The 108,180-nt window shown below is 66.7% G+C and carries 101 protein-coding genes and 1 other RNA gene (1 of these 102 cut by a window edge); 64 read left to right on the forward strand and 38 right to left on the reverse strand.

Annotation, left to right across the window (positions count from 1 at the left end):
• Positions 1–522 carry the 5' end (the start) of a LacI family DNA-binding transcriptional regulator gene (locus Q0Q36_RS04580; protein WP_293795906.1) on the reverse strand. The gene continues 531 nt to the left of window position 1, outside the view, so only the first 522 of its 1,053 coding nucleotides appear in the window; it begins with the start codon at positions 520–522; its stop codon lies beyond the left edge, outside the window.
• A gap of 165 nt (positions 523–687) precedes the next feature.
• Here Q0Q36_RS04580 and Q0Q36_RS04585 point away from each other — a divergent pair, with 165 nt between their 5' ends.
• The 3 genes from Q0Q36_RS04585 (at position 688) to Q0Q36_RS04595 (ending at position 3,498) form a co-directional block, all read left to right on the forward strand.
• Positions 688–1,851, forward strand: coding sequence for a dihydrodipicolinate synthase family protein (locus tag Q0Q36_RS04585; RefSeq protein ID WP_293795907.1), 1,164 nt, complete (start codon positions 688–690; stop codon positions 1,849–1,851).
• A 26-nt stretch (positions 1,852–1,877) separates the two neighbouring features.
• Entirely contained in the window at positions 1,878–3,014 is a 1,137-nt protein-coding gene (locus Q0Q36_RS04590) for an acyl-CoA dehydrogenase family protein (protein WP_367187157.1), read from the forward strand.
• Positions 3,015–3,147: 133 nt separating this feature from the next.
• A complete protein-coding gene (locus Q0Q36_RS04595) occupies positions 3,148–3,498 on the forward strand; it encodes a hypothetical protein (RefSeq protein ID WP_293795910.1) in 351 nt (116 codons plus the stop codon).
• A gap of 10 nt (positions 3,499–3,508) precedes the next feature.
• Here Q0Q36_RS04595 and Q0Q36_RS04600 read toward each other — a convergent pair whose 3' ends face one another.
• The gene (locus tag Q0Q36_RS04600; RefSeq protein WP_293795912.1) at positions 3,509–4,210 is read right to left on the reverse strand and encodes a metallophosphoesterase family protein; all 702 of its coding nucleotides are present in this window, start codon (positions 4,208–4,210) and stop codon (positions 3,509–3,511) included.
• A 101-nt stretch (positions 4,211–4,311) separates the two neighbouring features.
• Entirely contained in the window at positions 4,312–4,935 is a 624-nt protein-coding gene (locus tag Q0Q36_RS04605; protein ID WP_293795913.1) for an FMN-binding negative transcriptional regulator, read from the reverse strand.
• A gap of 75 nt (positions 4,936–5,010) precedes the next feature.
• Between Q0Q36_RS04605 and Q0Q36_RS04610 the strand changes: the two genes are divergently transcribed.
• A complete protein-coding gene (locus Q0Q36_RS04610) occupies positions 5,011–6,438 on the forward strand; it encodes a PLP-dependent aminotransferase family protein (protein WP_293795915.1) in 1,428 nt (475 codons plus the stop codon).
• Positions 6,439–6,441: 3 nt separating this feature from the next.
• Here the strand turns inward: Q0Q36_RS04610 and Q0Q36_RS04615 are convergent, their stop codons facing one another.
• Entirely contained in the window at positions 6,442–7,065 is a 624-nt protein-coding gene (locus Q0Q36_RS04615; protein WP_293795917.1) for a TetR/AcrR family transcriptional regulator, read from the reverse strand.
• A 6-nt stretch (positions 7,066–7,071) separates the two neighbouring features.
• Entirely contained in the window at positions 7,072–8,265 is a 1,194-nt protein-coding gene (locus tag Q0Q36_RS04620; RefSeq protein ID WP_293795918.1) for a CaiB/BaiF CoA-transferase family protein, read from the reverse strand.
• 112 nt (positions 8,266–8,377) lie between these two features.
• On the opposite strand from Q0Q36_RS04620, the gene Q0Q36_RS04625 reads away from it, so the two are divergent.
• Complete coding sequence (locus Q0Q36_RS04625) at positions 8,378–9,529, forward strand: acyl-CoA dehydrogenase family protein (protein ID WP_293795919.1); 1,152 nt, start codon at positions 8,378–8,380, stop codon at positions 9,527–9,529.
• Positions 9,530–9,535: 6 nt separating this feature from the next.
• On the opposite strand, the gene Q0Q36_RS04630 is transcribed toward Q0Q36_RS04625, so the two are convergent.
• The 4 genes from Q0Q36_RS04630 to Q0Q36_RS04645 form a co-directional block, all read right to left on the reverse strand.
• Positions 9,536–10,408 carry an ABC transporter permease gene (locus tag Q0Q36_RS04630; protein WP_293795921.1) on the reverse strand — a complete coding sequence of 291 codons (873 nt, stop codon included), beginning with the start codon at positions 10,406–10,408 and terminating at the stop codon, positions 9,536–9,538.
• A complete protein-coding gene (locus Q0Q36_RS04635; protein ID WP_293795923.1) occupies positions 10,408–11,325 on the reverse strand; it encodes an ABC transporter permease in 918 nt (305 codons plus the stop codon). The genes Q0Q36_RS04630 and Q0Q36_RS04635 overlap by 1 nt, the downstream gene beginning before the upstream one ends.
• Before the next feature lie 94 nt (positions 11,326–11,419).
• Positions 11,420–12,943: an ABC transporter substrate-binding protein gene (locus Q0Q36_RS04640; RefSeq protein WP_293795924.1), complete on the reverse strand. Its 1,524-nt coding sequence runs from the start codon at positions 12,941–12,943 to the stop codon at positions 11,420–11,422.
• Between the two features lie 76 nt (positions 12,944–13,019).
• On the reverse strand, positions 13,020–13,685 hold the full coding sequence (locus Q0Q36_RS04645) for an RraA family protein (RefSeq protein WP_293795925.1): 666 nt from the start codon (positions 13,683–13,685) through the stop codon (positions 13,020–13,022).
• 153 nt (positions 13,686–13,838) lie between these two features.
• Here Q0Q36_RS04645 and Q0Q36_RS04650 point away from each other — a divergent pair, with 153 nt between their 5' ends.
• Positions 13,839–14,816, forward strand: coding sequence for a LysR family transcriptional regulator (locus Q0Q36_RS04650; RefSeq protein WP_293795926.1), 978 nt, complete (start codon positions 13,839–13,841; stop codon positions 14,814–14,816).
• Here Q0Q36_RS04650 and Q0Q36_RS04655 read toward each other — a convergent pair.
• From Q0Q36_RS04655 to Q0Q36_RS04695, 9 genes are all read right to left on the reverse strand, one after another.
• Positions 14,794–16,038 carry a Zn-dependent hydrolase gene (locus tag Q0Q36_RS04655; protein WP_293795927.1) on the reverse strand — a complete coding sequence of 415 codons (1,245 nt, stop codon included), beginning with the start codon at positions 16,036–16,038 and terminating at the stop codon, positions 14,794–14,796. The genes Q0Q36_RS04650 and Q0Q36_RS04655 overlap by 23 nt on opposite strands.
• A gap of 224 nt (positions 16,039–16,262) precedes the next feature.
• A complete protein-coding gene (locus Q0Q36_RS04660; protein WP_293795928.1) occupies positions 16,263–17,285 on the reverse strand; it encodes a PleD family two-component system response regulator in 1,023 nt (340 codons plus the stop codon).
• Positions 17,286–17,297: 12 nt separating this feature from the next.
• Positions 17,298–18,317 carry a chemotaxis response regulator protein-glutamate methylesterase gene (locus tag Q0Q36_RS04665; protein ID WP_293795929.1) on the reverse strand — a complete coding sequence of 340 codons (1,020 nt, stop codon included), beginning with the start codon at positions 18,315–18,317 and terminating at the stop codon, positions 17,298–17,300.
• Between the two features lie 28 nt (positions 18,318–18,345).
• Positions 18,346–20,586, reverse strand: coding sequence for a hybrid sensor histidine kinase/response regulator (locus Q0Q36_RS04670; RefSeq protein ID WP_293795931.1), 2,241 nt, complete (start codon positions 20,584–20,586; stop codon positions 18,346–18,348).
• On the reverse strand, positions 20,583–21,275 hold the full coding sequence (locus tag Q0Q36_RS04675; RefSeq protein ID WP_293795933.1) for a chemotaxis protein CheW: 693 nt from the start codon (positions 21,273–21,275) through the stop codon (positions 20,583–20,585). The genes Q0Q36_RS04670 and Q0Q36_RS04675 overlap by 4 nt, the downstream gene beginning before the upstream one ends.
• Positions 21,275–22,546, reverse strand: a complete 1,272-nt coding sequence (locus tag Q0Q36_RS04680; protein ID WP_293795935.1) for a protein-glutamate O-methyltransferase CheR — start codon at positions 22,544–22,546, stop codon at positions 21,275–21,277. Before Q0Q36_RS04680 ends, Q0Q36_RS04675 begins: the two co-directional genes overlap by 1 nt.
• Positions 22,546–23,010, reverse strand: a complete 465-nt coding sequence (locus tag Q0Q36_RS04685; RefSeq protein ID WP_293795936.1) for a chemotaxis protein CheW — start codon at positions 23,008–23,010, stop codon at positions 22,546–22,548. The genes Q0Q36_RS04680 and Q0Q36_RS04685 overlap by 1 nt, the downstream gene beginning before the upstream one ends.
• A gap of 26 nt (positions 23,011–23,036) precedes the next feature.
• Positions 23,037–24,674: a methyl-accepting chemotaxis protein gene (locus Q0Q36_RS04690; protein ID WP_293795937.1), complete on the reverse strand. Its 1,638-nt coding sequence runs from the start codon at positions 24,672–24,674 to the stop codon at positions 23,037–23,039.
• Positions 24,675–24,833: 159 nt separating this feature from the next.
• Positions 24,834–26,111 carry an FAD-binding oxidoreductase gene (locus tag Q0Q36_RS04695; RefSeq protein WP_293795939.1) on the reverse strand — a complete coding sequence of 426 codons (1,278 nt, stop codon included), beginning with the start codon at positions 26,109–26,111 and terminating at the stop codon, positions 24,834–24,836.
• Positions 26,112–26,250: 139 nt separating this feature from the next.
• Here Q0Q36_RS04695 and Q0Q36_RS04700 point away from each other — a divergent pair, with 139 nt between their 5' ends.
• The 6 genes from Q0Q36_RS04700 to Q0Q36_RS04725 all read left to right on the forward strand — a co-directional run bounded on the left by Q0Q36_RS04700 (position 26,251) and on the right by Q0Q36_RS04725 (position 33,480).
• On the forward strand, positions 26,251–27,129 hold the full coding sequence (locus Q0Q36_RS04700; protein WP_293795940.1) for a MurR/RpiR family transcriptional regulator: 879 nt from the start codon (positions 26,251–26,253) through the stop codon (positions 27,127–27,129).
• Positions 27,130–27,189: 60 nt separating this feature from the next.
• The gene (locus tag Q0Q36_RS04705; protein WP_293795941.1) at positions 27,190–28,749 is read left to right on the forward strand and encodes an ABC transporter substrate-binding protein; all 1,560 of its coding nucleotides are present in this window, start codon (positions 27,190–27,192) and stop codon (positions 28,747–28,749) included.
• A 33-nt stretch (positions 28,750–28,782) separates the two neighbouring features.
• Complete coding sequence (locus tag Q0Q36_RS04710; RefSeq protein ID WP_293795943.1) at positions 28,783–29,715, forward strand: ABC transporter permease; 933 nt, start codon at positions 28,783–28,785, stop codon at positions 29,713–29,715.
• Positions 29,712–30,557 carry an ABC transporter permease gene (locus Q0Q36_RS04715; protein WP_293795944.1) on the forward strand — a complete coding sequence of 282 codons (846 nt, stop codon included), beginning with the start codon at positions 29,712–29,714 and terminating at the stop codon, positions 30,555–30,557. Before Q0Q36_RS04710 ends, Q0Q36_RS04715 begins: the two co-directional genes overlap by 4 nt.
• Positions 30,558–30,596: 39 nt before the next feature.
• Positions 30,597–32,084, forward strand: a complete 1,488-nt coding sequence (locus tag Q0Q36_RS04720; protein WP_293795946.1) for a M81 family metallopeptidase — start codon at positions 30,597–30,599, stop codon at positions 32,082–32,084.
• 172 nt (positions 32,085–32,256) lie between these two features.
• A complete protein-coding gene (locus tag Q0Q36_RS04725) occupies positions 32,257–33,480 on the forward strand; it encodes an MFS transporter (protein ID WP_293795948.1) in 1,224 nt (407 codons plus the stop codon).
• A 212-nt stretch (positions 33,481–33,692) separates the two neighbouring features.
• On the opposite strand, the gene Q0Q36_RS04730 is transcribed toward Q0Q36_RS04725, so the two are convergent.
• The gene (locus tag Q0Q36_RS04730; protein ID WP_293795950.1) at positions 33,693–34,439 is read right to left on the reverse strand and encodes a superoxide dismutase; all 747 of its coding nucleotides are present in this window, start codon (positions 34,437–34,439) and stop codon (positions 33,693–33,695) included.
• A gap of 281 nt (positions 34,440–34,720) precedes the next feature.
• On the opposite strand from Q0Q36_RS04730, the gene Q0Q36_RS04735 reads away from it, so the two are divergent.
• The 12 genes from Q0Q36_RS04735 to Q0Q36_RS04790 all read left to right on the forward strand — a co-directional run bounded on the left by Q0Q36_RS04735 (position 34,721) and on the right by Q0Q36_RS04790 (position 45,860).
• On the forward strand, positions 34,721–36,193 hold the full coding sequence (locus tag Q0Q36_RS04735) for a methyl-accepting chemotaxis protein (protein WP_293795952.1): 1,473 nt from the start codon (positions 34,721–34,723) through the stop codon (positions 36,191–36,193).
• A 56-nt stretch (positions 36,194–36,249) separates the two neighbouring features.
• Positions 36,250–36,717, forward strand: coding sequence for a PleD family two-component system response regulator (locus Q0Q36_RS04740; RefSeq protein WP_293795954.1), 468 nt, complete (start codon positions 36,250–36,252; stop codon positions 36,715–36,717).
• Positions 36,718–36,840: 123 nt separating this feature from the next.
• A complete protein-coding gene (locus Q0Q36_RS04745) occupies positions 36,841–37,122 on the forward strand; it encodes an STAS domain-containing protein (protein ID WP_293795955.1) in 282 nt (93 codons plus the stop codon).
• Positions 37,123–37,128: 6 nt separating this feature from the next.
• Positions 37,129–37,488 (forward strand): response regulator, encoded by a 360-nt coding sequence (locus Q0Q36_RS04750; protein WP_257731518.1) that lies wholly within the window; start codon positions 37,129–37,131, stop codon positions 37,486–37,488.
• A gap of 10 nt (positions 37,489–37,498) precedes the next feature.
• On the forward strand, positions 37,499–39,805 hold the full coding sequence (locus Q0Q36_RS04755; protein ID WP_293795958.1) for a chemotaxis protein CheA: 2,307 nt from the start codon (positions 37,499–37,501) through the stop codon (positions 39,803–39,805).
• Positions 39,802–40,314 (forward strand): chemotaxis protein CheW, encoded by a 513-nt coding sequence (locus Q0Q36_RS04760; protein ID WP_265055591.1) that lies wholly within the window; start codon positions 39,802–39,804, stop codon positions 40,312–40,314. Before Q0Q36_RS04755 ends, Q0Q36_RS04760 begins: the two co-directional genes overlap by 4 nt.
• Before the next feature lie 64 nt (positions 40,315–40,378).
• Positions 40,379–42,193 (forward strand): methyl-accepting chemotaxis protein, encoded by a 1,815-nt coding sequence (locus tag Q0Q36_RS04765; protein ID WP_293795960.1) that lies wholly within the window; start codon positions 40,379–40,381, stop codon positions 42,191–42,193.
• A 3-nt stretch (positions 42,194–42,196) separates the two neighbouring features.
• Positions 42,197–43,075: a protein-glutamate O-methyltransferase CheR gene (locus Q0Q36_RS04770; RefSeq protein WP_293795961.1), complete on the forward strand. Its 879-nt coding sequence runs from the start codon at positions 42,197–42,199 to the stop codon at positions 43,073–43,075.
• Complete coding sequence (locus Q0Q36_RS04775; protein ID WP_291657438.1) at positions 43,072–43,665, forward strand: chemoreceptor glutamine deamidase CheD; 594 nt, start codon at positions 43,072–43,074, stop codon at positions 43,663–43,665. Before Q0Q36_RS04770 ends, Q0Q36_RS04775 begins: the two co-directional genes overlap by 4 nt.
• Positions 43,665–44,774 carry a chemotaxis-specific protein-glutamate methyltransferase CheB gene (gene cheB, locus Q0Q36_RS04780; protein ID WP_293795963.1) on the forward strand — a complete coding sequence of 370 codons (1,110 nt, stop codon included), beginning with the start codon at positions 43,665–43,667 and terminating at the stop codon, positions 44,772–44,774. The genes Q0Q36_RS04775 and cheB overlap by 1 nt, the downstream gene beginning before the upstream one ends.
• Positions 44,775–44,785: 11 nt before the next feature.
• On the forward strand, positions 44,786–45,172 hold the full coding sequence (locus Q0Q36_RS04785; protein ID WP_047578914.1) for a response regulator: 387 nt from the start codon (positions 44,786–44,788) through the stop codon (positions 45,170–45,172).
• A 118-nt stretch (positions 45,173–45,290) separates the two neighbouring features.
• Positions 45,291–45,860: a glutathione peroxidase gene (locus tag Q0Q36_RS04790; protein ID WP_293795966.1), complete on the forward strand. Its 570-nt coding sequence runs from the start codon at positions 45,291–45,293 to the stop codon at positions 45,858–45,860.
• 34 nt (positions 45,861–45,894) lie between these two features.
• On the opposite strand, the gene mog is transcribed toward Q0Q36_RS04790, so the two are convergent.
• On the reverse strand, positions 45,895–46,428 hold the full coding sequence (gene mog / locus Q0Q36_RS04795; RefSeq protein WP_293795968.1) for a molybdopterin adenylyltransferase: 534 nt from the start codon (positions 46,426–46,428) through the stop codon (positions 45,895–45,897).
• A 95-nt stretch (positions 46,429–46,523) separates the two neighbouring features.
• Between mog and Q0Q36_RS04800 the strand changes: the two genes are divergently transcribed.
• A complete protein-coding gene (locus Q0Q36_RS04800) occupies positions 46,524–47,528 on the forward strand; it encodes a hypothetical protein (RefSeq protein ID WP_293795969.1) in 1,005 nt (334 codons plus the stop codon).
• Here Q0Q36_RS04800 and Q0Q36_RS04805 read toward each other — a convergent pair.
• From Q0Q36_RS04805 to Q0Q36_RS04815, 3 genes are read right to left on the reverse strand one after another with little or no spacing between them, the layout of a single operon-like run.
• Positions 47,446–48,609, reverse strand: coding sequence for a GNAT family N-acetyltransferase (locus Q0Q36_RS04805; RefSeq protein WP_293795970.1), 1,164 nt, complete (start codon positions 48,607–48,609; stop codon positions 47,446–47,448). The genes Q0Q36_RS04800 and Q0Q36_RS04805 overlap by 83 nt on opposite strands.
• Positions 48,606–48,899, reverse strand: coding sequence for an EscU/YscU/HrcU family type III secretion system export apparatus switch protein (locus tag Q0Q36_RS04810; protein ID WP_293795971.1), 294 nt, complete (start codon positions 48,897–48,899; stop codon positions 48,606–48,608). The genes Q0Q36_RS04805 and Q0Q36_RS04810 overlap by 4 nt, the downstream gene beginning before the upstream one ends.
• Positions 48,896–50,539, reverse strand: a complete 1,644-nt coding sequence (locus Q0Q36_RS04815; protein WP_293795973.1) for a flagellar hook-length control protein FliK — start codon at positions 50,537–50,539, stop codon at positions 48,896–48,898. The genes Q0Q36_RS04810 and Q0Q36_RS04815 overlap by 4 nt, the downstream gene beginning before the upstream one ends.
• A 154-nt stretch (positions 50,540–50,693) precedes the next feature.
• Between Q0Q36_RS04815 and Q0Q36_RS04820 the strand changes: the two genes are divergently transcribed.
• On the forward strand, positions 50,694–51,701 hold the full coding sequence (locus Q0Q36_RS04820; protein ID WP_293795974.1) for an aldo/keto reductase: 1,008 nt from the start codon (positions 50,694–50,696) through the stop codon (positions 51,699–51,701).
• A gap of 10 nt (positions 51,702–51,711) precedes the next feature.
• Here Q0Q36_RS04820 and Q0Q36_RS04825 read toward each other — a convergent pair whose 3' ends face one another.
• Together Q0Q36_RS04825 and Q0Q36_RS04830 are read right to left on the reverse strand one after the other, a co-directional pair.
• Entirely contained in the window at positions 51,712–52,020 is a 309-nt protein-coding gene (locus Q0Q36_RS04825) for a hypothetical protein (protein ID WP_293795977.1), read from the reverse strand.
• Between the two features lie 95 nt (positions 52,021–52,115).
• Entirely contained in the window at positions 52,116–52,730 is a 615-nt protein-coding gene (locus tag Q0Q36_RS04830; RefSeq protein WP_293795978.1) for a TetR/AcrR family transcriptional regulator, read from the reverse strand.
• A 112-nt stretch (positions 52,731–52,842) separates the two neighbouring features.
• On the opposite strand from Q0Q36_RS04830, the gene Q0Q36_RS04835 reads away from it, so the two are divergent.
• A complete protein-coding gene (locus Q0Q36_RS04835) occupies positions 52,843–53,583 on the forward strand; it encodes an SDR family NAD(P)-dependent oxidoreductase (RefSeq protein ID WP_293795980.1) in 741 nt (246 codons plus the stop codon).
• 10 nt (positions 53,584–53,593) lie between these two features.
• Here the strand turns inward: Q0Q36_RS04835 and Q0Q36_RS04840 are convergent, their stop codons facing one another.
• The gene (locus Q0Q36_RS04840; protein WP_293795982.1) at positions 53,594–54,412 is read right to left on the reverse strand and encodes an MBL fold metallo-hydrolase; all 819 of its coding nucleotides are present in this window, start codon (positions 54,410–54,412) and stop codon (positions 53,594–53,596) included.
• A gap of 178 nt (positions 54,413–54,590) precedes the next feature.
• Here Q0Q36_RS04840 and Q0Q36_RS04845 point away from each other — a divergent pair, with 178 nt between their 5' ends.
• From Q0Q36_RS04845 to Q0Q36_RS04865, 5 genes are all read left to right on the forward strand, one after another.
• Positions 54,591–55,571, forward strand: a complete 981-nt coding sequence (locus Q0Q36_RS04845; protein WP_293795985.1) for a serine hydrolase — start codon at positions 54,591–54,593, stop codon at positions 55,569–55,571.
• A 103-nt stretch (positions 55,572–55,674) separates the two neighbouring features.
• Positions 55,675–57,327 (forward strand): energy-dependent translational throttle protein EttA, encoded by a 1,653-nt coding sequence (gene ettA / locus Q0Q36_RS04850; RefSeq protein WP_257734444.1) that lies wholly within the window; start codon positions 55,675–55,677, stop codon positions 57,325–57,327.
• A 225-nt stretch (positions 57,328–57,552) separates the two neighbouring features.
• The gene (locus Q0Q36_RS04855) at positions 57,553–58,410 is read left to right on the forward strand and encodes a DMT family transporter (RefSeq protein WP_293795989.1); all 858 of its coding nucleotides are present in this window, start codon (positions 57,553–57,555) and stop codon (positions 58,408–58,410) included.
• A 44-nt stretch (positions 58,411–58,454) separates the two neighbouring features.
• Positions 58,455–59,093, forward strand: coding sequence for a VOC family protein (locus tag Q0Q36_RS04860; protein WP_293795992.1), 639 nt, complete (start codon positions 58,455–58,457; stop codon positions 59,091–59,093).
• A gap of 321 nt (positions 59,094–59,414) precedes the next feature.
• Positions 59,415–61,202, forward strand: coding sequence for a peptide ABC transporter substrate-binding protein (locus Q0Q36_RS04865; RefSeq protein ID WP_293795993.1), 1,788 nt, complete (start codon positions 59,415–59,417; stop codon positions 61,200–61,202).
• Between the two features lie 121 nt (positions 61,203–61,323).
• Here Q0Q36_RS04865 and Q0Q36_RS04870 read toward each other — a convergent pair whose 3' ends face one another.
• Positions 61,324–62,493, reverse strand: a complete 1,170-nt coding sequence (locus Q0Q36_RS04870) for an alpha-hydroxy acid oxidase (protein WP_293795994.1) — start codon at positions 62,491–62,493, stop codon at positions 61,324–61,326.
• Positions 62,494–62,589: 96 nt separating this feature from the next.
• The gene (locus Q0Q36_RS04875; protein ID WP_293795995.1) at positions 62,590–63,213 is read right to left on the reverse strand and encodes a YitT family protein; all 624 of its coding nucleotides are present in this window, start codon (positions 63,211–63,213) and stop codon (positions 62,590–62,592) included.
• Between the two features lie 456 nt (positions 63,214–63,669).
• Here Q0Q36_RS04875 and Q0Q36_RS04880 point away from each other — a divergent pair, with 456 nt between their 5' ends.
• Complete coding sequence (locus tag Q0Q36_RS04880) at positions 63,670–63,873, forward strand: cold-shock protein (protein WP_047581917.1); 204 nt, start codon at positions 63,670–63,672, stop codon at positions 63,871–63,873.
• A gap of 725 nt (positions 63,874–64,598) precedes the next feature.
• Here the strand turns inward: Q0Q36_RS04880 and Q0Q36_RS04885 are convergent.
• A complete protein-coding gene (locus Q0Q36_RS04885; RefSeq protein WP_293796006.1) occupies positions 64,599–65,516 on the reverse strand; it encodes an alpha/beta hydrolase in 918 nt (305 codons plus the stop codon).
• A gap of 138 nt (positions 65,517–65,654) precedes the next feature.
• On the opposite strand from Q0Q36_RS04885, the gene Q0Q36_RS04890 reads away from it, so the two are divergent.
• Positions 65,655–66,578 (forward strand): LysR family transcriptional regulator, encoded by a 924-nt coding sequence (locus tag Q0Q36_RS04890; protein ID WP_293796007.1) that lies wholly within the window; start codon positions 65,655–65,657, stop codon positions 66,576–66,578.
• Positions 66,579–66,743: 165 nt separating this feature from the next.
• Here Q0Q36_RS04890 and Q0Q36_RS04895 read toward each other — a convergent pair whose 3' ends face one another.
• Both Q0Q36_RS04895 and Q0Q36_RS04900 read right to left on the reverse strand, forming a co-directional pair.
• Positions 66,744–67,247, reverse strand: a complete 504-nt coding sequence (locus tag Q0Q36_RS04895) for a GNAT family N-acetyltransferase (protein ID WP_367187156.1) — start codon at positions 67,245–67,247, stop codon at positions 66,744–66,746.
• 117 nt (positions 67,248–67,364) lie between these two features.
• On the reverse strand, positions 67,365–67,964 hold the full coding sequence (locus Q0Q36_RS04900) for a cytochrome b (protein WP_293796009.1): 600 nt from the start codon (positions 67,962–67,964) through the stop codon (positions 67,365–67,367).
• A gap of 538 nt (positions 67,965–68,502) precedes the next feature.
• On the opposite strand from Q0Q36_RS04900, the gene Q0Q36_RS04905 reads away from it, so the two are divergent.
• The 9 genes from Q0Q36_RS04905 (at position 68,503) to Q0Q36_RS04945 (ending at position 79,967) form a co-directional block, all read left to right on the forward strand.
• Positions 68,503–69,177, forward strand: a complete 675-nt coding sequence (locus Q0Q36_RS04905; protein WP_293796011.1) for a response regulator transcription factor — start codon at positions 68,503–68,505, stop codon at positions 69,175–69,177.
• Entirely contained in the window at positions 69,174–70,499 is a 1,326-nt protein-coding gene (locus Q0Q36_RS04910) for a HAMP domain-containing sensor histidine kinase (protein WP_293796012.1), read from the forward strand. The genes Q0Q36_RS04905 and Q0Q36_RS04910 overlap by 4 nt, the downstream gene beginning before the upstream one ends.
• A gap of 171 nt (positions 70,500–70,670) precedes the next feature.
• A complete protein-coding gene (locus tag Q0Q36_RS04915) occupies positions 70,671–71,015 on the forward strand; it encodes a hypothetical protein (RefSeq protein ID WP_293796013.1) in 345 nt (114 codons plus the stop codon).
• Positions 71,016–71,115: 100 nt separating this feature from the next.
• Complete coding sequence (locus Q0Q36_RS04920) at positions 71,116–71,784, forward strand: hypothetical protein (protein WP_293796014.1); 669 nt, start codon at positions 71,116–71,118, stop codon at positions 71,782–71,784.
• Positions 71,785–72,009: 225 nt separating this feature from the next.
• The gene (locus Q0Q36_RS04925) at positions 72,010–73,146 is read left to right on the forward strand and encodes a helix-turn-helix transcriptional regulator (RefSeq protein ID WP_293796016.1); all 1,137 of its coding nucleotides are present in this window, start codon (positions 72,010–72,012) and stop codon (positions 73,144–73,146) included.
• 648 nt (positions 73,147–73,794) lie between these two features.
• A complete protein-coding gene (locus Q0Q36_RS04930; protein WP_293796019.1) occupies positions 73,795–74,808 on the forward strand; it encodes a metalloregulator ArsR/SmtB family transcription factor in 1,014 nt (337 codons plus the stop codon).
• Positions 74,808–75,719, forward strand: a complete 912-nt coding sequence (metF, locus tag Q0Q36_RS04935; protein ID WP_293796021.1) for a methylenetetrahydrofolate reductase [NAD(P)H] — start codon at positions 74,808–74,810, stop codon at positions 75,717–75,719. The genes Q0Q36_RS04930 and metF overlap by 1 nt, the downstream gene beginning before the upstream one ends.
• A gap of 4 nt (positions 75,720–75,723) precedes the next feature.
• Positions 75,724–79,476 carry a methionine synthase gene (metH, locus tag Q0Q36_RS04940; RefSeq protein WP_293796022.1) on the forward strand — a complete coding sequence of 1,251 codons (3,753 nt, stop codon included), beginning with the start codon at positions 75,724–75,726 and terminating at the stop codon, positions 79,474–79,476.
• Between the two features lie 56 nt (positions 79,477–79,532).
• On the forward strand, positions 79,533–79,967 hold the full coding sequence (locus Q0Q36_RS04945) for a GNAT family N-acetyltransferase (protein WP_293796024.1): 435 nt from the start codon (positions 79,533–79,535) through the stop codon (positions 79,965–79,967).
• A 30-nt stretch (positions 79,968–79,997) separates the two neighbouring features.
• On the opposite strand, the gene Q0Q36_RS04950 is transcribed toward Q0Q36_RS04945, so the two are convergent.
• The 3 genes from Q0Q36_RS04950 to Q0Q36_RS04960 all read right to left on the reverse strand — a co-directional run bounded on the left by Q0Q36_RS04950 (position 79,998) and on the right by Q0Q36_RS04960 (position 82,606).
• Positions 79,998–80,894 carry a diguanylate cyclase gene (locus Q0Q36_RS04950; RefSeq protein ID WP_293796026.1) on the reverse strand — a complete coding sequence of 299 codons (897 nt, stop codon included), beginning with the start codon at positions 80,892–80,894 and terminating at the stop codon, positions 79,998–80,000.
• 149 nt (positions 80,895–81,043) lie between these two features.
• Entirely contained in the window at positions 81,044–81,847 is an 804-nt protein-coding gene (locus Q0Q36_RS04955; RefSeq protein ID WP_293796028.1) for an N-acetylmuramoyl-L-alanine amidase, read from the reverse strand.
• A gap of 9 nt (positions 81,848–81,856) precedes the next feature.
• Entirely contained in the window at positions 81,857–82,606 is a 750-nt protein-coding gene (locus Q0Q36_RS04960) for a DnaJ family molecular chaperone (protein WP_293796029.1), read from the reverse strand.
• Between the two features lie 356 nt (positions 82,607–82,962).
• Between Q0Q36_RS04960 and Q0Q36_RS04965 the strand changes: the two genes are divergently transcribed.
• Positions 82,963–83,586 (forward strand): lytic transglycosylase domain-containing protein, encoded by a 624-nt coding sequence (locus tag Q0Q36_RS04965; RefSeq protein WP_293796030.1) that lies wholly within the window; start codon positions 82,963–82,965, stop codon positions 83,584–83,586.
• Between the two features lie 67 nt (positions 83,587–83,653).
• An RNA gene (rnpB, locus tag Q0Q36_RS04970) (RNase P RNA component class A) lies at positions 83,654–84,060 on the forward strand.
• 179 nt (positions 84,061–84,239) lie between these two features.
• Here rnpB and Q0Q36_RS04975 read toward each other — a convergent pair.
• Positions 84,240–84,662 (reverse strand): organic hydroperoxide resistance protein, encoded by a 423-nt coding sequence (locus Q0Q36_RS04975; protein WP_293796032.1) that lies wholly within the window; start codon positions 84,660–84,662, stop codon positions 84,240–84,242.
• Between the two features lie 132 nt (positions 84,663–84,794).
• Here Q0Q36_RS04975 and Q0Q36_RS04980 point away from each other — a divergent pair, with 132 nt between their 5' ends.
• The 9 genes from Q0Q36_RS04980 (at position 84,795) to murD (ending at position 95,112) form a co-directional block, all read left to right on the forward strand.
• Positions 84,795–85,277 carry a MarR family transcriptional regulator gene (locus Q0Q36_RS04980; RefSeq protein ID WP_293796033.1) on the forward strand — a complete coding sequence of 161 codons (483 nt, stop codon included), beginning with the start codon at positions 84,795–84,797 and terminating at the stop codon, positions 85,275–85,277.
• Positions 85,278–85,850: 573 nt separating this feature from the next.
• Positions 85,851–86,327: a division/cell wall cluster transcriptional repressor MraZ gene (locus Q0Q36_RS04985; protein ID WP_265060260.1), complete on the forward strand. Its 477-nt coding sequence runs from the start codon at positions 85,851–85,853 to the stop codon at positions 86,325–86,327.
• On the forward strand, positions 86,324–87,364 hold the full coding sequence (gene rsmH / locus Q0Q36_RS04990; RefSeq protein ID WP_293796035.1) for a 16S rRNA (cytosine(1402)-N(4))-methyltransferase RsmH: 1,041 nt from the start codon (positions 86,324–86,326) through the stop codon (positions 87,362–87,364). Before Q0Q36_RS04985 ends, rsmH begins: the two co-directional genes overlap by 4 nt.
• Positions 87,365–87,366: 2 nt before the next feature.
• Positions 87,367–87,753 carry a hypothetical protein gene (locus Q0Q36_RS04995; protein ID WP_293796038.1) on the forward strand — a complete coding sequence of 129 codons (387 nt, stop codon included), beginning with the start codon at positions 87,367–87,369 and terminating at the stop codon, positions 87,751–87,753.
• Between the two features lie 26 nt (positions 87,754–87,779).
• Positions 87,780–89,528, forward strand: a complete 1,749-nt coding sequence (locus tag Q0Q36_RS05000; protein ID WP_293796070.1) for a penicillin-binding protein 2 — start codon at positions 87,780–87,782, stop codon at positions 89,526–89,528.
• 160 nt (positions 89,529–89,688) lie between these two features.
• Complete coding sequence (locus Q0Q36_RS05005; RefSeq protein ID WP_293796039.1) at positions 89,689–91,152, forward strand: UDP-N-acetylmuramoyl-L-alanyl-D-glutamate--2,6-diaminopimelate ligase; 1,464 nt, start codon at positions 89,689–89,691, stop codon at positions 91,150–91,152.
• Positions 91,149–92,573: a UDP-N-acetylmuramoylalanyl-D-glutamyl-2,6-diaminopimelate--D-alanyl-D-alanine ligase gene (locus Q0Q36_RS05010; protein ID WP_293796042.1), complete on the forward strand. Its 1,425-nt coding sequence runs from the start codon at positions 91,149–91,151 to the stop codon at positions 92,571–92,573. The genes Q0Q36_RS05005 and Q0Q36_RS05010 overlap by 4 nt, the downstream gene beginning before the upstream one ends.
• A gap of 21 nt (positions 92,574–92,594) precedes the next feature.
• Positions 92,595–93,677 (forward strand): phospho-N-acetylmuramoyl-pentapeptide-transferase, encoded by a 1,083-nt coding sequence (mraY, locus tag Q0Q36_RS05015; protein ID WP_265060255.1) that lies wholly within the window; start codon positions 92,595–92,597, stop codon positions 93,675–93,677.
• Between the two features lies 1 nt (position 93,678).
• Positions 93,679–95,112, forward strand: a complete 1,434-nt coding sequence (murD, locus tag Q0Q36_RS05020; RefSeq protein WP_293796044.1) for a UDP-N-acetylmuramoyl-L-alanine--D-glutamate ligase — start codon at positions 93,679–93,681, stop codon at positions 95,110–95,112.
• A gap of 2 nt (positions 95,113–95,114) precedes the next feature.
• Here murD and Q0Q36_RS05025 read toward each other — a convergent pair whose 3' ends face one another.
• Both Q0Q36_RS05025 and Q0Q36_RS05030 read right to left on the reverse strand, forming a co-directional pair.
• Positions 95,115–95,594 (reverse strand): VOC family protein, encoded by a 480-nt coding sequence (locus Q0Q36_RS05025; protein WP_293796045.1) that lies wholly within the window; start codon positions 95,592–95,594, stop codon positions 95,115–95,117.
• 183 nt (positions 95,595–95,777) lie between these two features.
• Entirely contained in the window at positions 95,778–97,016 is a 1,239-nt protein-coding gene (locus Q0Q36_RS05030) for an MFS transporter (protein WP_293796047.1), read from the reverse strand.
• Between the two features lie 94 nt (positions 97,017–97,110).
• Here Q0Q36_RS05030 and Q0Q36_RS05035 point away from each other — a divergent pair, with 94 nt between their 5' ends.
• From Q0Q36_RS05035 to murB, 6 genes are all read left to right on the forward strand, one after another.
• Positions 97,111–97,974, forward strand: a complete 864-nt coding sequence (locus Q0Q36_RS05035) for a LysR family transcriptional regulator (RefSeq protein WP_293796048.1) — start codon at positions 97,111–97,113, stop codon at positions 97,972–97,974.
• Between the two features lie 129 nt (positions 97,975–98,103).
• Entirely contained in the window at positions 98,104–99,228 is a 1,125-nt protein-coding gene (locus Q0Q36_RS05040; RefSeq protein WP_293796050.1) for an FtsW/RodA/SpoVE family cell cycle protein, read from the forward strand.
• A gap of 4 nt (positions 99,229–99,232) precedes the next feature.
• Positions 99,233–100,336: an undecaprenyldiphospho-muramoylpentapeptide beta-N-acetylglucosaminyltransferase gene (gene murG, locus Q0Q36_RS05045; RefSeq protein ID WP_293796051.1), complete on the forward strand. Its 1,104-nt coding sequence runs from the start codon at positions 99,233–99,235 to the stop codon at positions 100,334–100,336.
• 15 nt (positions 100,337–100,351) lie between these two features.
• Positions 100,352–101,758 (forward strand): UDP-N-acetylmuramate--L-alanine ligase, encoded by a 1,407-nt coding sequence (murC, locus tag Q0Q36_RS05050; RefSeq protein ID WP_293796053.1) that lies wholly within the window; start codon positions 100,352–100,354, stop codon positions 101,756–101,758.
• Between the two features lie 148 nt (positions 101,759–101,906).
• Complete coding sequence (locus tag Q0Q36_RS05055) at positions 101,907–102,341, forward strand: endonuclease domain-containing protein (protein ID WP_293796056.1); 435 nt, start codon at positions 101,907–101,909, stop codon at positions 102,339–102,341.
• A gap of 10 nt (positions 102,342–102,351) precedes the next feature.
• Positions 102,352–103,278, forward strand: coding sequence for a UDP-N-acetylmuramate dehydrogenase (gene murB / locus Q0Q36_RS05060; RefSeq protein WP_293796057.1), 927 nt, complete (start codon positions 102,352–102,354; stop codon positions 103,276–103,278).
• On the opposite strand, the gene Q0Q36_RS05065 is transcribed toward murB, so the two are convergent.
• Complete coding sequence (locus Q0Q36_RS05065) at positions 103,253–104,140, reverse strand: EamA family transporter (RefSeq protein ID WP_293796058.1); 888 nt, start codon at positions 104,138–104,140, stop codon at positions 103,253–103,255. The two genes, murB and Q0Q36_RS05065, sit on opposite strands and share 26 nt — an antisense overlap.
• A 119-nt stretch (positions 104,141–104,259) precedes the next feature.
• Between Q0Q36_RS05065 and Q0Q36_RS05070 the strand changes: the two genes are divergently transcribed.
• The 4 genes from Q0Q36_RS05070 (at position 104,260) to ftsA (ending at position 108,099) form a co-directional block, all read left to right on the forward strand.
• Positions 104,260–104,769, forward strand: a complete 510-nt coding sequence (locus Q0Q36_RS05070; protein ID WP_293796060.1) for a MarR family winged helix-turn-helix transcriptional regulator — start codon at positions 104,260–104,262, stop codon at positions 104,767–104,769.
• A gap of 119 nt (positions 104,770–104,888) precedes the next feature.
• Positions 104,889–105,803: a D-alanine--D-alanine ligase gene (locus Q0Q36_RS05075; RefSeq protein WP_293796062.1), complete on the forward strand. Its 915-nt coding sequence runs from the start codon at positions 104,889–104,891 to the stop codon at positions 105,801–105,803.
• Positions 105,804–105,808: 5 nt separating this feature from the next.
• Positions 105,809–106,771: a cell division protein FtsQ/DivIB gene (locus Q0Q36_RS05080; RefSeq protein ID WP_293796064.1), complete on the forward strand. Its 963-nt coding sequence runs from the start codon at positions 105,809–105,811 to the stop codon at positions 106,769–106,771.
• Between the two features lie 32 nt (positions 106,772–106,803).
• Positions 106,804–108,099, forward strand: coding sequence for a cell division protein FtsA (ftsA, locus tag Q0Q36_RS05085; protein WP_293796072.1), 1,296 nt, complete (start codon positions 106,804–106,806; stop codon positions 108,097–108,099).
• Positions 108,100–108,180: the final 81 nt, after the last annotated feature.

Here is a 108,180-nt window from a genome sequence, read left to right on the forward strand (position 1 = left end):
GGCGCCAACGAGGTTCTCGGGCACGACGACGCTGGTATCGGCGCCGGGCAAGCGGCGGATCGCCACCAGTAGCGCGGTGCCGGCCGCCTTGGCCCAATCGAGATGCTCGGGGCGCGTATCCAGGGCGGGGCAGAGGATGATGCCGCCGGCGCCATGCTCGCGCATCATCCGCATCACCTGGTCCTGCCGCACCACGCTCTCGGCGGTGTTGGCCATGAAGGCGACATAGCCCGCCATCTGCAGCACCTTCTCCACGCCGATGGCGAACTCGGCGAAGAACGGGTTGGAGAGGTCGTTGAGGACGAGGCCGACGATGCGGGACTGCGCGTTGCGAAGGTTGGCGGCACCGCGATTATAGACATAGCCGAGCCGGTCCATGGTCTGCAGGACGTGCTGGCGGGTCTCGGGCTTCACCGCGCCGCGGCCGGTGAGGACGAGCGAGACCGTCGATTTCGAGACGCCGGCGGCGTCTGCGATCTCGATGATCGTCACCTTCCCCTTGCTGCTTTGCAACTGCGGCATGGTTTCGTCCCTGATGCGCGTGGCGCTCTTCTTTTCTTGGAACGTTCCATTATCAGCGAATGGAGCAGTGCGCAATATGCCTCTTTCAAAGCCTTTATGGCCTCTGTATAAAGCTGGAAATACGTTTCATAATTGGAACGTTCCAATAAATCGTCGGAGGAAGCGATGGTCGAGATCAGCCTGCCCCGCCTGGACGGCAGCAGCGAGCGCTACAGGCTGGCGCCGCCTTCGCCTTTTCCACAGACGGCCAAGCCCAACGGCATCCGCACAGTCTATGCCGCCGCCCATGTCGTCGCCGACCCGCTGAAGCTGGTCGATCCCTGGAGGGAACCGGCCGTCGACTGGGACGCGACGCTCGCCTTCCGGCATCATCTCTGGGGCCTCGGCTTCAAGATCGCCGAGGCGATGGACACCTCGCAGCGCGGCATGGGGCTGGACTGGCCGAACGCGGCAGAGCTCATCACCCGCGTCCTCGCCGAGGCCAAGGTGACACCGGGCGCCGATCTCGCCTGCGGCGCCGGCACCGACCAGCTCGCCCCGCAGGAGGCCCGCAGCCTCGACGACGTGATCCGCGCCTATGAGGAGCAGATCGGCCATATCGAGGAGCATGGCGGCAAGATCATCCTGATGGCGAGCCGCGCGCTCTGCCGTGTCGCGAGGGGCCCGGACGATTATCTCGCCGTCTACGACCGCCTGATCCGCCAGTGCCGGGGCAAGGTGATCCTGCACTGGCTCGGCGAGATGTTCGATCCGGCGCTGGCCGGCTACTGGGGCAGCCGCGATTTCGAGCCGGCGATGGAGACCGTGCTCACCCTGATCCGCGAGCACGCCGACAAGATCGACGGCATCAAGATCTCGCTGCTTGACGCGGGCAAGGAGATCACGATGCGCCGCCGCCTGCCGGCGGGTGTCGTCATGTATACCGGCGACGACTTCAACTATGCGGAGCTGATCGGCGGCGACGAGCAGGGCTTCTCGCACGGGTTGCTCGGCATCTTCGACCCGATCGCTCCGGCTGCGGCTGCTGCCTTCGCCAAGCTGGAGGCAGGCGATCGCGCTGGCTTCCACGCCATTCTCGATCCCACCGTCGCGCTCTCGCGTCGGCTCTTCGAGGCGCCGACGCAGCACTACAAATGCGGCGTCGTCTTCCTCGCCTGGCTCAACGGCTTCCAGAACCATTTCCGCATGGTCGGCGGCGCGGAATCGGCGCGCGGCATCCTGCATTATGCCGATCTCTTCCGCCTCGCAGATCAGTCGGGGCTGCTGATCGATCCCGACCTGGCGGCGCGGCGGATGACCCATCTCTGCGCCCTCAACGGCGTCGTCTGAGGGGAGGGCAGGCCATGCACGCTCCCCTGCTCGATGCCGAGATCTACGACCAGATCCGCGAGACCGCCCGGCGCTTCGCCGAGGATATCGTCAGGCCCGTCGCCAACGATCTCGACCGCGACGAGAGCTTTCCCGCCGAGATCTACGCCCAAATGGGCGAACTCGGTCTGTTCGGCATCACGGTGCCGGAGGAACATGGCGGCGCCGGGCTCGATACCTACGCTTACTCCATCGTCATGGAAGAGCTCTCGCGCGGCTATTCCTCGGTTGCCGACCAGTGCGGCCTCGTCGAACTGATCGGCACGTTGCTCACCCGCTACGGCACGCCGGAGCAGTTGGCGCGGCTGCCCGACATCCTCGCGGGCAAGACGCGCGTCGCCTATTGCCTGACCGAGGCCGAGGCGGGCTCCGACCTCTCGAACGTCCGCACGACCGCGCGCGAGACGGCCGAGGGCTATGTCATCGACGGCGGCAAGCTCTGGATCCACAACGCGCCGGTCGCCGATCTCGGCTTCGTGCTGGCTTCGACCGATCCTGCCGCCGGCCATCGCGGCATGAGCATCTTCCTGGTCGATCTCAACGCTCCGGGTGTCTCGCGCGGGCCGAAGGAGCACAAGATGGGCCAGCGCGCGAGCCAGGTGGGCGCGCTGACCTTCGACGGCGTCACGGTACCGCGCGAGGCGCTGCTCGGCCCCAAGGGGCGGGGCTTCCACATCATGATGAGCGTGCTGGAGAAGGGCCGGGTCGGCATCGCCTCGCTGGCGGTCGGCATCGCGCAGGCCGGCCTCGAAGCTGCGCTCGGCTATGCGCGCGACCGGCGGCAGTTCGGCAAGCCGATCCTCGACAATCAGGGCCTGCAATGGCTGCTCGCCGACATGGCCAAGGACATCGCCGCCGCCCGCGCTCTCGTCGAGCGCGCCGCGTTGCTGATCGACCATGAGAAGCCCGCGACCTCGGCCTCATCGATGGCCAAGTGCTTCGCCAGCGACATGGCAGTGGCGCAGACCGCCAATGCCGTGCAGGTCTTCGGCGGCTCCGGTTATATCCGCGGCTTCGAGGTCGAGCGGCTTTATCGCGACGCCAAGATCACGCAAATCTATGAGGGTACCAACCAAATCCAGCGCACCATCATCGCGCGGGAGTTGATCAAGAACGGCGCCTGAAGCCAAGTTGTGGCAGGCCCTGCCACAACATCACCGCGAAATGACCAGACCGGCTTCAGCCTGAGACCGCATTTGAGCTGTCCGATGGGCCACTCATCGCCAACCTACAGGAGGATACTCCATGCGAAAGGCCATGATTGCCATCAGTACCGCACTGCTTGTCTCTGGCAGCGCTCTGGCGCAAGCGCCGACCACGCCGACCCCGCCAGCTCAATCCGAGCCCTCCGACAACGAAAAGGCGGGGACGATCAAGTCTGTCAGCGTCGTCGACATGGATGCCTTGCCGGCGGCCGCCCAGGAGCAGGTGACGCAGCGGTCGAAGGCACAGCCAGCCGGTCAGATTCAACGAATCCAGGCTACGATCGAGAACGAGCCGAAGCTGAAATCGGCTCTCGCCACGAAGGGCTTCACCTCCCGTGACGTGGTGCTCGCCTCGCTCGACAATGACGGCGAACTGACCATCGTCGCCAAGCGGGCGTCGTAAACCCGGCGGCTCAGCCCTCCCGGACGATGCGGATCAGCTCCGCCTCGACCTCCGGGGGATGGCCGAGCTTTTCGAGCTTCGCGACCGTCGTTTCGATCGGGTAGTCGTAGCTGCGGAGTTCGAAGACGCCATCCTGCCAAACCGCGTAGCTTGGCCGCGGCTTACCTCGCCGTGGTTGGCCGATACTGCCGGGATTGACGACGGTCTTGTTTCCGATCTGGCGGATGAAGGGCGTATGCGTATGCCCGACCAGCAACACGTCGGCGTCCACGCTGTCCAGTTCGGCCGCCCAACCCTCCGCATCTGCCAGCAGATAGCCGTAATGCGGGTCCGACGGTGTCGCGTGGACGAGCTGGAAGCGCGTTCCCTCGCGCTCGACCTTCACCGTCAATGGCAATTCGCGCAGGTAGCGCTTCTGCTCGTCGTTCAGCTCGGCTGAAGTATGGCGCCGCGTCGCCTCAGCCATGGCGCGAAATGCCGGCGTCCAGCGGCTGTCGTCGTCGAAGCCGACGGCATGGTCGTGATTGCCCTGGATCGCGATATCGGCCCTGTCGCGGAGGATTTCGAGGACCTCGCGCGGCTGCGGGCCGAAATTGACCTGATCGCCCAGCACCCAGAGTTCGTCGAAACTCCCTGGAATCATCTGGCTCTCGAAAAACACCTGCAGCGCATCGAGATTGCCGTGGATGTCGGAGATGATCGCGATTTTCATAGGCCGGCTCGTCAAGGCTGTCGCGGCGGGTTCATGCTTGCCGCAACCCGCCGTCACCCCTGATTAGGCCTGCCGCTTCGCGAAGGCGAGCCCGACCGGGCTCATACCGGGATCAGGGTTGCGACATGGCGATCCATCGGCCGCTCGCTCCCCGCGAGGCCGGCGGCCACGCCGGAGCGATCCGCCGGGCTGCGGTTCTGGCTGAGCTTGCGCTTGCCTTCGAGTGTCGCGATCGGCATGCGCAGGCCGACGATGCCCCGCAGTTGCGCCTGGATGAACTCCGGCGGAGCGTCGGAGACCGCCCAGGGCGCGGCGCGCTCGCCCTCGTGCAGGTTGGTGAGGCGCGTCACGACATTCAGCAAGCGGGCGGGATCGTCGAAGAACTCGACCGGGCCGGAAGCGTGGACCGTCACGTAGTTCCAAGTCGGCACGACCTTGCCGGTCTCCTGCTTCAGCGCATACCAGCTCGGCGTCACATAGGCGTCGGGGCCTGCGAATATGGCGAGGCCGTTGCCGACCGTGGGCGTGCGCCATTGCGGGTTCGCCCTGGCCAGATGCCCGTAGAGAACCCCATGCTCGCCCTCGCTTTCGTCGATGAAGAGCGGCAGCGGCGTCGCCAGCGGCCCCTCTGCCGTCGCGGTGATGAAGGTCGCGAGCCGCGCGGCGCGGATCGTCGCCAGCAGGCTCGTCCTGTCCTCGTCGCGAAAGGCCGGTGGGGTGTACATGCGGGAACTCCTTGTGCCGCCGCTGTCATGCCTGCAATCTGGACCTTCAGGAATATCCAGTTCCAAGGGTTTTAAGTGGTCCAGTTGGAAGAGCAGGGCGTCGCCCGCCGGATCATCGCCGCGATCAAGCAGCGAATCCATGACGGAGAATACCGGCCGGGCGATCGTCTGCCGTCGAGCCGGGCGCTCGCCATCGAATGGGGCGTGTCGCGGACGACAGTCACGGCCGCCTATGGGCAGTTGATCGCGGAGGGCTACCTGCTCAACCGCCCCGGCGCGCGCGCCGTCGTGGCACGTGGGCTTGCCGCGGTGCCTGTGCCGGAGGTTGCGGCTGCGACTGGGGCGCGAACCTTGTCCGATTTTGCCGAGCGCCTGCTGGCCTTGCCCGCGCCGGCCCAATTCCAGACGCATCGCGTCGCCGATCTCCGTTATGGCGACCTGAGCGGGGCGGATTTCCCGATGCTGGCCTGGCGCCGCGCTCTCAATCGGGCGAGCCTGCGCCGGGCCGAACGGTTGCGTTACAGCGATCCGCAGGGCTCAGCTCCACTGAGGGCAGCGTTGCAGAGCTATCTGTGGCGCGCCCGCGGGATCAGTTGCAGCCCGGAACAGATCATCGTCGTCAATGGCTCGCAGCAGGGGCTCGACCTCTGCGCCCGACTGCTGCTCGATCCCGGCGATAGCTTCGTCATGGAAGATCCCGGCTATGTGCTGGCGCGGCATGCCTTCGCGGCCTCCGGTGGCGTGGTCGTGCCCGTTGCCGTCGATCGTGAGGGCATCCGAACGGAGGGGCTGCCCACGGCACGATTGGCCTATGTCACGCCGTCTCATCAGTATCCGCTGGGCAGCGTCCTCTCGGCGGCGCGGCGGCGCGCCCTGCTGGACTGGGCTGCCGAAGCCGGGGCCGTGATCGTCGAGGACGATTACGATGGCGAGTACCGGCACGGCGTCGCGCCGATCCCGCCCTTGCAGACTTCTGCGCCGGACAAGGTGATCTATCTCGGCACGGTCTCGAAGACGCTGTCGCCGACGCTACGGCTGGGCTATCTCGTCGTGCCGCCCGATCTCTGCCGCATCTTCGCGGAGGCGAAGCGCCTGACCGACCGGCATACGCCGCTGCTGGAGCAGGAGGCGCTGGCGGAGTTCCTGGCCAGCGGCGGCTATGAACGCCATGTCCGCAGTATCCGGCGGCGGAATGCGGAGCGCCGGGCCGCGCTGCTACAGGCTCTCGCCGAGGAATGCGGGACGCGCCTGACGGTAACCGGCGCGGATACCGGCCTGCATGTCGTCGCCTGGCTGAACGGCGTCCCGGCGGAGCGCGAGGCGGCGATCGTCGCAGCGGCCCGCGAGGCCGGGATCGGCCTTTATCCGATCGGGCCGCTCTATGCCTCGGGAACGGAACGCCTGGCCGAGGCCGGTTTCGTCATCGGCTATGCGGCGCATGATGTCGAGGTGATCCGGCGTGGCGTCGCCGGGCTGGCCAAGGTGCTTGCGGCGGTTGCCTGACGATCAGCCGCGCAGGCCGCCGAGCATCAGGTCGCAATAATCCTGTGCGAAGGTGGCGGCGCGGCGGCCCTTGCCCGGCTTGAACCAGCGCACCATCCAGTTGAGCATCGAGAGGACGGCGCGGCTCGTCACATCGACGTCGATCGGCCGGAAGGCGCCTCGGGTGATGCCGTCGGCGATGATTTGTCTCAGAGACTGTTCGTGCTCGTCGCGCAGCTTCTGCGCTTCGGCGATCATCACAACATTCTCCATGCCGCCATAGCCGACGAGCATGGTGAGGAAGCCGTCATAGTGATCCTCGAAGAAATCGGCATGGGCGGTCATGAAGCGGGCCAGCGCCTCTTCCGGGCCGGAGGCGCCGGCCGTCGCTTGCGAAACATGCCGGCGCAAGCCTTCCAGCGTGCGCACGATGATCGCCTCGTAGATCTCCTGCTTGTTGGGAAAGTAATGGTAGATCGCCGCCTTGGTGACACCGACAGAGGTCGCGAGCTCGCTCAGCGATGTCCCGTCATAACCGTCGCGGGCGAAGAGTCGGGCGGCATCGTCGAGGATGCGGTCGCGCGCGTTTTCGATGGTCGGCGGGCGACCCTGGCGTTTCGGTTTCAGGTCGCTGCTGGGGCGCGGCATGGCGTCTTAGCCGATCGCACCGGAAGCGCGCAGGCGCTCGATCTGCTCTGGCAGTAGGCCGAGATGTTCCGCCAGAATCGCGTCGGTATGCTCCCCGACTGCGGGCGGCGGCGTCGGCTCCCGCTGTGGGCTCGCGGATAGGCGCAAGGGGCTGCGGACCGAGCGGAAGGTCCCGATCGTCGGCGCCGGCACGGAGAAGACGCTCTGGCGCAATTCCGCGATGTCGCTGGTCAAGGCCTGCCCGACGCTGCGGACATCGCCGGCTGGAACATCGGCGGCGTGCAGATCGGCCAGTGTTCCGGCAAGCTTCAGGCCGGCGAAATGCCGTTCGAGCAGGGGCAGCAGGGTTTCGCGATGCTCGGTGCGCTTGCGGTTGGTCGCATAGCGCGGGTCTTCCGCCAGCTCGGGCAGGCCGATCACCCGGCAGAAGCGCCGGAACTGCTCGTTAGTGCCGACGGCGATAGCGATGCGGCCATCGCTGCAGGCGAAGATCTGGTAGGGCGCAATGCTGGGATGGGCATTGCCGTAGCGGCCATGCTCCTTGCCGGTGTTGAGATAGCCCGAGGCGACATTCGCAAGGAGGAACAAGGCGCTGTCATTGAGCCCGATATCGAGCCATTGGCCCTCGCCGGTGCGCTCGCGCATGTAGAGTGCGGCAAGGACCGCCTGCACCGCGTTCATGCCGGTGACGAGGTCGATGAAGGCGACACCCAGGCGCATCGGCTCGCCGTCGCGCTCCCCGGTGATCGCCATGAAGCCGGATTCGGCCTGGATGATGAAGTCGTAGCCGGGGCGCTCCTCCTGTGCGTGGCCGCGGCCATAGCCGGAGATCGAGCAGACGATCAGGCGCGGATTGATCGCCTTGAGGTCGTCATAGGTCAGCTTGAACTTACGCAGCGAGGCCGGCCGGAAATTCTCGACGAGGATATCGGCCTGCTTGGCGAGCCCGACGATGATCTCGCGGCCCTCGGGCGTGCCGATATCGACGGCGAGGCTCTTCTTGTTGCGGTTGGCGCCGAGATAATAGGTCGAGATGCCCTCGACCGAGGGCGGCATCCAGCCGCGCGTGTCGTCGCCCGCGCCGGGCTGCTCGATCTTCCAGATCTCGGCGCCGAGATCGCCCAGCGTCATGGTCGCCCAGGGGCCGGCGAGGACGCGGGTGAGATCGAGGACCTTGATGCCTTCCAGTACCGCGCCCATCGCCGCCCGCCTCGTGCTCTCGATATTTACTTACCGGCTGGAAGGTATTTAAATGTACTTCCTTGTCAAGGAAGCCCGAGGCGCCGGGCGCGGGCAAGCAAGGGAGAGGACGATGGCCTTGGACAGCGAGACGATGCAGGGGCTGCTGGAGAGCGTGACGCGCTTCGTGCGCGAACGCCTGCGGCCGCTGGAACATCAGGTCGCGCAGGAGGATCGTATCCCGCCCGAGATCCGCCGGGAGATCGCGGATATGGGGCTGTTCGGCCTGTCGATCCCGGAGGAATATGGCGGGCTCGGCCTGACGATGGAGGAGGAGGTTCGGGTCGCCTTCGAGCTCGGCAAGACCTCGCCGGCTTTCCGCTCGCTGATCGGCACCAATAACGGCATCGGCTCGCAGGGGCTTATCATGGACGGCACGCAGGAGCAGAAGCGGCGCTACCTGCCGCGCCTGGCCTCGGGCGAGCTGATCAGCTCCTTCGCGCTGACGGAGCCGGAAGCGGGCTCGGATGCGGCCTCACTGAAGACCTCGGCGCGGAAGGTCCAGGGCGGCTATGTCCTCAATGGCACCAAGCGCTTCATCACCAATGCCCCGCATGCCGGGCTGTTTACGGTGTTCGCCCGCACCGACCCATCTCAGCCCGGCGCGAAGGGCGTTTCGGCTTTCCTCGTCGAGGCCGGAACGCCGGGCCTTTCGCTCGGGCCAACCGACAGGAAGATGGGCCAGAGTGGCTCGCATACCTCTGACGTGATCTTCGCGGATTGCCGCGTTCCCGCCGACGCGCTGCTCGGCGGGCGCGAGGGGCAGGGTTTCCGCACGGCGATGAAGGTGCTCGATCGTGGGCGCCTGCACATCTCGGCAGTCTGCGTCGCGATGGCCGAGCGCGTGATCGACGACAGCCTGCGCTACGCCGTCGAGCGCAAGCAGTTCGGCCAGCCGATCGCCGAGTTCCAGCTCGTGCAGGCGATGCTGGCCGACAGCCGGACGGAGGCCTATGCGGCGCGCTGCATGGTGCTGGAGACCGCGCGCGCCAAGGATCGGGGCGAGGATGTCGCGACCGACGCCGCCTGCTGCAAGCTCTTCGCCAGCGAGATGGTCGGACGCGTGGTCGATCGGGCCGTGCAGATTCATGGCGGTGCCGGCTACATCGCCGATCACGGCATCGAGCGCTTCTACCGGGATGCGCGCCTGTTCCGGATCTACGAGGGCACCTCGCAGATCCAGCAGATCGTCATCGCCCGCAACATGGTAAAGGCGCTGGGCTGAAACCGCTCAGAGCCGTTCGTCGAGTGCGTCGCGGACGCCGTCGCCGAGCAGGTTCACCGCCAGGATCAGCAGGCAAAGGCTGGCGCCGGGCAGGGCGATCAGCCAGGGATCGAACAGGATGTGTTCGCGTCCTTCCGCGATCATCAGGCCCCAGGAGGGCGTCGGCGGCTGGGCGCCGAGACCGAGGAAGGAGAGCGCGGCTTCGAGCAGGATGACGTTGGCGATCTCCAGCGTCGCGACCACGATCAGCGTGTTGCGCAGGTTCGGCAGGATGCCGTGCAGCATGATGTAGAGATGCGAGGCGCCGAAGGACTGGGTCGCCTGCACGAATTCGCGGCTGCGCAGGCTCTGTGCCGCGGCGCGCACCACCACCGCGAAACGGTCCCAGAGCAGCAGGCTGAGCACGATCGCCAGCGTCTTCAGCGAGGCGCCGCCGAGTGCCACCGCCGCAAGCGCGACCAGCACGATCGGCAGCGAGAGGCGGGTCGTCACGACGAAGCTGATCGCCATGTCGGTGCGACCGCCGAAATAGCCGGCGGCGAGGCCGAGCATCGTGCCGATGAACCCGGCGCAGAGCGTGACGCCGAGGCCGATCAGCAGCGAGACGCGGGCGCCGTAGAGCAGGCGGGCTAGGTAATCTCGGCCGAGATGGTCGGTGCCGAGCCAGTGGGCCGGGTCGGAACCGGGATACCAGAAGGGCGCCACCATGCGTTTGCCGAGATCCTGCGTGATCGGGTCATGGCTCGAGAGCCAGGGCGCGAAGATCGCGACGAAGACGATGATGGCGAGCAGGCCGCCGCCGATGCGGATGGCGCTGCTGGCGCCCAGGCCCTTGAAGAGCTTGCGTCGGCGGATGGCGGGGCTGTCGGCGATCGACATCAGGCGCTCCTCAAGCGGGGATCGAGCCAGGCATTGATCAGGTCGGCCACTGTCGTCAGCGTCACGTAGATCAGCGAGAGGATCAGGATGATCGCCTGCACGACGGGCAGGTCGCTGCGCAGCAGCGATTCCCAGGCGAGGCGGCCGAGCCCGTTGATGGCGAAGACGCTCTCGATGACGATCGAGCCCGAGAGCATCAGGCCGAACTGGACAGCGGCGAGCGAGACCAGCGGCAGCACGGCGTTGCGCAGGGCATGGACCAGCAGGACGCGCGGCTGCGAGGCGCCTTTGGCGCGGGCCGTGCGGATATAATCGGCGGTGAGAACGTCGATCATGCCGGCCCGTGTCAGGCGCATCAGGGCGGGCATGGCGTAGTAGCTGAGCACCACGACAGGCAGGATATAGCCCTGCCAGCTTTCGGTGCCGGAGATCGGCACGAGCCCGTACCAGACGCCGAAGACGACGATCAGGATCAGGCCGAGCCAGAAGCTCGGGATCGCCTGGCCGAGCACGGCCAGCATCAGAGCGATGCGATCGATCGTGCCGCCGGGCTTGAGCGAGGCGAGGATGCCGAGCGGAACAGCGACCACGAGCGCGAGCAGGAAGGCGGCGGAGCCGAGGACCAGCGTGACCGAGAGTCGCTCGGCGATAATCGGCGCCACCGGCAGGTTGAAATAGAGGCTTGTGCCGAAATTGCCGGCGAAAGCATTGCCGATCCAGCTCAGGAACTGCAGCGGGATCGGCCGGTCGAGGCCATAGGCATGGCGGATCAGTTCGACATCCTGCGCCCGGCCGGCCTGGCCGGCGAGAACGACGGCGGGATCGCCGGAAACGAACATCAGTCCGAAGGCGACGGCAGAGACCGCGAGGGCCACGAGGGCGGCGACGATCAGGCGGCGCGCGAGAAAGGGCAGCATGACGGCTCCGGGGATAGCGGGTCGGCCTGCCTGGCAGGGATGGCGCCGCTATCCGGCGAAAGCCGGTAGCGGCGCGGCGATACGGATGAAGCTGTTACTTCCAGCTCGACAGCCACCAGCGGGCGAACTCGTCCGGATGTGGCTTGAAGGTCAGGTCCTTCGACAGGCCGTAATTGATGTTGAAGTCGTACATCGGCAGCCAATAGGCCTGATCGGCGATCTTCTTCAGCGCCTTGGAATAGTTCGCCTCGCGCAGCGCACGGTCCTGCGAGGTGTCGGCCGCGTTGACCAGCTCCATGACGTCCTTGTCCTGGACGAGGTCGTCGGCGCCGCCGCCGAAGAAGTTGGAGATGATGAAGGCGACGTCGCCGGTGCCGTAGCTGCCCCAGTTGGTGAAGAAGGCCGGCAGTTCGCCCGCGCGCCATTTCTGCACGCCGGCCGCGTATTGCTGCTCGTTCAGCGTGGTGCGGATGCCGACCTTGCCGAGATCATTGGCGATTGCCTCGGCGACCGGGCGCGGCATGGCGGCGAAGACCATCTCCAGGTCGAGCCCGTTGGCGAAGCCGGCCTCGGTCAGCAGCGCCTTGGCCTTGGCCGGGTCATAGGCGTATTTCGTCACGTCCTGGGCGCAGCCGAACTGCTTGGGATTGCAGGCAGAGTTCAGCACCTGCGAGGCGCCGCCGGCGAAGGCCTTGACGATGGCCTCGCGGTTGACGGCGTGGTTGATCGCCTGCCGGACCTTCAGGTTCTTGGTCGGGTAGTCCTTGCCCTTTCCGGTCACGGTCATGCCGACATAGGAGATGCGCATGATCGGCCCGTTGACGATCTGGACGCGGCTGGCGAGGCGCGCTGCCTGATCCGGCGGGATGCGCCAGGTCCAGTCGAGCTTGCCGGCCATCAGCTCGGCGAACTGGGTGTTGAGCTCGGGAATGGTGCGCACCACGATCTTGCCGATCGCGGGCTTGCCCTTCGGGCTGCCGGCATAGTGGCCGTCGAAGCGCTCGAAGGCGTAGCGGATGCCGGGCGTCATCTCGGTGAGCTTGTAGGGGCCGGTGCCGATCGGCTTGGCCGCCATGCCGGCCGATCCGACCTCCTTGAAATAGGCAGCCGGGTAGATCGGTAGCGCATCGGCCAGCATCTCGACCGCGCCGGCGAAGGGCTTGGCCATCTTGATGCGGACCTGGAAGTCCGAGACCTTCTCGACCTTGTCGATCCAGTCCACGGCGATGCGGAAGCGCGTGCCATAGGCGGGGTCGAGCACGGTGGTCAGGGTGTAGACCACGTCGTCGGCGGTGAACTTGGCGCCGTTATGGAAGGTCACGCCTTCGCGCAGGTCGAACTCCATGGTCATGGGATCGACAAAGCGCCAGGCTTTGGCGAGCGCCGGCTTGATCTCGCCGGTGTCGAGATCCTTGTAGAGCAGGCCGTCATAGATGTGCCGGGCGAGGATCAGGCCCTCGCGGCCGGCGATCTTGTAGGTGTCGAGCGCTTCCGGCTCCAGCGCGAAGGCGGCATTCAGCGTGTCGTCGGCCTTGCCGGCCATGGCCGGAGCCGGTGCCAGGGCGAAGGAGGCGGCCAGAAGCGCGCCGGCCAGCGCGGTCGTTCCCAAAATCTTCATCGGTCTGTTCCCCTGTGTTTTCTGGATGATCCATCCGGCCGGAGCGCGCCTCTATGGGCGATTCTGCGGCCGGAGCCTACGAAGTCCGCAACTTTTCCCAGAGCTTCCGCGCGCCGTTGATCTCGTCGATGCGTTCGCCTTTGAGGACGCGCGCGATGACATCGGGCTCGGCCGCCTGCATGGTGGCGCAGGTCCGGGCCAGCGTCTCGGCTTCGGCGGGATCGATGACGCAGACGCCGTTCTCGTCGGCGAGGACGAGGTCGCCGGGGCGCACCGTCGCGCCGCCGCACTGGACGGTCTCGCCGATCGTGCCGCCCTTGCCGAGGAGCTTGGTCGTCAGCGGCGAGCGGCCGCGGCACCAGACCGGAAGACCCGAGGCCCGGATCGCCGCGACATCGGTGACGAAGCCGTCGATGACGACGCCGACGATGCCGGCGGCCTGCGCGGCTGCGGTCATCACGGCACCCCAGCAGGCGTGGCGATCGTCGCCCTGGCGGTCGATGACGAGGATGTCGCCGGGCCTTGCCTGTGTCAGCGCGCAGGAGAGCACCGCGCCGTCATCGGGCGGTACGCTGACGGTGAAGGCCGGGCCGCAGACGCGCGGTTCCTCGATGACGCACTGGATCGCCGGGACCATGAACCCCTCGGTCAGGATATGGCCGAGCGTCGCGGTCTCGATCTCGCGGAAGAGCGCGGCGCGCTGTGCGATCGAGGCTTCGGCCGATGATCCGGTCGCTGTCATGGTCGCCCCTGCGCTGGAGGATGTCGCGTTCTGCCGAACCTACGGAAGCACCGAAACCGGGTCCAATAGACAGTTCCTATGCTAAGCATAGGCTTGCCACGGCAGCGGGTTTGCATAAGGGGCAGGGACCACCAAGGGAAGAGAGATACGCGCTTGAGCGGAACGAAGCCGAAGCTGCACCATCTCAACTGGAACCTGCTGCATACCTTCCTCGTCATCGTCGAGGAACGCAGCATCACGCGGGCAGCCGACCGGTTGCTCGTGCGTCAGCCCACGGTCAGCGCTGCCCTGCAGCGGCTGGAGGAGACGCTGGGCGGCCAGCTCATCCAGCGCGACAGCCGCCGCTTCGTCCTGACCAAGCGCGGCGAATTGCTCTACAAGGAATGCGTCGACATCTACCGCAGCGTGGCGCGCATCGGCGACCGGCTGTCGGAGGATCATGACGACCTGACCGGGCTGGTTCGGCTGCTCGTCGTCACCCATGTCGTGCTGCCGCCGCTCGACCGGACGCTGACGCTGCTCAACCGAAAGCATCCCGGCGTCAGCGTGCGGATCGACGTCGCCAACAGCCAGGACATCGTCAGGGCGGTTTCGCAGAAGCTCAGCCCCTTCGGCTTCTGCCTGCTCGCCAAGCCCCTGGCCGGGCTCGATTGCCGGCCGCTGCTGCGCGAGGAGTTCGGCATCCTGTGCGGGCGCGGGCATCCGCTCTTCGGGCTCGCGGACGTGTCGCTCGCCGAACTGCGCGACGAGCCCTTCGTCGCGCTCGCCTGCGGGCAGGACGGGGCGCTGGAGCCGATGGTGTCGGTCAGGGAAGGGGCGGGGCTCGGCAGCCGGGTCGTCGGCTCCAGCCCCAATCTCGAAGAGGTCACCCGGATGATCGCCGCCGGGCTCGGCATTGGCATCCTGCCGCTGGCTTCCGTGGCCGAGGCGCTGGAGAGCCGTTCGCTATGGAACCTGGCCCGGCCGGAGGATCTGCTCGGCGCCGATCTCTATTTCATCTCCAACCCGGCCATGCAGCTCAGCGCCGCGGAAGAGGCCTTCCTGCGGCTGTTCGAGCAGCGGCTCAGCGCGACCGAGGAGGAGCCGGCGGAGGCCGCCGAGGTTCTCCTCAGCGATCCGCCCGTGCCATGACGGTGTGAAGCAGCACGTTGAGCCCGGGTTCCAGGTCTTCCCTGGTGCAGAGCTCGGCATTGTTGTGGGTGATGCCGCCCTTGCAGGGTGCGAAGATCATCGTCGTGGGCGCATGGCGTGCGACAAAATAGGCGTCGTGCCCAGCCTGGCTGAGGATGTCCTGCGTGCGGTAGCCCAGCCCCAGCGAGGTCTGGCGGACGCTGTCGATCAGCTCCTGCGCGAAAATCCTGCCGCCCCATTTCCAGATGTCGAGGATCTCGGCCGTGCAGCCGGCGCGGGCAGCGGATTCGCCGACAGCGCGGCGCACGCGCTCGGCCATGACTTCTGAGGTTTCGGGATCGGGATGACGGACGTCGCAGACGGCCTGCGCCCAGTCGGAGAGGATGCCCGGCTTGTTCGGCCAGGCGGCAAGGCGCGCGGCGGTCGCCTTGCCGCCGCTGCCGGCATAAGTCCAGCCGATCTCGTCGGTCTCGACCAGCAGGCGGGCGCCGGCCAGAAGGGCGTTGCGGCGGCGCTCCATCGGCCAGGGGCCGGTATGGGCGGTCTCGCCCTTGAACTCGACGAGCATGCCGGTGCTCGGGAAGCCGCCGGTGACGACGCCGACCTGCATGCCGTCGCGGTCCAGGTAGTAGCCCTGCTCGATATGGAACTCGACATAGGCGTCGAAGGCGTGGGGCACGGCTTCCATTTCGCCGCGATAGCCGATCCGCTCGAGCTCCTGGCCGATCGTGCGGCCTTCCTCGTCGGTACGGCCTTGTGCCCAGTCGAGCGTATAGGCGCCGACGAAGCAGCCGGAACCGACCATCGGCGGCGAGAAGCGCGCACCTTCCTCGTTGGTCCAGTTGACGATCTCGATCGGCCGGCGCGTGCGATGGCCGAGCGCGTCGAGCGTGCGGCAGACTTCGAGACCGCCGAGCACGCCGGCAATGCCGTCGAAGCGGCCGCCATTGATCTGTGTGTCGAGATGGCTGCCCATCACCACCGGCGGCAGGCTGTCATCGGTGCCGGCGCGGCGGGCGAAGATGTTGCCGATGCCGTCGACGCGCACGGTGAGACCCGCCTCGCGGCACCAGCCGACGAAGGTGTCGCGCACCTCCTTGTCGGCATCGGAGAGGGCGAGACGCGAGAGGCCGCCCGGACGGCCCGGGCCGATCTCGGCCGAGCGCTCGATCGTGGTCCAGAACCGCTCGATGTCGATACGGGCCGTGTCGAGGCTGGGCATGACGGTCTCCTCTCGGCCGGATCGGGCGGGAGCTGCTGCGGGGCGATTGCGGCGATGGTCCGCCGCGCGACCGCAGGCGAACTCTTCAGCTCAGGATTTCAGGCGAGGGGGCGCGCAGGCAAATAGATATTGCCTATGCTTGCCATCGGCCCGCCTGCACCGGCCAGAGAACCATGCGCCGCCGGCTTTCACTGATTGGATGCCGGCTGCCCTGCAGGAGCCGCTCAGCGGTGCGGCGGCAGTTCCGCATAGACCAGGCGGTTGCGGCCCTCGTTCTTGGCGCGGAAGAGGGCGAGGTCGGCGGCATTGACCAGCCGTGCCGGGTCGCCTTCGGCATCCGGCCAGGCGGTCGCCACGCCGGCGCTGATCGTCACCCGGTCGGCACCGTGCGCGATGTTGAGGTCGCGCACGCCCTGCACCAGCCTCTCGGCGACATGGATCGCCCCTTCCTGAGGCACGCCGGTCAGGATCACCACGAATTCCTCGCCGCCGAAGCGCGCGGCGAGATCGGTCGAGCGGGTCGAGCCGTCCTGGATGACGCGGGCGACCTGCTTCAGCACGTCGTCGCCGGCGAGATGGCCATAGGCGTCGTTGTAGCGCTTGAAATGATCGACATCGATCATCAGCACGGAGAGCGGGCTCTTCGTGCGCTGGCAGCGCTTCCACTCGGCGGCGAGGTATTCGTCGAAATAGCGGCGGTTGCCGAGGCCGGTCAGCCCGTCGATCCGGGTCAGGCGCTCCAGCTCCAGATTGGCGCGCATCAGTTCGCGCTGGCTTTCGCGCAGAGCGCGATAGGCCTCGTCGCGCTGGAGGTGATCGAGATAGGCGCGGGTGTGGTAGCGCACGCGGGCGATCAATTCGACCTTGTCCGGCAGCTTGACGAGATAGTCGTTCGCACCGGCCTGGAACGCCTCGCTCTTCGTCGCCGGGTCCTCCTTGGTCGAGAGCACGATGACGGGTATCGCATGCAGGGCCGGATGCTTGCGATATTGCCGCACGAGGTCGAGCCCGTCGACGCCGGGCATGACGAGGTCCTGCAGGATCACGGTCGGCTTGACGCGCTGGGCGACGGCGATCGCCTCCAGCGGATCAGTGCAATAGTGGAAGTCGAGATCGCCGTGATGGGCGAGCGCGCGCCGCACGGCCTCGCAGACCATGACCTGGTCGTCGACCAGCAGGACCATGGACAGGTAACTGTCGGCCGGCGGCGGGACATCAGGCAGGGAGGGCTTCGTTTCGCCTGTCATGGGCAACCTTCATCACGACAATGGGGCGCACGCCTCGGTCAGGCGTGGGGCGATCGCGCCCAGCGGTAGAATCTCGGCGGCTGCACCGATGGCCGCTGCAGCCTTGGGCATCCCGTAAACCGCGCTTGTGGCCTTGTCCTGCGCGATCGTCAAACATTGCCTGTCGCGCAGCAGCTTCAGGCCGCGGGCGCCGTCGCGCCCCATGCCCGTCAGCAGGACGCCGATCGGCGCCCCCTGCCAGCGTTCCGCGACGCTTTCGAAGAACACGTCCACCGACGGGCGATAAGGATAGTCGCGTGGTTCGATCCGGTAGCCGAGCTCTCCGCCCGCCTCGAAAACGAGGTGATTGGCGCTCGCCGCGATCAGCACCACTCCGCGCTCCGGCTTGTCGCCCTCGCGCGCCGGCCGGACGGGCAGGCGGCAATGCTGACCGAGCCAACTCGCGAAGCCCGGAACGAATTGCTCGTCGAGATGCTGGACGAGGATGATCGGCGCCGGGAATTCGGGCGGCAGGTCGCCCAGCAGCGTCGCTACGGCGGCCGGGCCGCCGGCGGAAGCGCCGATGGCGACGAGACGCTGGGAGGGGGAGGCCGGGGCCGGCGGCTGTCGCTGGCTGCGGCTCACCGGCGGCAGGCTGCGCGAGAGGCGGCCGATCGTGACGATGCGCGCCAGCAATGCGGCGGTCTGCGCCGAGCTGTGGCCGCTGGTGCCGACGCTGGGAATGTCGACCGCGTCGAGCGCGCCGTAGCCCATCGCCTCGTAGACGCCGGAGACATTGGCATCGACGCTGGCCGTGACCAGCAGGATCGGGCAGGGCGTCTCGGCCATGATCAGGCGCGTCGCCTCGACGCCGTCCATTTCCGGCATGTTGAGGTCCATCAGGACCAGGTCGGGCCGGTCGCGCCGGCAGGCCTCGACCGCCTCGAGGCCATTCATGGCGATCCAGGCCACTTCGTGTTCAGCCGTAGAAGCGATGACGCGTCGCAACAGCTCGACCGCCATCGGCAGGTCGTTGACCAGCCCGATCCTCATGAAACGCCCCCACAGCGCATGCTCTGATTCATGGTTCGCCGATCAGATCGACGACCGCATGGATCAAAGTTTCGTCGTGGAAGCTGCCTTTGGTCAAATAGTAATCCGCGCCGGCATCGAGCCCGCGGCGGCGATCCTCTTCGCGATCCTTATAGGAGACGATCATCACCGGCAGGTTGCGCAGGCCGGGGTCGCGCTTGATCAGGGTGACGAGCTCGATGCCGTCCATGCGCGGCATGTCGACATCAGTCACGACGAGGTCGAACGTATCGGAGCGGACCGCGTTCCAGCCGTCCATGCCGTCGACGGCGACCTCGACCTCGAAGCCGTGATGGTCGAGCAGCTTGCGCTCCAATTCGCGCACCGTCAGCGAATCGTCGACGACGAGGACGCGCTTGCGCCGCTTCTGACCGGCGCGCGTGACGCTGCGTTCGAGCGTCCGGAGGCGCCCACCGGAAACAAGCTTCTCCATCGAGCGGATCAGGTCCTCGACATCGAGGATAAGAACCGGCGAACCATCATCCATTAGTGCCGCAGCGCTGACATCCTTGACCTTGGCGAGGCGCGGATCGAGCGGCCGGACCACGAGTTCGCGCTCGCCGAGGAACCGGTCGACGATCAGCGCATAGAGATTGTCGCCTTCGCCGACGACCACCGTCGGCAGTTCCGCCTCGCCGGCAGCCGCTTCGCCGCGGCCGAGAATCTCATGGGCGGTGACGAGGCCGACTTGCTGCTCGCCGTGACGAAAATGCGGGCGGCCTTCGAGCAGTTCGATCTTGTCGCGTGGCAGCCGCAAGGCGCGCGCGATTGCGGTCAGCGGCAGGGCATAAGGCTCGCCGTCGATCTCGACGAGGAGGGCGCGGATCACCGATAGCGTCAGGGGGAGCTGGAGCTGGAAGCGGGTGCCGATGCCCGGCTCGGAGATGACGGTGACTTGGCCGCGGACCTGCCGGACCATGGCCTGCACGGCATCGAGCCCGACACCGCGGCCCGAGATGTCGCTAACCGTCGCCTTCATCGAGAAGCCGGGCAGGAAGAGGAATTCGAGCAGTTCCTCCTCGCTGAGGTTCCAGACTGTCTCGGCCGTGGTCAGGCCACGCGCCAGCGTCGCTTGCCGGAGCGCGTCGAGATCGATGCCGGCGCCATCGTCCGAGATGATGATCTGGAGCAGGCCGGCATTGTGCCGGGCTTCGAGCCGGATCAGGCCCTCGGCCGGCTTGCCGGCGGCGCGGCGCTGCTCGGGTGCCTCGATGCCGTGATCGACGGCGTTGCGCAGGAGATGGCCGAGGGGGGCATCGAGCTGGTCGAGGATGTCGCGGTCGATACTGGTGGCGCCGCCCACGATGTCGAGGCGCACCGCCTTGCCCAGCGCGCGGCCGATATCGCGGATATTGCGCTGGAAATGGCGGACGCCGTCCTCGAAGGGCCGCATCCGGCTCGCCAGCGTCTCGTCGTAGAGCCGGTTGGCGAGATCGGTCGCGCGCCGGTCGACCGTGTCCATCTCGTCGAGGCGCTGGGCGAGGAGCGCCTGGCCTTCGGCCAGCTTGAGCTGCGCCGTCACCAGCGCCTGCGCGGCACGGTCATCGGCATCGGCCGGCATCGCGGCGCGCAGGTCCTCGAAGCTCTTGCCGAGCTCGGTCTGGATGCGCCGCAATCGCAGCAGGCCGTCATTGAAGGGCCGCAGTCGGCGCGCCGACATCAGAGACTCGCCGGCGAGGCCGAGCAGACGGTTCAGACTGTCGGCGGTGACCCTGACCATGCGCTCGCCGGTTGCGCCATCCGCCCCCGGTATGGTCGTTTCTAGTGGGGCGGGCGGTGCTTCGGGGGGCGGTTCCGTGTCGGCGGCGACGGCATCCGGCGGGGCCAAGTCCGTTTCGTCGGAAGCCCGGTGGAGGCTCTGCGCGAAGGCTTCGAGGCGGCCCTTCGTCTGCGCTTCAGGTTCGCCCGCTCCGGCGGCGATCGCGGCGAGGAGGTCGATGCCTTGCAGAAGCGTGTCGATATGGGCGCGACTCAGCCGGATTTTTCCGTTCTGGGCCGCGACGAGACATTCCTCCATCTCGTGCGCGATCTGAACGGCCGGCGAGAGGTCGATGATGCGGGCGGCGCCTTTCAAGGAATGAGCGGCCCGCATGCAGGCTTCGAGGTGGGCGGCGGCGGTCGGGTCGCGCTCCAGCGCCAGCAGGCCGGCGGTGAAGGCCTGCGACTGCGATGCAAGCTCCGCCCGAAACAGGTCGAGCATGGAGAAGTCGCTGAGGTCCTCGCCGCTCATGCGATGCTCCGGTCGATCAGCGCGAGCAGGCGCCCGGCATCGAGGCAACCGACCGCGCGCCCTTTCCAGGGGATCATCGTCGCGACGACGCTCGCTGCCGAGCGGCCGACCGTTGCGGGAACGGCGCCCCGCTCATGGGCACGATAGGCGTGGAGGCCGTGGACCTCGTCGACCTCGAAGGCGACATGTTGCGCCCCCTCGCCGGTGACGACAAGGCGGGGGAAGACGGCGATCCGTTCGGCGCCGCGCACTGCGGCCGCCGCTCCGATACCGAGCAGGGCGGGCAGCGAGACGCAAATGAGGAGTTCACCCCGGACATTGACGATGCCGCGGACGGCTTCGCTGCGGCGATGCGGGAGGGAGTGGATCGGGCGCGGCTCGGCGATCTCGCGGCAAATCGTGGCCGGCAGGCCGAGCCATTCCTCGCCGATGCGGAAGATCAGGACGCTGTCGATCTCCTCGCCTTGGGGTGCCTTCTCGTCGGGCTTGGCGAAATGCAGCGTCCAGTCGTCGCGATAGCCTGGCGGCAAGGGACGGTCGAGCAGCTTGCGGGCGATCTGCGCATGGGTCGGGCAGTTGCGGCAGTGGAGATGCTCCTCCAGCTCCGGGCAGGAGCGGTCGCCGCTGACGCCGATCTCGCGCCAGCACTCATCGATCTCGCCGGAGGTCGGATGGGGATCAGCGGACATCAGGTGCCGCTCCGCTTCGCCAGCCGGTCGAGCCGGTCGGCCAGCGCCTTGGCGCCGCTATGGTCGCCGAGGCGTTGCTGGAGCAGCCTGAGCTGGGCCAGCGCGCGCTGATGGTCCGGGGCGAGATAGAGCGCCTTGCGGTAGTTTCGCATCGCGTCCTCCGCCGCGTCGGCCGCGTCATGGGCGAGCCCCAGCCAGTAGAACGCATCGGGTGACGGGCCGAATTCGGCGATATGGCGTTCGGCTGCCGCATGAACCTCGGTCAGGCGCCCGGCATCGGCGGCGCGCTCGATCTCGGTCAGGCTCGCTGCCGCCCGATCCGGCCGCAATGCCGTTGGCTGAGCGGGAGCCGCCTTCTGCACGAAGGGGCGCGGAGCCGGTCGCGGCGCGGTCGTCTGCGGCACAGGGGCAGCCTTGGCCGGCGCGGGCCGCGGCTTTCGCATCGCCGGTCGTTCGGCGGATTTCGCGTGCGCGGCTTGTGCCTTGATGAAGGCGAAGGCCCGCGGGAAGCGCACCGATGTGAAGCCGAGCAGGAGCGGCAGGCCTGACTCGGCCGGGCCGACCAGCAGCAGGCCGTCATCGGCCAGCATCTGCCTGAGCCGGGTCAGCGCCGCGCCTTGCGTCTCGCGATCGAAATAGATCAGCAGATTCCGGCAGAAGGCGACATCGTAGGCCTCCGGGCCGGTCTGCGTTGCTGCGGAGAGCACGTTGCCGAGGCGGAAGTGGACCTGCCGACGGATGATGTCATGCGGCCTGAAGCCACCCTCGCAAGCCTCGAAATAACGGTCGCGGAACGCGATGTCGGCCCCGCGGAAGGAGTTCTTGCCGTAGATGGCGCGTTCGGCATGGGTGAGATTGCGGCTGCTGACATCGATCGCGTCGATCTGGAAGCTGCCATCCGGGAAGCCGGCATCGAGCAGGGCCATCGCGATGGAATAGGGCTCCTCGCCGGTCGAACAGGGCAGGCTGAGCAGCTTCAACGGGCGATTGCAGCTCCGGTGCTCGCGCAGATGCCGGACCATCGCGCCGAAGGCCTCGCGGTCGCGGAAGAACCAGGTCTCGGGGACGATGACGGCGTCGATGAGCTCCTGCCGCTCGGCCGGGCTTTCGACCACGAAAGCCCAGTAGGCGTGGAGATCGCGGATGGCACAGGCCGCCATCCGCCGCTTCAGGGCATGGCGGATCACGGAGGCGCCGACCGTCTCCATGCTCAGGCCGATGGTCTCCTTGAGCAGCTTCTCGAAATCCCGGATCGGAGCGGTCTCGTCCATCACAGCTCCGCCGCTTGCTGACGGAACAGGATGTCGCGGATTTCGGGCGTGAGCAGGGCTTCCCCTCGTACCCATTGGATCAGCCCGCGCTCGTCGCTGGCGACCGGCCCGAGATAGGGCGGCATGCCGGCCTCGACGCCGGATGCGGTGAAGTCGGCCGGATCGCGCTCGACGGTCTCGACGGCCTGCTCGACCAGCAGGCCAAGGAGATCGTCCTGGCCGGGGCCGGAGGGGTAGCGCAGCAGGATGATGCGGGTGCTCAGGCGCGGTTCGGCCGGGCGCCCGAGCGCCAGGAGCGCGAGGTCGACGACGGGTACGGGCCGGCCGCGATAGCTGATCGCGCCGGTCACGCCTCTGGGCGCGCCGGGCAGTTGCTTGGTCGCGAGCAGCGGCAGCACGGCCTCGACCTGCCCGGTCTCGAGCACGTAGCGGTCCCGCCCAAGCTGGAACATCAGAAACAGCATCCCGCGGTTCCGTTCCGCCTTTCGTGTCAGGCGCGCAGCTTGAAGCGCGAGATCGAGCTGCGCAGCCCGTTCGAGACCTGATTGAGCTCGTCGATGGCCAAGGTCGACTGCTGCAGCGATTCCACCGTCTGCTGCGCGGCCTCGCTGAGCTGGGACAAGGCTTCGCTGATCTGGCCCGCGCCGGTCGCCTGCGCCTGCATGCCTTCATTGGCGCCCTCGAAGCGCGGCACCAGCCCCTGGACCTGCTCGATGATCTCCGAGAGCTGGCCGCCGACCTGCTGTACCTCCTGCATACCGCGGCGGGCCTCCTCGGAGAACTTGTCCATGCCCATCACGCCGGCCGCGACGGCCGACTGGATGTCCTTGACCATCTGCTCGATATCGTAGGTCGAGACGGCCGTCTGGTCGGCGAGGCGGCGGATCTCGGTCGCGACGACGGCGAAGCCACGGCCGTATTGCCCAGCCTTTTCCGCCTCGATCGCGGCATTGAGCGAGAGCAGGTTGGTCTGGTCGGCAACCTTGGTGATGGTGGTGACGACCTGATTGATGTTGCCCGCCTTCTCGCTGAGGATCGCGAGCTTGGCATTGATGGCGCCGGCGGCCTCCATCACCTGCCGCATCGTGCTCTCCATGCGTGCGAGCCCGGCCTGCCCGCCATTGGCGAGCGTCGCGGTCTGCTCGGCGACGGCCGAGACCTCGTCCATCGTATGGGCGAGCTCGTTGGAGGTGGCGGAGATCTCCTTGGCAGTCGCGCCGATCTCGGTCGTCGTGGCGGCGATCTCGTTGGCCGTCGCCTGCTGCTCCTTGGAGGTCGCGGCGACCTCGGTGATCGAGGTGTTGACCTGGATGCTCGACTTCTGAATCTGGCCGATCAGCCCGGCGAGATCGTCCGCCATGACGTTGACGCCGTCGGCGAGCGTGCTGAACTCGTCGCGCCGCTCCAGCGTCAGGCGCTCGCTGAAATCGCCGCGCCGCATGTGGTCGACGATGCCGAGCAGCTTGCCGAGCGGCATCGTGATCGCCCGGAACAGCAGGACACCGCAGAGGATCGCGAGGACGAGCGCGACCACGAAGCAGACAAGCAGGCCGAGCTCGGCGGAGCGGATGATGCTGACGATCTTGCGGGTCGAGACATCGGCCTCGGATTTATTGAAATCGACCATATCACGCAGCGTGCCGCGCATCCTGGCGGCGATCGGGTCGAGATCGCTGCGGATGGCGGCGGATTGATCGATGGCCTGACCGCTGGCGCTCGACTGCTTGCCGGTTGCGATAATGGCGTCCTCCGCTGCCGCGAACTGGTCGACGAGCTGTGTGGCCGTGGCATGGTTGCGCCGGTCGGTATCGCTATCGACCGTGCCTTCATAGGATTTCAGCAGCTCGCGCACGCGCGCCCGATTGGCGAGGATCGCTTCGCTGGCCTGGTTCTTGGCCGTTGCATTGTCCGCCTGCGCCATGTCGCGGGACAGCCGGGTGCTGTCAGACCAGACCACCATCAGCTGCGCGCTGTAGTAGAGGCTGGGGACGGTGTTGGTCTCGACGTCGATGACCTCCCGCTCGGTCTGCAGGAACCAGAAATAGCTGGCGCCGGCCATGGCGGTCATCACCGCGAGGATGGCGGCGAAGCTGATCAGGATGCGACGGCGTATCGTCAGGCTCTTCATCGTTCAATCCATCGTCACGATGCGCAGCAACGGGCGACCGAGCCAGCTGCATGAGCTGAATCGTTCGCAGATCATCGTTAGCGAGGAGTTATTGCGTCTCCGTTGCGGAAACGCGTCGAATGAAGGCGGTGGACAGTGGCGACGGGGCCGCCGCCCGGATCAAGCAGTGCGGGCCGCGGGAAGGAAGCGCTCGGCTGCAAAGGGGGCGGGGTCGCAGAGCGTCGGCGCGCCGGTCATCATTTCCGCGAGCAGGCGGCCGGTGGCGGGGCCGAGCGTGAAGCCGTGATGGGCGTGGCCGAAGGCGAACCAGAGGCCATGATGGCGCGGGGCGGCGCCGATGATAGGCAGCATGTCGGGCAGGCAGGGGCGGGCGCCGCGCCAGGGCTCGGCGTCGAGGCGGCGGCCCAGCGGCATGATCCGCCGCGCGATGCGCTCGGCCCGGTCGAGCTGCCAGGAATCCGATGGCTCATCGCGTCCGGCCAGCTCGATGCCCGTGGTCAAGCGGACGCCGCGTTGCATGGAAGTCAGCACGAAGCCGGCCTGGGCATCGCAGAGCGGATGCCGCGGCGCCGTCTCGGCAGCGCTCTCGTAATGCATGTGGTAGCCGCGCTTGAAGCCGATCGGGAAGCGATAGCCGAAGCGCTCGACGAGATCGTTCGACCAGGGGCCGAGGGCGATGACGGTTTCGGGGGCGTGCCATTGGGCACCATCGGCTGACAAGCGCCATCCCTGGCCTTCCTGGCACAGGCTGGCCGCATCAGCCGGCTTCAGCAGACCGCCGCGCGCGACGAACAGCGCCGCATAGGCACGTGTCACCGCGCCGGGATCGCTGACGGTAACGGGGTCGCGCCAGTGCACGGCGCCGGCGACCGCGCCGTCGAGCAGGCTGGGCTCGAGACAGCGCAACGCGTCGTCGTCGAGCAGATCATAGCTGAGGCCATAGGCGGCGAGTTCCGCCGCGCCCCGGGTCGCCGCGTTGAGCCCTTGCCGGGTGCGGTAGAGCTCGATCCAGCCTTCGCCCCTCATCAGGGCCTCGGTGCCGGCGGCCTGCGTCCAGCGCCCGTGCTCGTCGATGCAGCGCTCGATCAGCGGCAGGATGGCCCGGCCGAGTTTGTCGAGCCGGTTCGGCGCCGAATTCCACCAGTAGCGCGCGAGCCAGGGCGCCATCCGCAGCAGCGTCGCCGGGCGATAGCGCACGGCGATGGAGCGGTTCGAGGCCAGGCTGATGAGCGCGTTGAGATCGCGCGGGAAGGCATAGGGCACGACCGAGGAGCGTTCGATCAGACCGGCATTGCCGTGGCTGGTCTCGGCGCCGGGCTCGCCGCGGTCGACGAGCAGCACCCGCCGGCCGCGCTCCTGCAGATGCAGCGCCACGCTGACGCCGACGATGCCAGCGCCGAGCACGATCACATCGGCCTGTTCAGTCGCGGTCGCCATCGTCGCTGGAATCCTCCCCATCAGCCTGGAATAGGCGCAGCGGAAGCGAGCCTCAACTAGGTCATTTTTGCAAGAAAATAAAAATCATTTGACAGTCTGAAAGAAAAATTTCTTCATCTCCCGGAGCGCGGGAGTGCCGATGTCGCAGACGCTTCGCCAGAGATTGCAGGCTTGCCTGGCCAACGGCTCCAGGGCCGACAAGGCGCTCGCGAGCTATATGCTGGCGCAAATGCCAAGCCTGCCCTTCGAGACGGCGGCGAGTCTGGCCGAGAAGGTCTCGCTCAGCGAGCCGACCGTTGGGCGCTTCTGCCGGACGCTCGGCTACAAGAGTTTGAAGGACCTCAAGGCCAGCCTCGCCGAGGAGATCGGCGACAGGCCCTGGTTGATCAGCGACCGGCTGCGCGATTTCCAGCAGCGCAGCCTCGCCGGCGACGATCAGTTGGCGCGCAGTCTCCAGCTCGAGATCGCCGGGCTCGTCCGCATCTACGAGCTTGCCCAGAGCGAGGAGTGGAAGCGCGTCGCCCGCCGGCTGGCGACGGCCTCGTCGGTCTATGTCACGGGTTTCCAGACCGAGCGCGGGCTCGCGCAATACCTCGCCAACCAGCTCCAGTATCTGCGCGACGGCGTGCATCTGGCCGATCTCGCGGCCGGGAATTTCTCGGAGCTCCTGCTCTCGGCCGAGAAGGAACGCTGCCTCGTGATCTTCGAGGCGCGGCGCTATTCGCGCATGGCCAAGGTGCTGGCCGAGCAGGCGAAGACGGCGGGCATCAAGACCACGCTCATCACCGATTCCTTCTGCGACTGGGGGCAGGGGCTCGTCGACGAGATGCTGGTCGTCTCGACCGAGTTCAACCTGTTCTGGGACTCGACCGCCCAGATGGCGAGCCTGAGCAACCTGCTGATCAACGCGGTCTTCGTCGAGCTCGGCCCACAGGTCGAGCAACGCCTGAACCGGATGGCCGAGCTCTACGGCCGCTTCACCGGCCATGTCGGGGACAGTTCCGGCCCGCTCGGCTGACGGCCGCGATCAAAGTTTTTCGCAACATCTCGAAACAAAAGGGGAAGCGGGATGAAGACGATGATGAAGGGGAGCATCCTGGCGCTGGGCCTGTCGGCGCTCGCCGCCTCCACGGCGCTGGCGCAGGAGGCCACGTTCGTGATGACCGCGCGCCTCGTCGGCGCGCCGACCTACAACCCGATCAAGGCGACGAAGCTCAATACGGCAACGACGCTGATCTACGACCGGCTGGTGGTGCAGGATGCCGACCAGAGCTTCCACGGCCAGCTCGCGACCTCCTGGGAAACGAGCCCGGACGGCATGCTCTGGACCTTCAAGCTGAAGCCCGGCGTGACGTTCCACAACGGCGAGCCGTTCAACGCCAAGACGATCGAATGGTGGGTGCCGCAGTTCAAGGGCACCGAGAACGCCTTCACCGTCGAGGCTATCGACAAGGTCGAGGTTGTCGACGACCTGACCGTGCGCTTCCACATGAAGAATCCCGACCCGAACCTGCTGTTCAACCTCGCCAGCTCCTTCATGTGCGTGCCGGAGCCGAAATCCTACGCGGCGCTCGGCGACAAGTTCGGCGTGACCGAGGCGATCGGCACCGGCCCCTACAAGATGCAGCAGTTTACGGTGGGCCAGCAGACCGTCCTGACCCGCAACGACGACTATAAATGGGCCTCCGACCTCTCGAAGAACCAAGGGCCGGCCAAGTTCAAGAAGCTGACCTTCCGCGAGATCGGCGAGGAATCGACCGCCTATCTCGAACTCAAGACCGGCGGCGCCGACCTGCTCGTCAACGTCCCCACCGACTTCCTGCCGCGCATCCAGGCCGACAAGGCGGTGAAGCTCGTGACCATCCCCGGCAACGAGGTGGTCTATATGCCGATCAACACCAGCGTCGAGCCGTTCACCGACATCAAGGTGCGCGAGGCGACGGCCTTCGCCATCAACCAGAAGGAAATCCTGACCAGCCTCTATGGCGGCAACGGCGCCGTCGCCGACACCTTCCTGATCTCCTCGCTGAAGGAGGCGCAGGTCGATCCCAAATATAAGATCTCCTACGATCCCGAGCGCTCGAAGAAGGCGTTCGAGGCGGCGGGCTGGAAGCCGGGGCAGGACGGCATCCGCGTCAAGGACGGCAAGCGCCTCGAGGTGAAGCTCTGGGCCCAGAACGGGACCGAGTTCAAGCGCCTCGCCGAGATCGTCCAGGCGCAGCTCAAGGCGGTCGGCATGCAGGCCGATATCAGCATCATCGATGCCGGCTCGATCAACGCGCAGTACCGCAAGAAGACCGAGCACCAGCTCGCGGTGCGCGCCTATCAATGGACCAATGCGGATATCGTCGACTGGTTCTTCGCGGCCAAGCGTGCCGGCTATCCCAATGTCTCGATGTTCAACGATCCCGAAGCGGAGAAGCTCAACGACATCGCCATGACCAAGTCGAAGACCTGGGACGAGCGCGTCGCGAACTTCACCAAATACCATGAGTACGTGCTGTCGCAGTATCCGTTCGCACCGATCTATCAGCCGGTGCAGAGCGTGGCCTATGGCAAGCGCGTCACCATGCCCGAGACGATCCGCGGCACGGGCTTCTACGGTCCGACCATGCTCGACATCGCGCCGGCCAACTGAGCCGGGACGACAGACCTTGCAGGAGATCGATCCTTGCTGCGCTTCGCGATCCGGCGCCTCGCCATGCTGGTGCCGGTCTTCCTCGCCGTCTCGCTGGTGATCTTCATGATCATCCATCTCGTGCCGGGCGACCCGCTGGAGCATCTGATCCAGGTCGGCTCCTCGCCCGAGCAGCGGGCGCAGATGATCGCGCGCTACGGGCTGGACCAGCCGCTGCTGGTCCAGTACGGGCGCTGGCTCGCCAAGGTCGTCACCGGCGATCTCGGCGACGCCATCGTGATGCGCCAGCCGGTCTCGCAGCTCATCGCCGAGAACATGCCGCACAGCCTCGCGCTCGGCGGCACGGCGCTGCTCTTCTCGACGACGGTGGGGATCGTCACGGGCGTGCTCGCGGCCTCCTTCCGCGACAGCCTGTTCGACCGGGCGGTGATGGGCTTCATCCTGCTCGGCTCGACGCTGCCGAGCTTCTGGCTGGCGCTGCTGATGATCCTGATGTTCGCGGTGCAGTTCGAATGGTTCCCGGTCTCGGGGGCGCGGACATGGGACGCGCTGGTACTTCCGGCGCTGACCATCGGCATCGGCGGCACGGCGCTGATCGCACGCGTCACCCGCGCTGCCATGGTCGAGATCTCGCAGCGCGATTTCGTACGCGTGCTGCAGGCCAAGGGCGTGCCGTTCTGGCGCATCCAGCTCCGGCACGTGCTGCAGCAGGCCATGCTGCCGGTGATGACCATTCTCGGCCTGCGCATCGGCTGGATTTTGGGTGGTGCGGTCACGGTCGAATATGTCTTCGCCCGGCCGGGGCTCGGCTCGCTGCTGATCACGGGGCTTGGACAGCGCGACTATCCGCTGGTGCAGGGCTGCCTGCTGATGCTGGCGATCGCGGTGATGCTCGGCACGCTGATCGGCGATCTCGCCCAAGCGGCGCTCGATCCGCGCCTGCGTGAAGCGATGGGTGCACGATGAGCCGTTCGTCCCTCGCCGGCCGCATCCTCCGTTCACCGCGCGGCGCGATCTGCGCGTTGTTTCTGCTTGCGCTCGTGCTGTGCGCGATCTTTGCACCCTGGATCGCCCCTTACGACTATGCCGCGCAGAAGCTCTCCATGGCCAACACGCCGCCGTCAGTCGCGCATTGGCTCGGCACCGACGAGTTCGGACGCGACCTGCTCTCGCGCATCATCCAGGGCGCGCGGACCTCGCTCAGCGTCAGCGTGCTCTCGATTGCCTTGTCGGTGCTGATGGGCGCGACGCTCGGCGCCGCCGCCGGCTATTTCGGCGGCATCTTCGACAAGGTCGTCACCGTCTTCGTCGATCTGACCTGGTCCTTCCCGGAAATCCTGCTGGCGCTGATCCTGATCGCGATCCTGGGACCCGGGCTGCACTCGACGGCGATCGCCATCGCGATCGCCTATCTCGCGCAGTTCACCCGGCTGACGCGGGCACAGGTGATGGCGCTGAAGGGCGAGCTCTTCGTCGATGCGGCGGTGACGGCGGGCGCACGCCCGGCCCGCGTGCTCTTCCTGCATCTCCTGCCGAATGCGATGACGCCGGTCATCGTCGCCGGAATGCTGGCGACAGGCGATGCGATCGTGCTCGAAGCGACGCTCGGTTTCTTCGGACTCGGCGCGCAGCCGCCCGTGCCAAGCTGGGGCGCGATGATGAGCTCCGGCACCGCGCAGATCTTCATTGCGCCCTGGATCATCATCTTTCCCGGCCTCGTCATCGCCACGGCCGTCATCGCCATCAATGTCTTCGGCGACGCCTTGATCGAGGCGCTCGATATCCGCCGCCCGCTGCGGGACGGCTGAAGTTCCGCAACAACTCGCGAAAGCAGCCAGAGGAACGCCATGAGCTTCACCGTCCTGACCGCCGAGTTCTCGCATGAGAGCAACACCTTCAGCCGCTGCCCGGCGGATTACGCCGCCTTCACGGATCGCGGCATCAGCCTTGGAGAGGAGGCGATCGCTGCGCGGGGCGAAGCCAACACGCCGATCGCCGGTTTCCTCGATATCGGCCGCCCGGCCGGCTGGAACGTCATCCACGCGATCAGCGCCGCAGCGCAGCCGTCCGGCCCGGTGACGCGCGATGCATTCGACCGCATTGCCGGCGTGATTGTCGAGACCGCAAAAGCCCATGCCGGCGAGATCGACGGCGTGCTGCTCGGCCTCCACGGCGCCATGGTCACGGAGTTCTGCGAGGACGGGGAGGGCGAATTGCTGGAGCGGGTTCGCGCCGTGCTCGGGCCTGACGTGCCGATCGGCATCACGCTCGATCCCCATGCCAACGTCACCCGCAAGATGACCGAGCTCGCCAATATCGTCGTCTCCTACAAGACCTATCCGCATGTCGACGTCCGCGAGACCGGCAAGCTTGCCGCCGGCATCCTGCAGCGGGCCATGAAGGGCGAGATCAGGCCGGTGACGCTGCGCGCCGAGCGGCCGATGCTGGAGGAGGTCAATGGCGGCCGCACCGATATCGGCCCGATGGTCGAGCGCATCGCCAAGGCCAAGGCCTATGAGAAAGAGGCCGGCGTCTTCGCGGTCAGCGTCAATGGCGGCTTCGGCAATGCCGATATCCACGAGGTCGGCCCGACCGTGCTCGTCACCTGCGAGGGCGAGCGCGAGAAGCATCAGGCCTTCGCCGAGGCAATGGTCGAGGACATGTGGCAGCGCCGCTTCGACGTGGTGACGCCCTTCCTTTCGGTCGAGGATGTGGTCGCGGAAGCGAAGACCTATGTCGCGACCAAGGGGCCTCTGATCATCGCGGATTATGCCGATAATCCAGGTGGCGGCGGCTATGGCGACGCGACCGGCCTGCTCAAGGGCATGATCGCGGCCGATCTGAAGGACGCCTGCTTCGGGCCGATGGTCGATCCCGAGGTCGCGGCCGAGTTGCGGAAGGGCAAGCCGGGCTCGACAGTCTCGGTCCGTCTTGGCGGCAAGGTCGATCCCGAGATCGGGGGCGGGCCGCTCGACCTCACAGGCACGCTCGTCAGCGTCAGCGACGGCGACTATACCGGCGACGGCCCGATGATCGGCGGTCTGCAGGCGAGCTGGGGCCCCTGTGCCGTGCTGCGTGTCGGCGATATCGAGATCCTCGTCACCACGATCCGCGCGCAGATGAACGACCTGCAGCAGTTTCGCGCCTTCGGCATCGACCCGGCAGCGAAGCGCGTCGTCGGGTTGAAGTCGATGCAGCATTTCCGCGCCGCCTTCGAGCCGATCGCCGGCAAGGTGATCGTCTGCGACAGCGGGGCGCTTTGCACGCCCGACCTCAGCAAGCTGCCCTATCGCCGGGTGCGCCGTCCGCTTTATCCGCTCGACAAGGTGGCGTGAGTCCGCGATTGCGGGTGCTCCGGTCCGGACGCCCGCCATCGGCCCATGCGGTACACGCAATGCTGTGGCGCCGGCTTATGAAATTGTACGCGTGCCGGTGATCGTCTAGAGCCTTCGGCCGCGTCACGAGGCGGGAATCGGCCTGCCGGAGACGCCGCGGGACTTAGCAGAGATGACCGTCAGCGCGCCGACCGCCTCCCTGCCGCAACGGGCCATGATGCCGGTGCTGATCGCGCTGAGCTTCACGCATCTGCTCAACGACATGATCCAGTCGCTGATCCCGGCGATCTATCCGATCATCAAGGAGGCCTATCGGCTCGATTTCGGCCAGATCGGCCTGATCACGCTGACCTTCCAAGTCGCGGCTTCGCTGCTGCAGCCGGCCGTCGGGCTCTATACCGACAAGCATCCGATGCCGTACTCGATGGTGGTCGGCATGGGCTTTACGCTCTCGGGGCTGATCGGGCTGGCCTATGCCGGCAGCTACGGCTTCCTGCTGCTCTCGGCGGCTTGCGTCGGCATCGGCTCCTCGATCTTCCACCCGGAAGCGACGCGCATGGCGCGTAATGCCTCGGGCGGTCAGCACGGGTTGGCACAGGGCATCTTCCAGGTCGGCGGGCAGACGGGCGGAGCGCTCGGGCCATTGCTCGCGGCCTTCATCATCGTGCCGCGCGGGCAGGGGAGCCTCGCCTGGTTCTCGGTCGCTGCGCTGGTCGCGATGATGCTGATGGTCTGGACCGCTGCGAGCTATGCAAGGCTTGACCGGGCGCGGCCGCCGAAGGCTGCTGCGGCAGCCGTTGCGCAGACCCGTCCGGGCAAGCGCTCGGTCGCCTTCGCGATCACCATCCTGATCATCCTGCTCTTCTCGAAGAACGCCTATTCTGCCAGCTTCTCCTCATTCTACACCTTCTACCTGATCGGCAAGTTCGGCATCTCCGTGCAGAACTCGCAGGTGATGTTGTTCCTGTTTCTCGCCTCCTCGGCGGCGGGCGCGCTGGCCGGCGGCATGCTGGGCGACCGGATCGGCCGCAACAAGATCATCTGGTTCTCGATCCTGGGCGCGCTGCCCTTCACGCTGATCCTGCCCTATGCCGACCTGTTCTGGACCGGCGTCCTGACGATCGTGATCAACCTGATCATGTCGAGCGCCTTCGCGGCGATCCTGATCTATGCGCTGGAACTGCTGCCCGGCCGCGTCGGGCTGGTCGGTGGCTTCTTCTACGGGCTGTCCTTCGGGCTGGGCGGTCTCGCTGCGGCTTTGCTCGGCGAGTTCGCCGACCATCTCGGCATCGAGATGGTCTACAAGCTCTGCTCGTTCATCCCGCTGATGGGCCTGCTCGCCTGGTTCCTGCCGCGGCTGAGCGAGGGAACGAAGGGCGCCAAGGTCGGGCATTAGTTCCGGGCATCGTCATGTTCGGACAGCGCGGGGAACCCTCTCCCATAGGGAGAGGGCAGGGTGAGGGGATGGCCGCTCACCAAGTTTGCTGTGATGTGGTCGCTGCGCGGCGGTGAGGCAGAGTTTTACTGGTCCAGGGGCCTACACCTCACCCCTGCCCCTCTCCCTACAGGAGAGGGGTTCCCCGCGCCCTTGTGGCCAGGCTTCAGCGCTCAGAGCGCGAGCTTACCGGCCTTGGCGGCGGCGTAGCGTTCGTTGACCTTCTTCCAGTCGACCACGTTCCACCAGCCCTTGAGGTAGTCGGCGCGGCGGTTCTGGTACTTCAGGTAATAGGCGTGCTCCCAGACGTCGTTGCCGAGCAGGACCATCTGTTTGTCCATGATCGGACTGTCCTGGTTCGGCTTGCCGAGCAGAGCGAGCTTGCCGGCCTTGTCGACGGTGACGAAGACCCAGCCGGAGCCGAAGACACGCAGGCCCGCCGCCTCGAAATCGGCCTTGAACTTGTCGAAGCCGCCGAGATCGCGCGTGATGGCTTCAGCCACCTCGCCGGTCGGCGCGCCGCCGGCACCCGGACCCATGATCTCCCAAAACATGCTGTGGTTGGCATGGCCGCCGCCATTGTTGCGGACGAGCGTGCGGATGCTCTCCGGCACCTGGCTGAGATCGGCGATGAGCTCCCCGACCGAGGCCTTGGCGATCATGCCATTGTCCTTGGCGGCATTGTTCAGTGCAGCGACATAGGCCGCGTGGTGGCGATTGTAGTGGATGTCCATCGTGGCCGCATCGATATGCGGCTCGAGCGCGTTGGCCTCATAGGCGCGCTTCGGCAGCGAGAACGGGCCGGCCGGTGCGGCGGGCGCAGCGGCCTGGGCCCAGACCTTCGGCGCGGCGGCGATGGCGAGAGTGGCAGCGCCGAGGCCGATCAGGCCGCGGCGGGAGAGGGCGGAAACTGCGGTCATGACGATCCTCCTGAAAATGTTCGGGCGGCGCGCGACACGGGGCGCGGTCGGGCCAGGGCGTCTTGGTTTCTTCCTGCTCAACGCGCGATGCCCGTCACGGGTCCGCTGTCGATCCGCGAGCTGTAGCACGAGAATGCGGAACGGTTGACCCTGGGGCAGGGATGCAGTCGCGCCGAGCGTATCGATTCTGGTAAATCGCCGGAAACGGCTCTTAACTTGCGATTTACCGCGTTTCTCTACGGTCTGGAAGGAATCCTGCCGGGTTGAAGGGGCGCCCCCGCATGCATGCACTGGCTCGCAAGCTCGATCTCCCCGTTCGCGAGGTGACGCCGGATCTTGCCGGCGAGCCGGTTGGGGCCGGCGCCGAGCGCGCGGTGCGCGAGATCGCAGCCCGCTTCGGCAAGCTCAGCGCCGAGATCACCGATATCGCAGGGCGCGTCGGCGACGTGACGCAGCAATTCGACAAGCAGACGGCGGGCCTGCGCCGGGTGGTCGGAGCTGTCGAGCAGGTTTCGCAGGCCAACAATGCGATCCGACAGGCGGCCGAGGGCGCGCAAGCTGCCGCCTCGGGGGTGCGCAACGGCCTGGAACGCGTGACGAAATCGGTCCGGCTCGGACTCAATGCGGCGCAGGCCGATATCGAGACCCTGTCCGAGGAAGCCCAGTCGATGTCGCAGGCGCTGGCGCAGGCTGTCGGCGACGCGCACAAGGCGCGGGCGTCGAGCGATGCGATCCAGTCGATCACGCGCGAGATCCAGCTCCTGTCGATCAATGCCGGCGTCGAGGCGGCGCGCAGCGGCGAGGCCGGCAAGGGCTTCGCGGTCATCGCGGCGGCCGTGAAGGCCTTGGCTGAACAGACCCGCGAGGCGACGGCGGCGAGCGCAGCCCAGCTCGACCTGCTGGTCAAGGCCGTCGATGCCGTCGCGCGCCGCAGCCAGGAGAATGCGCAGACGGCGCAGCGTGCGCAGGCGGGCAGCCAGACCATCTCGCAGCAGATCGGCGAGTTCGACAGCTTCGGCCGCTCGGTGGTCGAGCTGATCGGCGAGATCGAGGCGGTGTCGCGGCCGACGCGGGAGAATGCCGAGGCTTGTGCCAAGGCAGGGCAGGACCTTGCGGGCCTGGTCAGCGGGGTCGATGCCTCCACCGACAATCTCCAGCAGGCCGGGCAGCGCACCGAGGCGCTGGTCGCGATCAGCGAGGGCATACTCGGTTCGATCGCGGCATCGGGCGTGCGCACTGCCCAGTCGGAATTGATCGCGACGGCCATGGAGACGGCCAGCCGGATCGGCGAACTCTTCGAGGCGGCGCTGGCGCGCGGGGAGATCGGGCTCGCGGACCTGTTCGACGAGGCCTACCAGCCGGTGCGGGGCTCCGATCCCGTCCAGCACATGACGCGCTTCGTCGCGCTGACCGACCGGCTGCTGCCGCCGCTGCAGGAAGAGCTTCTGACCTCGAACGGGCGGATCGTGTTCTGCGCGGCTGTCGACCGCAACGGCTTCCTGCCGACGCATAACCGCAAATACGCGCAAGCCCAGGGCAGCGATCCGGTCTGGAACAATGCCAACTGCCGCAACCGGCGCATCTTCGACGACCGGACCGGGCTTGCCGCCGCGCGCAACCGCAAGCCCTTCCTGCTGCAGAGCTACCGGCGCGACATGGGCGGCGGGCAGTTCCTCGTGATGGAGGACTTGTCGGCGCCGATCATGGTCAAGGGCCGGCACTGGGGCGCATTCCGCTTCGGGCTCAAGGTCTAGTGCTTCGCCTGCGTGTAGCCAGTCGAGTTGAGTAAGCGAGTTCCCGAGCCAGCGCCATGCATATAGCGCCATCCTTTCCCAACCTGTCGGTGCTGCTCATCGATCCGAGCCCGCACTATCGCCGGATCGTGCGCACGATGCTGTATCAGGCGCAGCTCAATCGCATCTTCGAGGCGTCGGATCTCTCCTCGGCCGCCTCGACCTTCATCCAGAAGCAGCCCAACATCGTCATCCTCGACTGGGATATGCCCGAGGGCAACAGCGTCAAATGCCTGGCGGCGATCCGCTCCTTCAAAACATCGCCCTTCGCCAAGGCGCCGGTGCTGGTGATGATGGAGCGGCCCGACCGGCGCTCGGTCGTCCAGGCGGCGAAGCTCGGCGCGCATGAGATCGTCACCAAACCGATCTCGCCCAACAACCTCTGGCTGCATCTCTCCGGTGTGATCAACATGCCGCGGAAATACCGGGAAGCCGAGGGCAAGATCACGTTGGTGCCGCGCGCGATCAGCAACGCCATCTTCTGACTCTGGGGCGGGTGCGCGTGGTCTGCCGCGAAAACGCCAAGAGTATTGATGCGGCTGAACATATTTAGCGAAGTTTTTACCAGTTTGACGCGATGCTCCAGGCGCAATCCTGGGTCGCCCTTCATGGTCATCACCGTCTCGCTTCCCCCTTTCCTCGGCCGCTCCGAGGCCGCGACGTTCCGCAACCAGCTGTTGGTGGCGCTGGAACAGCGGGAAAGCATTGCCGTCGAGTGCGCCGAAGCGGGGCCTCTCCCCAGCTTGTGGATCCAGCTTCTTCATTCCGCAGCCACCAGCGCCGCCGCGCGGGGGCTTTCGGTCACGCTCAAGGCGGCTTCCGAGGAATGCCGCGAATCCATGCGGGCGATCGGCTTCGATGCCGCTCACAGCGCTCTCGTTCTGGAGTGATCAGGTATGAAAATCCTGGCGATCGACGATACCAAGACCCTGCTCAGCCTGCTCAGCCTGACGCTCCGCAATGCCGGCCATGAAGTGGCGGAGGCCGAGAACGGCGAGGACGGCCTGACCAAATTCGACCAGTTTCGCCCCGATCTCGTCATCACCGACCTGAACATGCCGATCATGGACGGCATCGAGTTCACGCGCGCCTGCCGCTCGCGCCCGGCCGGGCAGAACACGCCGATCATCGTGCTGACCACCGAGAACGGCGCCGAGATCAAGGCCGAGGGCCGCCGTGCCGGCGCCAGCGCCTGGATGGTCAAACCCTTCGAACCCAACACGCTGCTCGGCCTCGTCGCGCGCTACCAGAACTGAAGGTCGGCCGATGGATCCGTTGGCAGAACTCAAGCAGACCTTCTTCCAGGAATGCGAGGAGCTCCTCGGCGCGCTGGAGCTGAAGCTCCAGGCTCTCGACGAGGGCTCCACCGATCCTGAGGACGTCAATGCCGCCTTCCGCGCCATTCACTCGATCAAGGGTGGCGCGGGCGCCTTCGGCTGCACGGAGCTGGTCGGCTTCGCGCATGTCTTCGAGGCTTCGCTCGACCATCTGAGGTCCGGCCGCGTCGCCATCGAGGATGCGCCGTTCACCCTGTTCCTGCGCTGCGCCGATGCCGTCGCCGATCTCGTCTCGGCCGCGCGCAACGACGAGCCCGCGACCGAGCGGCCCGACCTACTGGCTGCATTGGAGCAGGTCGGCAAGGAGCCGCAGGCGCCCGTCGCCGCGCCGCCGTCGGCTCCCGCCCCGGCTACGCCTGCAGCCGACAACGACGCGCCTATCGGCATCGCCGCGCTCGGCAACCTCCTTGCCATGGTCGAGGCGAAGACCGCGGCTCCCGCTCCCGCAGCCTCGGATGACGGCTGGGACGACGAGCCTGCCACTGCTCCGGCCCCTGCTGCCGGCAAGCCCGGCCGCGACGTGCAATTGCGCATCACGCCGGAGCAGGACCTGTTCCGCCGGGTGATCGAGCCGCGCGTCGTGCTCGGCTCGCTGCCGGCCGACGACATCGTCTCGATCCGCTGCGACCTCAGCCATGTGCCGCCGCTCGAGAGCCTCGACGTCAGCGATTGCTGGATGCGCTTCGACGTGGCGCTGCGCACCGAGCTCTCGGTCGAGGACCTGCACGGCCGCTTCGATTTCAGCCTCGCGAACGAGGAATTCGAGATCAATTTCGCTGAGGCGGCTGTCATCGAAGCTCCGCGGGTCGTGGAAGCGCCGGCTGCCGAGCCGGAAGTCTCCAGCGCCGTTGCCGCCGACCTCTCCGCGATCCTCGCCAAACTCGGCGCTGCTACGGAAGCGGCGAAGGAGCCCGATATCCAGCCCGAGCCGGCTCCGGTCGCTGCTCTCGCACCTGTCGCCGCAGTCGAGGCGCCGGTCGCTGCCCGTGCGGCCCCGCGCGCGCCTGTCGCCGCCGACACCTCGGCGCGCCAGCGCCAGGCGGTCAGCGTGCGCGTCGATCTCGACCGCATCGACAAGCTGATGAACCTCGTCGGCGAGATCGTCATCACCCAGTCGATGCTGGTCGAATGCGTGCGCTCGCTGCCCTATGACGTCCACGCCAAGACCGCCGAGGGCATGCTGACGCTGTCGCGCCAGACGCGCGAATTGCAGGACCATGTCATGGCGGTCCGCGCGCAGCCGGTGAAGGCCGTGTTCCAGCGCATGCCGCGCCTGGTTCGCGAGCTCGCGCAGACGCTGGGCAAGGAAGTCCGCCTGGTCCTGGAAGGCGAGAACACCGAGGTCGACAAGACCATCATCGAGGAGCTCGCCGATCCGCTGACCCATATGATCCGCAACTCGATGGATCACGGGCTGGAGACGCCGGACGAGCGCGTCGCCGCGGGCAAGCCGCGCGAGGGCGTCATCAAGCTGATCGCCGAGCATCGCGCCGGCCGCATCGTCATCTCCGTGACCGATGACGGACGCGGCATCGGCCGCGACCGGCTGCTGGCCAAGGCCCGCTCGCGCGGCCTCGTCGGCTCCGACGAGAAGCTCGCGCCGGAGGAGATCGACCAGCTCATCTTCGCTGCCGGCCTGTCGACCGCCGAGGTCATCAGCGACGTGTCGGGCCGCGGCGTCGGCATGGACGTCGTGCGCCGCAACGTCGAATCTCTGGGCGGGCGCATCAGCGTCGACTCGGAGCCGGGGCGCGGCTGCAAGTTCACGCTCGCCCTGCCGCTGACGCTCGCCGTGCTCGAGGGCATGGTGATCCGCTGCGGCGACGACCGCTATGTCATCCCGATCGCGTCCGTCATCGAGACGCAGCACCTCGCCTCGACCCCGATCGAGCGGCTGCCCTTCGGCCAGGAAGTCCTGCGCTGGCGCGGCGAGGTCACGCCGCTGTACCGGCTGGGCGACGTGATGGGTTCGATGGGCCAGACCCACGAGAACATCGTCATCATCGCCGAGACCGAGCGCGGCAACAATGTCGGCATCGCCGTCGACGAGATCGTCGGCCAGCAGCAGGTCGTCGTGAAGAGCCTCGAGGCGAATTACGGCGCGGTCAACGGTGCCTCGGCGGCGACGATCCTCGGCGACGGCCTCGTCGCCCTGATCCTGGATATCGACTCGATGCTGCGGCTTGCCGCGTCCGGCAGCCGTCCCCCTCAATCTGACCTCAAGATGGCTGGATGACCATGAGCCTCCAACTCGGCGAAAAGCACTTCTCGTCGGCGCAGCCTGAATCGGCCGCGCGCCGGATCGTGACCTTCAAGGTCGGCGATCGCACCTTCGGCATTGATGTCGGCATGGTCCGCGAGATCAAGGGCTGGCAGGCGACGACGCCGCTGCCGCATGCGGCCCCGCATGTGCGCGGCGTCCTCAATCTGCGCGGCGTCATCCTCGCGGTCTACGACCTGCGCACCGCGATCGGGCTCGGCGCCACCGAGGCGACCGCGACCCATGTCATCGTCGTCGTCGATGTCGAGGACAAGACCGCCGGCCTGCTGGTCGACTCGGTCTCGGACATCGTCGACGTGCCGGTTTCCGCGGTTCGCCCTGCTCCCGACCTGGAGCGCGACGAGCACGGCCTGATCGAAGGCCTCGTCCTGCTCGACACCGATATCGTCGCGCTGCTCGACCTCGCGGCCGTGATCCGCGACGGCGGCGCCGAGGCCCAGATCAAGACCAGCCGGGCCGCCTGACATCCCGAGACCAGCCCGAGCGTAGCGTTCAAAAGCGGGCGAGAACAAGAAACGATCGAACCATATGGGCAGCGCGCTCGGCCCCTTCTCACGTCTCTCGGTCAGCCAGCCGCTGCTTGCCGCCGGCTCGGCGGCGCTCGCCGGCAGCCTGGCATCCTATGCCGCCGTCACCGGGGCGCCCGCCATGGGCGCTGCCGCGGTGACGGCGGTTGCGCTTCTGGGTGGCCTTGCCGCCTGGGGGACGACCCGCCCGCTCGCGCGCGGTGCCGCGGCTGCGGCCCGCCTGGCCGAGAATGGCGAGATCGCGCTGTCCGATACATCCGGATCAGGCGAAGGGGCTGAGCTGTCGCGCGCGCTCGCGTCGATCCAGGAGCAGACCCAGGAGGCCGAAAGGCTGCGGGCCGCGCTCGACCATGGCCGTGCCAGCGTCATGCTCTGCGATCCCGCCGGCCGTGTCGTCTATGTCAGCAAGGCCCTGCTGCGCTTCTTCGGCGAGGCGCAGGAGGATTTCCGCGCGGCCTTTCCGGGCTGCTCGGCCAAGGACATGCTGGGCCGCGTCATGGAGCGCGTACAGGGCGAGCATCAGCCGGACGGTGGCCGGCCGGTGCGCCTGACGCTCGGCCGCCGCACGATCTGCCTAACCTTGACCGCCATGGTGCGCGGCGACGGTCGCAGTCTCGGCACGGCCGTGGAGTGGCGCGAGATGACCGGCGATCTCAGGCTCGCCGCCGAGATCGTGGCGCTGGTCGAGGCGGCCGAGGCCGGCGACTTTTCCCATCGTCTGTCTTCGGAGGGGCAGCCGCTGCCGCTCGGCCACGCGGTCAAAGGGTTGAACCGGATCAATGCCGCCCTCGAAGGCACCGTCGACCAGATGGCCCATGCCGTCGCGGGGGTGACTGAGGGCGATTTCAACCGGCATATCCCGGTGACCAGCCAAGGCAGCCTGGGGTTCCTGCAGGACAGCCTCAACGAAGCCTTCGGCCATGTCGGGGCGACGCTGGCGACCATACGCGACAGCGCGGGCCGGGTTTCGCATGCCGCGGCCGAGGTCGGTGCGGTGACGAGCCAGCTTGCGGCGGGCGCCGGGCAGGCCGCAGCCGATCTCGGCGAAGCTTCGGCGGCTGCCGAGCAGGTCACGGCTTCGGTCGGGCGCAGCAGCCTGCGTACCCGCGAGGCCGGCGATATCGCCGGCGAGACGATGAGCGTCGCGAAGCTGGGGCAGGGCGTCGTGACCCGCGCCGTCGGCGCGATCGAGCGCATCGAAAGCTCGTCGCTGAAGATTTCCGAGATCGTCGGCGTGATCGACGAGATCGCCTTCCAGACCAATCTGCTTGCGCTGAATGCCGCCGTCGAGGCGGCGCGCGCGGGCGATGCCGGCAAGGGCTTCGCCGTGGTCGCCTCCGAAGTGCGCTCGCTGGCGCAGCGTTCGGCGCAGGCCGCCAAGGACATCAAGGGATTGATCGCCTCGTCGAACGGGCAGGTCGCCGAGGGCGTCGGCTTCGTGCGCGAAACCGGCAAGGCGCTGGAGCGCATCGTCGCGGCGGCAAGCAAGGTCTCGACGACCGTCTCGGATATCTCCGCCGCGACGACGGAGCAGGCGCAGGGCGCCGGCGAGATGGGGCGCAGCGTCGCCAAGATGGACAAGGGCGTCAGGCAGAATGCCGAGCTTGCCGGGCGCAGCGCCGAGGCGGCGGCCGCGCTCGCCGATCAGGCGGCGGCGCTGCACGCCTATGTCGAAACATTCAATGGCGGCCATGCCGGAGCCAATGGCGTGCCGTCGCAGCGACGCAGCATGATGCAGGCCGCTCCGCAGCCGCAGCGGGCGGTGTCGCAGCCCCAGCCGCGCCGCGTCGCCGCCGGTGGCCGTATGGGGATTTGAGAGATGAACAAGCCTGCCTCGTCCAATCCCTTCGCGCTCGCCCAGCCCGCCATGGCCGACGTCACGCTGACGCGCGACGACATGAAGTTCATTGCGACGCTGGTCTATGAGCAGGCCGGCATCGTCATCCGCGAGCACAAGGAAGCGATGACGCGGGGGCGCCTGGCGCGGCGCGTCAAGGCGCTCGGCATGAGCTCGGTCGCGGAGTACTGCGCCTTCCTCAAGACGCCGCAGGCGGCGGGCGAACTGCCCGAGCTGATCAATGCGGTAACGACGAACCACACCGCCTTCTTCCGCGAGCGCCACCATTTCGACCATCTGCGCAAGGACGTGATGCCGCGCCTGCTGCAGGAGCGCAGCGGGCGGCGCGGCCGCATCCGCATCTGGTCGGCGGCCTGCTCGTCCGGCGAGGAGCCTTATTCGATCGCCGCTTCCTGCCGCGACGTGGTGGGGCCGCGCAGCGATCTCGACTTCAAGATCCTGGCGACCGATATCGATACCGATATCCTGACGCGGGCCGAGGCCGGCATCTATCCGGCCGAACTGTTCGAGCGCCTGCCGTCCGACGTGAAGCCGATGCTCAAGCTCGAGGGCGGGGCCGGGCGGGGCGAGGCTCGCATCGCCGAGGAGCTGCGCCGGATGATCGCCTTCAAGCGGCTCAACCTGATCGAGAAATGGCCGATGAGCGGCCCGTTCGACGTGATCTTCTGCCGCAACGTCTTCATCTATTTCGACACGCAGACCAAGGCCTCGATCCTCGACCGTTTCGTGGCGCTGCTGGCGCCCGGCGGCTTCCTCTATCTCGGGCATTCGGAATCGCTGCCGCAACCGCATCCGAACCTGCGCCTGATCGGCCGTACCATCTACGAGAGGACTGCATGAGCGTCTCCCGGTCCTCCCGCCGCTATTTCGACCCGCGTTTCCAGGCGACGATCATCACCGTCGCGCCGGGCGAGCACGAGATCACCTCCGCCAAGGACGAGATCGTTGCGACGGTTCTCGGTTCCTGCGTCTCGGTCTGCATGCGCGATCCCGTCGCCGGGGTCGGCGGCCTCAACCATTTCCTGCTGCCGAAGAACAATGGCGGCTCGGATGCGAGCGCCGGCGAACGCTATGGCGACACCGCCATGGAGGTGCTGATCAACGATCTGTTGAAGCGCGGCGCCAAGAGGAGCAATTTCGAGGCGAAGGTCTTCGGCGGGGCGCGCGTGCTCTCCGGCGCCACGATGCTGGCGATCGGCGACGGCAATATCGCCTTCGTCAACGAGTTCCTGAAGGTCGAGGGCATTCCCGTGGTGTCGCGGGATGTCGGCGGCACGCGTTCGCGGCGCATCCACTACCAGCCTTCGACGGGCCGGGCCTGGGTGCAGCATGTCCAGCCCACGGCGCGCGACAGCGGCCACGAGCAGGAAATCGCCTATCTCAACCGGCTCAAGACGCAGCCTGTGGCTGGTGAAGTGGAGGTCTGGTGATGGTTGTCGCGACGTCTTCCGCCGCTCCGGTCAAGGTTCTCGTCGTCGACGATTCCGTGCTGATGCAGAAGCTGATGACGCAGATCATCAATTCTGCGCCCGGCTTCGAGGTCATCGGTATCGCCGGCAGCGCGGAGGAGGGCTGGGACGCGATCCAGGAGCTCCGGCCCGATGTCGTGACGCTCGATCTCGAATTGCCGGGCCGGCATGGCCTGAAGCTTCTGGCGCGCGTGCTGAAGCAGGATCCGCTGCCAGTGCTGATCGTCTCGGCCTTCGGCGGCCCCGGTGCCGACAACACCATCCAGGCGCTGGAGCTCGGCGCCATCGACTTCATCGAGAAGCCCGACGGCACGACCCATACGCTCGACGGGTTCATGAAGCATCTCGTCGCGGCGCTGCAGCGCGCCGCCGCCAGCCGCAAGATGATCGCCGCCGCAAGGCAGATGACGCAGTTGGCCGCCGCTGCACCGGCCCGTCCAGCAATGGCCTCGGCACGGGAGCCGGCGCGCAGCGGCAAGACCTCGTTGATCGCAATCGGCGCCTCGACCGGCGGCGTCCCGGCCGTGCAGACAGTGATGCGCGATCTCGCCCATCTCCGACTGCCGATCGTCGTCGTGCAACACATGCCGCCCGGCTATACGGCGAAGTTCGCGGCGCGGCTCGCGACCGCGACCGGGCTCGACGTGCATGAGGCGAATGATGGCGACAGGCTCAAGCCCGGCATGGCGGTGGTTGCGCCCGGCGGACCACGCCATCTCGAGATCGAGGAGCGCCGCGGCGAGTTCGTCTGCGTGCTGCGCGAGGGGCCGCTGGTCAGTGGCCACTCACCCTCCGTCGACGTGATGTTCCATTCGGTGGCGCGCAGCGTCGGCAGCCATGCGGTGGGCATCCTGCTCACCGGGATGGGGCGCGACGGTGCAGACGGTTTGTTAGCCATGCGCAAAGCCGGCGCCGAGACGTTAATCCAAAGCGGGGAGACCTGCGTGGTAAACGGGATGCCGAAAGCGGCCTTCGAGATTGGAGCCGCCGACAGGGTCGTCCCGCTCAACCAGATCGGTGGAGCAGTCGGACAGCTGGTCGGCGAGCGTCCGAATCTACGCACCGCGTAAGGAGCAAAGTTATGTCAAAGGCCAGAAGCGAATACCGCATCCTGGTGGTCGACGACCAGAAGAGCATGCGCGGCCTGGCGACCTATTTCCTCAAGCAGATCGAGTTCCAGGACATCGACGAGGCGGAGAACGCCCGCGAGGCCCTGATGAAGATGCAGACCAAGCGCTATGATTTGCTGCTGCTCGACTGGAACATGGACGGGATGAGCGGCATCGACCTGCTGCGCGCCATCCGCTCGGTGCCCGAGCTCAACCAGATCAAGATCATCATGGCGACCTCGGAGCGCTCGGTCGACAAGATGGATGAGGCGACCAGCAACGGCGCCGACCACTATGTCGTGAAGCCCTATGAATTGCGCGATCTCGAAGTGCGGGTGAAGAAGGTCCTCGCCTGCTGAGAGGTGCCTGTCGAGGCCTGCCGGTCTCGCCATCGTGAAGCGAAGCCCCGCGCCGGCCGGCTGCGGGGCTTTCTGCTTTCGGGCATGATGCGCGGGTTCCACTGCCGGAGTGAAGCCCATGCCGCTATCGCGTCGCCAGATCGTCGCCGGGGTTGCCGGAGCTGCCGCTACGGGCTTCGCTTTCCGTCCGGCTTGGGCACAACCCCTCACCGGCGCCCATGCCTTCGGCTTCGACAGGCCGGGCGGCTTGCGCCTGCCGCTGGCCGATTACCGCGGCCGGCCGATCCTCGTCGTCAACACCGCGACACGCTGCGGTTATGCCGGGCAGATGGCGACGCTGGAGCAGCTCTGGCAGCGCTATCAGATGCGGGGGCTGATGCTTGTCGCTGTGCCCAGCAACGATTTCGGCGGGCAGGAACCGCTCGACGGCGCGGCCATCGCAGAGGCTGCCCGGCAGAGTCATGGCGCGACCTATACCTTCGTGGAGAAGACCGTGGTGCGCGGGCCGGAGGCGCATCCGTTTTATCGATGGGCCGCTTCGGAGAAGCCGGCGGACACCCCGCGCTGGAACTTCCACAAATACCTGATCGGCCGTGACGGCGCGCTGCTCGGCGGCTTTCCGGCCGCGACCGACCCGCTTTCGCCGCAGCTCGTGCAGGCCATCGGGCGGGAGTTGGCGGCGGGGTAACTTTCCAGCCTTTCCCGAAGGGCCCGCCTCTATCTCACTTCTTCGGCCGGAACGCCGCGATCACCGCCGGATCGGTTTCGAGCCACGGCCCTTCGATCAGGTCGATGCAATAGGGGATCCCCGGCATCACCGCGTCGAGGCATTCGGCGATGGCCCGGGGGCGGCCGGGCAGGTTGACGATCAGCGACTTGCCGCGGATGCCGGCCGTCTGGCGCGAGAGGATCGCGGTCGGCACCTTGGCGAGGCTGACCTGCCGCATCAGCTCGCCGAAGCCGGGCATCGGCTTCTCGACGACGTCTTCGGTGGCTTCGGGCGTGACGTCGCGCGGGGCCGGGCCGGTGCCGCCGGTCGTGACGATCAGGCAGCAGCCCTCGTGATCGGCGAGGTTGCGCAGTGTTTCGGCGATCGTCGCGCGATCGTCGGGGATGATGCGCGCGACAGGCTCCCAGGGCGAGGTCAGGACCTTCCGGAAATAGGCGTCGATGGCGGGCCCGCCTTCATCGGCATAGATGCCGGCCGAGGCGCGGTCGGAGACCGTGACGATTCCAATCCGGGCGGTCTCGGTCATCGGCTTTCTCCTGCGGGCAGGCCTGCTCTATCGGCGGGGTGGACGGACGGTCAAGCGACCTCGCCAGCGCCGGGACGATCTGATAGCGCAGCGCCATGCGCGCCGCCGCCCAGACCAGCACTGCCAAGGGCTTTGCCGCCAGTTTCGCGATGACGGTCGTGTCGATCGTCGGGCTGCTGACCGGGCTGACCTTCTGGCGCGATCCCTATTGGGTGTTCCGCGACAACCCCCCCTGGACGCGCGACGGCGGCGGCATGAGCCGCCTGCTCGATGTCGAGATGCGCCTGATCAAGCCGCTTCAGATTGCCAGGCTGAAGCCGCAGACGCTGCTGATCGGTTCCTCGGTCGTCTATCGCGGCCTCGATCCGCGCGATGTCTCCGCCATGGCGGGCCAAGTCTACAATGCTGGCGTCTCCGCCCTGATGGCGCGGGAGCTTCCGACGCTCGCGGCGCTCGCCGTCGATGTCGGCAGCATCAGGCGGGTCGTGATCGAGCTCGACTATTTCATGTTCACCGCTTGGCCTCCGCCTGAGCCGATCGATCGCAAGCTCGCGACAGCATCGGGGCGCGGCGAGGCGCTGGTCTCGACCGTGCTCAACCCGAAGGCGATCGACAATCTGCGCGGGCGACAGTCCCGGCGGACGGAGCCCGGCCTCTGGCACGCCGACGGCTACAAGGCGACGCCGGATTTCGACGCGGAACTGGTGGGCAGGATCAGCCGCGAGCAGAACATTGCGGCGATGGTCTACCGGCCCGGCGATCTTTCCTATCTCGAAAGGGCTCTCGATCTGCTGCAGGGGCGGGACGTCACGATCGTCCTGTCACCGATGAGCGCGGCGCAGCGGCAGCTCGTCGAAGCGGGCGGTCGCGGACCGGAACTCGCAGCCTGGCGCCGCGACGTTGCAGCTCTGGCCGTCCGACGCAGCCTGCCGTTCCACGATTTCGTCTCAGGGCATCCGTTCGAGGATTTCGACCCGGCCAAGGCGTCGTCGCGCTACTGGCTCGACACCTTGCATTTCAAGCCGGAGGTCGGGCGCTGGCTGCTCGGGCGGATCGGGCTCGCCGTGCATCCCGCAGGCGCCGGAGCCACATCCGGCTGAAGGCCGCCGCCTGCGCCAGTCCGGCTCGACCCGGACCGACGCGGATGATGGCGTTTGCCATCTCGCGACGCTCGCCCCAGACATAGGTGCCGGCATCGACGCCTTCGCCGGCCCCACTGTCGAAGAAGGCGGGCGGCGTGCCGTTGAAATCCGCCTGCAGCATGGCGATGGCCAGGGTCCGGCCGGGCGAATACCGGCCTTGCGTTTCGTCATAGGCGATCTTGAGGAAGTGCCGGCGGTTGCCGCTCTCGATAAGCAGACCCATGGCGATGGCGCGGCCGTCATGCAGCAGCGTGTCGATCAGCAGCGTGTCGTCGCCGGCGCAAAGTTCGGCCAGGCGGCGGAAATAGGCGGTGTCGGCTGGCAGGCAGGCGATCGCGGTGCCTTCCTCGCCTTTCCAGCCGGAGGCTTCCAGCGTGAGGAAGGCGTCGAGCGCCTCCAGCGCGCCACGGCCGCGATTGCGCCGGAAGGTGAGCGCACCCTGCTTTCCCACCTGCCGGAACTGCTGCATCCGCTTCTTGTAGGCAGAGCCGAGCGTGCGGCGCAGATAGGTTTCGAAATTGTCTTCCGGGCGCGGGATCATCACCGGGCGGACCCAGCGCTCATAGGTCGAGATCGCGCTGCCGGTCTGGCGGCAGGCTTCGGCCAGGGCCGCGTAGCAAGGGCCGTCGAGCGGGAGCAGCGGCAGCAGCAGGCTGTGCGGCAGGTCGCGCGAGGCGAGGAGATAGCGCATCAGGGCGCGTGCCGCCTCCGCCGCGTGGTCGCGACCGAGCACCGGCAGCGACGAGACCTCGTAGAGCGGCACCAGCGGCGAGGCGAGGGCGCCGGAGAAGCCGCTGCGCCAGCCGTTCATGCGGCGGAAGGCCCAGACGCCGACAAGCTGCTCGAAATCGAGGGCTTCGCTGAGCCAGGCGCAAAGGACGACGATCTCGTCCTCCGGCACGAGCGTCGTCGCGGCCGAGACCGCGGCCGGGGCCATATGCGGATTGGGTTCGAGCGCGTGGCGGGCAAGCTCCGCGAAAACCTGCCCCAGTTCCGCGTAAGCGGTGGAGCCGAGGCGCCTGACAACGATCGTGCTCAAGACCGATGGCCGTCCCGGTTCGGCCGGCGCAATTCGCCGCGCAAGGAGAGAACGAAGGCGATCACCTGCGCCGTGGCGCGATAGAGCTCCTCCGGAATCTGGTCGTCGAGTTCGACCGCCGAGAGCGCCTGGGCGAGGATCGCGTTCTGCTCGACCGCGACGTGGTGCTCTCGTCCGGTCTCGACAATGCGCTCGGCCAGCTCGCCGCGGCCTTTGGCGGTGACGCGCGGTGCGCCTTGCCCGTCATATTCGAGCGCGACGGCGATCCGGGGCGGCTGCGGCGCGCTCATGACAGGCGGTCCAGGAACTGGCCGGCTGTCGGCTGCATCACGCGGGGCTGGCCGGTATGGATGTCGATGGCGCCGCTGGCGAAATCGGCATCGAGCAGCGCGCCTTCGAGGCCGGGCGCTGCGCCGCGCAGGAGTTGGCTCGTGTCTTCGCGCTCTGCCCAGATCGAGACGCCGACATCGCGGCCCTGCAAGGTGACGACGCCCTGGAGCGGCCCCATCGGCTCGACATCAAGCGCGAAACGGATGCGCCAGACCGGCGGGCTCACCCCTTGCGCATCACGGCGTGGCGGATCGCGTTCGACCTGAAGCGGCAGCATCGAGATGCCCTGCTGGAAGGCGAGCGGGATCTCGGCGAGCCAGCGCTGTGCCGGCTGACCGCCATCCTGCCGGGCAGGCTCCAGCGGCAGCGAGGCGTATTGCGACAGCTTGACCCGGTCGAGCGCGGCTTCGGTCTGGTCGAGCAGGGTCTCGGCGATGGCGAGCGGCTTTTCACCTGGTTTCAGCGAGGGCTCGACGGCCGACTGCGATGCGAGCGGTCCGTCCCGGCGCGGCGGGGTCGGGCGCGAGGACTGATCGGGAGCGGGATCGGCTTGCTGGTCTCCCGCTGGATTGCCGCCGTGATCCTGGCGGCTCGCCTTTGGGTCGGGCGAGAGGGAATCGACGATCGGCAGCAAGGTCTCGCGCAGCGTCTGCAGGCTGGCCTTGAGATCACCCTGCCTGGGCAGCGGCAGCCCCGCGGCCTGCCGCGCTTCGAGGAATAGACCGGAAGCCTGGAGAGCTTCCTTGAGCTTAGCCGCTGTCGGCGCCTGTCGCTCTGCCGGCACGGCCTGGGCAAGCACCTGCTGGATGGCGGGTGGCAGCGTCTTGGGCAAGGCGAGCGAGATCGTCCCCTGCGCCAGCGCACGCAGATTGGCGAAGAGCGGGGCAAGACCGTCCTGCCGTTGCAGCAGGGGGCCGAGCAACGGCCCGGCGACGGCGCGCGCAGTCGCGGCCGTGATCACGGGAGCGGCGGACGTCGTCGCAGCTGCCGGCGAGGCGAAATTGGTGGTGGTGGAGGTTGCGGGCGTTGTTCCTGCCGTAGCGGGAGGCGCGGCAGCAGGCTGCGCCGCCGAAAGGCCGAGCGTTTGCAGGGCTTGCTGCAGGAAGGCCTGCTGCGCCGCCACGGGTGATGGCGGATGCGCAGCCTGGGGGGCAGCCGGCGCGAGCACGGGCGTGGTGACGGGCTGCGGCGCGGGAGCTGTGGTCAGGACCGTGCGCAGTGGCGCGGCTGCCGAAGCGGGTGGGGTGGTCGGTTGGAGAGGCGCAGGCGCCTGAGCCGGCTGCTGCGGTTGTCCGGGCGCCGGCGCGTTCGGTGGGCGCACCTCGACCAGCGTGGCGGGCAGGTCGCCGCCGGGCTGCTCGGGCGGATCGAGGCGCAGCATCAGCGTGGCGCCCGGTTGCAAGGCTGCCTGTCTGGCCTGCGGACCGGCGAGGACGAGTGCGACCTTGGTGTCGCCGATCATGGCCGTTGCGGTGCCGTCCGGGTCGAGCGAAGACAGCCTCGCTTGCACCGTCCGGCCAGCCGTCAGCTCCCCGCCTGCATCGAGCGCTTGCAGCAGGGTGGCGAGGGTCTGGCTCTTGACGAGCTGGGCTAGATTCATCGAGTGGACCTGTGGCGATGCATCACCCTGTCACGAAAGATTAAGCATTTCCTTGCTGGCCGGCCGCGCCATGCAAGGCGTGCCTGCGTGGCGGGTGCTGGTCGGGCGCGCGGCGCTGCGGCAGGGTTGGGCAACCCATTCGAGGATCTCCGCCATGGACTACCGCCGTCTCGGCCGCTCCGGCCTCAAGGTCTCGCCGCTCTGCCTGGGCACGATGATGTTCGGCGGGCCGGCCGACGAAGCGACCTCGCGCCGCATCATCGACAGCGCGCGCGAGGCCGGCGTCAATTTCATCGACACGGCCGATGTCTATAACGAGGGCCGGTCCGAGGAGGTGACCGGCCGCGCCATCGCCAACAATCGCTACGACTGGGTGCTGGCGACGAAGGTCGCGAACCCGATGGGCAAGGGGCCGATGAATGGCGGGTTGTCGCGGCGCTGGGTGCTGCGCGCCTGCGAGGACAGCCTGCGCCGGCTCGGCAGCGAGACCATCGACGTCTACTACCTCCACAAGGAGGACCACACGACGCCATTGGAGGAGACGGTGCATGCGATCGCCGATCTCGTCCGGCAGGGCAAGATCCGGCATTTCGGCGTCTCGAACTACCGCGCCTGGCGGCTGGCCGAGATCTGCCGGCTCTGCGACGAGCTCGGCATCGACCGCCCCGTCGTCAGCCAGCCCTATTACAACGCGATGAACCGCATGCCGGAGGTCGAGCATCTGCCGGCCTGCGGTTATTTCGGGTTGGGTGTCGCGTCCTATTCGCCGCTGGCAAGGGGCGTGCTGACCGCGAAATACGCACCGGGGCAGGCGCCGGCCGAGGGTACGCGCGCCGGGCGCGGCGACCGGCGGATGATGCAGGCCGAGTGGCGCGAGGAGAGCCTCGTCATCGCCCAGACGATCAAGGAGCATGCCGCACGGAAAGGTCTGACGCCGATCCAGTTCGCGGTGCGCTGGGTGCTCAACAACGCCTTCGTCACGGCGGCGATCGCCGGCCCGCGTACGTTCGAGCAGTGGGAAGCCTATCTCGCGGCGCTCGATGCCGGCTTCGACACGGAGGACGAGGCGCTGATCGACCGGCTGGTTCCGGCGGGCCATCCCTCGACGCCGGGCTACAGCGACCCGGCCTATCCGCTCGAGGGGCGCGTCAGCCGTGTCTGAGCGCAGCCCGTCAGTTCATCATGCAGAAGCCGCCGACCACGACATCCGTCTGGCACCACGGCTTCTTGGCCTCGTTGTTCGACGAGAGGCGCAAGGGCAGCGGTTCTGCGCGCTGGGCAGTCGCGGGCGGGAAGGGGACGCGTTCCGGTTCGCTGGTCGCCGCCTGCGCGCTGCCGGCGCCGGCAGCGATGCCGGGCACGACGACCACACGGCTCGTCGTGGAGCTGCGCCCGCCCAGGCGGAACCTCGCCGCCTCGGCCTGAACGGGCAGCAAGGTGGCGGTCGCGAGCAGGCACAGGACGGCGGCGATGCGGCGCATGAAAGCGGTCTCCCGGTTGCGGAGAGGATGGCGCGATCTTCCGCAACGGCAAGGAAAGCCTGAAATCAGCCTCAGCGAGGCGTTAACACCGCTTCTCAAGCCGCTTTCGGGATCGTCAGTGCGTCCCAGGCCGCCATCGCACCCTGCGCGATCATCTCCAGCACCTGCCGGGAGGCGCCGTCGCGCGCCTGGATCGACATGCCCTGCTGGACGGTGACGTAGTAGCTCGCGATCGGGTGGGGATCGAGCGAGGACGGCAACTCGCCTTCCGCGATGGCTCGCCGCAGCCGCTCCTCGATCATCGTGACGCTGCCGGCCCGCATCTCGCGCAGGATGCGTGTGGTCTCGTCGCCGACGCCGATGGCATTGACCGCCGAGAGCACGACCATGCAGCCGGGAGGGCGGCCGGGCCGGGTGAATGTCTTGGCGCTGGCCATCAGATAGCCCTCGATCGCCGCCCGCGCCGTCGGAGCATTCTGCAGGGGCGAGAGGATGTCGTCGCTCTCGGTTGCAGCGAAATGGGCGATGGCCTCGCGATAGAGTTCCTCCTTGCTGCCGAAGGCGGCGTAGAGACTCGGGGAATTGATGCCCATAGCCTCGGTGAGATCGCTCATCGCGGCTGCCTGGTAGCCGCGTTCCCAGAACACGTCCATGGCGCGCTCCAGCGCAGCCTGCCGGTCGAAACTGCGTGGACGGCCTCGTTCGGCCATGCGTCCGCCTCCGCGAAAACCATTCTGTGATGGTCGTTATATATTTCCCTTGACGGCGTCAGGCAAGCGCGGCATCGATTGTGTATCGATCGACACATAAATGGAGTTTGCCATGTCACGCCTTGCCGGAAAGCGCGCTCTCGTCACCGGCGGCAGCCGCGGAATCGGCGCCGCCATCGCCCGCAGGCTCGCTGCCGAGGGTGCCGATGTCGCGCTCACCTATGAACGCTCCGCCGACAAGGCAGGTGCGGTCGTCAAGGACATCGAGGCGCTCGGCCGCAAGGGCTTCGCTTTCGCTGCCGACAGCGCCGATCCCGCGGCGGTGACGCATGCCGTCGACGATGCCGCCAAGGCGCTCGGCGGGCTCGACATCCTCGTCAACAATGCCGGGATCTATCGTGGCGGCCCGGTCGCCGACTGGAGCCTCGCCGATATCGACGCGACGCTTTCGGTGAATGTCCGGGCGGTGGTGCTGGCCTCGCAGGCCGCGGCGGCGCATCTGGGCGAGGGCGGGCGGATCATCTCCACCGGCTCCTGCCTTGCCGATCGTGTCGTCGAGCCCGGCGTCACGCTCTATGCGATGAGCAAGGCGGCGCTGATCGGCTTCACCAAGGGGCTGGCGCGCGATCTCGGCCCGCGCGGCATCACCGTCAACATCGTTCATCCCGGCTCGACCGATACGGACATGAATCCGGCCGATGGCGAGCGGGCGGATGCACAGCGGGCGCGCATGGCTATCCCGCGCTATGGCCAGCCGGAGGACATCGCCGGGCTCGTCGCCTATCTCGCCAGCGAGGAGGCGCGTTTCATCACCGGTGCCGGTTTCGCTATCGATGGCGGCGTGAATACCTGACGTCGCCGGTCTAGTGCCCGGGCAGGACGATCATGGTGGGCTTGGCGGGCAGCGTCGCCTTGCTCAGCGTGATCGTCGGCTGCTCGCGGCGTTCGACCGGCCACAGGTCCTGCGTGCGGGCGAGGAAGCGGGAGAGCGTGCCGCCGCCGAAGAAATGCATGGGGATCATCACCCGCGCCTGGATCGATTTCAGGACATCCAGCATGCCGGACTGGTCGAGCGTATAGCTGCCATCGACCGGGAAGAGCACGATATCGACTCGGCCGAGCGCGCGCAGATGGCCAGGCTCCAGCGGATGATGCAGATGGCCGAGATGGGCGATGCAGAGCTCGCCGATCTCGAAGACGAAGATCGAGTTGCCGTCATAGTCGGTGCCGCCGTCATAGGTGCGGATGTTCGTCGGCACGTTGCGGACGCGGACATCGCCGAGCGTGAGGTCATGATGGGCTGCGCCCTTGCCCTCCGGGTCCCAGCCGCGCAGCACCTGTTTGATCGCGGTATCGGGATGGTTGGAATAATGCGTTGAATGCGCCTTGTTCATCGTGACGATGTCGGGCGTCAAAGGCGGGCGGACATAGTCGTTGTAGTCGGTCGCGATCTTCACGCCGCCCGGCGTCTCGATCAGGAAGGTGGCGTGGCCGACGAAGGTCAGGCGGACCTCGTCCTTGGCGAGCTGCACCCGATGGATCGGCAGGTCCAGGCTCGCCATCTCCGGCCGGCAGCCGGGCTCGTTCGACTGGGCGCGGGCGGGCAGGGCGAACGTGAACAGCAGTGCCGGGAAAGCCAGGAGATGCAGGGCGATCGCAAACAGGCCGATGGGCTTACGCATGGCGCTCTCCGGCTTGATTTTCAACTCACCGAGCTTCAGGCAAAAGCCGGGCCGGGAAAAGCGCCGATGCCACTGTTGGCGATTTCGTGAGCGGCGGCGCTGCGCCTTCGTTCCCTTCCTCGAAAAGCCACAGAGCGTGGCCAGCTTGCCGTTTCCTTTCCATCCCGCCGGCTGCGCCATGACCTTCTCGACCTTCTCCCGTCGCGGCGTTCTGGCCCTGGGACCGTCGCTCGCGATCGGGAGGGCCGGCCACGCCGTTGCGCAAGCGGCGGATGGGTCCTTGCCGCTGCCGGCCTATATCGAGGCCGTCCGGCCGGTCGCGCTCCTGGCCTTGCGCGAGGGGCGGGCGATCGCCGGTCATGGCGACCCGGCGCGAAAGGTCCCCGTCGCTTCCGTCCGCAAGAGCCTGCTGGGAGCGCTCTACGGCAGCGCGGTCGGGGAAGGGCAGATCAGGCTCGATGCGACCTTGGCCGAGCTCGGCATCGACGATCTTCCGCCCGTTCTCTCGGTCGAGGAAAAGCGGGCCACGGTCGCCGATCTGCTGAAGGCCCGCTCGGGCGTCTACCATGTCGCCGGCTACGAGACTGCCGAGCAGCGCCGGACGCGGCCGGCGCGCGGCAGCCATCCGCCCGGCAGCTTCTGGTTCTACAACAACTGGGATTTCAACGCGCTCGGCACGATCTACCGGCAACGGACCGGCGAGGACATCTTCGAGAGCTTCGCCCGCCGCATCGCGCAACCGATCGGCATGCAGGACTTCACTGTGCGCGACGGCCATTACGTCGAGGACGGTCACTCGCGCCATGCCGCCTATGTCTTCAGCCTGACGACGAGGGACATGCTGCGCTTCGGCGAAATGGTTCTGGCCGGCGGCGCATGGCAGGGGCAGCGGATCGTTCCCGAGCGGTGGCTCGCGGATTCGCTTTCCGCCCATTCGCAGACATCGCGGGGCGATCTCGGCTACGGCTATCTCTGGTGGGTGCTCGATCCCGCGACATTCGGGCCAGGCGCCGGATTCGCCTCAGGCTATGGCGGGCAATTCATCGCCGTCGTGCCGCGGCACAAGCTCGTCCTGGCGCAGACGACGGCGCGGCGACCGGAAGGCGGCGGCGCAACGCGACGCATGGTTCAGTTGCTGAAGGGGCTGATTGCGGCCTGACTGCACAGCGGCAAGGTTGCGGGCTCTGGCCGGGCTCGCTACATAGCGGCCAGATTTCCCGACATCCGTCGCCAAGCGTTCTAAAGCGGAGCCCGCTCGCCCCATGTCCCGCCAGTTCATCTACCATATGCGCGGCCTGTCCAAGACCTATCCGGGCGGCAAGCAGGTCCTGAACAACATCCATCTCTCGTTCTACCCGGACGCCAAGATCGGCGTGCTCGGCGTCAACGGCGCCGGTAAGTCGACCCTGCTCAAGATCATGGCCGGCATGGACAAGGAATGGACCGGCGAGGCCTGGGTCGCGGAAGGCGCGCGCGTCGGCTACCTGCCGCAGGAACCGAAGCTCGACGAGAGCCTGACGGTCCGTGAGAACGTCATGCTTGGCGTCGCGCCCCAGAAGGCGATCCTCGACCGCTATAACGAGCTCGCCATGAACTATTCGGACGAGACCGCCGACGAGATGACCAATCTCCAGGATGAGATCGAAGCCAAGGGCCTGTGGGATCTCGATTCGAAGGTCGATCAGGCGATGGACGCGCTGCGCTGCCCGCCGGACGACTGGGCGGTGGACAAGCTCTCGGGCGGCGAGCGCCGCCGCGTCGCCATGTGCAAGCTGCTGCTGGAGCAGCCGGAACTGCTGCTGCTCGACGAGCCGACCAACCATCTCGACGCCGAGACCACCGCCTGGCTCGAAGGCCACCTGCGGACCTATCCGGGCGCGATCCTGATCGTCACCCATGATCGCTACTTCCTCGACAACGTCACGAGCTGGATCCTCGAGCTCGATCGCGGCCAGGGCATCCCCTATGAGGGCAACTACTCGGCCTGGTCGGTGCAGAAGCAGAAGCGCCTCGCTCAGGAAGGCCGCGAGGACGCCTCGCGCCAGAAGACCCTGGAGCGCGAAGCGGAGTGGATGGCGCAGTCGCCCAAGGCCCGCCAGGCCAAGAGCAAGGCCCGCATCCAGCGCTATGACGAGCTGGTCCAGAAGGCCAACAGCAAGGGGCCGGACACCGCGCAGATCATCATCCCGATCGCCGAGCGGCTGGGCAACAACGTCGTCGATTTCGAGGGGCTGTCGAAGGGCTTCCAGGACAAGCTGCTGATCGACGATCTCTCGTTCAAGCTGCCGCCGGGCGGCATCGTCGGCGTCATCGGCCCCAACGGCGCCGGCAAGACCACGCTGTTCAAGATGATCACCGGCGCCGAGAAGCCGGATGCCGGCACGATCAAGGTCGGCGAGAGCGTCCAGCTTGGCTATGTCGACCAGAGCCGCGATTCGCTCGACGACAAGAAGAACGTCTGGGAGGAAATCTCCGGCGGCAACGACGTGCTCTATCTCGGCAAGCGCGAGATCAATTCCCGCGCCTATTGCTCGGCCTTCAACTTCAAGGGCGGCGACCAGCAGAAGAAGGTCGGCTCGCTCTCCGGTGGTGAGCGCAACCGCGTCCACCTCGCCAAGATGCTGAAGTCCGGCGCCAACCTGCTGCTGCTCGACGAGCCGACCAACGACCTCGATGTCGATACGCTGCGGGCGCTCGAAGAGGCGCTCGAGGATTATGCCGGCTGCGCCGTGATCATCAGCCACGATCGCTGGTTCCTCGACCGCATCGCGACCCATATCCTCGCCTTCGAAGGCGACAGCCATGTCGAATGGTTCGAGGGCAATTTCGCCGATTACGAGGAGGACAAGAAGCGCCGCCTCGGCATCGACTCGACCATTCCGAAGCGCATCCAGTACAAGAAGTTCTCGCGCTGAGTGCTTGATATCTGACTCGAAAAGCCCCGCGGTACCGCAAGGTCCGCGGGGCTTTTTTAATGCAATACTTTAGGAAGGATGCCGGTGCTGCTGTGCCCGACTTGCGGGCGTAGAAGGGGCGACCTAAGGCTTCCGGTCTCCGCCGCGTCACAAAGACCGCCCGAACCCATGAGTCAGCCGGCCTCGCTCCCCCGCCCTGATCCGTCGCTCGGGAGCTATGCGACGATGCTGCTCCTCGCCTTGCTCTGGGGCGTATCGATCCCGATCACCAAGCTCGGCCTCATCACGCTGCCGCCGCTGACGCTGACGGCGTTGCGCTTCATCATCGCCGTGCCCCTGATGTTTATTCTCGTCGTCGGCAAGCAGCGCCTGCCCCGGCGGGAGCTGCCGCGGCTGGCGGCGCTGGGCATTCTCGGTATCGGCATCGGGCAGGTCGCGCAGACCTTCGGCGTCGCCGGCACCTCGGCCTCGGTCGGCACGATCATTTCCGCGACGATCCCGATCTTCGTCGTGATCTTCGCGGCCTTGCGGCTCAGGCAATCCGTGTCGCGGCTTCAGGCGCTCGGGCTCGTCGCCGCCTTCGCAGGTATCGCGGTCGTGGCATCCGGGCGGGGCGATGCGGCTTCCGCGGTGACGCAGACCACGCTCGCCGGCGCGATGCTGGTGCTGCTCTCGGCCGTGACCATCGCGTTCTACTATGTCTGGAGCGTCGAACTGTCCGAGCGCTGGGGCACCGCCACTGTCGCGGCCTGGAGCACGCTGTTCGGCTTCATCGCGCTGCTGCCCTGGGCGGCTTGGGAGATGTCGCATGTGCCGTTCGCGGTGACGGCGACGGGGCTGGGCGCCGCGATCTATCTCGGCGTTGTCGTGACCGTGGCGGGGCTGTTCATGTGGCTTGCCATCCTGCGCACGGTCCCGGCCCGGATCGCGGCTGCCATCCAGTATCTCCAGCCGGTCGTCGGCGTTGCGGCCGCGGCTGTGATGTTCGGCGACGATCTCGGATTGATGTTCGTGACCGGGGTCGGCCTCGTGCTCGGTGGGCTTGCGCTCACCGTGGCGAACCGGCGTGGCGAGAGCGCCTGACGCCAGCGGTGGACAGCCGCGCCGCCGCGGCTTCAACTGGCGGCATGCTGACGCTTGACCATCTCACCGTGATCGCCCCGACGCTTGCGGAAGGCGTCGCGCATGTCCGCGACTGCCTCGACCTCGACGTGCCCTTCGGCCAGCGGCACGGCTATATGGGGACCCATAATCACCTGCTGCAACTTGGCGACGCGGTCTATCTGGAGATCATCGCGCTTGATCCTGCCGGGGCGCATCCCAGCCGGGCGCGCTGGTTCGGTCTCGACGATCGGAAGCAGGTCCGAAGGGATTGGGATGCCGGCCGTCGTTTGCGCGGCTGGGTTGCTCGCACCGACTGCATCGATGCAGTCCTCAATGGCAGGGAGGCGATCTTCGGGCGGAAGGTCGCGCTGCCGACGGGTACACCCGCCTTCGATTTTGCCATCCCCGACGACGGTTCGCTGCCTTGGGGAGGGGCAGCTCCCTCGATCATCGACCGGCGCGGCAAGGCGCGTTCGATGGCGGCGATCGCCGATCTCGGCGCCCGCTTGCGTGGGTTTTCGCTGGAGCATCCGGAGGGCGAGGCGATCTCCGCGCTTTTGCAAACGTTGGGCGCAGAGCGAGCACCTCTCGTCACCCAGGGGTCCGAGTTGCGCTATCGCGCGCAGATCGACACGCCAGAGGGCCTCAAAGAGCTTTTCTGAGGTGAGAGCGGTACCATGGTAGGCGGCCATCGCGGCGTTTCGATATCGGCGCGCGGGGGCTGCGACGCTGTGACATGCCCCGCGCTTCAGCGGGCCATCAGCGTTTTTCCCTGCGGAATCAGCGTAATTTAGTCGGAGCTACGAGTGGCAAGCGGGGCCGCCATGCGGTTCTCGCCTGACGACTTAAGTTATGATTAAGGCAGCGGCTCCTAGGAGCAGAGTCGCATCCAAAGCAATTCTACGCCTTGGACCTGATAAATCCGATCTGGAACTGGTCAAGTTATTGATCGTGTTCTTGCTACCATGACGTGAAGGTTGATTATGACTAGCCAGTATATCCAGGGTATGGTGCAGGACGTGAAGAAGGGCGGCCTGTCGCGGCGCTCCTTCATCCAGAAGATGGCGGCGCTGGGGATCACCGCGCCGATCGCGACCCAGATCCTCTCCTGGAACGATGTCGCGATGGCCAATGCCACGCTCGAATACAAGCCGACCAAGGCCGGCGGCGGTGGCCCGCTGAAGATGCTGCTCTGGCAGGCTCCGACGCTGCTCAACCCGCATTTCGCCTCGGGCACCAAGGACCAGATCGCCTCGCGCGTGTTCTACGAGCCGCTCGCCGGCTGGGACAAGGAGGGCAACCTGATCCCGCAGCTCGCGGCCGAAGTCCCCAGCAAGGCCAATGGCGGCCTGTCCGAGGACGGCACGACCGTTACCTGGAAGCTGAAGAAGGACGTGAAGTGGCATGACGGCAAGCCCTTCACGGCCGACGACGTCGTCTTCACCTGGGAATATGCCGCCGATCCGGCGACCGCCGCCTACACCACCGGCGCCTACAAGGACATCAAGGTCGAGAAGGTCGACGACCTCACCGTCAAGGTGATCTTTGCCAAGCCGACGCCGTTCTGGGCGGATCCCTTCGTCGGCGTCGCCGGCATGATCATCCCGAAGCACCATTTCGGTGACTACAAGGGCGCGAAGTCGCGCGAAGCCCCGGCCAACCTGAAGCCCGTCGGCACCGGTCCCTACAAGTTCGCCGATTTCAAGCCGGGCGACATCCTGCAGGGCACCCGCAACGAGGCCTACCACGTCGCCAACCGTCCGCATTTCGACACGTTCGAGATCAAGGGTGGCGGTGACGCGGTCTCGGCGGCGCGCGCCGTTCTCCAGACCGGCGAATATGACTATGCCTGGGATACGCTGGTCGAGGACGAAGTCCTCAAGCGCATGGAGATCGGCGGCCGCGGCAAGATCAGTGCCGCGCCGGCAGGCGATATCGAGTTCATCACCCTGAACACGACCGATCCGTGGACCGAGGTCGATGGCGAGCGTTCCAACGCCAAGACCAAGCACCCGACGCTCAGCGATCCGGCGGTGCGCCAGGCGATCAACCTGCTGATCGACCGCGACTCGATCCAGAAGTTCATCTATGGCCGCGCCGGTGCCGCCACGGCGAGCTTCGTCAACGAGCCCAAGCAGTTCAAGTCGGAGAAGCTCAAGTACGAGTTCAGCATCGAGAAGGCGAACAAGATCCTCGACGATGCCGGCTGGAAGAAGGGTTCCGACGGCATCCGCGAGAAGGATGGCAAGAAGCTCAAATACGTCTTCCAGACCTCGATCAACGCACCGCGCCAGAAGGTGCAGGCCATCATCAAGCAGGCCTGCCAGCGTGCCGGTATCGATATCGAGTTGAAGTCGGTGACGGCTTCGGTGTTCTTCTCGTCGGACGTCGCGAACCCCGACACCTACACCAAGCTCTATACCGACATCGAGATGTACACGACGACGCAGCCGCAGCCCGATCCGGAGCGGTTCCTCAACCAGTTCACCTCCTGGGAAGTCGCCAGCAAGGAGAACAAGTGGCTGGGCCGCAACGTCTCGCGCTACACGGACCCGGCTGCCGATGAGGCCTACAAGGCCGCCCAGAAGGAGCTCGACCCGGCGAAGCGCGCCGCGCTGCTGATCAAGGTCAACGAGATCTTCTGCGAGGCCAACGTCATCCTGCCGATCCTGTCGCGCAAGAAGGTGGTCGCCGTGGCGAACAGCCTCTCGCATGACCATTCGGGCTGGGACGTCGACACCTGGAACCTCGCTTCCTGGTATCGCGCCTGATCTGGAAATCAGTCCCCTGCGGAGAGACATCTGCGTAGGGGGCGCCCAATAAGAAAGGCCCGGCGGACGTGCTCCGCCGGGCCTTTTCTATGGTCGTCGGCTGTCGGGCCGAGAAGCCGTGTCAGCTCGCCAGCCGCTTCATCGCGCCGGCACGGCCGCCGACGAGGATGCGCTCGTCGACTTGCATAATGTCGCGCAGGCCGCAGAGCGCCATGGTGGTGTCGAGCTCCTTGCGGATGATGTCGAGCGCGGCGGTGACGCCCTGCTCGCCCATGGCGCCGAGCCCGTAGAGGAAGGCGCGGCCGATAAAGGTGCCCTTGGCGCCGAGCGCGACCGCTTTCAGCACATCCTGGCCCGAGCGGATGCCGCCGTCGAACAGCACCTCGATGCGGTTGCCGACCTGCTCGACGATGCCGGGCAGGGCCTCGATCGAGGAGAGGGCCCCGTCAAGCTGGCGGCCGCCATGGTTCGAGACGATCAGCGCGTCGGCGCCGCTCTTGGCCGCCATCTCGGCGTCCTCGGGGTCGAGGATGCCTTTCAGGATCAACTTGCCGCCCCATTGCTCCTTGATCCACTGCACGTCGTCCCAGTTGAGCTGCGGGTCGAACTGGCTGGCGGTCCAGGAGGAGAGCGAGGACATGTCGGCGACGCCGGTGACATGGCCGACGATGTTGCCGAACTGCCGGCGCGGCGTGTCCAGCATTTTCAGGCACCAGCGCGGCTTGAAGGCGAGGTTGATCAGGTTGGCGATGGTTGGCTTCGGCGGGGCGGAGAGGCCGTTGCGGATGTCCTTGTGGCGCTGGCCGAGGACCTGCAGGTCGAGCGTCAGCACCAGGGCCGAGCAGCCGGCGGCCTTGGCCCGCTGGATCAGGCGGGAGATGAAGTCGCGATCCTTCATCACATAGAGCTGGAACCAGAAGGGTGCGCTGGTGTGGTTCGCGACATCCTCGATCGAGCAGATGCTCATGGTCGAGAGGGTGAAGGGCACGCCGGCCTTGGCGGCAGCCTTGGCGGCGAGGATCTCGCCATCGGCGTGCTGCATCCCGGTCATGCCGGTGGGCGCGATCGCGACGGGCATCGCGACCGGCTGGCCGATCATCTCCGAGGCGAGCGAGCGGTTGGTCATGTCGACCGCGACGCGCTGGCGCAGCTTCACCTTGGCGAAGTCGGTCTCGTTGGCGCGGTAGGTGCCCTCGGTCCAGGCGCCGGAATCGGCATAGTCGTAGAACATGCGCGGCACCCGGCGCTTGGCCATGAGGCGCAGGTCTTCGATGGTCAGGGGCTGGGCCATGTGTCGTCTCGCCGTTGGCGTCCCGTCTTGTCCTTCCGGCTGACTCGCATGGATGGCGGGCCGCGCGCAACCATCCTACCGCACGGAAGGCCTGCGTCAGGAGATCGCCATGTAGCGGCCGGGCTTGTGGTTCATGCCGAGGATGGCGTTGAGCACGAGCGTTCCCAGCAGCGACAGCGCGACCTTGTCGGGCGGCAGCACGAAGAGCGCGGCGGCGAAGATCGCGGCGTCGATGCCGAGCTGGACCCAGCCGGCGCGCAGGCCGTGGCGCTCCTGCAGGTAGAGCGCGAGGATGTTGACGCCGCCGATCGCGGTGCGGTGACGCGCCAGCGCCAGCAGGCCGAGCCCCATCGCGACACCGCCTGCGATAGCGGCATAGAGCGGGGCCACGGCTTCGATGCGGAACCAGCCCGGGGTCGCCCAGACGAAGACGGAGACCAGCATCACGGCGGCAAAGGTCCGCAGCGTGAAGGGCAGGCCCATGCGCTGGAAAGCCAGCCAGTAGAACGGCAGGTTGATGACGAAGAAGAGCAGGCTGAAATCAGCTCCCGTGGCGAATTGCAGCAAGAGGGCGAGCCCGGCCGCGCCGCCGGTCAGCACCGTCGCCTTGGCGAAGAGGACGATGCCGAAGCTGATCATCAGCGTGCCCAGCGGCAAGGCGATGAGGTCCTCGTAGAAGCGGTGCTGCTGCGGCAGGGTGGAGGTAGCGGTCTGGGGCATGGCGAGGCCTGTATCGGCTGGTGGCTTCCGGCGCCAGAGGGCCAGCAAGGATCGGGCCGGGTTGAGCCAGCCTCTGGAATGGGCTCGTCCGATACTCTTGGGCCAGAGCGAGGGCTTCGAGAAAGCTGCGATGCGGGGAAGGGTTTCGCCAAGGTGAGGCGCAGCGCAGACCGGGCTGCGGTCATCCCTTACAGTTGAGAATTTCTCGGCTCGGCAATCATGGCGGGCGGGACGCTACGTCGCCGGTCATGACGATTCCGGTGCCGATCCGGCAGGCTCCCCGTTTCGTCGGCGCCAAAGCACGGATCGTGTTGACAAAATCTTGACAGACGGAAGGGCGCTTGCCCGTGCTTTCATCTCGACAAGGCTCGGTTTTCGGTCAATCCTTCCCTTGCCGGCATAGGAGCCATGCGCTCACTGCCGGTGAGTAACGCTTTGGCTTCGAGGAATGTGGCGATGGCGACCGGAACCGTGAAGTGGTTCAACACTGAAAAGGGGTTCGGCTTCATTCAACCGGCAGAGGGCGGCAAGGATGTGTTCGTGCACATCACGGCCGTCAAGGAAGCCGGCATGATGACGCTGACGGAAGGACAGAAGGTGTCGTTCGAACTGAAGACCGAGCGCGGCAAGACGGCCGCGGGCGATCTGAAAGTGCTCTGAGACCCTTTGTCATCGTGAGGTTCGCCTGCCACACGGGCGGGTTGCCGGCGGACGTGCGCTGAAAATGACGACCGGATCGGCGTTTCCCGCTGCCTGTCCGGCGATGCTGCCCTGTTGACCTGAATTGATGTGCCGAAAGCCCCGTCCAGGCTCGTGCCTGCGGGGTTCCGGCGTTTTGCACCCGAGGGATGCGCGGAGCCTGGCGGCGTTCGCAGTCGACGGCTGCGTGCCGATGTCGGTCGATGTCGATGGTGTCGAACAGCGACGACGTCGCGCTGCCCGGCTCCGCGCACGGGTATCTGGGGGTCTGCTTCGCTTGGACGCCCGGCGAGGGCGGAGGCCTGCCTGTTCGGCCTGTGCGAAGTCGGCACCTCCGCGCCTGACAAGCCCGCAACGGCCTGGGGCGCGAAACCCGCAATCCCCTCCGGCCCACGATGCCTCGCGAAGCCCCCCGGTCGGATGGGATGCGGGAAGAATAGGCACGGGTTGTAAGGGCGGGGATAAGTTTGGCAGGCGGCGCCGGCCGCTTTCCTCTTCGCCGCTTATTTCGAGCTCAACCGAGATGGCGGTTTGGGCGGGCGCCGATGAGAATGGTCGGGACGTCGGGTAGAAGTCCGTTATGCGTCGGAAGCAGACGCGAGCGCGGCAACCAGCGCTAGTGCTGAGACGGATTTGTATAGGTGGTGCTCAAGGGTGAGGAATTGATCCGCCTCGGACAGGAACGACTATCGTCCCTTATCGAGGAAAGCCCGGACCATCGTCACGGTGGCCGCCGGGTTCTCTTCCATGATCCAGTGGCCGGAATCGGGGATGACGCCTTCGCTCACGTCGGTCGCTGCGGCCCGCATCACCGCCGCCATCGCGGTGCCGAACGACTTCTCGCCGCCGATCGCCAGGATCGGCATCGCGAGCTTGCCGCCGGCTGCCAGAAAGGCGCGGTTGTCGATCGCGTCCTGGTCGAAGGCGGCGAACTGGGCGAAGCCCGAATGCATCGCGCCGGGCAAGGCGTAGAGCTTGGCGTAGTGCTCGCGCGAAGCTTCGGTGAAGCGGGCCGGCGTCGCCGAGAACTCGTTCCAGAAGCGGTCGAGATAGATGCGCTCGCGCCCCGCGACCAGCCGCTCCATGTCCGGCCCGCCGAAGCGGAAATGCCAGAGCAGCGGGTTCTTCAGGATTTCCTCCCAGGGTCCGACGCCAGGCACCGGCGCGTCGATCAGGACGAAGCGGCCGACGCGCTGCGGCTGCTGTGCGGCGAAGGCGAAGCCGACCATGTTGCCGATATCGTGCGTCACCAGATCGGCCTGCTCGATCTTGAGCGCGTCGAGAACGCCGGCGACGTCCCCGGCCTGCGTCTTCTTGTCGAAGCCTGAGGCCGGCTTGGACGACAGGCCGAGTCCGCGCAGATCCGGCACCACCACCGTGTAGTTCTTCGCCAGATCGGCCGCCATCGGCGCCCACATGTCACCGGTTTCGCCGTAGCCGTGCAGCAGCACGACTGCCGGACCCCGGCCGCCGATCCGGACATGGATGGTGGCACCATTGGTAGCGATCTCCTGCGTCTTGAAGGAGGCCGGGAAGTCGGGGACCTGTGCGACCGCCGGGGCCACGAAGGCAAGCGCGCCGAGCGCCAAGGCAATTTTCAACATGATGCATCTCCCGCCTGTCGGGAGGGCGGTCGACCATGACCGTCGCTGTCAGCCCCGTTGGCATGACGCAACGTAGCATTCGCTTCTCGTTCGGATTAGCGTCGCATCGGCGAAATTCAGCTCCGGAAAAACCGAACGATGTTGAAGCTCGACGGCATCGCGACCTTCGTCGCCATCGCGGAGGCCGGCTCGTTGAGCGAGGCCGCGCGCCGGTTGCGCCTGTCGAAATCGGTGGTCAGCGACCGCCTGGCAGAGTTGGAACATGGTCTCGGCGCCACGTTGCTGCATCGCAGCGCCCGGCGGCTGACCCTCACCGAGGACGGCACTGCCTTTCTCGAACGCGCCACGCGCATCACCCGCGAGGTCGAGGATGCCGCGGCCGACATGGCCGAGCGGCGCGGCACGCTGGCCGGGCCGCTGTTGATCTCGGCCCCCGTCACTTTCGGGCGGCTGCATCTCGGCCCGGCGATCTATCCCTTTCTCGCGCGGCATCCCGACATCGCGCTGACGCTCGATCTCGACGACCGGCGGGTCGAGGCCGGCGCGGATAGCTATGACGCGGTGCTGCGCCATGGGCCGATCGCGGATTCGCGCCTCGTCGCCTGGACGCTGGCTCCAAGCCGCAGAGTGCTCGTCGCCGCGCCTGATTACCTGGAGCGGCGCGGTACCCCGGCTTCGGCGGCCGAACTGGATGGGCATGACGGCATCTTCTACACCAACCGGGGCAGCGGCGACTGGCGCTTCCATGGCCCGGATGGGGCGGTCAGCGTGCGCGGTCGCCCGAGCCTGCGGGTGAATAACGGCGACATGATGCGGGACGCCGCGCTGGCGGGGCTGGGCATCGCCCTGCTGCCCCTGTTCATCGCCGGAGCCGAAATCCGCAGCGGCCGCCTCGGGGTCGTCGATATCGGGGTGCAGCCGCAGGTGGAAGCCATCTATCTGGCGCATCCCGAAGGCCGCCGGCCTTCCGCCAAGCTGCGTGCCTTCGCCGATTGCCTGCGCCAGGCTTTCGGCCAACCACCCTATTGGGAGAGTTCAGAACCGCATAGATACTCGAATTGACCGACATTACCGTTCGCATCGCGTCACTTGCAGACATTGTTAGCTTGCCCAGAAGCCGACATTGCTCCTGTGCCGCAGCAGGTTCGCTTTTCGTCCTTGGCGAGCCGATCTTCTGACTTGCAACGAGGTCTCGATTGGCAGCCGTGAACCGGTCCGGCGTCCGGGTCATTCGCCTTTGGCCATGACCTTCTCGAACCTGAACATGCCACCGTCTCCCGGCAGGGAAGGCTGGTCCGGCCGATGCGGATCCGGATGGCGCGCGTGATAATAGGCGACGATCTTGAAGCCGCATTTGTTGACGTAGAAGTGAATGTTGCGCTTCTCGAAATACGGCGTGTGCGTCGTCCAGACTTTCGTCTCGGGATAGCGGGCTTCGATCGCGCTCCAGGCGCCCCTGCCGATGCCACGACCGTCGATACCCGCCATGACGAAGAATAGATCCAGCGAATTGTGCTGCGTCGCGACGTCGATGGCGACGACGGCCCCGCCGACCCGCCGGCCATCCAGCAGGATATGAAGAACCTCCGCGCCGGGGGCTTCGCACGATTCGATGATGATCTCGTCAGGGGGAACAGAACCGTCGGAGACCGAGCCGAACTCCTCGATCACGGCGACGGAAAAGGCCTCCCGCAAATCCATCCTGAAACGCGGCAGGTCGGCGGCCGCCACGGGTTCGAGGGTCATCCGACGGTCATTCATCGTTCGGCTCCGTGTCAGTCCCGAAAGCGTTTTGCGTACCCATTCGCGAGCTCTCCCACCATGACGCTTTCGCAAGCGCGGGATGCTCTAGCGCGCGGAAGATCCGCTGGGCCGGTTCGGCCACATCCGCGGGAGAACGTCGGTGGTGCCTCCCTTATCCTGAAGGCGATGCTTGGCCGTGCCCGCGACATGCAGGCCGACGCACGCCAGCAGGAGATAGGCGGAGTATTTGTGGAGGGCCTGGAAGACCGCGAATGCCGCGTCGTTCTTGGGCAGGATTTCCGGCACGTGCGACAGGAAGAAGAACGGCACGCCGTCGCTCTGCGTGAAGCTGCTCGACATCGCATAGCCGAGCACAGGCGTGAGTAGGGTCAGCGCGATCATCAGGCGGTGGGTGGCGTGCGACAGCCATTTTTCCCAGCCACGCAGAGCGCAAGGAGCGTCGGGGAGCAGGCTGCGATAGCGCGAGCGCAAAGCCAGGTGCACGAGAGCCAGAAGCCAGACCAGGATGCCGAACTGCTTGTGGTTGGCATAGAAGAAGCCGGCGCTGGCATCGTCTTCCGCAAGTCCGGTCATATAGAAGCCGGTCGCGATCAGCGCGAGGATCAGCATCGCCCTGGCCCAGTGCAGAAGGCGCATCGGGCGCGGATAGATGATGCCCCGCTCGGTTGTCGGCGTCTCGGTCAAGAAAGAGGTCCTTTTCTCGTCAGTTTTGCCCGGTCACGCCGGCGGGAACACCATGGAGATTGGGCGAATCTTCGGGCGCATTCGGGCGGAGTAGGGTCACAGGAGGGGACAGGCTGCCAATGCACGACGGCGTGAGGACGCTGTGTCCAGACCTCTTCGGTTCTAGTGATGCCTTGGGCGGGCGGATCTTCCGACCGGGGCATCGAGCAGAAGAACCCGGCGATGGTGTGAGGTCATTGGCCGTGCAGGAGCGCGACGGCGAGCAGGGGCCCAATGAAGAAGCCGAATAGGATGCTCGCCGCCGCGAGAATCCGCAGCGGCAGAGGGAGCCGTTGCTCTTCCCGACATTGCAAGAGCCTGTTCCTCGACGTGTGCGACGATCTCATGCCGTTCAGAGCAAGCGCCCGACGTTGCGCGAACATTACGCGACGGGGTGACGTGGCCCTCGCCGGTCATCCGGTGGCTCTGGGGCGAGGGCGTAATCTTCGTGTAAGGATGCCCGTCAAAGAAGCGACGCGTACCCAAGGAATGTTCGCCAGTGCGCCTGCTTGTCGTCGAGGATGATGCCGATCTCGGTCCGTGGCTCCGCGATGCGCTGGAGAAGGCGCTCGGCGGGGCGGATCTCGTGGCGACGCTTGACGAGGCACGCGCTGCGCTGAAGGTGCGCCCTTTCGATCTCATCGTGATGGATCGGCGCCTGCCCGACGGGGACGCGATCTCGCTCATTGCCACGATGCGGAGGCTCAACCCGCGCCCGAGCATTCTGGTGCTGACGGCGCTCGACGACCCGAACGACATCGCCAAGGCGCTCGATGCCGGCGCCGACGACTATCTCGCCAAGCCCTTCGAGCCGGTCGAGCTGATTGCGCGCGCCAAGGCGGTTCTCAGGCGCAACCAGCTCGACCAGAAAGGCGTCTCGAGCGTCGCCAATCTCCGTTTCGACATCTTCGCGCGAACCGCCTATGTCGACGACCAACTCCTGATCCTGCCGCGCAGGGAACTGGCCCTACTCGAAGCGTTGATGCGACGGGCGGGCCAGGTCGTCCTGCGCGAGAGCCTCGAGAATGCGGTCTATGGCTTCGACGACGAGATCCAGTCCAATGCGATCGATGCCCATCTGTCCCGCCTGCGCAAGCGCTTGCGCGAAAACGGTTGCCAAGCCGAGATCAAGCCGTTGCGCGGGATCGGCTATCTGATGACGGATTCAGCATGACGCTGAAGGGCCGGTCGATCGCCACCTCGGCGGCCATGCTGCTCGGCGGGCTGATCTCGGCGTTCCTATTCTGCCTGTTTCTGGGCTTCATCGCCTTCTATGGCGACGACGGCGATGTCGCCCAATATGACATCGCCACTGAAATCAAGCGCTCCGTCGACAAGGACGAGAGCGGCCGGCCCCGGATCGCTCCGACCGTGAAGCTGCTGGCGTTCCAGCGCCAGTTTCCGAAGCTCTGGTACATGGTGAGCACGCCGCAGGGCAGTCTCTCCTATGGCGAGGTGCCGGCCCGGGTGCTGGCGGGCAAGGATGTGTGGGACCCACCGCAGGCCCTTTCGGCCCATGACGCCGGCGGTAATTTCCTACGTATGAGCCGCTCCGCGCGCGTCGGCACCGATCCCGATATCCTCATCGAGCTCGGCGGAGCCGCCTACAGCAGCACCGAGGTCGTCCTGTCACTCCTCAGGGAGCCCGACATAACCTCGACCATGCTGGCCGCAGCTCTCACAATCATCATTCTCACGACCGTTCTGGTCGTCCCCGCTTTGATCGTGCGGCCCGTTCGGCGCGCCGCGGCCGCAGCCGAAGAGATCGGCGCCAGGGACGGCGTGCGGCTGCCGATCCAGAGCCAGCCCTCCGAGCTGAGGCCTCTGGCTCTCGCCTTCAACCGCGCGCTGGACCGCATCGATGCAGCGACGGCCGAGCAGCGGCGCTTCCTCTCCAATGCCGCTCATGAGCTGCGCACGCCGCTGACGCGCCTGCGCACCAGGCTCGAACGCGTCGAAGACAAGGAGATCAAGGCGGAGCTCGTCGGCGAGCTGCAATCGCTGTCCGGAACGGTGACGATGCTGTTGCAGTTGGCGCGCCTGACGTCCCAGCCGACCGAGATGACCCGGATCGATCTTGCCGCAACGGCCCGCGACGCGGCCGCACGGGAAGTGCCGACCGCGTTGGCGGGCGGCATCGATCTCGAGTTCCGTGGCGATGCGCCGGAGATGATCTCCGGCTCGGTCCAGGCGATCGGTATCGGCCTGTCAAATCTCATCCGCAACGCGATCCAGCATGGCGGGGCGGGCGGACGGGTTGTGGTTGAGGTCGGAGCGCCCGGTCGGGTCTCTGTTATCGACTTCGGCGCCGGACTCGGCTCGGCCTATGACGGGCGAGCGGTCATCGAGCCCTTCGCGCGCGGCAAGCAGGACGGCTCGGGTACCGGGCTCGGACTCTCCATCGTCGCGCAGGTGGCGGCGCTTCACGGTGCGAGCCTCTCGATCGACGAGACGTCCGGCGGCGGCACCACCGTCACCCTGACGTTTCCGACCTGACGCCTCGCGGCGCCGTAGCGTAATGCGCCGGTAATCCTGGGATCGAGAATGGCGCTCGTCATCGAGATACGAGGAACCTGCCGGCGCTTACTCCAATTGGAGCATGTCTGCGGTTTTCGGAGGTGATCTCATCGAAGCTCCAATCCGCTTTCCGGTGCTGGAGGAGTGTATATGAGAAGCCAGATCGAACCACTCGGCGATACCTGCACCCGCCGGCGCCATACTCGCCCCGGATACATCGCTGCAGCAGGCCTGTTCGCGCTCGCTCTCTTTGGGGCCGGTGAAGCATCGGCCGGATGCGTGATGCAACGCCAGTGCCGCCCAGCCTACCGCACCGAGCAATTCGTCCAGTATCAGCAGCGCTGCAACACCATGTATTTCGCTGGCCGCCGGCAGACGAGCTGCCAATCCGTTCCGGTCCAATCGGTCCGTCCCGTGGCGTATCAGGACTGCTCCCAGGTCAAGCGCGTCTGCAGCGATCTCGGCTCGCTGGTCGGCAGCGGCAGGCGCCGCTGAGTTTGCCCGCGCGAAACGCCGGTTACTGCCCTGTCATTCGTGGAAGCCGGTTACCGAGAACCGGAATGCGACGGCCAGGAAGCCGTCACGAGGATGATCGATGAAATCGCAGCTTCACCTCGCAGCGCTGACCCTGGCGGTCACGACAGGCATGGCAGTCGCCGCCGATTGTGATTTCGACACGCCGAAAGGCAGTTGCACCGGCACCGTCAAGATCGTCAGATCATCGGGTTCGGCGCCAAGCTATGCGGCCGAATTGCTTGTCACCAGCTCTGCTCCGCGATGCTCCAGGGTCGACTATTACGTGAATTCCACTCCCTATCAGACGGTCCTGGCGAACAAGCGCTCCGATCACGAGAGCGTCTTCGGGACCAGCCCGGTATCCGCGAAGGATATCGCGATATCCAAATGCACTTCCTTTGCGTCGGCTTCTGCGCGCACGGATAGCCAGTCGGAGCCCAAGAGCGCATCCGGCGATTTCGGCGGGCGATGGACCGGAAGCGTGCAATGGCTCTTCGTCTCCGACCCGACGGAACTGACGATCAATGCCCATGGCTCATCCGCCAGCGGCGTGTGGCATAGCGGGCGGGGCAATGCCTCAGTCTCATTCAACGGGACAGCGAGCGGAAATGTCATGCGTTTCCAGTATGTCGCCCCTGGTGATGGTTCGCATGGCTCCGCCACGATGACGCTGACGGGCCCGAACTCCGCGACGATCACGTTCGCTGCGGCGCCAGCGACATTTTCCGGAACCTTGACCCGCCGGTAGCGGGCCTGTTTCTCGCATCGAGGCAATCAGGTCGGGGGCGCAGAAAGCCGACGGACTGCGCCCCGGGCGCCCACTCGCCGGGGCCGATTCGCCTTACTCCAATTGGGGTATGATCCTGGTCGCGCAACGCGGCAAAATTCCGTTGCGGAAGCATCTTCCGCGCGGTTTGATCGGAGGAGACCGACCGGCCGCCGCCTTGACGTCATAATCGATGCTGCAGACACGATGCCTTACCTCCATCATCGTACCCTTGCCGGTGAACTGGCCGAAATCATTGCTCACACCGACATGTCGGCGGATGCCTGGCCTGAGTTCGCAAAGCGGTTTTGTGAGGCGATCCCTGGAACGAAAGCCGCCTTCCTGGCCAATGACCGCGCCATCAGGCGCGATGTGTCCCTGGTTCAATTTGGCTTCGACACCCGTATTTTAGGTTCATTTGCGGAGCATTACGGCTACATCAACCCGTGGATCGCATCAAAAGCGCGATTGCCGATCCTGTCCCCGCAGCGAACCGAGCAGTTTCACCCATCGTCGTCGTTTGGGGATACGGAATTCTATCGCGACTTCCTGGTCCCGCTCGGCGAGAGCGACGCGGCCACCGTTCTCAAGATCTGGGGCGACGGGCAACGCAACGCCGAACTGGTCGTTCATTATGCCGCCCGCCACGACCAGCGCCTCAACGCCGTTATCGAGCCCGTTCTCAAAGCACTGGCGCCGGTCATGAACGATGCTCTCGCACGGCTGCGGATTCGCATGCTCACCGATCAGGAAACAAGACGCACCCATTTCGTCGATGCGATGGCCGATCCTGCTTTCATTCTCTCACGCAACGGCAAGGTTCTGGCGGCAAACGCGCCTGCGCAAGCCTTGGTTCGGCAAGGGGATCTGGTCCGGATCGCAGCCGGGGACAGGCTGGAGATTCTCGACCAGAACGCGGCAAATATCGTCCGCGATTCCTCTGCGAAAGTAACGAGGGGTGAGCGGCTGCCCTTCGGGTCTGACACCGTCAGGCTCGGTTCGCAGGGAAGAAGCCATGCGGCGGCGATCTACCCGATGATGACGCATCTGGGCGCGGGCTTCGGCCTGCTCGCGCCAACCGAAGCCAGCATCTTGCTCGTCATCCGTCCCCTTCTTGAGGTCACGCCGCTCTCCACCGAGCTGCTTAGGGAACGCTTCGGCCTTACAGCCGCGGAGGCCCGTCTGGCCCTGAAATTCACCTCGGGAGCCTCGCTTCCCGAGATCAGCAGGGTGCTCAACATCAGCTACCAGACCGGCAGGACCCAGCTCCGGTCCATCTTCGCCAAGCTGAACGTGCGCCGCCAGGCCGAGATGGTCGCATTGCTGCTATCGATCATCGGATGATACGGGGATCCAGCATGCGCCTCGCCCTTGCGATCGCCACGCTTCTACTCGCTCAGATCACTCCGCCTGCTCAAGCAGAATGCTTGGCGACATGTCGGCAATGTGCCGGCGAGGTAGGGCGTGCGCGCGGAATAAGCACCCAGAAGGTCGTTGACGCCCGGAGGCGGGCTGGGCCCTTGGCTCGCGCCCATTCGGCCTGCGTCGAGCGTAAGAGCAGACTGCGGGAAGATTGAACGCGCATCACCGTGGAGCGGTCTGGCCTGCTGCCGGTTTCGTGGACGTTCCACGGGCCTGCACGAGCCAGTTTCGACCTCGCCGCCCAGTCGCCGAGCCAGGCTACCCGAAACCGGATGTTGGCAGAGTCCGTAAGGGGCAGATTCGGCCGTTCCGGCGCCGTGAATTTCCCATAGGCAGCCGAGAAATCGACCAGATGCCGCCTGACGCGAACTCTCATCTCGGGTCTGACCCGGTGACAGTTCATTTGCGCCGCGGTGATGCTTTAAGGGGCAGGTGTCACCGGCCATGCATTCCGAGAGTAGGAATAAGCCTCCGTCCTGTCTTCCGCACGACAATCCGCTTGCACGAACGGTGTGTTCGATATAAAGATATCTTTATATCTTTTTCCTTTGTGGGCGGGAGCGCCAGCGCGTGCGGCAGCCGACGACATTGTCTTCCGATGTGCTTCTTGCGGGCTTGCGCGCCGCTGGTGAGGAGACACGGCTGCGCATTCTCGCGCTGCTCTCCGAGGGCGAGCTTTCGGTGTCCGATCTCACCGACATCCTCGGCCAGTCGCAGCCGCGCATCTCGCGCCATCTCAAGCTCCTGGCCGAAGCCGGTCTGGTCCGGCGCTCGCGGGAAGGAGCCTGGGCCTTCTTTCGCCTCGACGAGACCGGGCCGGGCGGGGCTTTCGCCGCATCGCTCGCGGCCTGGCTCGATCTGAGCGACCCGGTGCTCGCGGCCGATCGTGAAAGGCTTGCCGCCGTCCGGGCGACGCGCGCCGAGGCGGCGCAAACCTATTTCGCCAGCGTCGCGCGCGACTGGGACCGGTTGCGCGGCCTGCATGTGCCCGACCATGCCGTCGAAGCGGCTGTCGAGGATGCCGTCGGCGAGGGCTCGCCCGGTGCCATGCTCGATCTCGGCACCGGCACGGGCCGGATGCTGGAGCGGATCGCGCCAAAATTCGGCCGCGCCGTCGGGGTCGACGCCAATCATGCGATGCTGGCGGTGGCGCGGGCCAATCTGGAGCAGGCCGGCCTGTCGCGCGTCGAACTCAGGCAGGGCGACATTTATGCGCTGCCCTTCGCGCGCGGCTCCTTCGACCTCGTCGTGATCCATCAGGTGCTGCATTTCCTCGACGATCCCGGCCGGGCCGTGCGCGAGGCCGCCGCGATGCTGGCGCCCGGCGGGCGCCTGATCGTCGTCGATTTCGCGCCGCACGAGATGGAGTTCCTGCGGACCGAGCATGCCCATCGCCGGCTCGGCTTCTCCCGCCAGCAGATCGCCGCCTGGTTCGCTGAAGCGGGCCTGTCCTGCGACCTTTCCCGCGAAGTCACCCTTGCCGATGGCGGCTCCGGGCAGCTCCCGGTCATGCTCTGGCGTGGCCGCGACCGGCGCGTCCAGGTCGATCCGCCGGCCCGCACGATCAATCTCGAGGTTGCGTGATGAATGCTTTCCGCCCCAGCCGCCACGGCTCGCGCCGCCCGCGCGTCTCCTTCGAATTCTTCCCGCCGAAGACGGAGGAGATGGAGGTCGCGCTGTGGGACAGCGTGCGCCGGCTCGAGCCGCTCGGCCCCAGCTTCGTCTCGGTGACCTATGGCGCCGGCGGCTCCACCCGCGAGCGCACCCACGCCACCGTCAAGCGCATGGTCGAGGAGACCGCGTTGAAGCCGGCCGCGCATCTGACCTGCGTCTCGGCTTCGAAGGCCGAGATCGACGAGGTCATCCGCTCTTATTGGGATGCTGGCGTGCGCCACGTCGTGGCCCTGCGCGGCGATCCGGCCGGCGGTCTCGGTACGGCCTACGAGCCGCATCCTGAGGGCTATCACCAGACTTCCGATCTCGTCGCCGGCTTGAAGCGCATCGGCGATTTCGAGGTCACGGTTTCGGCCTATCCGGAGAAGCATCCGGAAGCCGCCTCGCTCGATGCCGATATCGACGCGCTCAAGAAGAAGGTCGATGCCGGCGCGACGCGGGCGATCACCCAGTTCTTCTTCGATAACGACGTCTATTTCCGCTATCTCGACAAGGTGCGCGCGCGCGGCATCGAAATCCCGATCCTGCCCGGCATCGTCCCCGTCCAGAACTTCAAGCAGACCGCCAACTTCGCCCGAAAGACCGGCGCCAGCGTGCCGCAATGGCTGGCCGACCGCTTCGAGGGGCTGGAGGAGGACGTTGCGACGCGCCGTCTCGTCGCCGCCGCCGTCTGCGCCGAGCAGGTCCTGGACCTGATCGATCGCGGCGCGACCGACCTGCATTTCTACACGATGAACAAGGCCGACCTCGTCTATGCCATCTGCCATCTCGTCGGCCTCAAGCCCGAGAAGCCAGCGGCCCAAGCGGTGGCGGCGGAGTAAGCCTATGTCCGACTTCATTCCCGCTCCCGTCGACGGCGCCGAAATCGAGCGCTCGCTGCGCCAGGCTGCGCGCGAGCGCATTCTCGTGCTGGACGGCGCGATGGGCACGCAGATCCAGAACCTGAAGCTCTCGGAAGCCGATTTCCGTGGCGAGCGCTTCAAGGGCTTCAACCACGACCTCAAGGGCAATAACGATATCATCGCCCTGACCCAGGCCGAAGCGCTGCGCGACATCCACCTCGCCTATTTTCGGGCGGGCGCCGATATCGTCGAGACCAACACTTTCTCGGGCACGTCGATCGCCCAGGCCGATTACGGCATGGAGGCCTATGTCTACGAATTGAACGTCGCCTGCTCGCGCATCGCCCGCGAGGCGGCTTTGATCGCGCAAAAGGAGGACGGGCGCCGTCGCTTCGTCGCCGGCGCGATCGGCCCGACCAATCGCACGCTCTCGATCTCGCCCGACGTCAACAATCCCGGCTTCCGCGCCGTGAGCTTCGACCAGGTGCGCGATTCCTATGCCGAGCAGGTCAGGGGCCTGATCGATGGCGGCTCCGAATTGCTCCTGATCGAGACCATCTTCGACACGCTCAACGCCAAGGCCGCGATCGTCGCGATCGAGCAGGTCTATCGCGAGAAGGGTATCCGCCTGCCGGTGATGATCTCCGGCACGATCACCGACCTTTCAGGCCGCACGCTGTCCGGCCAGACGGTCGAGGCCTTCTGGAACGCCGTGCGCCATGCCGCGCCGCTGACCATCGGCCTCAACTGCGCGCTCGGCGCGCGCGAGATGCGGGCGCATATCAAGGACATGTCGCGCATCGCCGATACACTGGTCTGCGCCTATCCGAATGCCGGCCTCCCCAACGAATTCGGCCTCTATGACGAACGGCCGGAAGCCACCGCCAAGATGCTGGCCGAGTTCGCCGATGCCGGCTTCGTCAATGTCGTCGGCGGCTGCTGCGGTACGACGCCCGGCCATATCGAGGCGATCGCGCAGGCGGTCGCCGGCAAGGCGCCGCGCCAGATTCCGGAAGCCAAGCCCTACCTGCGCCTCGCCGGGCTGGAGCCGTTCACGCTCGACGAGACCATTCCCTTCGTCAACGTGGGTGAGCGCACGAACGTCACCGGCTCGGCCAAGTTCCGCAAGCTGATCACGGCGGGCGACTATGCCGCTGCGCTCGACGTGGCGCGCGACCAGGTCGCCAATGGCGCGCAGGTCATCGACATCAACATGGACGAGGGCCTGCTCGATTCCGAGAAGGCGATGACCGAGTTCTGCAACCTGATCGCTTCGGAGCCGGATATCAGCCGCGTGCCGATCATGGTCGACTCGTCGAAATTTCCGGTGATCGAAGCCGGCCTGAAGACCATCCAGGGCAAGCCGATCGTCAACTCGATCTCGATGAAGGAGGGCGAGGAGGCCTTCCTCGAGCAGGCGCGCATCTGCCGGCAATATGGCGCGGCGGTCGTCGTGATGGCCTTCGACGAGGTCGGCCAGGCTGACACGTTCCAGCGCAAGATCGAGATCTGCACCCGCGCCTACAAGCTGCTGACCGAGACGATCGGCTTCCCGCCCGAGGACATCATCTTCGACCCGAATATCTTCGCGGTGGCGACGGGCATCGAGGAGCACGACAACTACGGCAACGACTTCATCGATGCGACCCGCGCGATCCGCGAGACGCTGCCGCATGCCCATATCTCGGGCGGCGTCTCGAACCTGTCTTTCTCGTTCCGCGGCAACGAGAAGGTGCGCGAGGCCATGCACTCCGTGTTCCTCTACCACGCCATCAAGGCGGGGATGGACATGGGCATCGTCAATGCCGGCCAGCTCGGCTCCTATGACGATCTCGATCCCGAATTGCGCGAGCTTTGCGAGGACGTCGTCCTCAACCGCCGCAAGGATTCGACCGAGCGCCTGCTGGAGGCCGCGCCGCGCTTCAAGGGCGACGGTTCGGTCGCGGCTTCGGGCAAGGACCTCGCCTGGCGCGAACTCCCGGTCGAGAAGCGGCTGGAGCATGCGCTGGTCGCGGGTATCACCGAGTTCATCGATGTCGATACGGAAGAGGCGCGCCTGAAGGCGGAGAAGCCGCTGCACGTCATCGAGGGGCCGCTGATGGCCGGCATGAACGTGGTCGGCGACCTGTTCGGCTCGGGCAAGATGTTCCTGCCGCAGGTGGTGAAGTCCGCCCGCGTGATGAAGCAGGCCGTCGCCTATCTGATGCCCTATATGGAGGAGGAGAAGCGCCTCAACGGCGGCTCCGAGCGCTCGGCCGCCGGCAAGGTGCTGATGGCGACGGTGAAGGGCGATGTCCACGACATCGGCAAGAACATCGTCGGCGTCGTGCTCCAGTGCAACAATTACGAGGTGATCGACCTCGGCGTGATGGTGCCGACCCAGAAGATCCTGGAGACGGCGCGTAAGGAGAAGGTCGACATCATCGGGCTTTCGGGCCTGATCACCCCCTCGCTCGACGAGATGGTGACCGTCGCCTCCGAGATGGAGCGCGAAGGCTTCGACATTCCGCTGCTGATCGGCGGGGCGACCACGAGCCGCGTCCATACCGCGGTGAAGATCCACCCGGCCTATGAGAAGGGCCAGGCGGTGCATGTGAACGACGCCTCGCGCGCCGTCGGCGTCGTCTCCAGCCTGCTCTCCTCGGAGCAGAAGCCGGGCTATGTCGCCGGCGTGCAGGCGGAATATGCCAAGGTCGCCGAGGCGCATCGCCGCTCCGAGGCCGACAAGCAGCGTCTGCCGCTGGCCCGCGCCCGCGCCAATGCCTTCAAGACGGATTGGAGCGCCTATCAGCCGCCGAAGCCGAGCTTCCTGGGCACCCGGACCTTCCGCACCTACGACATCGCCGATCTCGTGCCGGTGATCGACTGGACGCCGTTCTTCCAGACCTGGGAATTGAAGGGCCGCTTCCCGGCGATCCTGCAGGACGAGAAGCAGGGCGAGGCGGCGCGCGCGCTCTGGGACGATGCGCAGGCGATGCTGAAGCGCGTCGTCGAGGAGCGCTGGTTCAATCCGAAGGCGGTGATCGGCTTCTGGCCGGCCAATGCCGTCGGCGACGATATCCGCCTCTATACCGGCGAGAGCCGGCAGGAGACGCTCGCGACCTTCCATGGCCTGCGCCAGCAGCTCTCGAAGCGCGACGGCAAGCCGAACATGTGCCTGTCCGATTTCGTCGCGCCCGAAGGCGTGGCGCCGGACTATATCGGCAGCTTCGTGGTCACGGCGGGTGCGGAAGAAGAGCGCATCTCCGAGAGGTTCGCGCGCGACAACGACGATTACCGCTCGATCATGGTCAAGGCGCTGGCGGACCGCTTCGCCGAGGCTTTCGCCGAGCGCATGCATCAGCTCGTTCGCAAGGAGTTCTGGGGCTACGCGCCGGATGAAGCCTTCACCAACGAAGACCTGATCCGTGAGGAGTATCAGGGCATCCGCCCGGCGCCGGGTTATCCGGCCCAGCCCGACCATACCGAGAAGGAAACGCTCTTCCGGCTGCTGGAAGCCGAGCGCCGCGTCGGCGTGAAGCTGACCGAGAGCTATGCGATGTGGCCGGGCTCCTCGGTCTCCGGGCTCTATTTCGCGCATCCCGAGGCGTATTATTTCGGTGTCGCCAAGGTCGAGCGCGACCAGGTCGAGGATTATGCCGCGCGCAAGGGCATGACGATCGAGGAGGTCGAGCGCTGGCTTGCGCCGATCCTCAACTACGACACATCAGCCTATCGCCTGCAGGCGGCGGAGTAGCTATTTTCCGGCGCCGCGGCGGGCATGACGCGCTGCCGCAGCGCCGGAGACCGTTCGTGACGACTGACGAGGCCAGGATCATCCGCAAGGCGGAGGTGGCGGATTTGCCGCGCATCCATGCCATCCGCATGGCCGTGCGCGAGAACATCCTGAGCGATCCCTCGAAGGTGACGGCCGCGGATGTCGCCTGGTATCGCGAGCAGGCGATCTTTCTTGTTGCAGAGAGTGCGGGCGAGATCGCGGGCTTCGCCTGTGCCAACCATCAGACCGGGCTGATCTGGGCCTTGTTCATCGATCCGGCAGAGGAGGGGCGGGGGCACGGCAGGGCGCTGCTCGATGCGGCGCTCGCCGGTTTGAAGGCCGCTGGCCATGCCCAGGCCTGGCTCGAAACCGGCGCCGGCACGCGGGCGGAGCGGTTCTATGTCCGGCACGGTTGGCGCGATATGGGCCGCGGTCTCGACGGGCAGATCGTCTTCACCCGGTTGCTGTAGGGCCCCGCAGCCTGCAGGGACCGAGCCGGTTCATTCGGCCGGCAGCCGGCTTGTGACGCTCGCAAGCGGCTTGTCGAACATCCGCAAGGTGGCGCCGCCGGCCATGCTGGCGACATGCAGGGCGGCCTGAGCTTCCGCGAAGAGGGTGGCGGGGTCGCGATGGCGCTGCTCTTCGAGGCTCACGGCGCCGATCGAGATCGTGAAGTCGATCACCAGGGTTCCGCGCGAGATCGGCCGACAGAGCAGATGGCGCGCATTCTCGAGGCTCGCGGCAAATCGCTGCTGGCCCGCCGGCATCCGCAACAGAAGGGCGAATTGACTCCTGTTGATGCGCCCGCTCGCGAGAGCGTCCGGGAAGAGCCGCGCGAGGCGCTCATCGAAACGGGTGAGCAATTCGTCGCTGGCGGAGGTGCCGAAGGTTTCGACGATGTCGTGGAAGTCGTCGATATCCACGATGACCAGCCCAAAGGCCTCCCGGTCGAAGCGCGCGCCGTGCAGCGCCTGGCCGAGGCGGGTTTCGAAGTCGCGGCGGGTGGAGGGCGCGATGATCGGCTGGTGCCGTGACAGCGCCGCCAGATCGCCCCACAGGCCCTTCTCGGCGGTGACATCCTGTTTCGAACCGAAGATGCGAAACGGGCGGCCATTCTGATGGCCGACGCCGACGATCAGCCGCATCCAGCGTCTTTCATTGCTCGCGGTGCGGATCCGGCAATCGAGCGAAAACGCGCCGCCATTGCGGATTATGCCGCTGCGCAGGCGGTTCATTTCGCTGCGCGAGCCCGCTTCATAGAGGTCGAGGATCGACGAGCGCTGGATGGTGGAGCCGCGCTGCAAGCCGAACAGATCGTAGACGCCATCGGTCCAGCTCAGGGCTTCATTGGCGAGATTGCATTCCCAGGCGCCAATGGCGGCCGGTTGGCCGGACACACGGCAAAGCTCGGCGGCGAGATGTTGTTGCTGGCTGTTCAAGGCTGCCCCCTTCCGGTCTGCCTTACCGGGAAGGCTACACTATGGGGCGGGAGTTAAGCGAGCCTTGCCAAAGCACCCCCGGGGCGCTGCCGCTCACGGGATCGCGATCAGGCTATTCGGGAGCCCTGCGTCGTCGCGAGCAGGTCGCGCAAAGTCGTGATCGTCGAGGAATCCGCGACGCCGTCGACCTTTTCCGGCCGCCAATGACGCTGAAAGGCCGCGACCACCGCTTCGAGCTTCTCGTCGTAGATGCCGTCCACCGTGACGCCATAGCCCAGCATCGCGAACATCGCCTGCAGCGCTTCGACCGGCTGGCCGCTCTCGCCGCGGGCGAAGAAGCGTCCGCCGCGGATGGGGGCCGGCTCGGTCCAGAGCCCGACGCCGGCTTCGGCGAAGCGCCGCCACGGGAATTTCTCGCCGGGGTCGATCTTGCGGCCGGGTGCGATGTCGGAATGGGCGAGCACGCGCTCAGGCGGAATGGACCAGCGCTCGCAGATGTCGCGGCAGAGATTCAGCGTCGCGGCGAGCTGCTCCTTCGGATAATCGGGCAGGCCGCCGGGATGGCCGGGATTGGCGATCTCGATGCCGATCGAGCAGGAATTGATGTCCGTCTCGCCAGCCCAGTGCGAGGCGCCGGCATGCCAGGCGCGCCGCCCTTCCGGCACGAGCTGGAGCGTGTGGCCGTTCTCGAAGACGAAATAATGCGACGAGACCTGCGCGACCGGGTTGCAGAGCCATTGCAGCGCTTCGCCTGCGACCGGCATGCCGGTGTAGTGCAAGATCAGCATGTCCGGCCGGCGGCCCGGCGTGCCGTCCGCGTGCTTGCGCTCGCCGTGATTGGGCGAGGGGAAAATCTTGGCGGCGAAGCGGCTGTCGGGCTTGGCCACGTCCGGTGAAGCGATATCGGTCATGCGGGCTGCTCAGGCGGGTTGCGGCGCGAGGCTGCGGCTCATGCCGCGTTCCTTCTGGATGGCATCCCAGGCGGCGTTGATGGCGGCGATGCGGCGCGTCGCGATGGCGACCGCCTCCTCGGGGAGGCCGCGGGCGATCTCGCGGTCGGGATGGGTCTCGGCGACGAGGCGGCGGTAATGCCGCTTCAGCTCGGCGTCGTCCATCTCGCGGCTGGCGCCGATGACGAGATAAGGATCGTCCGGCCGGCGGGCATGGCGGGCCTCGATCCGCGCGAAATCGGACTCGGCGATGCCGAAGATGCCGGCGACCGAGACGAGGTAGGCGTGCTCGGCCTCGTGGATCGCACCATCGGCGGCGGCGATCAGGAAGAGGCCGTCGAGCACGTCCTCCAGCAGGGCGGGTTCGTCCTTGAAGGCGCCGGCGATCTGCGCGGCATAGGCCTCGAAGCCGGCGCTGGTCTGCTTGGCGAGGTCGAACAGGCGTTCGATGCGCTGCTGCTGGTCGGGCGGGACCTCGACGATGCGGCGGAAGGCGGTGACCTCGTCGCAGGTCACGACGCCGTCCGAGCGCGCCATCTTGGCGGCGAGCGCAACGAGGCCGGTGGTGAAGACGAGCTCACGCGGGGCCGGGCCGAAGGGCGCGCCCTCGCGATCGACCAGGACATGGCCGGCGAGCGCACCGACGAGCGCGCCGAGCGGCCCGCCGATGACGAGCCCGAGCCCGCCGCCGCCCAGAGCGCCCCAGAATGAGGAAGCCATCACAAAAGCCGATCCCGGTGAATCCGAAGCGCGGATGATGAAAGGAGGGAGCGATACAACGCAAGTGCGCCCGGTGCGGCGGCCTGCCGCGCCAAAAAAAGCAGTTCCGGTGGGGAATGGGGCCGAAATGGGGCGGCTGATTCGCTTGCTTGATTCGCGCCGGACGGCGGGCAGCCGGCGAAGTTTTTTGCGCCAGCCAATACATGGGAATACTTTATAGTTTAATATAGAATAAATTCCTGTTTGTGCCTATAGTAGTTCGTTTTTCTGTGAAGCGGGCCAGATTATCGACACATTCAGATATCAGTTGGCCGCCCCCATCTGCCAGTCATGGCGCAATGGGGTTCAAATTCGACATGCGATATATCTGTGGTGGTCTCGCGGCTGCGTGCCTGATTAGCCTCTCCGGGGTTGCCCTGGCCGAGGATTATGTCAACGCGGAAACGGACCCCAGAGCGCTGATCGTTCGTGACGCCGAGATCGCCCGCGCCAAGGCCGCGGCGGCGAAGGGCGAGGAGGCCCCCGCCGAGGCGTCGCCGACGAAGGCAAGCACTCGCTCGGCCAAGGCCGAGGCCCGCACCAGCCGCGCGCTCGCGGCGCCTGCCGGTTCCGAGAGCATCAAGGCGATCGTCGCCCGCCATGCCGCCGCCAACGGCGTGCCGTTCTCGCTGGCCGACGCGATCGTGCGCGTCGAGAGCCGCTACAATCCGCGCGCTTCGCATGCCGGCAATTTCGGCCTGATGCAGATCCGCCACCAGACGGCGCGCGGGATGGGCTATTCCGGCAGCGCGAGCGGGCTGCTCGATGCCGAGACCAATGCCCGCTACGGCATGAAATACCTCGCCATGGCCTACAAGATGGCCGGCGGCGACACCTGCCGCACGATCATGAAGTACCAGAGCGGCCACATGACCACCCATATGAGCGGCGCCAACCGCACCTATTGCGCCAAGGTGCGCACGATCACGGCCCGCAACTGATCCAACTTGGAGACACCGGACGCGGTTCCGCTTGACGTGGGCCGCGCCAGCGCGCATTTGCCCCTCGCCAGTCGGCCGGACGGCCGCTCTCGCTCGCGAGGGAGGAAAGTCCGGGCTCCACGGAAACACGGTGCCGGATAACGTCCGGCGGGGGCGACCCCAGGGAAAGCGCCACAGAGATCGAACCGCCCTGCGCTGGAGAGCTTCGGCTTTTCCGGCAGGGTAAGGGTGAAAAGGTGCGGTAAGAGCGCACCGCGGACCCGGCAACGGGGACGGCATGGCAAGCCCCACCGGGAGCAAAACCGAATAGGGACGATGCTGCCCGCGCAAGCGGGCAGGGGCAGGTTTCTGTGCCTTGTCGTCCGGGTTGGTTGCTCGAGGCGCGCAGCAATGCGCGTCCCAGAGGAATGGCCGTCACGTCGGGGGAGCGATCCTCCGGCCATCCAGAACCCGGCTTACAGGCCGACTGGCGCTTGATGCCCGCAAATTCTACTCCAGCGGGCATCTGAAGCGATCGCCTGCGCTTCCGGTGCTCACGGACCGATGTCCGCTCCGCTCCGGTTCTCGGCGATCGCTCCAGCTTCCGCGCTGGAGCGAATTTCCAAGCATCAAGCCGCAAGAGCCGATTGGCTCAGGCTCCTGAATGCGCCGCCTCAGGCCACCGTCAGTTCGACCGGGATGTTGCCCTTCGTCGCGTGCGAATAGGGGCAGACCACATGGGCCTTCTGGACGAGGTCCTCGACCACGGCCTTGTCGAGCCCGGGCACCGAGACGGTCAGCTTGGCAGTGATGCCGAAGCCCTGGCCGTCATCGCGCGGGCCGATGCCGATATCGGCCGAAACGCGTGCGTCTTCCGGGACCCTCACCTTCTCCTTGCCGGCGACGAACTTGAGCGCGCCGAGGAAGCAGGCCGAATAGCCCATGGCGAAGAGCTGCTCGGGATTGGTGCCTTCGCCGCCACCGCCGCCGAGTTCCTTCGGCGTGTTCAGCACGAGCTTGACGTTGCCGGTATCGGTCGCGGCCTGGCCTTCGCGGCCGCCGGTGGCGGAACCGTGGGCGGTATAGAGCGTCTTCATGAGGGTGTCTCCTTCCTTGGGTGAAGCGATACTTGTCATATAGATTGTGTACAATTAGATTGTCAACAATTAATTTGAGCAAGGCAGAGAGCGGTTGATTGCCGGGCCGCTTTCGGCTTTTCGTGACACAGGATGATCGGCGAGGGCGCGATGGCGGAGCAGGACAAGGCCGGGGAGGGCATGCCGCATCTCGAGCAGCAGCTCTGCTTCGCGATCTATCAGGTCGGTCATGCCTTCAACCGGGCCTATCGTCCGATCCTGGCCGCGCTCGGACTGACCTATCCGCAATATCTCGTGATGCTCGTGCTCTGGGAGCAGGACGGGCTCACGGTGAAGGAGCTCGGCGAGCGATTGATGCTCGATTCCGGCACGCTGACGCCGCTGCTGAAGCGGCTAGAAGCCTCTGGCCTGATCCGCCGCGAGCGCGATGCACGCGACGAGCGGCAGGTCCGCATCCATCTCGCCGGGAAGGGCGAGGGGCTTCGCGCACAAGGGCGCTGCGTCCAGGAAGCGATCGGCCAGGCGCTCGGCGGGACGGCCGGGGAGGCCGGCCGGCTGCGCGATCAGCTCGGCCTCGTGCGCGATGCGCTGCTGGCGGCCTCGCACGAAGATTGAACGCCTGCCTTCTGCATAGCCGTCACCTTTGTCATTTCGGGGCTTCGCGTAGCGAAGAGCCCGGAACCCACGGCTGGGCGAGAGATCTGCAGCGGAGCTGGGGATCGAATGTCTTACCCAGTCGGGGGTTCCGGGTTCGCGCCTAGCGCGCGCCCCGGAATGACAAGGGTGTGACGCCTTCCATGTTGCTTCCGGCCTGGGCTTGTTGATGGCTCGCCGAAAATAACGACGCGCGTTCGTAAAATTTTTTCGCAGCGCTGAGGCGCTTTTCCGCCGGCTGAAGAGCTTGGGCGGCGCCGAATTGCGCGTGCTTACGGATACTTAACCTTAACGGGCTGTGATGGCGGAGAGTCCCCGCCGGTGCGTCGTTGTGCCTGCGATTCCATTGACGCCCATATAGGCCCATGCTATCCCAAATCATCCCGTCGAAGCCGGCAGGCAAACCAAGGGTCAGGCTCCGTGTGCCGCGCGGAATTTGGCTCGCTGGCCTGCCTTGCCCGCCTCGACGGGGAGTTCTTTCGCCGCTTGCGCATTTCAGCGGCGACGCCCTGAAGAGCAGGCCGGGAGGCGGCGTTGACGGACCGCTTCGTCTCGAATTTCACGAACCGGCTCGACGCCAAGGGGCGCGTCTCCATTCCCTCAAGCTTCCGGTCGGTACTGGCCAAGGACGGCTACGAGGGTCTCTATGTTCATCAGTCGCTCGACCTGCCGGCGCTGGATGCCGGCGGCAACGCGCTGAGGGCCACGATCGACGACATCCTCGCACGCTTCTCGCCGTTCTCGGACGAGTGGGAATTGCTCTCGACGGCGCTGAACGGCACCTCGGAGGTGCTCAAGATCGACACGGAGGGGCGCATGGTGCTGAGCGAGGCGCTGAAGGCGCATGCCGGCATCGGCGACGCCGTGACATTCGTCGGCCATGGCCACAAGTTCCAGATCTGGGAGCCGGAACGGTTCCGTGCGCATCTCGAGGCGGCGCGGACGCGCCTGCGCGACGTGAAGCGCACGCTTGGCAGCTTGACGATTCCAACGGGAGGGGCTGGCACATGACGGACCATGGCGACCGTTCCGGCGGAGCCATCGGCGAACAGGTTCGTCACGTGCCCGTGTTGCTCGCCGAGGTTCTGCACGCGCTTTCGCCGCAGGCCGGCGGGCGCTATCTCGACGGCACCTTCGGAGCAGGGGGCTATTCGCGCGCAATCCTCGATGCCGCGCCGGACGTGACCCTGCTCGGGCTCGACCGCGATCCGAGCGCTATCGCCGGCGGGGCCGATCTCGTCGCGGCCATGTCAGGGCGGCTGACGCTGTCCGAGGCCAATTTCGGTGAGCTGGCCGAAGAGGCCGAACGCTTCAGGATGGTGCCGCTCGACGGCGTCGTGCTCGATATCGGCGTCTCGTCCATGCAGATCGACCAGGCGGAGCGCGGCTTTTCGTTCCGCTTCGACGGCCCGCTCGACATGCGGATGAGCAGCACCGGGCAGAGCGCTGCCGACCTCGTCAACGAGGCCGAGGAAGGACTGCTCGCCAACATCTTCTACCACTACGGCGAGGAGCGCCGCTCGCGCGCCGTCGCTCGCGCCGTGATCGAGGCGCGCCGCAAGGCGCCGATCACGACGACCAAGCAGCTGGCTGATCTCGTCGCCGGCATCGTGCGGGGCGAGCCCGGCGGGGCGCATCCGGCGACGCGGGTGTTCCAGGCGCTGCGGATCGCGGTCAATGACGAGCTCGGCGAGCTCGTCCGGGCGCTGCATGCGGCCGAGACGGTGCTGAAGCCCGGCGGGCGGCTGGTCGTCGTGACCTTCCATTCCCTCGAAGACCGCATCGTCAAGCAGTTCTTCGCCGAGCGTTCCGGCCGGGTGCCGGCGGGCTCGCGCCACGCGCCGGCGGTTGCCGCCGCGCAGCCGACCTTCAGGCTGGTCGAGAAGGGGGCCGTCGCCCCGTCCGAGGTCGAGATGCGGGCCAATCCGCGGGCGCGCTCGGCCAAGCTGCGTGCCGCCGAGCGCAACGAGGCGCCGGCGCGCGGGGCCGATGCCGGCCTCGTCGCGCTCTCCACCGTTCCCGACCCGCAGCCGCGCCGGAGATCCTGAGCGTGATCAAGCTCCTGCATGTCATCGCCATCGGCGCGCTGGTCTCATCGGCGGTCTATGCCTATTCGATCAAATACGAGACGACGCTTGCGACCGAGCAGCTCCAGAAGCTCAGAGGCAAGATTCAGCGCGAGCGTGACGCCATCCAGGTGCTCAAGGCCGAATGGCAGTTTCTCAACCGGCCCGACCGCGTCCAGATGCTGGCCGAGCGCCATCTCGATCTCCAGCCCTTCGTGGTGACGCAGGTGGTCAAGCCCTCCGACATCCCGAACCGCGGGCCGAAGGTCGATGCCATCGGCCGCAAGCTGGAGGATCTCGGCCTGGGTCTGCCGACCGAGACGCCGCGTGACCGCAAGGCGAGCGCGACCACGCCGGGAGCCATGCCGTGAACCAGTCGATGAACCAGGAGACGTCGATGGAGCATCAGGCCGAGGCGACGGAGACGGTCGTGAAGCGCGGGCGCCTGGCCTGGCTGCGCGATGTCTTCCGCATGAGCGGCGAGAAGAGCGAGCCGCGCGTCGGGCTCGTGATCCTCGGCTTCTCCGCGCTGTTCCTCGCCATCACCGGCCGCCTCGTCATGCTGGCGACGCTGCCGAACGAGCAGGTCGGCCTGCGCCGCGCGACCTCCAACGCGATCTCCGCCGCCCGGCCCGACATCGTCGACCGCAACGGCGAGATTCTGGCGACCGATATCCGCACGGTCTCGGTCTTCGCCGAGCCGCGCCGCATCCTCGACAAGGACGAGGCGACCGAGCTCCTGACGGCCGTGCTGCCGGATCTCGACGCCAAGGACCTGCGCGAAAAGCTCGGCACCAAGAAGGGCTTCGTCTGGGTGAAGCGCGAGATCACGCCGCGCCAGCAGGCCGAAGTACACCGGCTCGGCATTCCCGGCATCGGCTTCGTGCCCGAGAACAAGCGCGTCTATCCCAACGGCAATGCCGCCGCCCATGTGCTCGGCTTCGCCAATATCGACAATGTCGGCATCGCCGGCATGGAGAAATACATCGACTCGCAGGGCCTGCAGGACCTGAACGGCGCCGGGCTCGCGACCGAAGCGTCCGACCTGAAGCCGATCAAGCTTTCGCTCGACCTGCGCGTCCAGCACCTGCTGCGCGACGAATTGTCCAAGGGCATGGAGCGCTTCAAGGCCATCGCCGCCGCCGGCGCGATCATGGACGTGAATACAGGCGAGATGCTCGCGCTGGTCTCGCTGCCCGATTTCGACCCGAACAACCCGGTCGACGCGCTGGAGAAGGACCGGATCAACCGGATGAATGTCGGCGTCTACGAGATGGGCTCGACCTTCAAGGCGCTGACCATCGCGATGGCGCTCGATTCCGGCAAGGTCAACATCAATTCGACCTTCTCGACCGCGGGCGGCATGATGCGTTTCGGCCGCCAGGTCATCAAGGAATATCACGGCACCGGCCGCAACCTGACGGTGCCCGAGGTCTTCGTGCATTCGTCGAACATGGGCTCGATCAAGATGGCGCTCGCCGTCGGTGTCGAGGGCCACAAGGCCTTCCTCAAGAAGATGATGCAGCTCGACCGCATGACGACCGAGCTGCCGGAAAGCGCCGCGCCGATCGTCCCGCAGCGCTGGGGCGAGATCAACACCGCGACCATCGCCTTCGGCCACGGTCTCGCCGTCGCGCCGCTCCAGGCACTGGCGGCGGTGGGCGCGCTGGTCAATGGCGGCTACCTGATGAAGCCGACCTTCCTGAAGCGGACCGAGGAGGAGGCGCGCCAGGTTTCGACCCGCGTCATCAAGCCCGAAACCTCGGAAGCGATGCGCTTCATCATGCGCATCAACGGCGAGAAGGGCTCGGCCCGCAAGGCGGACATCCCCGGCTATTTCGTCGGCGGCAAGACCGGCACGGCCGAAAAGGTCATCAACGGCCGCTACGCCAAGAACAAGAACTTCACGACGTTCACGGCGATCGCCCCCTCGGACAAGCCGAAATACGTCTTCCTCGCGATCTATGACGAGCCGAAGGGCTATGCCGAGAGCGGCGGCTATTCGACCGCGGCGTGGAATGCCGGCGTCACCACGGGCAAGGTGATCGAGCGCGCCGCGCCGATCCTCGGGCTCAACCCCCGCTTCGATCCGCCGCCGTCGCCGTTCCCGTTGATGGCGAAGCTCGGCGCCTGGGGGTCGCGCTGAGCGCTTGACGATGCCGGGGGCTCAAGCATCAAAGATTTGTAAGCTCCGGGTCATCCCGGCCGGAGCGAAGCGGAGAGCCGGGATCCATGCCTGAGCTTCACCAAGGAAGGTTCAGGCATGGATCCCGGGTCTCCCTTCGGTCGCCCGGGATGACACCGGAATGGTAGATTCTATGACTTGGCGATTGGACGACCTCTTCCCCGAGATTTTCGATGCCGAGGCTGCGAGCCAGCAGGTGCATGGCATCGCCTTCGACAGCCGCAAGGTGACGGGCGACGACGTCTTTGTCGCGCTCGCCGGTGCCAAGGCCGATGGCGCGCGCTTCATCATGGATGCGGTCGGGCATGGCGCGGTGGCGGTGATCTCGGGCGGGCCGCGTCCTGACGATCTGCCGGCGGGGGTCGCCTTCGCGCAGGTCGCCGACCCCCGCCTTGCGCTCTCGCTGGCGGCGGCCAAGATTCACCCACGCCAGCCCAGGACCATCGTCGCGGTGACCGGCACCAGCGGCAAATCCTCGGTTTCCGATTTCACGCGTCAGATCTTCCAGGCGCTCGGCCATGAATCGGCGAGCGTCGGCACGATTGGCGTGGTGACCAGCAAGGGCGCGGATTACGGCTCGCTGACGACGCCGGACCCGTTGTCGCTGCATGCTTCGTTCGACAAGCTCGCGAGCGAGGGGATCACGCATCTGGCGATGGAGGCGTCCTCGCACGGGCTCGACCAGCGCCGCCTCGACGGCGTCCGTTTGAGCGCCGGAGCCTTCCTCAATCTCGGGCGCGACCATCTCGATTATCACCCGAGCGTCGAGGAATACCTCGCCGCGAAGCTGCGCCTCTGGGAGTTGCTGCCTGATGGCGCTCCGGTCGTAATTAACCGCGACGAGCCCTATGCGAAGGAGGCGGCTCAGGCTGCGGCCAAGAGCGGGCATCCGATCATCGGCATCGGCCGCAAGGGCGAGACGCTGACCCTGCTGCGCAACGAGCGCGACGGCTTCTCACAACGATTGACTGTTGGTTTCGACGGACGCGAACTTTCGATTGAGCTGCCGCTGGTCGGCGACTTCATGGCAGGGAATGCACTGGTCGCCGCTGGGCTCGCCATCGCGACCGGCGAGGACAAGGCGGCGTCGCTCAAGGCGATTTCCGGCTTGAAGGGCGTCGCGGGGCGTCTCGAACTCGTCGGCGAGGCCAATGGCGGGCTCGTCGTCGTCGATTACGCCCACAAGCCCGATGCGCTCGCGGCCGTGCTGATGACGCTGCGGCCCTATGCGACCGGGCGGCTGATCTGCGTCTTTGGCTGCGGTGGCGACCGCGACAAGGGCAAGCGCCCGCTGATGGGCGCGATCGCGGCCGAGAGGGCCGACATCGCCATCGTCACCGACGACAATCCGCGCAGCGAGGATCCGGCGACGATCCGGGCCGAGATCATGGCCGCTTCGCCGAAACTTCAGGAGATCGGCGACCGCGAGGAAGCGATCAACGCCGCAGTGAAAATGCTGAAGCCTGGGGATTTGCTGGTCGTGGCCGGAAAAGGCCATGAATCCGGCCAGACCATAGGCGACCGGACGCTGCCCTTCTCGGACCATGACGTGGTCCGCAAGGCGCTATCGGAGATCACGAGATGAGCGCCCCGCTCTGGACCGGAGACAAGCTGATCACGGCGCTGCGCGCGCGGGCCGAGGGCGCTGTGCCGCCGGTCGTGACCGGCGCCTCGATCGATACCCGCACGCTGGAGCCGGGCGACGTCTTCTTCGCCATCACCGGCGAGGCCCGCAACGGGCATGACTTCGTCAAGGGCGCGCTCGACAAGGGCGCGGCGCTGGCCGTGATCGACGAGGCGCATGCCGCGCAGTTCGAGGGCGCGGGTGCGCTCGCCGTCGTGCCGGATGTGCTGAAGGCGATGGAGCATGCGGGCACCGCGCGGCGCAGCGAACTGAAGGCTGGCGTCGTCGCGGTCACCGGCTCGGTCGGCAAGACTGGTACGAAGGAGGCCTTGCGCCTCGTGCTCTCGCGCCAGGGCAAGACGCATGCGCCGGTCGCCTCCTACAACAACCATTGGGGCGTGCCGCTCACTTTGTGTCGGACGCCCAGCGACGTTGCATACGGGGTCTACGAGATCGGCATGAACAGCCCCGGCGAGATCGTGCCGCTGGCGCGGATGGTGCGCCCGCAGGTCGCCATCGTCACCACGATCCAGCCCGTGCATCTCGCGGCCTTCGCCTCGCTCGAAGGGATCGCCGAGGAAAAGGCCGGGGTCTACTGGGAACTCGAAAAAGGCGGCACGGCGATCGTCAATGCCGATATCCCGCAATCCGAGCTGCTGCGCGACATCGCCAAGTCCGGCCCGGCCGGGCGGATCATCACCTTCGGCGAGAGCCCCGATGCCGACGTCAAGCTGATCTCCTGCGCGCTGAAGCCCGACATGTCGACGGTCGAGGCCCGCGTCTGCGGCGAGCCGGTGACCTATCGCCTGGGCAGCCCCGGCAAGCATATCGTGCTGAACTCGCTCGCCGTGCTCGCCGCCGTCCATGCGCTCGGCGCCGATCTCGCGCTGGCGGCGCTGGCGCTGGGCGATCTCACGCCGCCGGCCGGGCGCGGTGCGCGGCAGGTGCTGCAGGCGCCGGGCGGCAGGCTTACGCTGCTCGACGAGAGCTATAATGGTAACCCCGCCTCGATGCGGGCCGCGATCGAGAATCTCGGCCGCCTGCCGGTCGAGGGACGTGGCCGGCGCATCGCCGTGCTCGGCGACATGCTGGAACTCGGCCCGACCGGCCCGGAGCTGCATCGCGGGTTGGCCGAACCGCTGGTTTCGAACGGGATCGACAAGGTCTTCGCCTGCGGCCCACTGATGAAAGGGCTCCATGAGAGCTTGCCTTCCGCCATGCGGGGGGCTTATGCCGCAACCGCGAGCGAGCTGGAGCCGCTCGTGCTCGATGCGATCCGCGGCGGCGACACCGTCACGGTCAAGGGATCGCTGGGCACGCGCATGGGTCCGATCGTCAAGGCGATCCTCGCGCGCTTTCCTGCCGTGCCTGCCGAAGACTGATAGACAAGAGAACCTTGAAGCATGCTCGTCTGGCTCGCTGAACTGTCCGGCACCTTCCCGGTGCTGAACGTCTTCCGCTACATCACCTTCCGCGCAGGCGGGGCGACGGCGACGGCGCTGCTCTTCGTCTTTTTCTTCGGTCCCTCGGCCATCTCCTGGCTCCGGATCAAGCAGGGCAAGGGCCAGCCGATCCGCACGGACGGGCCTGAATCGCATCTCGCCAAGCGCGGCACGCCGACCATGGGCGGGCTGATGATCCTGACCGGGCTGTTCGTCGCCGTGCTGCTCTGGGGCAACCTGCGCAACCCCTATGTCTGGATCGTGCTCGGCGTGACCGCCGCCTATGGCGCGATCGGCTTCTATGACGACTTTCTCAAGGTCACCAAGCAGTCGCACAAGGGCTTCTCCGGCAAGGCGCGCATCGCGATCGAGGTCGTGGTCGCGCTGATCGCCTGCTATTTCATCATGCAGACGCAGCCGCCCTCGATCGGCTCGGGCTTCGCGATGCCCTTCCTGAAGGAAGCGATCATCCCGCTCGGCATTCTGTTCCCGCTGGTCACGGCCTTCGTCGTGGTCGGTGCGGGCAATTCGGTGAACCTGACCGACGGGCTCGACGGGCTCGCCATCGTGCCGGTGATGATCGCGGCCGGCACCTTCGGCTTCATCTCCTATCTCGTCGGCAACGCGATCTTCGCGAACTATCTGCAGATCCACCACATCCCCGGCGCGGGCGAACTCGCCGTGATCTGCGGCGCGGTGATCGGCGCCGGCCTCGGCTTCCTCTGGTTCAACGCGCCGCCGGCCCAGATCTTCATGGGCGATACCGGCTCGCTCGGCCTCGGCGGCCTGCTCGGCACCATCGCGGTCGCGACCAAGCACGAGATCGTGCTGGCGATCGTCGGCGGCCTCTTCGTCGTCGAGGCGCTCTCGGTGATCATCCAGGTCTTCGTGTTCAAGCGCACGGGCAAGCGCGTCTTCCTGATGGCACCAATCCACCACCATTTCGAGAAACTGGGCTGGACCGAGCCGCAGGTCGTGATCCGCTTCTGGATCATCTCGGTCGTGCTGGCACTGGTCGGTCTCGCCACGCTGAAGCTGCGCTGAGATGACCCCGGTAACGGTTTTCGCCGGGCGCAAGGTCGCCCTGTTCGGCCTCGGCGGCTCGGGGCTCGCGACGGCACGCGCGCTCAAGGCGGGTGGTGCCGAGGTCGCGGCCTGGGACGATAACGAGAAGAGCCGGGAGAAGGCGGCGGCTGAGGGCATCGCCGTCGTCGACCTCGCGAATGCCGACTGGTTGGATTTCGGGGCTTTCGTGCTCTCACCCGGCGTGCCGCTGACCCATCCCGAGCCGCACTGGACCGTGGGAAAGGCCAAGCAAGCCGGCGTCGCGATCATCGGCGATGTCGAACTGTTCTTCCTTGAGCGGGCCAAGGTCGCGCCGGGTTCGCCGGTCGTCTGCATCACCGGCACCAATGGCAAGTCGACCACGACGGCACTGATCGCCCATGTGCTCGGGGAAGCCGGCCGCGACGTACAGATGGGCGGCAATATCGGCACTGCCGTGCTGGCGCTGGAGCCGCCCGCCGCGAGCCGCATCCATGTCATCGAGTGCTCAAGCTACCAGATCGACCTTGCGCCTTCGCTCGCGCCGACCGTCGGCATCCAGATGAACCTGACGCCGGATCATCTCGACCGGCATGGCTCGCTGGAGAACTACGCCGCGATCAAGGAGAGGCTGGTCACGGCGGCCGATATCGCGGTGGTCGGCGTCGATGACGACGCCTCCAAGCAGATGGCGCGTCGTCGCGCTGCCGACGGACGTCCGCTGGTCAAGATCAGCGGCGAGCAGCCGCTCGACGAAGGCGTCTTCGCCGGCGTCACCGCCAATCAGGGCCGGCTCGACACGCGCATCGTCGAAGTGAAGGACGGCAAGCCGCGCGTCGTCGCCAATCTCGCCGGGATCGGCTCGTTGCGCGGCTCGCACAATGCGCAGAATGCGGCGGCTGCCTTTGCCGCTTGCTCGGCTTTGGGCCTCACCGCGGAAGAGATCGCGGCCGGCTTCAAGACCTATCCGGGTCTCGCGCATCGCATGGAGGAGCTCGGCCGGATCGGCCGCGTCGTCTTCATCAACGATTCCAAGGCGACGAACGCGGATTCCACGGAAAAGGCGCTGACATCCTTCCACGGTATTTTCTGGATCCTCGGCGGCAAGGCCAAGGATGGCGGCATCGACAGCTTGCGCCGCTACTTCCCGAATATCGCCAAGGCCTATTTGATCGGTGCGGCGAGCGATCTCTTCGCCGCGACCTTCGACGATGACGGGCGCGTCACTTACGAGCGCAGCATGACGCTCGACAAGGCCGTGGCGGATGCCACGCGCGATGCGCTGGCGGCGACAGGCGAGGGCGAGATCGCGGTGCTGCTCTCGCCGGCCTGCGCTTCCTTCGACCAGTTCCCGAATTTCGAGGTGCGCGGCGATACGTTCCGCAAGCTCGTCGCAGACCTCCCGGGCTTCGAGCCCTTCGGCAGCAAGCGGTAGGCTCAGCCGCGCCGCGCGGCCTCGATCTTAGCGACGTCGATTTTCTGCATCGTCATCATCGCGGCGAAGGCGCGCTTCGCCTCTTCACCTCCGGCAGAGAGCGCCTCGCTCAACACGCGCGGCGTGATCTGCCAGGACAGGCCCCATTTGTCCTTGCACCAGCCGCACTCGCTCTCCTTGCCGCCATTGCCGACGATCGCGTTCCAGTAGCGATCCGTCTCCTCCTGGTCCTCGGTCGAGATCTGGAAGGAGAAGGCCTCGCTGTGCTTGAACATGGGCCCGCCATTGATGCCGAGGCAGGGGATGCCGAGGACCGTGAAGGTGACCGTCAGAGCGTCGCCGGCCTTGCCCGAAGGAAAGTCGGTCGGAGCGCGGAAAACCTCTTTCACCGCGCTGTCCGGGAAGGTCTCGGCATAGAAGCGGGCGGCGGCCTCGGCATCCTTGTCGTACCACAGGCAGATCGTGTTCTTGGCGATGGCCATAGTCAGTCCTTTCGCTGTCGAGACGGTTGCGGCGCGGAGTTCCCCGCATCAGCACGACAATGCGTGTCAGGAGCGGCCGCGGCAGCTCGATCAAGCTGCAAGGCAGTCGAGGCGAGGAGATGGCGAGCACGTGGTTCTGCCTGCCATCTTCAACATTGCACATCGCAGCTTCAAGCGGTCGGACTATGCTCTTCGAATGGCCAGCGGCAGCGCCGTAGCGAGCACCGGGGCGATCAGCAGCGTCCAGGCGGCGGAATAGCCGAACTGGTCGGTGACAAGGCCGAAGAGCCAGGGGCCCAGCGCCATCGCGATCAGGCAGAGTGTCGAGGCGAAGCTGACCGTCGAAGCAATGGAGCTCGGCGGCGCCATTTCCGCGATCTCCAGCAGATAGAGCGGGAACCAGCCGATCCCGAACAGGCCGAAGGCGACGAGGACCGATGCCGTGAGCCAAGCCGGGGCACCAAGCGGCAGCGCTGCGAAGATCGTGACGACCACGGCCCCGATCAGCGCGATGCCGGCGAAGGCGCGCGGGCGATGTCCCGGCCAGAGCCGGTCGCAGAGCCAGGGCAGGCCGACCCGGCCGGGGATGCCGGCGAGCTGCGCCAGCGCGAACAGGCTGGCTGCGCCGACAAGGCCAAGGCCAAGCGCACCGCCCATGTAGCCGATGGCATGAGCGGTGAAAGTGAACTGGAAAGCCGACATCGCGATGCCCAATCTGAGCACGGGCCAGAATTGCGGGTTCTGTCCAACTGTTCGGACCAGGGCGCCGAGCTTCAAGGGCTCCTCGCGCCTGGCTTCGGGAGCCACCTGCCCGCCCTCGCGATAGAACAGCAGAAACAGCAGGCTGCCGAGCACGGATACACCAGCGCTGAACCAGGCGGCGGCAGACAGACCCGCTTGCGCGGCGATAAGCGGCAGGAGTGCCGCCGCGATCATCGTGCCCAGTGGCACGGCCGCCTGCCGGAAGCCTGTCGCCAGCGCGCGATGGCGCGGCGGGAACCAGCGCATGATCGCGCGCGTGCCGCCCGGTTGCACGGCGGCATAGGTGCCGCCCAAAAAGGCCATGCAGAGCAGGAGGCCGGTCAGCTCCGTCGCGAAGGAAGCGGCCACCATCGCGGCCGCCATCGCGAGCATGGCCAGCCCGACGACGACACGCTCGCCATAGCGGTCGATCGCCCGGCCGATGCCATAGATCGTTGCGATCTGGGCGCCGTTCATCAGCGTCACCGCCAGCGAGGCCGAAGCGAGCGAGACGCCGAAGGCATCGCGCCAGAAGGGCACGAGGATGTAGACGCCCTGCGAGACCACCGAGCCGGCGGTCTGCGTCGCCACGGCGACCGTCAGGACGGTCCAGATGGAGATGCCGGCCTGTGCCGGCTCCGCGCTGGGTGCAGATGGGTTGGCGAGAGTGGTTCTGGTCATGAGCTTTCGGGTCCGGGAGTGATGCCGCGACCAGACGCCGATTTTCATCTCATCGGAATTGTCGTGTTTCGGATATCAGTGATATCGATCTCTTATGGATATCCGCCGCCCGCTCGATCCCGAGGCCGTCGAGACCTTCGTGCTCGCCGCCGATCTGCGCTCCTTCACCAAGGCGGCTGCCGCGCTGAACACGACGCAGGCGGCGGTCTCGCTGCGGCTCAAGCGATTGGAGGCTCAGATCGGCCAGCGCCTGCTCGAAAGAACGCCGCGCCGCATCAGCCTGACACCGGCCGGCGAGCGCTTCCTCGGGCCGGCGCGGAATGTGCTCGCCGCTCATCGCCGTGCCGCCGAGGCGCTGATGCAGGAGAACGTGTCGCTCAATCTCGGCGTCACGCATCATCTCGTCGGTCCCGAGCTGACGCGGGCGATCCAGGTCGCAGGGCAGGCGGGCGGGGGCGTGACGCTGTCGCTGCGCACGGGGCTCTCGCGCGGGCTGCTCGAGATGTTCGATGCCGGCGAGCTCGATGCGGTCATCGTCCTGCGCCACGATGCCAGCCGGCGTGACGGGGAAATCCTCGCCGAGTCGCGCTTCGGTTGGTTCGCCGCGCCGACATTCTTATCGTTCCAGGGCGAACCGTTGCCGCTCGCGGTGCAGCGGCAACCGTGCAATCTGCGGGCGATGGCCGTCGACGCATTGGCAGCTGCCGGCTTGCCGTGGCGGGAAGCTTTCGTCGGCGAGGGCGCGGCCTCGGTGGCAGCGGCAGCGAGCGCCGGGCTTGGCCTCGCGCCGCTCGCGCATTGCGCCGTTCCCGCTGGATTGGTCGATGTCGGCGCCCGCTTCAAGCTGCCGTCGCTGCCGACGCGGCCGATCATTCTGCATTCGGCTGTGAGCCGGCCGCGCGCCGCTGTATTGCTCAACGGCATGGCGTCGGCGTTCCGTTCCGTGGCTGTGCGATGATGTGGATGGCGCTTCCCGGAACCGCTGATCCGGCGCATCGGAATCAATCGGTTAACCATTCATTGACAGAGTGATTCGTCACGCAAGCGCGGCCTCGGCTGCGCAGAATTTGTCGATGGGATGCCCGTCATGGTCTCGCGCGCGGAACCTTCTCTCAGCGGCCGCTGGTGGTGGTCGATCGACCGCTTCATCCTGACCGCGCTCGTCGCGCTCATGGTTTCCGGCGTCGTGCTGCTGATGGCGGGCGGCCCGCCGGTGGCCGAGCGGCTCGGCCTCTCGACCTTCCATTTCGTCAACCGGCAGGCGGCCTATCTCGCCGGTGCGATGGTGATCTTCCTCGGCGTCTCGCTGATGACGCCGCGCCAGGTGCGCCGCACGGCGCTGCTGCTCTATGTCGCCTCGCTCGCCATGGTGGTGGCGACGCTCTATTTCGGCGTCGAGGTGAAGGGGGCGAAACGCTGGCTGACGCTTGGGCCGCTGGGTTCCGTCCAGCCGTCCGAGTTCCTGAAGCCCGCTTTCGTCGTCATGGCCGCCTGGGCCTTCGCCGAGGGAACGCGCCGGCCGGACCTGCCGGGTACGATCCTGGCGCTGCTGCTGCTGCCCTTCACTATCGTGCCGCTCGTCCTCCAGCCGGATTTCGGCCAGACCATGCTGGTCAGTCTCGTCTGGGCCGGGCTGTTCTTCGTCGCCGGGCTGCACTGGTTCTGGGTGATCGGGCTCGGCGGCGTCGGTGCGGTCGGCATCGTCGTGGCCTATGAATTCGTGCCGCATGTCCGCGCCCGTATCGAGCGCTTCATGGACAAAGGCTCGGGCGACTCGTTCCAGGTCGACACCGCGCTGGAAAGCTTCGCGCAAGGCGGCTGGCTCGGCAAAGGTCCGGGCGAGGGCACGGTGAAGCGCATCCTCCCCGACGCCCATACCGACTTCATCTTCGCGGTCACGGCCGAGGAGTTCGGCATCGTCGTCTGCATGCTGCTGGTGGCGCTTTTCGCGATCATCGTGATCCGGGCGCTGTTCGTGGCGCAGAAGGCGGAGGATCCGTTCATTCGCCTTGCGGTCACCGGCCTGGCCCTGCTCTTCGGCATCCAGGCGGCGATCAACATGATGGTCAACCTGCACATGATGCCCGCCAAGGGCATGACGCTGCCCTTCATCTCCTATGGCGGCTCCTCGCTGCTCTCGCTCGCGGTCGGCACGGGCTTCCTGCTGGCGCTGACGCGGCGACGGCCGCGCTCCGCCGATTTCGGGGGGTGATCCGATGGCCGCGAGCAAGCTCATCATGCTGGCAGCCGGGGGAACCGGCGGCCATCTTTTTCCGGCTGAGGCTCTGAGCCACGCGCTGCATGCCAAAGGCATGCGTGTCGTGCTGATGACCGATACGCGCGCCGCCGAATTCGCCGGCAGTTTCCCGGCCGAGGCGGTGCATGCCGTGCCGGCGGCGACGCCGTCCGGCCGCTCTCCATTGCAGAAAGCCAAGGCGCTCTTCCATATCGCCAAGGGCACGTTCTCCGCGCGGCGGATCATCCGGCAGGTGAAGCCGGATGTCGTCGTCGGCTTCGGCGGCTATCCGACTGTGCCGCCGGTGCTCGGGGCTTCGCTCGCAGGCGTTCGCACGCTGATCCATGAGCAGAACGCCGTGATCGGCCGGGCCAATCGCTTCCTCGCCGGCCGCGCCGACGTGATCGCGACCGGCTTTGCCAAGGTCGGCGGTCTTACGGAAGCGCAGCAGGCCAAGTGCCGCCATGTCGGCAACCCCGTGCGTCCCGCCGTGATCGCGGCTGCGGCCCATGAGTATGACCCGCCGGGCGAGGGCAAGATCAGGCTGCTCGTCTTCGGTGGCAGCCAGGGCGCGCGCATCATGGCCGATATCGTGCCGCCAGCGGTCCAGCTCTTGACCGATGCCGAGCGGGCCCGCCTGACCATCGTCCAGCAGGCGCGCGCCGAGGACGACGAGCGCGTGCGCGGCGTCTACGAGACGCTCGGCATTCCGGCGACAGTCGCGCCCTTCTTCAAGGATCTGCCGGCGCAGATGGCGGGCGCACAACTCGTGATCGCGCGTTCGGGCGCCTCGACGGTGGCGGAACTCACCGTGATCGGCCGGCCGGCGTTATTGGTGCCGCTACCGGGCTCGCTCGACCAGGATCAAGCCGCCAACGCGGCCTTCCTCGAAGGGGTGGGCGGCGCGACCCGCATCCTCCAGCCGGACTTCACGCCGCGCCATCTTGCTGCCGAATTGTCCAAGCTCATCGCGCAGCCCACACACTTGACGACGATGGCGGCAAACGCGAAGAGCGCCGGCATCCCCGACGCCGCCGACCGCCTCGCCGATCTCGTGATCGCCATGGCCAATCATTCGAACTGACAGGATTCCAGGACCATGAAGCTGCCGCCGAAGCTCGGCTCCATCCATTTCGTCGGCATCGGCGGCATCGGCATGTCCGGCATCGCCGAGGTCCTGCACAATCTCGGCTACAAAGTGCAGGGCTCGGACGCCTCCGACGGCGCCAACGTCAAGCGCCTCGCCGACAAGGGCATCACCACCTTCGTCGGCCACAAGGCCGAGAATATCGGCGAGGCCGAGGTCGTCGTGGTCTCGACGGCGATCAAGCGCGACAATCCCGAGCTGCTCGCCGCGCGCGAGAAGCGCCTGCCGGTGGTGCGCCGCGCCGAGATGCTGGCCGAGCTGATGCGCCTGAAGAGCTGCGTCGCCATCGCCGGCACCCATGGCAAGACGACCACGACCTCCCTGGTCGCGACGCTGCTGGAGAAGGGCGGGCTCGACCCGACCGTGATCAATGGCGGCATCATCAACGCCTACGGCACCAATGCCCGCATGGGCGAGAGCGACTGGATGGTGGTCGAGGCCGACGAGTCGGACGGCACCTTCCTGAAGCTGCCGGCCGACGTCGCGATCGTCACCAATATCGACCCCGAGCATCTCGACCATTTCGGCACCTTCGACGCGATCAAGGCGGCATTCCGCTCCTTCGTCGAGAACCTGCCCTTCTACGGTTTCGCGGTGATGTGCATCGACCATCCGACGGTGCAGGGTCTCGTCGGCCAGATCACCGACCGCCGCGTCGTCACCTATGGCGAGAACCCGCAGGCCGATTTCCGTCTCATCGACATCGATCTTTCGGGCGGGCAGGCCCAATTCACGCTGCTGATCCGCGACCGCAAGACCGGCCGCGACGAGGTCATCCGCGACCTCGTCATGCCGATGCCCGGCCATCACAACGCGCTCAATGCCACGGCTGCGATCGCGGTCGCCTATGACCTCGGCATCCCCGTGCCGCGCATTCGCGAGGCGCTGGCCGGCTTCGGCGGCGTGAAGCGCCGCTTCACCAAGACCGGCGAGTGGAACGGCGCGCTGATCTTCGACGATTACGGCCATCATCCGGTCGAGATCGCTGCCGTGCTGAAGGCGGCCCGCGCCTCGACCAAGAACAAGGTGATCGCGATCGTCCAGCCGCATCGCTATACGCGCCTGTCGAGCCTGTTCGACGATTTCGCCGCCTGCTTCAACGATGCCGATACGGTGATCGTGGCCGACACTTATGCGGCCGGCGAAGCGCCGATCGCCGGCGCCGATCGCGATTCGCTGGTCGCCGGGATCAAGGCGCGCGGCCATCGCCATGCGCTGCCGCTGGAAAGCTCCGACAAGCTCGCCGGGATGGTGGCGGAGCTGGCAGGACCCGGCGACTATGTCGTCTGCCTCGGCGCCGGCAACATTACGCAGTGGGCCTACGCGTTGCCGGGGGAACTCGCGGCGCTCAAGGGGTAAGCCTTGAATCCTTCTCCCCTTGGGGGAGAAGGTGGCCCGGCGTAGCCGGGTCGGATGAGGGAAGACCGGGTGAGGCGCTGCAAGGCTGCCCTCATCCGTCTGCTTCGCAGCCACCTTCTCCCCCGAGGGGAGAAGGAAGAGCCGCTTGATGAAAGGCACAGCCCTGCATCGCAAGAACTCATCCCGCACACGCGACTTCGCCCGCGGTCAGCGGGAGGAGCCGACACGGGCTGAAGCTCTGTTCTGGCAAGCGGTTCGCAACCGCCGTTTCGCTGGCTTGAAATTCAAGCGCCAGATGGCGATTGGGCCTTTCATCGCCGATTTCTGCTGCTTCGAGCATAAGCTCATCGTCGAACTCGACGGCGAACCGCATGCAACTCTGGAGGCACGCACCAGGGACGCCGTCCGCACGGCTTTCCTGAAACGGGAAGGCTATCGGGTCTTGCGCTTTCCCAATGAACGCGTGCTAGGAAACCTCGAATTCGTCCTGCGCGAGATCGCAAGTGTTCTCGGTCTCGTGGGGCTTCCCTCATCCGACCCGGCTTTGCCGGGCCACCTTCTCCCCCGAGGGGAGAAGGAGTAAGCGCCGAGCCATGCCCTTCGCAGACCTCACTTCCGACATCCGTGCCTCGGCTCCCGATCTGCGGGGCCGGCTCCTTGCCAATCAGGAGCTCGCGGGCCTGACCTGGTTCCGCGTCGGTGGCCCGGCGCAGATCCTGTTCACACCGGCCGATGACGAGGACCTCGCCTATCTGCTCTCGAAGCTGCCGGAGGATGTCCCGGTCACGGTGATCGGGCTTGGCTCCAACCTGATCGTGCGCGATGGCGGCATTCCCGGCGTCGTCATCAGGCTCGGCGGCAGGGCCTTCGGCGAGATCGCGCTGGAGAGCGGCGACCGGCTGCGCGCCGGCACGGCCGTGCCGGACGTCAAGGTCGCGCGAGCCGCGGCCGATGCCTCGCTCGACGGATTGGCCTTCTATCGCGGCATTCCCGGCTCGATCGGCGGCGCGTTGCGCATGAATGCCGGCGCCCATGGCGGCGAGACCACGGATGTGCTGGTTTCCGCGCGCGGCGTCACTCGCAAGGGCGAGATCGTGACGCTCTCCCATGCCGAGATGGGTTTCACCTATCGCAACAGCGCGGCCTCGACCCGCGACATCATCTTCACCTCGGCGCTGTTCCAGGGCCGGCCGGGCGACCAGTCGGAAATCCAGGCCGAGATGGACCGGGTGACGCAGGCGCGCGAGGCTGCCCAGCCAATCAAGGAACGCACCGGCGGCTCGACCTTCAAGAACCCCGAAGGCGGCAAGGCCTGGAAGCTGATCGAAGCTGCCGGCTGCCGCGGCCTGCGCGTCGGCGGGGCGCAGGTCTCCGAGATGCACTGCAACTTCCTGATCAACACCGGCGGTGCGACGGCGGCCGATGTCGAAGGGCTTGGCGAGGAAGTTCGCCGCCGGGTCAAGGAGAATTCCGGCTTCGAGCTCCAGTGGGAGATCAAGCGGCTCGGGGTTGCGGCGTAGCCGGCACCGCGGAGGCGCGGCGGCGGGAGAGGATCATTCCCACGATCGTCGAGCCGAGCACGATCGCGATGCCCAGGAACTGAAGCGGGCTCAGCCATTCGCCCAGCAGCACCGCGCCCAGAATCGTCGCCATGGTCGGGCTGAGCAGCCCGAGAAAGGCGACGCCGGCCCCCAGTGTCGTGATTCCCCTGATCCACAGCCAGTAGGTCAGGGCGGTTCCGATGAGCACGAGATAGGTCAGGCCGATGCCGTTCAAGGCGCTCGGCAGTGGCGGCGCGCCTTCGACGAGCAGGGCTACCGGCAGCAGGATCAGGCCGCCGAGCGTGAGCTGCCAGGCCGCGATCGCGAGCGGCGAACCCATCTTGCCCCAGCGTTCGATCAGCACGGTTCCGGTCGCCATCGAGGCGGCGCTCAGGAGGCCGGCGACGATGCCGAGCGCATCGGGTTTCGCGTGCGGATCGAGCACAAGGAGGGCGACGCCGACGAGGCCGGCGAGCGCGGCGATGATCTGGCCGCGCACCGGACGCCGGCCGAGCAGGGGCCAGGCGAGCAGGCCGACAATCAGCGGTTGGGTCGAGCCGACCGTCGCGGCAAGGCCGCCGGGCAGGCGTGCCGCGCTGACGAAGAGCAGGGCGAAGAAGATGCCGATATTGGCAAGGCCGAGCGCCGCCAGCGGCAGGAGCTTGTCGCGCGGCGGCAGGCCGGGGCCGAGCGCCATCAATAGCAATCCAGCGGGCAGGGCCCGCAGCGCGCCGACGAGCAGCGGGTGATCCACTGGCAGCGTCTGGGTGAAGATGATGTAGGTCGTGCCCCAGATGCAGGGCACGAGGATCGTGGTCAGCAAGGTCCGGTTCAGTGGCATTTCGGCCTCCGATGGCGCGTCGCGCTTGGCTCATGGTAGCGCGGCTGCTATGTTTGATTTGATATAAGATAATTCGATATAAAATTATCTGACGTGAAGTTACTTGGCAAGGAGTCGGAATGGGTCAGGAGCGAGCCTCCGTTCAGAGCGGGCCGATGGATTCGATCCTGGCGCAGTGGCGACGGGAACGGCCCGATCTCGACACCGGCGTCATGGCGGTCTGCGGCGACCTCTGGCGCGCGGCAGACCGGGTGCGTGACGGGGTTGCTGCGAATCTCGTAGCCGATGAGCTGGATCTGGCCGGCTTCGACGTGCTGCTGACGCTCAGGCGCCAGGGCAGGGGGCAGGCGCTGTCGCCCTCCGAACTGGCGCAGGACATGATGATCTCGACCTCGGCGATGACCAACCGGCTCGACCGGTTGCAGAGGCGCGGCTTGATCGAGCGCCAGGCCGATCCTTCCGATCGGCGAGCCTTGCGGATCGTGCTGACCGAGGCCGGCTTCGTGCTGGCCGACCGAATCGTCGTCAGCCATGTCGCGACGGAGGAGCGGCTGGTGAGTGCGCTCTCGGGAGAGGAGCGGGTAGAGCTGAGGCGGCTGCTTGCGAAGATCGGCGAGGCCCGACCCTAGCGCAGTTCCCGCGGCTTCCAGCCGTTGCGCGACGGCTCCGTTAACGCCGGCCGCGTCATGGTTAACGCGCTGTTAACCAAGTTTAACGAGGTTGGACGCATCGCAGGAGCGAAGCGTCGATGACCAAACATGTTGCAGTGCTGATGGGCGGCTGGTCCGTCGAGCGGGAGGTCAGTCTCAACAGCGGCGCGGCCTGCGCGCGGGCGCTGGAGAGCGTCGGCTATCGCGTCACCCGCGTCGACGTGCAGCGCGACATCGCCGAGGTGCTGGCGAAGTTGAAGCCCGATGTCGCCTTCAACGCCCTGCATGGCCGGTTCGGCGAGGACGGCACGATCCAGGGCGTGCTGGAGATTCTGCGCATTCCCTACAGCCATTCCGGCGTGCTCGCCTCGGCGCTGGCGATCCGCAAGGACCGGGCGAAGACCGTGGTGAAGGCGGCCGGCGTGCCGGTCGCGCATGGCGTCAACGTCTCGCGATTCGCCGCCGCCAAGCAGCATGTCCTGCCGCCACCCTACGTGCTCAAGCCGATCGACGAGGGCTCTTCCGTCGGCGTCGTGATCGTGAAGAAGGGCAGGGAACACCCGCCGCAGGAAATCGCCCGGCCGGACTGGCCTTGCGGCGAAATGCTGCTGGCCGAAACCTTCATTGCCGGGCGCGAATTGACCTGCGCCGTGATGGGCGACCGCAGCCTCGGTGTGACCGAAATACAAGCCGCAACCGGTGAGTTTTACGACTACGACGCGAAGTACGCGAAAGGCGGCTCGATCCACATCTGTCCGGCTCAAATTTTACCGAAAATTTACCAGCAGATCGAAGAGTGTGCGTTAACGGCGCATCAAGCAATCGGATGCCGGGGCGTCAGCCGATCTGACTTCCGTTACCACGACGAGAGCGACACGCTCGTCTGGCTGGAGGTCAATACGCAGCCCGGGATGACCGAAACCAGCCTGGTGCCCGAGTTGGCTGCCCATGCGGGCCTGGATTTCGGTGAGCTCGTCAAATGGATGGTGGAGGACGCCTCCCTCGATCGGTGAAAGCGATGACGACGAAGACCGTTGCCATGCCCCGATATGCGCCTGCCCGGCCGCTCTCCCGGCTCCCGGTCGCGCCTGCCGCCCCCCAGCTTCTGGTGGGTGAGCAGCGCCAGGGTCGCTGGATGCGCCGCTCGCGCCGCAGCGCCGTCGCGGTGCCGCTGGCGCAGCGCCTGCCGCAGAGCCTCGGCACCTGGCTGGCGCTGGGCTTCCTCACGCTCAGCCTTGGCAGCGGCTTCGTGCTCGGCGGCCACTGGCAGACCATGCAGGACAATTACGGCGAGCCGCGCCACATGTTCGCGCGGGCGCTCGGCTTTGGCATCGACCGCGTCACCATTTCCGGCCTCTCGGGACTGTCCGAGCAGGAGGTCCTGGTCGCGGCCGGCATCGATTCGAAGACCTCGCTGGTGTTCTTCGACGCCGACGAGGCCCGCAAGCAGCTCGAGGCGACGCCGCTGATTCGCGAGGCCGCCGTCCGCAAGCTCTATCCGGGCGAGGTCTCGATCGCGCTGACCGAGCGCGAGCCCTATGCGCTCTGGCAGGTGAAGGGCGAGCTCTTCGTGATCGCGGCCGACGGCACGGTGATCGACAAGATGGATGACGGCCGCTTCGCCTATCTGCCGCTCGTCGTCGGCGCCGACGCCAATAACCGCGCCGCCGAATATCTGGCGATCCGCAACAAGGCCGGCGCCTTCGCCCAGCATATCCGCGCAGCGACCCTGGTTTCCGGGCGTCGCTGGAACCTGAAACTCGACAACGGCATGGATGTGCGCTTGCCCGAGACCAAGCCGGAAGCCGCGGTGCAGCGCCTCGTGTCGCTGGAGAGCGATTATCGCATCCTCGAGAAGGATGTGCTGGCCATCGACCTGCGCCAGCACGATCGCGTTGTGATGCGGCTCTCGGAGGAGGCGGCCGCAGCCCGCGCCGACCAGCTCAAGAGCAAGGCCAAGAAGAAGGGAGGCGAGGCGTGAACCACGTTACCTCCCAGGGTTTGACCCCACGCATGCGTCCGCTGTCGTCGCGCAAGAGCGCGACCTTGTCGATTCTCGACATCGGCACCAGCAAGGTCGTCTGCCTGATCGCCGAGTTGAGCCCGGCCGAGAGCAACGAGCGGCTGCGTGGGCGCACCCATGTCGCCCGCATCATCGGCATCGGCCACCAGCGCTCGCTCGGCCTGAAGGGCGGCGCGATCGTCGATCTCGAAAGCGCCGAGCGCGCCATTCGCGCTGCAGTCGATGCGGCCGAGCGCATGGCCAAGGTCGAGGTGCAGTCGGTCATCGTCAACCTGACCGGTGGGCGCATCGGCTCGCAGCATTACGCCGCCAGCGTCGACCTGCGCTCCGGTTCGGTCGGTGATGCCGATGTGAAGCGCGTGCTCGCGACCGCCGCGACCCATGCCCTGCGCCCCGGCAAGGCCGTGCTCCATGCCCTGCCGACCGGCTATGCGCTGGACGGCGTGCCGGGCGTGCTCGATCCGCGCGGGCTGATCGGCGGCAAGCTCTCGGTCGACATGCATGTCGTCGCCAGCGAGGCGGCGGCGGCGCGCAACGTCATGCTCGCGGTCGAGCGCTGCCATCTCGAAGTCGAGGCGGTGGTCGCGACCCCCTATGCCTCCGGCCTCTCGGTCCTCGTCGACGACGAATCGGAGATGGGCGTCGTGCTCGTCGATCTCGGCGGCGGCTCGACCTCGCTCGGCGTGTTCTCGGGCGGGCATCTCGTCCATGCCGACGCGATCGCCGTCGGTGGCAACCACATCACCATGGACGTGGCGCGCGGTCTCTCGACCCGCGTCTCGGCGGCCGAGCGGCTGAAGACGCTGCACGGTTCCTGCATCTCCAGCGCCTCCGACGAGCGCGACATGATCGCAGTGCCGCAGGTTGACGACGACGAGCGCGACATGCCGAACCATCTCGCCAAGTCGCATCTGGTGCGGATCATCAAGCCGCGCGTCGAGGAGATCCTCGAACTCGTGCGCGACCGGCTGAACAATGCCGGCTTCTCGGCCCAGGCCGGGCGGCGCGTCGTTCTCACCGGCGGCGCCTGCCAGCTCACCGGCCTGCCGGAAGTGGCGCGGCGCATTCTCGGCGGCCAGGTCCGCACCGGCCGGCCTCTCGGGATCAAGGGCCTGCCGGAAGCGGGCAAGGGCCCGGCCTTTGCGGCGGCGGTCGGCCTGCTGGTCTATCCGCAGGTCGCCCATGTCGAGCATTTCGAGCCGCGCGCCGCCGGTGCGCGCCATTTCGCAACCGGGACGGACGGCTATTTCTCGCGTGTCGGGCGGTGGCTGAAAGACAGTTTCTAGTGAGTACGGTCCGTTCGAAAGGGCGGGCCACGGCGTCAAACGTAGCAATCGGGACGGCTCCCGCCAGGCGCCGGACAAGGG

The organism is uncultured Allobosea sp., from assembly GCF_945957345.1.
In the GTDB taxonomy this organism is placed as follows: Bacteria; Pseudomonadota; Alphaproteobacteria; order Rhizobiales; family Beijerinckiaceae; genus Allobosea.

Excerpts from the sequence above, each read along its gene's own strand:
- Q0Q36_RS04615 (WP_293795917.1), bottom strand. The coding sequence starts at position 7,065 with ATGCCGCGCCCCAGCAGCGACCTGAAACCGAAACGCCAGGGTCGCCCG.
- Q0Q36_RS04815 (WP_293795973.1), bottom strand. The coding sequence starts at position 50,539 with ATGAATCTAGCCCAGCTCGTCAAGAGCCAGACCCTCGCCACCCTGCTG.
- Q0Q36_RS04705 (WP_293795941.1), top strand. The coding sequence starts at position 27,190 with ATGATGAAGGGGAGCATCCTGGCGCTGGGCCTGTCGGCGCTCGCCGCC.
- Q0Q36_RS04685 (WP_293795936.1), bottom strand. The coding sequence starts at position 23,010 with ATGCTGTTTCTGATGTTCCAGCTTGGGCGGGACCGCTACGTGCTCGAG.
- Q0Q36_RS04845 (WP_293795985.1), top strand. The coding sequence starts at position 54,591 with ATGACCTTCTCGACCTTCTCCCGTCGCGGCGTTCTGGCCCTGGGACCG.
- Q0Q36_RS04630 (WP_293795921.1), bottom strand. The coding sequence starts at position 10,408 with ATGTCGATCGCCGACAGCCCCGCCATCCGCCGACGCAAGCTCTTCAAG.
- Q0Q36_RS04870 (WP_293795994.1), bottom strand. The coding sequence starts at position 62,493 with ATGGCCCAGCCCCTGACCATCGAAGACCTGCGCCTCATGGCCAAGCGC.
- Q0Q36_RS04835 (WP_293795980.1), top strand. The coding sequence starts at position 52,843 with ATGTCACGCCTTGCCGGAAAGCGCGCTCTCGTCACCGGCGGCAGCCGC.
- Q0Q36_RS04585 (WP_293795907.1), top strand. The coding sequence starts at position 688 with ATGGTCGAGATCAGCCTGCCCCGCCTGGACGGCAGCAGCGAGCGCTAC.
- Q0Q36_RS04825 (WP_293795977.1), bottom strand. The coding sequence starts at position 52,020 with ATGCGCCGCATCGCCGCCGTCCTGTGCCTGCTCGCGACCGCCACCTTG.
- Q0Q36_RS04675 (WP_293795933.1), bottom strand. The coding sequence starts at position 21,275 with ATGTCCGCTGATCCCCATCCGACCTCCGGCGAGATCGATGAGTGCTGG.
- mog (WP_293795968.1), bottom strand. The coding sequence starts at position 46,428 with ATGACCGAGACCGCCCGGATTGGAATCGTCACGGTCTCCGACCGCGCC.
- Q0Q36_RS04810 (WP_293795971.1), bottom strand. The coding sequence starts at position 48,899 with ATGAGCGCGCCGCAGCCGCCCCGGATCGCCGTCGCGCTCGAATATGAC.
- mraY (WP_265060255.1), top strand. The coding sequence starts at position 92,595 with ATGCTCGTCTGGCTCGCTGAACTGTCCGGCACCTTCCCGGTGCTGAAC.
- ftsA (WP_293796072.1), top strand. The coding sequence starts at position 106,804 with ATGCGTCCGCTGTCGTCGCGCAAGAGCGCGACCTTGTCGATTCTCGAC.
- Q0Q36_RS04715 (WP_293795944.1), top strand. The coding sequence starts at position 29,712 with ATGAGCCGTTCGTCCCTCGCCGGCCGCATCCTCCGTTCACCGCGCGGC.
- Q0Q36_RS04605 (WP_293795913.1), bottom strand. The coding sequence starts at position 4,935 with ATGTACACCCCACCGGCCTTTCGCGACGAGGACAGGACGAGCCTGCTG.
- Q0Q36_RS04620 (WP_293795918.1), bottom strand. The coding sequence starts at position 8,265 with ATGGGCGCGGTACTGGAAGGCATCAAGGTCCTCGATCTCACCCGCGTC.
- murG (WP_293796051.1), top strand. The coding sequence starts at position 99,233 with ATGGCCGCGAGCAAGCTCATCATGCTGGCAGCCGGGGGAACCGGCGGC.
- Q0Q36_RS04980 (WP_293796033.1), top strand. The coding sequence starts at position 84,795 with ATGATCGGCGAGGGCGCGATGGCGGAGCAGGACAAGGCCGGGGAGGGC.
- Q0Q36_RS04760 (WP_265055591.1), top strand. The coding sequence starts at position 39,802 with ATGACCATGAGCCTCCAACTCGGCGAAAAGCACTTCTCGTCGGCGCAG.
- Q0Q36_RS04880 (WP_047581917.1), top strand. The coding sequence starts at position 63,670 with ATGGCGACCGGAACCGTGAAGTGGTTCAACACTGAAAAGGGGTTCGGC.
- Q0Q36_RS04910 (WP_293796012.1), top strand. The coding sequence starts at position 69,174 with ATGACGCTGAAGGGCCGGTCGATCGCCACCTCGGCGGCCATGCTGCTC.
- Q0Q36_RS05010 (WP_293796042.1), top strand. The coding sequence starts at position 91,149 with ATGAGCGCCCCGCTCTGGACCGGAGACAAGCTGATCACGGCGCTGCGC.
- Q0Q36_RS04830 (WP_293795978.1), bottom strand. The coding sequence starts at position 52,730 with ATGGCCGAACGAGGCCGTCCACGCAGTTTCGACCGGCAGGCTGCGCTG.
- Q0Q36_RS04690 (WP_293795937.1), bottom strand. The coding sequence starts at position 24,674 with ATGAAGAGCCTGACGATACGCCGTCGCATCCTGATCAGCTTCGCCGCC.
- Q0Q36_RS05070 (WP_293796060.1), top strand. The coding sequence starts at position 104,260 with ATGGGTCAGGAGCGAGCCTCCGTTCAGAGCGGGCCGATGGATTCGATC.
- Q0Q36_RS04960 (WP_293796029.1), bottom strand. The coding sequence starts at position 82,606 with ATGGCTTCCTCATTCTGGGGCGCTCTGGGCGGCGGCGGGCTCGGGCTC.
- Q0Q36_RS04600 (WP_293795912.1), bottom strand. The coding sequence starts at position 4,210 with ATGAAAATCGCGATCATCTCCGACATCCACGGCAATCTCGATGCGCTG.
- Q0Q36_RS04670 (WP_293795931.1), bottom strand. The coding sequence starts at position 20,586 with ATGAGCGGCGAGGACCTCAGCGACTTCTCCATGCTCGACCTGTTTCGG.
- Q0Q36_RS04595 (WP_293795910.1), top strand. The coding sequence starts at position 3,148 with ATGATTGCCATCAGTACCGCACTGCTTGTCTCTGGCAGCGCTCTGGCG.
- cheB (WP_293795963.1), top strand. The coding sequence starts at position 43,665 with ATGGTTGTCGCGACGTCTTCCGCCGCTCCGGTCAAGGTTCTCGTCGTC.
- Q0Q36_RS04765 (WP_293795960.1), top strand. The coding sequence starts at position 40,379 with ATGGGCAGCGCGCTCGGCCCCTTCTCACGTCTCTCGGTCAGCCAGCCG.
- Q0Q36_RS04890 (WP_293796007.1), top strand. The coding sequence starts at position 65,655 with ATGTTGAAGCTCGACGGCATCGCGACCTTCGTCGCCATCGCGGAGGCC.
- rsmH (WP_293796035.1), top strand. The coding sequence starts at position 86,324 with ATGACGGACCATGGCGACCGTTCCGGCGGAGCCATCGGCGAACAGGTT.
- Q0Q36_RS04640 (WP_293795924.1), bottom strand. The coding sequence starts at position 12,943 with ATGAAGATTTTGGGAACGACCGCGCTGGCCGGCGCGCTTCTGGCCGCC.
- Q0Q36_RS05035 (WP_293796048.1), top strand. The coding sequence starts at position 97,111 with ATGGATATCCGCCGCCCGCTCGATCCCGAGGCCGTCGAGACCTTCGTG.
- Q0Q36_RS04635 (WP_293795923.1), bottom strand. The coding sequence starts at position 11,325 with ATGCTGCCCTTTCTCGCGCGCCGCCTGATCGTCGCCGCCCTCGTGGCC.
- Q0Q36_RS04755 (WP_293795958.1), top strand. The coding sequence starts at position 37,499 with ATGGATCCGTTGGCAGAACTCAAGCAGACCTTCTTCCAGGAATGCGAG.
- Q0Q36_RS05075 (WP_293796062.1), top strand. The coding sequence starts at position 104,889 with ATGACCAAACATGTTGCAGTGCTGATGGGCGGCTGGTCCGTCGAGCGG.
- murB (WP_293796057.1), top strand. The coding sequence starts at position 102,352 with ATGCCCTTCGCAGACCTCACTTCCGACATCCGTGCCTCGGCTCCCGAT.
- Q0Q36_RS04925 (WP_293796016.1), top strand. The coding sequence starts at position 72,010 with ATGCCTTACCTCCATCATCGTACCCTTGCCGGTGAACTGGCCGAAATC.
- Q0Q36_RS04885 (WP_293796006.1), bottom strand. The coding sequence starts at position 65,516 with ATGTTGAAAATTGCCTTGGCGCTCGGCGCGCTTGCCTTCGTGGCCCCG.
- Q0Q36_RS04840 (WP_293795982.1), bottom strand. The coding sequence starts at position 54,412 with ATGCGTAAGCCCATCGGCCTGTTTGCGATCGCCCTGCATCTCCTGGCT.
- Q0Q36_RS04725 (WP_293795948.1), top strand. The coding sequence starts at position 32,257 with ATGACCGTCAGCGCGCCGACCGCCTCCCTGCCGCAACGGGCCATGATG.
- Q0Q36_RS04700 (WP_293795940.1), top strand. The coding sequence starts at position 26,251 with ATGTCGCAGACGCTTCGCCAGAGATTGCAGGCTTGCCTGGCCAACGGC.
- metH (WP_293796022.1), top strand. The coding sequence starts at position 75,724 with ATGTCCGACTTCATTCCCGCTCCCGTCGACGGCGCCGAAATCGAGCGC.
- Q0Q36_RS04735 (WP_293795952.1), top strand. The coding sequence starts at position 34,721 with ATGCATGCACTGGCTCGCAAGCTCGATCTCCCCGTTCGCGAGGTGACG.
- Q0Q36_RS04770 (WP_293795961.1), top strand. The coding sequence starts at position 42,197 with ATGAACAAGCCTGCCTCGTCCAATCCCTTCGCGCTCGCCCAGCCCGCC.
- Q0Q36_RS04750 (WP_257731518.1), top strand. The coding sequence starts at position 37,129 with ATGAAAATCCTGGCGATCGACGATACCAAGACCCTGCTCAGCCTGCTC.
- Q0Q36_RS04730 (WP_293795950.1), bottom strand. The coding sequence starts at position 34,439 with ATGACCGCAGTTTCCGCCCTCTCCCGCCGCGGCCTGATCGGCCTCGGC.
- Q0Q36_RS04965 (WP_293796030.1), top strand. The coding sequence starts at position 82,963 with ATGCGATATATCTGTGGTGGTCTCGCGGCTGCGTGCCTGATTAGCCTC.
- murC (WP_293796053.1), top strand. The coding sequence starts at position 100,352 with ATGAAGCTGCCGCCGAAGCTCGGCTCCATCCATTTCGTCGGCATCGGC.
- Q0Q36_RS04865 (WP_293795993.1), top strand. The coding sequence starts at position 59,415 with ATGACTAGCCAGTATATCCAGGGTATGGTGCAGGACGTGAAGAAGGGC.
- Q0Q36_RS05080 (WP_293796064.1), top strand. The coding sequence starts at position 105,809 with ATGACGACGAAGACCGTTGCCATGCCCCGATATGCGCCTGCCCGGCCG.
- Q0Q36_RS04655 (WP_293795927.1), bottom strand. The coding sequence starts at position 16,038 with ATGCCCAGCCTCGACACGGCCCGTATCGACATCGAGCGGTTCTGGACC.
- Q0Q36_RS05030 (WP_293796047.1), bottom strand. The coding sequence starts at position 97,016 with ATGACCAGAACCACTCTCGCCAACCCATCTGCACCCAGCGCGGAGCCG.
- Q0Q36_RS05055 (WP_293796056.1), top strand. The coding sequence starts at position 101,907 with ATGAAAGGCACAGCCCTGCATCGCAAGAACTCATCCCGCACACGCGAC.
- Q0Q36_RS05025 (WP_293796045.1), bottom strand. The coding sequence starts at position 95,594 with ATGGCCATCGCCAAGAACACGATCTGCCTGTGGTACGACAAGGATGCC.
- Q0Q36_RS04720 (WP_293795946.1), top strand. The coding sequence starts at position 30,597 with ATGAGCTTCACCGTCCTGACCGCCGAGTTCTCGCATGAGAGCAACACC.
- Q0Q36_RS05005 (WP_293796039.1), top strand. The coding sequence starts at position 89,689 with ATGGTAGATTCTATGACTTGGCGATTGGACGACCTCTTCCCCGAGATT.
- Q0Q36_RS04695 (WP_293795939.1), bottom strand. The coding sequence starts at position 26,111 with ATGGCGACCGCGACTGAACAGGCCGATGTGATCGTGCTCGGCGCTGGC.
- Q0Q36_RS04800 (WP_293795969.1), top strand. The coding sequence starts at position 46,524 with ATGCGCGCCGCCGCCCAGACCAGCACTGCCAAGGGCTTTGCCGCCAGT.
- Q0Q36_RS04820 (WP_293795974.1), top strand. The coding sequence starts at position 50,694 with ATGGACTACCGCCGTCTCGGCCGCTCCGGCCTCAAGGTCTCGCCGCTC.
- Q0Q36_RS04875 (WP_293795995.1), bottom strand. The coding sequence starts at position 63,213 with ATGCCCCAGACCGCTACCTCCACCCTGCCGCAGCAGCACCGCTTCTAC.
- Q0Q36_RS04645 (WP_293795925.1), bottom strand. The coding sequence starts at position 13,685 with ATGACAGCGACCGGATCATCGGCCGAAGCCTCGATCGCACAGCGCGCC.
- Q0Q36_RS04915 (WP_293796013.1), top strand. The coding sequence starts at position 70,671 with ATGAGAAGCCAGATCGAACCACTCGGCGATACCTGCACCCGCCGGCGC.
- Q0Q36_RS04680 (WP_293795935.1), bottom strand. The coding sequence starts at position 22,546 with ATGGACGAGACCGCTCCGATCCGGGATTTCGAGAAGCTGCTCAAGGAG.
- Q0Q36_RS04665 (WP_293795929.1), bottom strand. The coding sequence starts at position 18,317 with ATGAGGATCGGGCTGGTCAACGACCTGCCGATGGCGGTCGAGCTGTTG.
- ettA (WP_257734444.1), top strand. The coding sequence starts at position 55,675 with ATGTCCCGCCAGTTCATCTACCATATGCGCGGCCTGTCCAAGACCTAT.
- Q0Q36_RS04785 (WP_047578914.1), top strand. The coding sequence starts at position 44,786 with ATGTCAAAGGCCAGAAGCGAATACCGCATCCTGGTGGTCGACGACCAG.
- Q0Q36_RS04860 (WP_293795992.1), top strand. The coding sequence starts at position 58,455 with ATGCTGACGCTTGACCATCTCACCGTGATCGCCCCGACGCTTGCGGAA.
- Q0Q36_RS05065 (WP_293796058.1), bottom strand. The coding sequence starts at position 104,140 with ATGCCACTGAACCGGACCTTGCTGACCACGATCCTCGTGCCCTGCATC.
- Q0Q36_RS04740 (WP_293795954.1), top strand. The coding sequence starts at position 36,250 with ATGCATATAGCGCCATCCTTTCCCAACCTGTCGGTGCTGCTCATCGAT.
- Q0Q36_RS04955 (WP_293796028.1), bottom strand. The coding sequence starts at position 81,847 with ATGACCGATATCGCTTCACCGGACGTGGCCAAGCCCGACAGCCGCTTC.
- Q0Q36_RS04745 (WP_293795955.1), top strand. The coding sequence starts at position 36,841 with ATGGTCATCACCGTCTCGCTTCCCCCTTTCCTCGGCCGCTCCGAGGCC.
- Q0Q36_RS05040 (WP_293796050.1), top strand. The coding sequence starts at position 98,104 with ATGGTCTCGCGCGCGGAACCTTCTCTCAGCGGCCGCTGGTGGTGGTCG.
- murD (WP_293796044.1), top strand. The coding sequence starts at position 93,679 with ATGACCCCGGTAACGGTTTTCGCCGGGCGCAAGGTCGCCCTGTTCGGC.
- metF (WP_293796021.1), top strand. The coding sequence starts at position 74,808 with ATGAATGCTTTCCGCCCCAGCCGCCACGGCTCGCGCCGCCCGCGCGTC.
- Q0Q36_RS04625 (WP_293795919.1), top strand. The coding sequence starts at position 8,378 with ATGGCCTTGGACAGCGAGACGATGCAGGGGCTGCTGGAGAGCGTGACG.
- Q0Q36_RS04790 (WP_293795966.1), top strand. The coding sequence starts at position 45,291 with ATGCCGCTATCGCGTCGCCAGATCGTCGCCGGGGTTGCCGGAGCTGCC.
- Q0Q36_RS04855 (WP_293795989.1), top strand. The coding sequence starts at position 57,553 with ATGCTGCTCCTCGCCTTGCTCTGGGGCGTATCGATCCCGATCACCAAG.
- Q0Q36_RS04975 (WP_293796032.1), bottom strand. The coding sequence starts at position 84,662 with ATGAAGACGCTCTATACCGCCCACGGTTCCGCCACCGGCGGCCGCGAA.
- Q0Q36_RS04660 (WP_293795928.1), bottom strand. The coding sequence starts at position 17,285 with ATGACAGGCGAAACGAAGCCCTCCCTGCCTGATGTCCCGCCGCCGGCC.
- Q0Q36_RS05000 (WP_293796070.1), top strand. The coding sequence starts at position 87,780 with ATGGAGCATCAGGCCGAGGCGACGGAGACGGTCGTGAAGCGCGGGCGC.
- Q0Q36_RS04920 (WP_293796014.1), top strand. The coding sequence starts at position 71,116 with ATGAAATCGCAGCTTCACCTCGCAGCGCTGACCCTGGCGGTCACGACA.
- Q0Q36_RS04775 (WP_291657438.1), top strand. The coding sequence starts at position 43,072 with ATGAGCGTCTCCCGGTCCTCCCGCCGCTATTTCGACCCGCGTTTCCAG.